The sequence below is a fragment of the Pantoea sp. NSTU24 genome (assembly GCF_050157905.1).
GTDB lineage: Bacteria > Pseudomonadota > Gammaproteobacteria > Enterobacterales > Enterobacteriaceae > Pantoea.
In genome coordinates this window covers 2,908,229-3,023,162 of the sequence record NZ_JBKIWZ010000001.1, presented here as the reverse complement: position 1 = coordinate 3,023,162, position 114,934 = coordinate 2,908,229, and the positions used below count along the sequence as shown (strand labels likewise).

Sequence of the window (114,934 nt, the reverse complement as noted above, 5' to 3'; positions counted from 1 at the left end):
GAGTTATTCGTCGTCCTCATCGCGTAGCGGCACAATCAGCATGTCGATGTGGACGGTGTTGATTAGCTGGCGGGCCGAGGACATCAGCTTGCTCCAGAAGTCCTGATGATGACCGCATACCACCAGATCGACATCATATTTTTTAATCGCATCCACCAGCACCTGCCCCAGGTCGCCGCTGCCGCTCAGCGTCTCGCTGATCGGATAGCCTGCTGCATCTGACAGTCCTTTCAGTGCGGTATGGGTTTCTTCAGAAATACGCTTCTGCATATCCCCTAAATTGACATCAATCAGGCCGGTGTAGAGATCGGAATAATTCACATCAACGTGAATCAGGGAAATTCTGGCATCGTACGGACACGCCAGCGAGACGGCCTTATCCACCAGCAACTGACTTTCAGGGGAAAGGTCTACTGCAATCAGGATGTGTTTATAAGCCATGATAAAACTCCTTTCACGAGATTAAGGATGGCATCCGGTGTTCCCGCCGCGTCACAGCTTAGCAAAATCCTTTGCGTGAGCGGGCGATAAGCGCCACCAAAGTGTCTGCCTGCGTTGCAGGTGATTCTGTTGTTATCTCCTGAGTATAGCCTTCTCTCATTGTAAATGCTGCCGTCGTCCGCCTGGCTTGTGCAGCCGATCAGGGCTGTTCAGAAATTACTCGCGCTGAACGAAAATCATCGTTGGAAAAAATGTAAAGATTTCTCCTACACTGAAAAAAGGCGGTCCGATTCGCAGCCGCTCAGGGGTCGAAAAATTTTAGCATTCCGGTGATTCAGTGGCTGGTGATATCTGCAGGCGGGCTCAGTGCATGACGCGGGGTCTGCGGCTGCAATTCCGGCCGGGAGGGAGACAAGATGATCAGCACTATTGCGCTTTTCTGGGCTCTTTGTGTGGTGTGTATCGTCAATATGGCGCGCTATTTTTCATCGCTGCGCGCTCTGCTGGCGGTTCTGCGGGGCTGTGACCCGCTGCTGTATCAGTATGTCGATGGTGCAGGATTTTTCACTTCTCACGGCCAGCCGAGCAAACAGGTGCGGCTGGTGACCTATATCTGGGCAAAGCGTTATCTTGATCATCATGATGATGAGTTTATCCGGCGCTGTGAGCGGGTGCGGGGGCAGTTCATTCTGACCAGCGCGCTGTGCGGGCTGGTGGTAATCAGTCTGGTGGGGCTGGCGATCTGGCATTAAAAAAGGGCGACCTGAGTCGCCCTTTTTCGCGGAGATTACACCAGTTTCAGGGCAATCCAGTAGAGCGAACCGGAAAGCAGAATACAGACCGGCAGGGTGAAGATCCACGCCATGGCAATATTCTTGATGGTCCGGCTCTGCAATCCGCCACCGTCGACCAGCATGGTTCCGGCGACCGAAGAGGAGAGGATGTGCGTAGTGGAAACCGGCATACCGGTGTAGCTGGCGATGCCAATCGACAGCGCCGCGGTGACCTGCGCTGACATCCCCTGCGCATAGGTCATGCCTTTTTTACCAATCTTCTCACCGATGGTGGTGGCAACACGACGCCAGCCAATCATCGTACCGGTGCCCAGCGCCAGCGCAACGGCCACAATAATCCAGACAGGCGCGTACTCGATGGTGCCAAGCAGGTCGCTCTTCAGTTTACTGAGGAAACGCTTGTCATCTGCGGAGGTTTCCGGCAGTCGGGCCACTTTGTCCGCGGTATCAGAGATACACAGCAGCAGGCGACGCATGTGACCACGCTGGTCTGTGGTCAGCTGCTCGTAGCTTTGCAGATTGTTCAGCAGCACCTGTGCACCCTGTACCGCCTGTAACGCGCGTGCACTGTCACAGTGGAACTCTTCCGGGCTGGCCGCAGGCACTTCTTCCGGGGTTGGCAGTTCAGGCGGTGCCATCCGGACGATGTGCGTCAGCGACGCATTATGCTGCTGATAGTACTGCTCCAGATGATTGACCGCATCGCGGGTGCGCGTGATGTCATAACCGGAGGCGTTCATGTTGACCACGAACCCGGCAGGCGCCACGCCGATCAGCACCAGCATAATCAGGCCAATCCCTTTCTGACCGTCGTTCGCGCCGTGCGAATAACTCACGCCGATTGCCGAAACAATCAGGGCGATACGGGTCCAGAACGGGGGTTTTTTCTTGCCGTCGATCTTCTCGCGATCGGCAGGCGTCATGTGAATACGCGCCCGTTTTTTGGTACTGCTCCAGTAGCGGCGCAGAATAAAGATCAGGCCACCTGCCAGCACCAGACCGACAATCGGCGACAGGATCAGCGAGAGGAAGATATTCAGCACTTTCGGAATGTTAAGCGCATCAACGACCGACGTTCCGCTCATCAGAGCATTAGTCAGACCGATACCGATGATAGCGCCAATCAGCGTATGGGAACTGGAAGCAGGCAGCCCGAGATACCAGGTGCCAAGGTTCCAGATGATCGCCGCCAGCAGCATAGAGAACACCATGGCGAGACCGTGCGCCGACCCTACATTCAGCAACAGATCGGTGGGAAGCATGTGAACAATCGCGTAAGCCACGCTCAATCCACCGAGCAGCACGCCAAAGAAGTTGAATACACCGGCCATGACCACAGCAAGCTGGGCTCGCATAGCACGGGTATAGATGACCGTCGCAACTGCGTTGGCCGTGTCGTGAAAACCGTTGATTGCTTCGTAAAACAATACAAACAGCAGGGCAAGAACCAATAACAGGCTAGTACTGAGGTCTAGACCAGCAAACAGATGTAGCATAAACGTTACGCCATTTTTGGAGGACATGAACGCGGCGCATTATCCGCGACAACGTGCGGTATGGGAAAGCAAAATATAGTGCTATTTTGGCCTTTCGTCGTAAAAGGATCAGGCAGGCAGGTGAAAAAGGGTCAGATATCAGTCAGATACAATATGACACATTTACGGCAATTTTTTGACGCTGGCGTCTCAGTGAGCAGACCACTACAATCTGCGCCTTTCCCGTTAAGTGAGTAAAACCGCAGTGGAACAGTTTGACGTTATCATCATTGGTGCCGGTGCCGCAGGGCTGTTCTGTGCCGCTCAGGCGGGACAGCGAGGCCTGCGCGTATTGCTGCTGGATAACGGTAAAAAGCCAGGACGTAAGATTCTGATGTCTGGTGGGGGGCGCTGCAACTTCACCAATCTCTACACTGAACCGGCGGCTTATCTGTCGCACAATCCCCACTTCTGTAAGTCGGCGCTGGCGCGTTACACCCAGTGGGATTTTATCGACCTGGTGAATCGCCACGGCATCGCCTGGCATGAGAAAACCCTGGGCCAGCTCTTCTGTGATGATTCTGCTCAGCAGATTGTCGATCTGCTGCTGGCCGAATGTAATAACGGCAATGTCACGCTGCGGCTGCGCAGCGAGGTGCTCAGCGTGGCGCGCGACGACAGCGGTTACACGCTGCAACTCAACGGCAGCACCGTTCAGGCGCAGAAGCTGGTAATCGCCAGTGGTGGCCTGTCGATGCCCGGCCTGGGCGCCTCGCCGTTTGGCTACAAAATCGCGGAGCAGTTCGGCCTGAACGTCTATCCGACGCGCGCTGCGCTGGTGCCCTTTACGCTGCACAAACCGCTGCTGGAGCAGCTGCAGACGCTGTCGGGCGTAGCGCTGGACACCACGATTGATGCGCAGGATGGCACCCGCTTTAAAGAGGCGATGTTGTTCACCCATCGCGGCCTCTCCGGCCCGGCAGTGTTGCAGATCTCCAGCTACTGGCTGCCGGGTGAGTTCGTTACGGTTGATCTGTCGCCCGCCACACCACTGGAGGCGTTTCTAACGGCACAGCGCAATGCGCACCCTAACCTGAGCCTGAAAAACAGTCTGGCGAAGATCCTGCCGAAGCGGCTGGTGGAAGTGTTGCAGGGGATGAAGATGGTGCCGGATGTCACGCTGAAGCAGCTCAACAGCAGAGCGCAGAGTGAACTGGCGCAGGCGCTGCATGCCTGGCGCATCCAGCCAAATGGCACGGAGGGCTACCGGACGGCGGAGGTGACGCTCGGCGGCGTGGATACCACCCAGCTCTCCTCGAAAACGATGGAAGCGCGCGGGGTGCCGGGCCTCTACTTTATCGGTGAAGTCGCCGATGTCACCGGCTGGCTGGGCGGCTATAACTTCCAGTGGGCCTGGAGTTCCGCCTGGGCCTGCGCCCAGGCGTTGTAAGCAGACTTACCAGCGCTGATGCACATGCGGCGCAATCTTTTCCTGATAGATCTGCTTCAGCGCGGTCATCGTCTCTGCAGAGAGAGCCTCCACGCTGCTGGCACGGGCGTTGGCTTCCGCCTGCTCACGGTTTTTCGCGCCGGGGATGACCACGCTGACATCCTCGTTCATCAGGATCCAGCGCAGCGCAAACATCGCCATCGTGATATCACCCGGCACCAGTTGCCGAATCTCCCCGACCGCGTCCAGTGCAATCTCATAGGGTACACCTGAGAAGGTTTCGCCTTTATCGAACGCTTCACCCTCACGGTTAAAACTGCGGTGATCGTCAGCGGCGAAGACACTGTCGGCACGCATCTTACCGGTCAGCAGGCCAGACGCCAGCGGCACGCGGGCGATGATCGCCACATCCCGTTGTTTTGCTTCACGCAGCAGCCGTTCTGCCGGACGCTGGCGGAAAATGTTGTAGATCAGCTGAATGGACGAGACGTTGGGAAATTCCAGCGCCTTCAGGCCTTCCTCGACTTTCTCAACGGAGACACCGTAGTGACGAATCTTCCCGTCGGCCACCATCTCATCCATGACGGCGAAGACATCCGGGTTGTAGTAAACCTCTGTTGGCGGGCAGTGCAGCTGCACCAGATCCAGGGTGTCGGTCTGCAGATTTTCCCGTGACCGGTCAATAAAGGCGTTGAGGTTCTCTGCCGTATAGCCCTGAGCGACGTGGGGCGAGAGGCGACGGCCCAGTTTGGTGGCCACAAACGGGCGTTCTCCGCCGCGCGCATTCAGCACCTCAGCAATGATTTTTTCGGAGCGGCCATCGCCATAGACATCGGCGGTATCAATAAACGTGACACCCGCATCCAGCGCGGCGTTGAGGGCCGCCCTGGCATCCTCCAGGCTCACTTCTCCCCAGGTGCCGCCAATGGCCCACGCGCCAAAACCAATTTCAGAGACGCGCTGACCGGTACGGCCCAGTGTTCGTAGTTTCATGCAAACATTCCTCGATGCGTTTCAGACAGGGTGACAGAAAAAGGCTGACTACTGAGCTTAGTGCTTTCTGGCGCTGAGACGACCAGACAACCCGGCAGGCCTGCGCGGGCAAAGTGAGAGGATGCATCGGCAGGCTGCTGGTTACGTTGAAGTTTTCAGCAGTAAACGGTGCCTTCTGACCGCTTACCGCTTCGCTAATTAATTGATTTTAAGAAATTTCACCTGAAATTAATCAGGCGAGAGTGTGGATTCGGTCACATACTTCATGTTTTCAGGCTATCAGGTGGAACGTAATGTTCAGATTGATTAAGTCGGTCTTTGCCAGTCCCGAGAAATTTCTGCAGATCATGAGCCGTCAGGATATCAATGACTCCATCGCAGAAGGTGAAAGGATCATCGTTGATGAAAACGGCAATATCTCAGTCAATACGCTGAGCGAGGAAGTCCATGAAGATTTTGCCCGCCATGTGAACACGTTAAAGGGAGTATGAGGTGGGTACCGCGATATTTATGGTGTTGATGGTCAGTGGTTACTGGTACACCAGCCGTGATTTAAACAGCCGTTTTAAAGTCCGCCGCTCGTCAGGCTGGGATGTCTACTTTCTGGTGGCGCTTTACGGCTGTATCTTTGTTCTGCAGGGTGTGTTCGCGACCGGACTGGTCTGGTTACTGCTGCTCTGTGTCTCCGGCATCGCCAATGCCGTGCAGATGATCCCCGGTGTAGACCTGAAGTGGCAGGTGGAATTTATGAACTGGAGCTTTCTCGGCATCCAGGCGCCGGTTGTTGTCATGCTCGCCTTTGCCATTCTGCTCTGCCTCTATCGCTCAAACTGGGCGGGCAGCGCGCGGCTCAACGTCTCGGGCCGAAAAGATCTTTATCAGCGCCTGTCGCGCTCTAATGGTGTAGAGCAGCTGCTGTTTCAGTGCATGGAAGAGGGGGAGCTGGCATGGATTACCCTGAAGTCGCGCCGTATCTACATCGGCATGGTGCATGCCTCGACCTTTGAATATGAGAGCACCAAAAACATTGTGCTGATCCCGATGCTGAGCGGCTATCGCGACAGTAAGACGCTGAAGCTGGCGGTAGAGCATAACTACAGTAAATGGTACGCCGAGCACAACATCACGCTTGACTCCACGCCCAAGGATGCCATGTCGTTCCGTAAAGTGATTATGGTTGACCAGATTGAAAGCCTTTCGCTGTTCGATCCCGCCAGTGCCACCGCGCTCTCAATGGGCCATCCTCAGGAAGTCGAGAAGAGTCAGGGCAGTGAAAAGGGCGACAGCCCCGATGCGGAAAGCCGGAACACGCCGGGTTAAGGCGTTTCAGGGTTCCTGCCTGCCGGTGATCAACCAGAGACGGATAACGCTCTCGCTGCGCACAAGCGATTCTTCCGCCCGACCGCACACCTCGCCATGGCCTGAGCAGATTTGCCGTTAAGCTTGTCATGAGACAATCAACCAGGAGTGAATATGGCTCAGCAAAAAGAGGTTCTGATTATTGGCGCATCGCGCGGCATCGGTCTGGCCGTTGCACTGGCGTTTGCCGGGCAGGGCTGGCAGGTCACCGCCACGCACCGCAGCGGCATTCCGGCGCAGGGTAACCAGCCTGGTATCTGGTGGCATGCGCTGGATATGACCGACGCGGCGGCGGTGCAGCAGCTTGCCGACCAGCTGCATGAGAAACGCTTTGCGGCGATTCTGATCAACGCCGGTATCAGCGGCCCTGCGCATCAGACACTGTCACAGAGTGACGATCAGGCGCTGACACAGCTTTTCCTGACCAATACGATTGCGCCGGTTCGCAGTGCAGAGATGCTGCTGCCGCTGCTGCAGCCGGAAGGTGTGCTGGCGATTACCTCCTCGCAGCTCGGCAGCCTGAACGAAAATCCTGCAGCGCAGATGCCGATCTATGCGGCCAGTAAAGCCGCGCTGAATATGCTGAGCCGTACGCTGACCGGCGTGGTAGACGCGCAGCGCGGGACGCTGCTGACGCTGCATCCCGGCTGGGTAAAAACGGACATGGGAGGAGAAAGTGCCTCCCTGACCGCTGAAGAGAGCGCCGCTGGCATTGTTCAGCAGCTCTCTCACTGGCAGGGGCGTGGCGGCCATCACTACGTCGACTACGCTGGTCAGACGCTGCAATGGTAAGCTGACGCGGGGCGGTTACGCCCCGATATCACGCAGCGCCTTGCCCTTCATCAGGTTGCGTTCGATGTGCTCCAGCGTTACATGTTTCGTTTCGGGCACCAGCATCAGCGTCAGCAGGATAAACACCAGATTAAGCGCGCCGTAGAACCAGAAGGTATTGGCATTACCCAGCTGATCCAGCAGCGTCAGAAAGGTGGCACCCACAATCATATTGCCGACCCAGTTGGTGGTGGTGGAGGCGGTGATACCGAAATCACGCCCTTTCAGCGGCTGAATCTCTGAGCAGAGCAGCCAGATCACCGGCCCGGCCGCCATCGCAAAGCCAACAATAAACATCAGCAGCATCGCAACGGCGAAGTATTTGCGGAAATCCGTTTCAACGCCGACGTGCAACAGCGTGCCCAGCGCCCCCATCCCGATCGCCATGACCAGAAAACTGGTTGTCAGCATCGGTTTGCGGCCCCAGCGATCCACAAAGAAGATAGCAATCAGCGTGGCCAGCATGTTGACCAGCCCGACAACCACCGTGCCCCACATCTGTTCGCTGGTGCTGGAGAAACCGGCAATGTTGAAGATCTTAGGGGCGTAGTACATCACCACATTCATGCCGGTAAACTGCTGCATCACCTGCAGCAGCATTCCCAGCCATACCGCGCGGCGGAAGTTGCCGTTCGAGCGGAACAGTGACCAGCCGCGCTGCTTCACCTGCAGACTCTCGCGAATCTCTTCCAGCTCTTCGCGGGCCTGTTCGCTACTGTTACGCAGGCGATCCAGTACCCGCTGTGCCTCATTGAAGCGTCCGTGCGCAGCCAGCCAGCGCGGGCTGTTCGGCAGAAACAGCACACCGATAAACAGGATTACTGCCGGGATAGCGATAATGCCCAGCATGGCGCGCCAGTTGCCGCTATAGCTGAAGGCGGTGTCAGAGAGGTAAGCCACGACAATCCCGGTTGTCAGCATCAGCTGATACATCGAAATCATTGAGCCACGAATCCGTTCCGGCGCGATCTCCGCCAGGTAGAGCGGGGCGGTATAAGAGGCGATCCCTACAGCCAGACCCAGCATCACGCGGGCGCAGACCAGCGAGGTAACATCGGGGGAAAAGGCCGACCACAGCGAACCGATGACAAACAGCGTCGCACCCGCCAGCATACTCTTTTTGCGTCCCAGCTTTGACGACATCCAGCCCGCGGCCAGCGCGCCCAGCGCGGCACCAAACATCATCGCGCTGACCACCCACTCCTGCTGATGATTGGTGATTTGCAAATCCTTCGCCAGAAATGGCAGGGCACCGGCAATCACGCCGATATCCAGGCCAAACAGCAGGCCGGACAGCGCCGCCATAAAACAGACGAACCAGGTAAACCGGTTCTGCTGATGTCCCGATCGCTTTGCTACTCCCATACTGAATCTCCCTGCATCGATGTAATGTCAATATTGTTAACGTTATGTAAACATAGCCGATGCTGGTGTGGCACCGATCACACTTCTGCGCATCCTCCTGTCGCAGAAAGGAGATGAGGAAAAGAAAAGGCCGGAGATCAGCGGGATGACACAGCGGCGGGAAAACGGGCTGGCGGCACGATTACGCAAAACAGGGCCCGTCAGGTCAGTTTTTGCAACTCTCCGCCTGTAGCATTACACTGCCGCTTTTCTGCCATTGATTGAAGGTGCTTATGTCTGAACCTTTCCAGCGTCAGCCATTACCTCTGCCGGGTGGTCATAATAAAGTCCTGCTGCACTCCTGTTGCGCGCCCTGTTCGGGCGAAGTGATGGAAGCGATGCTGGCCTCCGGCATTGATTACACGATTTACTTTTACAACCCGAACATCCATCCGCTTAAAGAGTATGAACTTCGCAAAGAGGAGAACATCCGCTTTGCCGAAAAGTATGGCGTGCCCTTTGTGGATGCTGACTACGACCGGGATAACTGGTTTGAGCGCGCGCGCGGGTTAGAGTGGTCACCGGAACGGGGCGAGCGCTGCACCATGTGCTTTGATATGCGCTTTGAGCGCACGGCTCTCTATGCGCATGAGAATGGCTTTCCGGTCATGACCAGTTGTTTAGGGATTTCGCGCTGGAAAGATATGAAGCAGATCAACAGTTGCGGTGTGCGTGCCGCGGCAGCCTATCCGGATCTGCTTTACTGGGAGTTTAACTGGCGTAAAGGCGGCGGTTCGGCGCGCATGATTGAGATCAGTAAGCGCGAAAGCTTCTATCAGCAGGAGTATTGCGGCTGTGTCTATTCACTGCGCGACACCAATCGTCATCGTATCAGCCAGGGGCGTGAGCGTATTCAGATTGGTGTGCAATATTATCAGCCGAATGAGCCCTGATTATCCGGCGTCGTGAAGCGCTCCTGTCTGTGCAGTGCCGTATGGAGAGATTAACACCGGCTCTCTGCTGTCGTGTTGTCCGTAACTGCACTGCGCACAGAGGTTATCCGCATCGCCCGGCTGTTGCTTCGCGTCGTCGCGCAGCTGACGCTTCCGGCAGGCGCTGGGCGTGCAGCCCATAATCTGTCTGAAAGAGCGGGTAAAGGATTGCTGACTCTCAAAATGGTATTTCAGCGCCAGAGTAATGATCGGTGCGCCACTGTTCTTTAAGTCATTGACGCTGGCATTGAGTTTTCTTCTGCGGATATAGTGCGCCAGCGTTTCATTGTGATAACGGGTAAAAAGTTTTTGCAAATACCATTTTGAGTAGCCTGCCTTTTCCGCAATATCATTCACGCTTAAGCGCTGATCAAGATTGTTATTAATCCACTCGGTGAGAGAGATAATTACACTTTCATTATATTTATCGTGAGTCATAGAGCCTCCCTGTTTCAGGTCAGGCAATAATGAATTTTTTATCTTAATGTGCTTATTCTTTGCGTAAAGATTTTTCAGCATTTGAATTTTTATTTCCACGGATATTCATTTGACGATCTGTTTTTAATAAAAAGGGGTGAATTGTAATTAATGTGTTGATGGTTGGAGGCAAGTGATTAACGGGCGACAGGCTGTCGCTTAATGATAAATCGGAGCCGCCTTTTCAGCCCTCTCTGCTGCTATCGCACGGCGCATTAATCGACTTCGGATGGTGATATGCCAGGCTTAGGGTTTACTTTCAACCGGAAGAACATCGGATGAGCCCGACTCATGTGTTAAAAAAATCGCTTGCCGCTTTGCTCACCTCACTGGCTTTATCTGCGCAGGCCTTAGCCAGTGTCACGCCGGTGTATGGTGAACAGCTTGAAGGCTTTACCTGGCCCTGGCCGCTGCACCATTTCAGTTTTCAGTCTCAGCAGCAGTCGCTGAGCATGGGCTATATGGATGTCAGACCGGCGCACCAGGCCAACGGCAAAACGGTGGTGTTGATGCATGGCAAAAACTTCTGCGGCGCGACCTGGGAAGAGACGATTCAGGCGCTGAGCCAGCAGGGGTATCGCGTGATCGCGCCCGACCAGATTGGTTTCTGCAGCTCAACCAAGCCCGACCGTTACCAGTACAGTTTCCAGCAGCTGGCCGCCAATACCCATCAGCTGCTTGCACGGCTGGAGGTCAAACAGGCGGTAATGATTGGCCACTCTACGGGCGGGATGCTGGCAATCCGCTATGCCCTGATGTATCCGGAACAGACGCAGAAGCTGGTGCTGGTTAATCCGATTGGGCTGGAGGACTGGAAAGCCCGGGGCGCACCGTGGCGCTCTGTCGATCAGTGGTATCAGCGCGAGCTCAGGGTCAGCGCAGCAGGCATCAGGAAATATGAACAGCAGACCTACTATGCCGGACGCTGGAAGCCTGAATATGATCGCTGGGTCGATATGCTGGCTGGTCTGAATAGCGGGCCCGGACACCTGAAAGTGGCCTGGAACTCCGCTTTACTCTACGACCTGATTTTTACGCAGCCCGTATTTTATGAGCTGGGAGAGCTTAAGGTGCCCACAACGCTGATGATTGGCACCGCCGATACCACCGCCATCGGCAGTGATATCGCCTCGCCGGAAGTCAAAGCGCGACTGGGTGATTATGCGGTACTGGGTAAAGCGGCGGCACAACGCATTCCCGGTTCGCGACTCATCGAATTTCCCGGTTTGGGACACGCGCCACAGATGGAAGAACCGGCGAAATTTAATCAGGCGCTGATCGACGATTTGGCGCGCCCCTGATCCCGCGGGCACGGCGGTGACCGACCTTATATTGTGACCTGTTTCTGCTTTTTGCTCAGGTACATCTGCTTATCACTGTCGTGCAGCAGCTGCTCCAGTGATTGCGGATGGGCCGCGTCAAACGCCACGACGCCGGAAGAGAATTGCAGGTGATAGCGGCGATTCAGGCTGATCGACTGCTGATGCAGATAGCGGGCAAACTGCGCTAACAGGACTTCGCTCTGCGCCTGGCTACGGCCATTCAGCAGCACGACAAACTCATCGCCACCCAGACGGGCAAACAGATCGGAGTGCTTAAACACCACTTTCATGGCATCAGCAAAGTCCATCAGCGCGCGGTCGCCTTCGCGATGGCCAAGCGTGTCATTGATTTGTTTGAATTTATCAAGATCAAGAAAGGTCAGACAGGCAGGCCGGTTTTTCATCCGGCACTCATTCAGCACCATCTGTCCCAGCGTCATAAAGCCGCGACGATTGGTAATCTGCGTCAGTTCATCACAGGTGGCGGTCTGAAAGGCGACCAGCTCTGCTTCGGCCATCGCCGCCAGGTCACGCAGGGTGGCCTGATCCTCTTCATTAAACTGACGCGGCTCACGACCGATAATGCAGAGCGTACCCATTTTGGCACCGCCAGGTGCGCGCAGCGGACAGCCCGCATAAAAGCGGATGTGCGGCTCGCCTGTGACCAGCGGGTTATCGTGAAACCGTGCATCGTTGTGCGTATCCTCAACGATCATGATCTCATCCTGCAGGATGGCGTGACCGCATAGCGAGATACTGCGTGGCGATCCGGCGGCTTCATAGCCCTGGGCGGATTTAAACCACTGGTGATCAGCTTCCAGCAGGCTGACTAACGCGACAGGAACGTCAAACAGACGACGCGCCAAACGTGTCAGGCGATCAAAACGCTCTTCCGCTGGGGTGTTCATGATGTTCAGCGCACGCAACTGCGATAAACGTTGTGCCTCGTCGGCAGGAATTCCAGGTGCTTTCATCACAGAGACCTTTTGTCTGAACTGAAGCCAGGTTCTGGTGTTTGCCTTACGGCGGAGAAGAAGAGCGCGGCATAGCGACCACGCTCTTTATGAGGAGGGGATCAGAGCACTTTTTGTTCTGCGAGATCAAGGGCGAAATAGCTGAAAATGAGGTCTGCACCGGCACGTTTGATCGCACCGAGGCTTTCCAGCACCACGTTACGCTCATCAATAGCACCCGCCTGGGCCGCAAATTTAATCATCGCGTATTCGCCACTCACCTGATAAGCCGCCAGCGGCAGTTCGGTACGCTCACGGATGTCGCGCAGGATATCCAGATAGGCGCCTGCTGGTTTCACCATCAGCGAATCGGCGCCCTGTGCCGCGTCGAGCAGGGATTCACGGATCGCTTCCCGGCGGTTCATCGGGTTCATCTGGTAGGTTTTACGGTCGCCTTTCAGCGCAGTGCCGGCGGCTTCACGGAACGGACCATAGAACGAAGAGGCGAACTTAGTGGAGTAGGACATGATCGCCGTCTGAGTAAAGCCCGCTGCGTCCAGTGCCCGACGAATCGCTTCAACCTGACCGTCCATCGCAGCCGAGGGGGCGATAAAATCGGCACCGGCTGCGGCTGCGACGACTGCCTGCTTGCCCAGGTTAGCCAGGGTTGCATCGTTATCGACGCCGTGATCGCACAGCACGCCGCAGTGGCCGTGGCTGGTGTATTCACAGAAACAGGTGTCGGACATCACGATCATTTCCGGCACAGTGTCCTTACAGATGCGGGACATGCGTGCCACCAGACCGTTTTCATTCCAGGCATCGCTGCCGGTAGCATCAGTATGGTGCGAAATACCAAAGGTCATTACCGAACGGATACCTGCTTTAGCGATACGCTCGATCTCATAGGCGAGACGCTTTTCCGGAATACGCATCACGCCAGGCATCGCCTGAATGGGTTTGTAATCGTCGACTTCTTCTTCAACAAAGATGGGCAGAGCCAGATCGTTCAGGCTCAGCGAGGACTCCTGAAACATTTCACGCATCGAGGCGCTGGCGCGCAATCTTCTTGGGCGCTGGATAAGGGAATAATCAGACATTTTCATTCTTACACAGGTGAAAAAAGTAACGACAGTTTACTCTCATTATCCGTGCAGCATGAAGGTTTGTGTGCGGTAATGCGCGGGGAAAGGAGCTCTCCCGCCGGGCGGCAGGAGAGCATAACGATTACTCGTTGATATCCGGATGCTGCTGCACCAGGTTTTTACGTTTCGCTTCCAGACGGGCGATCTCTGCGTCGATATCTTCGATTTTGTTCTCGATGTTATCGTGATGCTCCTGCAGAATTTCGCGTGCTTCTTCCATGTCAGAGGCCGCCGGTGTCGCGCCTTTCAGTGGCTTGTTCGCCGTCTCTTTCATGAACAGACCGGTAATCAGACCAATCACGGCCACCACCATCAGATAGTAGGCAGGCATGTAGAGGTTGTTCGTCGTTTCGACCAGCCAGGCCGCCAGGGTTGGCGTCAGACCGGCAACCAGCACCGAAATGTTAAACGCACTGGCCAGCGCACTGTAGCGGATGTGCGTCGGGAACATCGCTGGCAGGGAAGAGGCCATCACGCCGGTAAAGGCGTTGAGGATCACCGCCATCAGCAGCAGACCACCAAAAATCATACCCAGTACGCCGCTGTTGATCATCATGAAAGCGGGAATCGAGAAGATCATCAGGGCGAGACTGCCGATAATGACAAAGGGACGACGGCCAAAACGGTCACTCATCATGCCGATCATCGGCTGAACAAACAGCATACCGATCATGATGGCGATGATGATCATCACACCATGATCTTCGCTGTAGTGCAGATTATGGGAGAGGTAGCTCGGCATGTACGTCAGCAACATGTAGTAAGTGACGTTAGTGGCGATAACCAGACCGATACAGGAGAGCAGGCTACGCCAGTGTTTGGTCGCAATCTCTTTAAAGGAGACTTTCGGGCCATCCTGCAGGCCTTCACGGTCGCCCTGTTCCAGTTTATCGACGTGCTGCTGGAAGGCAGGCGTCTCTTCCAGCGCATGACGCAGGTAAAGGCCAATAATCCCCAGCGGCAGCGCCACGAAGAACGGCAGACGCCAGCCCCACTCAAGGAAGTTCTCTTCGCCGATAATTGAGGAGATCAGCACAACCAGGCCTGCGCCCAGCACGAAGCCCGCGATGGAACCAAAGTCGAGCCAGCTTCCCATAAAGCCACGTTTGCGGTCCGGCGAATACTCGGCCACAAAGATCGAGGCACCGGTGTACTCACCGCCTACGGAAAAGCCCTGCGCCATCTTGGCAAGCAGCAGCAGAATCGGCGCCCAGATGCCGATAGACGCATAAGAGGGGATCAGGCCGATACAGAACGTACTGACCGACATGATGATAATGGTAATAGAGAGAATTTTCTGGCGACCATATTTGTCGCCCAGCATACCGAAAAACAGACCACCCAGCGGACGGATGAGGAAGGGCACAGAGAAGGTCCCCAGTGCTGCAATCATCTGAACACCCGGTGACGCGTCGGGGAAGAAGACCTTACCCAGCGCATAGGCAACAAAGCCATAAACACCAAAGTCGAACCACTCCATCGCGTTACCCAGAGAGGCTGCGGTGATGGCTTTACGTAAACGGGCATCATCAATGATAGTAACATCATTGATCCCCATTGGTTTTACACGCTTCCTACGCAATTTCATAGAATTACCCTGTAATGGAACACGAAAGTTCTCAACGGCGCGAGCCGGGTTGAAGCAGTCAGACCGCTGCGTTGAGAAATTTAAGCATAGCCGTAAATAAGCGCTATTCAGGTGTTCGCTGACACAATAATTACTGTTGTAATCATCCCGAACAGCGACAGAGTATACCGTTTTTGTGTGATATCTGTCATGTTTGAGCCAGAGATGGCCATTAAGCGTGCGGATTTACGCTGTTTAGCGACGCACAAAAATTATCACGCTGCGTGACGAATGCTGGTTTTTTCAGCGAATCAGGTTTAAGAAGAGGCGATGACAGCCGAAACCGATAGCGAATAGCCTTTTCGGTCTGACCAGGCCGATCAGGAAACCCGGCAGCGCAGGCGGAAAGCCTGAACACCGCGTGGATATCGGCTGTGTCACCTGCGAGGCTCGCGTCGTCTGCATTCAGGCGCTGATCTCCTGCAACGTCTGAAGGGTGGACGCGTCCTCAACAGGCTGCATACCCTGCTCTGTCAGCCAGGCGATAAGTGCCGCATTACCCATCGGGCGGGCATAGTAGTAGCCCTGAATATAGACAACCCCGCGCCGTTGCAGATAGTGGAACTGCAATGCGTTTTCAACACCTTCACCCAGTACTTTCAGTTCCAGCTGATGGCTGAGCTGGATAATCGCGTCCAGCACCGGGGTCCTGCCTTCAAGGGATTCAATGGCATTGATAAAGCCGCGATCAATCTTGAGATAATCCAGCGTAAAGGTTTGCAGGTAGCTCAGTGAACAGTGACCGGTCCCAAAATCATCAATGGCCACCTTCATGCCATAACCCCGTAGTCGATCCAGTTTGCGCGCGACCTCATGGCCCTCCCGAATCAGACTGCGTTCGGTCAGTTCCAGCGTAATCAGAAACTGCTTGTGCTTTACCCGCTCGGCAAAGTGCAGCATATCGCTGACAAATTCGGGATGCTGCAGATGATCTGCCGCGACATTAATGGCCAGATGAAAACGGGGCGCGACCTGCCAGCTTTGCACATCCTTTACGACCAGATCGAGCAGATGGCGGGTCAGCGGCACAATCATGCCTTCGGCTTCTGCTGCCCCGATAAAAATATCAGGCCGTACGACGTTGCCGTCGGGTGTTATCCATCGCAACAGCACTTCTGCGCCGCTGCAGCATTGCAGCTGGTTATCATAAACCGGCTGATAATGTGCTCTGAACTGACCGCTGGTAATGGCCCGCCGGATTTCATCGCGCCATGACAGACGTCGTTGCAGCCAGTTTGCCACCAGGAGCATCAGCACAACCGAGAAAATAGCGGCCATAGGCATGATAATAAAAATGACCTGACGCCAGGCCGCGATCAGCTCAGCTGGCGGAGCAACCAGCGTCACCGAAATGGGATAACGGCTGGACGACGCCTGATAAACCATCGGTTCAAACCAGCCGGATGCGGCGATTTGCGGATTACCAAATGAGACAGGCGCACCGTCGCTGAACACCATGCGGAAATAATAGAGATGCGTGCTGCTGATAGCACGCATAAAATCAATCAGATACTGACCGTCAATAACGGACCAGAAGCCTTCGCCATCAGGCAGCTGCCGCATAAAAATGACAGCCGGGCGGTCTGGTACACCTGATGTTCCGGCAATGGAGAGACTCCACCAGGCTTTACCCGTGACTGGCGGATCGCGCATGATCATCTCTTTTAATTCGCCTGGCGTTGAGCCAAACGCTGATGAGCAGGCGATTTTACCCTGTTCCATTTTACCAATGGTGCGGAAATACGCATTCAGGGCACCGATTCGCTGAAGCTGGCCTGCAATTTTCTGACAGGGCTGATGCTGAAACTGGCGGAGTTCTGTCACCATATCCCAGGCGCTGTCACTCATTCTTTCGGCCTGCGATAGCAGGGTGCTGGCCGCGTTAATTTGCTGCTGCTGGACGGTATGCCGCGCGTCGATACCCGTAAAGAAAATGCCAATGATCAGTGGTAACAGACCGGCAATAATAATAATCAGCCTGGCGGAGTCCTTTTTATTTTTGAGTCGCGACACCATTAACTCCTCGGAATAATTATTAGTCTCATGGGGAGGGGCTAATCAGTTACGCAGCATAGCATTTCTCCGGGCGGTGCAGATTAGCGTTTTTACTAATCATGAAACTGACTCATGTCAATTATCGACCAGATTTTGCATTTATTGACAGGTTGTTTTACCGGGGTTGGTGTGAGGTATTAAAGTGGGCAAAGAGAGTTAACATTCAGGGTAAAAAGCGGCCTTCGTCACAGCGGATAGCAAAACTCTGGCCCGCCAGCAGGCGGGCCAGAAGAGCGCGTTATACCTGGTCGGAAAAAAAGATCTGTTTAAGTGCCACTTCAACGCCGCGCAGCTCAGCCAGCCCTTTCAGGCGGCCGATGGCAGAGTAGCCCGGATTGGTGCGCTTATGCAGGTCGTCCAGCATCTGATGACCATGGTCAGGACGCATCGGGATCGCCCTGTGCTGGCCGGCCCGGCGACGACGCTGCTCTTCCGCCAGAATCACTTTAATCACGCCGACCATATCGACGTCACCCGCCAGATGGGCCGCTTCATGGAAACTGGCCGGATTCTCCTCGCGTTTTGTGGCGCGCAGGTGAACGAAGTTAATGCGGTCCGCATAGGTCTCTGCCATCTCAACCAGCGCGTTGTCGGCCCGGACGCCATAGGAGCCGGTGCAGAAACAGAAACCGTTATGCAGGCTGTCTACCGTCTCCTTCAGCCACTGCATATCTTCCTGAGTAGAGATAATGCGCGGCAGGCCCAGAATAGGGCGCGGTGGATCGTCCGGATGCACCGCCAGCCGGATGCCCGTTTCTTCCGCGACCGGTACGATGGCACGCAGGAAGGTGGCCAGATGTTCGCGCAGTTTTGCTTTATCAATGCCGTCATACTGCGCCAGTTGGGTCTGGAACTGCTCCAGGGTGTAACCCTCTTCGGCGCCTGGCAGCCCGGCGATAATGTTGCGGACCAGCGTATTCTTTTCCTCATCGCTCATCGCGGCGAAGCGCTGAGCGGCAGCCTGCTGCTCAGTGGTGCTGTAATCCTGTTCTGCACCCGGCCGCCTGAGCAGGTAAAGCTCAAAGGCAGCGAACGCGTCGGCGTCAAAGCGCAGCGCTTTCGCACCATCCGGTAGCGTCCAGGCGAGATCCGTGCGCGTCCAGTCCAGCACCGGCATAAAGTTGTAGCAGACGGTATCAATTCCGCAGGCGGCCAGATTCCGTAGCGATTGCTGATAATTAGCGATATAGCGAAGGTAGTCTCCACGCTGCGTTTTGATCGCTTCGTGAACCGGAATGCTCTCCACCACCGACCAGACCAGCCCTTTTTTCGCCAGTAATGCCTGACGCGCTTTAATCTCCTCAACCGGCCAGATTTCGCCATTAGGAATATGGTGCAGCGCCGTTACGATACCGGTTGCGCCTGCCTGACGCGCATCATCCAGTGAAACCGGGTCGTTCGGGCCGTACCATCGCCATGTATGTTCCATCTTCACTCCTTAACTGTGATGTGGCCCAGTGGTCAGGCCGCTGGACCAAGAGTATGATAGCGGGCAAAACCGGGCCGTGATCCGGATCTCAGCGTGACAAACTGTAGCGGCCGTAACCGGCGTTACGCGCAATAAAGGAGAAGCTAATGACCCTGACGGTAATAAAAACTGAGCGTCTCTATCGCCAGATTGCTAACGCCATCATGGACGGTATTGCGCGCGGCGACTTTGTGGCGGGAGGGCTGTTGCCGCCGGAACGCGAGCTGGCCAGGCAGCTGGGCGTCAGCCGCTCGTCAGTGCGTGAGGCACTGATTGCACTGGAGATGACAGGCTGGGTCGACATCCGCACCGGCACCGGCGTCTTTGTTGCACAGCCGCTGCCGCAGCGCGCCACGCCACAGGAGAGTGAAACCTGTAGTCTGCAGGACCTTCTGCAGGCGCGTGAAACGTTTGAGGCAATGCTGGCGGGCCTGGCGGCACGTCATGGCACTGATGCGCAGCGGACAGCATTGCTGGCGCTGTCCGAAGAACTGCAGCAGCACAATGAGAACGATGCGGCTTTTCTGACGCAGGATAAACGCTTTCACCTGTTAATCAGCGAGATGAGCGGTAACGATGTGCTGCGTGAGATGCTGGAGCAGTTGTGGAACCGCCGCCACAGCCCGCATGTGCAGCGACTGGAACGCCATTTTGCTGATAACAGCGTTGCGCAGAAGATGAATGCCGATCATCAGCAGATAGCTCAGGCGATTATCGCGGGCGATGAACCCGCAGCCCGCCAGGCGATGGCGCGTCATCTGCAGCACGTTCAGCAACAGCTACTTGGTTAATCCACGGGCTCGTTTCGGTCTGCCGGTGCCCAGCATAATCGCCAGACGGCTGCCACCCGGTGTGGTTTCCATCAGGATTTTCGTGATGCTGGTGAGCGGCACCGAGAGCAGCATGCCGACCGGGCCCAGCAGCCAGCCCCAGAATACCAGCGACAGGAACACCACCAGCGTCGACAGGCCAAGACCCCGTCCCATCAGGCGTGGTTCCAGCATGTTACCGAACACCATGTGGATTGCGGTAAACAGCGCCGCCACCATCGCTGCATCGAACAGGCTGTTCAGCAGCAGCGCCTGCAGGAAAGGCGGAATCCCGGCGATAATCGGGCCAATGTTGGGAATAAAGTTGAGGATAAACGCCACGACGGCCCACAACAGCGCGAATTTCACATCCAGCAGAAAGAGCGTCAGCCAGACCGAAAGCCCGGTAATCAGACTCACCAGGGTTTTCAGCGCCAGATAGTGAGTAACCCCTTTCAGCGCCTTATGCAGCCCGGCGATGCGGATTTTCGGGTTCACCAGTGCGTTACGCATTTTGTAAGGCAGATGGTGGACCTCAAACAGCATAAAGACCACGGTCAGCACCAGCAGGACGGTGTTAGTCATTGCGCCGGAAAAACCGCTCAGCGCCGCTCTGGCCAGGTTCATCATGGTATTCGGGTCGAAATGCTGAACCAGCGCATTGGTGGAAATATTGATATGAAAGCCCGCCGCCAGATGTTGCAGCACCGTCATTTTCTGCTCCATGGTGGCGCGCAGCTGCGGATAGAGATTGGAAAACTCGCTCATCGAGCTGGCGATAACCGCGCCCAGCAGGACGATCAGGCAGAAAATCACCGTGATCACCAGCCCGATTGCCAGTCCGCGCCGAAAGCCGCGTCGCATCAGCATTGTGACCAGCGGATTGAGGACGATGGCAAAGAAAGCCGCCAGCAGAAGCGGGACCAGAATATCGGATGCAGCCCGGATACCGGCGAGGATAATGACCAGCATCGCCAGTTTAATCAGAATATTTTGCCCGATCTTTTCCCGTTGCAGCTCGCTCATGCCCTCTCCCGTGACGTCAATTGGCTGTTACCAGTTTAGCTGAAAGAAAATTAACAAGCTGATTTATCAGAGAAACGGTAAATCGCAACGGCAGAATGGCTGGCTAATCAGTACCACTCTATTCTGCGGTTGCGGCCGCACTGGCAGGACGTTTTATCTGACTGACGGCGGCCTGACAGGGCAGAGCCAGCCACCCGGTTGCCGGGCCATTCTGATGCACCGGTCATGAAAGCAGGTATAGTGAAAAGATAAACCTTATCATTCAGCCAACTATGCGCGTGAGGACACATGCCTGAACAGCCTGCAGCGGAACCGAATACGCCAGCCGGAAGCCTGAGCATCTCTCTGCTGATCCTCTCTATCGTAGCCTACAACTTTGTCAGTTATCTCACCATCGGCCTGCCGCTGGCGGTGTTGCCGGGATGGGTTCATGAGCAACTGGGCTTCAGTGCGTTCTGGGCCGGGCTGGTGATCAGCCTGCAGTATGTGGCGACGCTGCTGAGCCGGCCGCATGCCGGACGCTATGCCGATCTCTGGGGGCCCAAAAAAGTGGTGGTGACGGGACTGGTGGGGTGCCTCATCAGTGGTCTGTGTATTCTGCTGGCGGCGCTGATCGCTTCACCGCTGGTAAGCCTGACGCTGCTCTGTCTGGGCAGGCTGATTCTGGGTGTCGGCCAGAGTTTTACCGGCACCGGCACCTCACTGTGGGGCGTGGCGCGGGTCGGCTCGCTGCATATCGGCCGCGTCATCTCCTGGAACGGCATTGTCACCTATGGTGCGATGGCGATAGGCGCGCCGCTCGGCGTAATGATATTCCGGGCGGGTGGATTGCTGTGGCTGTCGCTGGTGATTGTCGCTATCTGTGTCGTGGGGATCGCCTGCGCGGTGCCGCGCCCGGCGGTGAAAGCGAGCCGGGCCAGACCGCTGCCGTTTCGGGCGGTACTGGGAAAAGTCGCCGGTTTTGGCGCCATTCTGGCGATGGGCTCGGCCGGATTTGGCGTCATCGCCACCTTTATCACGCTGTTCTATCAGGAGAGAGGCTGGGAAGGCGCTGCCTTTGCCCTGTCTCTGTTCAGCGGTGCTTTCGTTGGGGCGCGCCTGCTGTTCCCGAATGCCATTAATCGCCACGGCGGTCTGCGGGTCGCCAGCGTTTGTCTGGCCGTTGAAGCGGCCGGGCTGTTGCTGGTCGCCGCAGCAGGCGAGCCCTGGATGGCCAAAGCGGGTGCCTTTCTGACCGGGGCCGGATTTTCGCTGGTGTTTCCGGCGCTGGGGGTGGTCGCCGTAAAAGTGATGCCCCAGCAGAACCAGGGCAGCGCGCTGGCAACCTATACCGCCTTTATGGATCTCTCGCTGGGCATTACCGGCCCGCTGGCCGGGTTCATCATGACATACGCCGGGGTTTCCCGCGTCTATCTGCTGACGGCTCTGCTGGTCTGTGTTGCGTTTTTCTGCACGCTGCGCCTGCAGCGGCGTCAGGCGTTGCAGGCGGCAGATGACGTTTCAGACGAGCAGCGGGCAGGGCGGTGACTCCATTGCATTCGATCCCCGCCTGCAACCTGCATAATGCCGTCGTCAGGCCTGCAACAGTTCAATACTGTGGCGGATCTGGCGCTCAGTCTCTGCCGGGGTCCAGCTGTTAAGCTGGCTGGAGAAAGGCTCAAAGGCGTAGGTGCCTTTATAGCCCAGCTTCTCCAGGCGTCTGACCTGCTCCACACTCTTCAGCACATCCTTGTCACTCAGCATGATGCGCTCCTCATCAGTGAGTTCGGCGGTCGGACGTTGATCTTCTACGCCAGACAGATGCACCAGCCCAATCTGTTCCACGTCGATGCCCGCTGGAAACGGCTGTCCGGCCTCCTCAGAGAGATGATGATGGAAGGTGTCCAGCAGCAGTTTAAAGGGCACGCCTGCCGCCGCGATAAGTTGCTGCGTCTCTGCGCCTGAACGAAGCGAGCTGACAGGAAAACCCAGCGGCTCTACCAGTCCCTGAATGCCGTAATGCGCAAAGCGCGGTGCCAGTTGCTGCATCGCCGCCTGGGTCTGCTGAGGAGAGAGAGCGACACCCTCGTTCAGCGGACACATCACCAGCGCCCTGGCGCCAGTCTGCTGTGCTGTCCGAAGCAGCGCCTCCGCGCGCTCAAGCAGATCGTTATCAATACGGTTAAACGGATAGAGCGCATTGATGGTCACGATATCAATCTGATATCTGTCAGTCAGCGCCCGTAGCTGGTCAACGCTGAGGTCATCAGTGACGCTGCCGCCCGGCATGTCATTGCGCAATTCAACTTTACTCAGCCCCAGACGTTGAACCAGCTGGAAAAAAGCCTCCAGTGAAAGCCGGGGTGCAATTTTACGATTGATGCAGAAACGGGTGGGATCGATAGCCATGTAATGACTCCAGGAAGGGAAAGGGCATGGGGGTTAAAGAAAACATTTATTTCATTAATAATGAATTGTGGAATGATGGGTTTTAGATCTGTCTCGCATTAATTCTTTATCGTATTCCAGGCAGTGGCCTGAGAACCCGACAGGCTTTGCAGTAGTCAGGATCAACCGCGCCCCGGTACAGGCCCGGTCAGGTGCGTGCTGGTCCGGGGTTACAGCTTACGGGCAGCAGGCGCTCTTCAGCGTGAGGGCGACAGAGAAAATGCGATCTGTGCCGCTAAAAGCAAAGTTTCCAAAAAGAACTATTTGAAAAATTTATTCCACTGTAATAGCTTCGTACCACGCTTTCAGGTTTGTCTGGTCAGGCAGCGTGGCAGGTTGCAGGGGCCGTCTGCAGGGAACTTCACCATTTAAAGAGGCAACATCATGACGATCATAGGTAACTTCATTGGTGGTAAAACCACCCTCAGCGCCAGCAATGAAACCATTCCTGTTTACGATCCCGCCACGGGAAACGTTATCCGCGAACTGACACAAAGCACCGCTGATGAAGTGTCCCAGGCGATTGGTGTAGCCCATCAGGCCTTTGCCGACTGGTCGAAAACCTCGCCGCTGCGCCGCGCCCGCGTTCTGTTCAACTTTAAAGCCCTGATGGAGCAGCACCGTGATGAGCTGGCGGCGCTGATTGTCTCTGAACATGGCAAAGTCTGGTCAGATGCGCTGGGCGAACTGACGCGCGGCATCGAAGTCATTGAGTTTGCCTGCGGGATCCCGCATCTGCTGAAAGGGGAGTACTCGCCGAACGTCGGCGGCGGGGTGGACAGCTTCTCGCTGATGCAGCCGGTTGGGGTCGTGGCGGGGATTACGCCGTTTAACTTCCCGGCGATGGTGCCGCTCTGGATGTTCCCGATCGCGCTGGCCTGCGGCAATACCTTTGTGCTAAAGCCCCCGGCGCTGGATCCGTCGGCCTCGGTGCGCATGGCTGAACTGCTGACCGAAGCGGGCCTGCCTGATGGGGTCTTCAACGTAATCCACAGCTCGAATGAGGATGCTGAACAGCTCTACAAAGATCCCCGTATTGCGGCGGTCAGCTTCGTCGGCTCGTCGGGCGTAGCAGAACATATTTATAAAACGGCCAGCGCACATGGCAAACGCGTTCAGGCGTTTGGCGCGGCGAAAAACCATGCGATTGTTATGCCGGATGCCGATCTGGATGCCACCGTTAACGCCATCATGGGCGGGGCGTTTGGTTCGGCCGGTGAGCGCTGTATGGCGCTGCCGGTCGTGGTCGCGGTAGGCGATGATACGGCCGACAAACTGATTGCCCGCCTGACACCGCTGGTGAAGGCACTGCGCATTGGCCCCGGCATGAATCAGGGCGCGGATGAGAATGAGATGGGACCGGTGGTCTCGGCGGCACACCAGAAGAAAGTGCTGGGTTACATCGACAAAGGCGAGCAGGAAGGAGCGAAGCTGGTGGTCGATGGTCGTCACGTCCAGGTTGAAGGCCACGCCGAAGGTTACTATGTCGGCGGCACACTGTTCGATAACGTCACCCCGGACATGGTGATCTGGCGTGAGGAGATTTTCGGACCGGTGCTGAGCATCATGCGCGCACCGGACTACACCCAGGCGCTGCAGCTGGTGAACAGCCATGAGTTCGGCAACGGCAGCGCGATTTTCACCAGCAACGGGCATATCGCACGTGAATTTGTGCAGAACGTTGAAGCGGGCATGGTGGGCGTCAACGTGCCGGTGCCGGTGCCGATGGCGTTTCACAGCTTCGGCGGCTGGAAACGTTCCGTCTTTGGCGCACTCAATGTCCACGGACCGGATGGGGTGCGCTTCTATACCCGCATGAAAACTGCCACCGTGCGCTGGCCATCCGGCCAGCAGACCGTGTCTGAGTTCAGTATGCCGACATTAGGTTAATCAATTTCAACGCTGTTCAGGATGCGCGACCGGCAGGCTACTCTGCCGGTCGCGCTATTCGCTGGCTCCGCGCAGCGAGGTCCCGCAGCGTTAATCGTGACAGAGAGGAGGATCAGGATGTCTTTACTGGCGAAAGCTCAGGCCCCTGACGCGCAGGGCCGTATCCAGCATGTCACACCAGAGCGGGCAGGCTGGCGTTATGTTGGCTTTGATGCCTATCTGCTGAAAAAAGGGGAAACCCTGCACCTGAGCAGCGGTGACAAAGAGCTGTGCCTGGTGCTGGTTGCCGGGCTGGCCTCAGTCAAAACCCGCCATGCTGAGTTCCCCGGTATCGGTCAGCGCATGTCGCCCTTTGAGCGCGTGCCGCCCTATTCCGTTTATGTGCCGCATGATGATGAAGCGGTTGTTTACGCGGACAGCGATCTCGAGCTGGCCGTCTGTAATGCACCCGGCCAGGGAAACCTGCCGGCACGCCTGATCGCACCCGCAGATGTCGGCGTCGAACATCGCGGAAAGGGCCGCAATCAGCGTCTGGTTCACAATATTCTGCCTGACAGTGAACCGGCAGACAGTCTGCTGGTGGTTGAGGTTTACACCAATGAGGGCGACACCAGCTCTTATCCCAGCCACAAGCACGATCAGGAAGAAAGTGAAAACGAAACCTATCTGGAAGAAACCTACTATCACCGTTTCGATCCTGAGCCGGGTTTTGCCATGCAGCGCGTTTACACCGACGACCGTTCGCTGGATGTCTGTATGGCCCCCTACAATCGCGATGTGGTGATGGTGCCGCGCGGCTATCATCCGGTGGCGACGCTGGCGGGCTATAACAACTACTATCTGAACGTCATGGCCGGGCCGGTGCGGCTGTGGAAATTCAGCTGGGAGAACGATCACGCCTGGGTGAACAGCGACGCCTATCCACGTACCAGGTAGTGCCTGAACGGTTTCAGTCAATCAGAAGGGCAGCCCATGGGCTGCCCTTTGTGCTATGCGAACAGGCTGGCGTCAGGAGGTTTCAGCGTTGTTCAGCGCCAGTGAAACCGCCAGCGTCTGTGCCAGGCAGAGCGAGGCGACCTGAGAACGGAAGCCATCGACCTGGGCCTCACGCACTACAAAGCAGACATCGCTGAAGGCGGCCAGCGGGCTGACCTGGCTGTCGGTAATGGCGATTTGATGCGCGCCGCGTTTGGCGCCCATCTCCACCACTTCAACCGCTTCACGCGCATAAGGGGAGTAGCTGATCGCGATGACCACATCTTTCGGGTTTACCAGGCTGAGCTGCTCGGTAAACATCCCGCCCAGGCCATCAATCAGGAACGCACGGCGCTCCAGATGGCGCAGCGCATAAACCAGATAAGAGGCGACGCTGAAAGAGCGGCGCAGGCCAATGACATAGATATTCTCCGCCTCGTTCAGCAGTTTCACTGCTTTATTGAGTTGCTCCGGATTGACCTGCATCGCCAGCTGCTGCAGCGCCTGGCTGTTCACCATGGTAAAGACATTCAGGATCTCCGCCGGGCTCTCCGGCGCACTGGCGCTGTCGTCGGTCGCGGTCTGACGGAACAGGCGCGCACGCTCGGTGTAGTTGACCGTCTCCTCCATCAGGTGCTGACGAAAAACCTGTTTCATTTCGTTGAAGCCACTGAAGCCAAACGCATTGGCAAACCGGATCAGCGTTGAAGGCGGCACATCGGCCTGCTGGGCTATCGAGGCGACGGTATCAAAGGCGATACTGTTACTGTTATCAAGGATGTAGCGCGCAACCTGTTTAAGCCGCTTACTCAGCGTTTCGTAGCGGCGACGAATATCGTCCTGCAACAGAGAAAGTTGGGTAGGATTATTGTTCATTACTTCTGCCCGTGTCCTGAAAATAATGGCTGCATAATGAGCGCTATAGTACCAGATGGATGGAAAATTTCATTTGTTTGCGTCAGCAGCATGGTTTATTTCATGTCTTTATGAAATGGTTCACAGATTAGCCTCAGCGCGCCGGATTGCGCTGCCCTGCAGCCAGTAACCGTGTAAACCGGCACTGAAAGTCTGCGGGCAAGAAGTGTGTAGCGGGCAAAAATGGCATTCAGGCTGGGATGACCACAAAATGCTGAAAATCGGGCCTGGCAGCAGCGGATGCGCTTAATGAACAGGGAACGGGGTCAGCAAAGGACCGCGTCGCGGGCCGGACATACAGAAATGGCGACGTCTGCGTCTTTCCGGACTGACCCTTTTCCCTGCTCTGCACAGGTTCACAACAGCCTGTGCAGAGCAGGTCAGAAAAGCTAACGCCATCCCGCCCGGGAGGGCGTCTGACAGAACAGCAAATCAGGCGCGGGCAGCGCGCCAGTGCGCAATCAGGCGCAGATAATTACCTTTCACGGTTTCAATCAGCGCCTCATCATCCAGCTCACCCTGCAGCCACTGGCGCGAAGGCTGACCAAAGATGGTGCGACCTACCGCGAAACCTTTAACCCAGGGCGCATTCGCTGCCGCCGCAAAACCGGCTTTTAGCTTCTCTTCGGGCGCATCCAGACCCAAAAGCAGAATGCCGCGACAGTAAGGGTCCTGCTGCTCAATCAGGCTGCCAATTGTCTGCCAGCATTCGGCTGAAAGCGGCGGCAGCTTCCACCAGTCAGGCTTAATGCCCAGGCTGTAGAAGTGGCTCAGCATCTCCACGTAAAAGGCCTCGCGCCTGTCCGGCTGACTCTCAGGCAGAATCACCTCCAGCAGCAGCTCGTGACCACTTTTGTTACAGCCTTTCCAGACATCAAGCAGCAGCGCATCCTGCTCTTCACGCAGTTCAGCGCTGTCATGGGGATGATAAAAGACCAGACATTTCACGACGTGTTCCGCAGGCCAGTCGATCAGCTGGGAGCCGATGTTGCCATGCTCCAGGCGCAGCGGACGTGAGCCCGGCAGCTCGATCGGGCGACCAATCCACCAGTTCTTCCCGGTGATTGCATTCAGCGTTTTCTGACCGTAGGTGGTATCAGCCAGAATACCGCTTTTATTCTCTAATCCCGCCTCATCCGCCGCCTGCTGTGCGGCTTTCAGCAGCAGAAGCTTCAGCGGCGGGATGAGGCTTTCATCGACACCCGCTTCCTGGGCCATCTCCGCCAGCTGTTTGCGGTGGTCAAAGGCGAAGACATTCAGCTCCGGCCACGACTGCCTGCGGGTGGTGACGCGGTGCAGATGGTTAAGGCGAGGGTCGAGGTCGGGGCGGTTTACCGCGTCATCGCGGCTCAGGAAATCATCCAGCTCCGCCCGGGTTGGCATGGCGGGCGCGCAGCCGTGGCGAGAAACCACCAGCGCACCGCAGGCGTTGGCGTAGCGGCACGCCTGCTCCCAGCCCTCATCGTTCAGCCAGCCACGCAGCAGACCCGACATAAAGGCGTCGCCCGCGCCCAGCACGTTAAGCACATCCACCCGCACGCCCGTATGCAGCTGCGTCTGGTTCCAGCTGTCCGGGATGTCACCCTCAAACACCACACAACCCAGCGGACCGCGTTTGCAGACCAGTGTCGCCGGGCTCGCCTTACGCACATTCTTCAGTGCAGTCAGGGTATCGGTGCTGCCACCGGCAATATGAAACTCCTCTTCGGTGCCGACGATCAGATCGAAATAGTGCACCACTTCCTGAAGCTGCTGAGTGACCTGAGAGGACTCAATGAAACGGGTTTCGCCATCGCCTGGCGAGGTCAGCCCCCACAATACCGGGCGATAGTCGATATCCAGTGCGGTGCGCAGCCCGTGCCGGCGGGCGATATCCAGCGCTTTCAGTACTGCTGCCCGTGTCTGTGGATGGGACAGGTGAGTACCGGTTACCGCCACTGCGCGGGAGGAGGTAATAAAAGCTTCATCGATATCCTCCGGCACCAGGCCCATGTCGGCACAGTTATCGCGGTAGAAAATCAGCGGAAATGTCTCTTCATCTTTGATGCCGAGGATCACCAGGGCGGTCAGGCGCCGGGGATCGGTGATCAGCGCATCGGTGTTACAGCCCACACGCTGCAATGCTTCGCGCAGAAAGCGGCCGTTGTGCTCATCACCCACGCGCGCCAGCATTGCCGATTTCAGTCCCTGGATGGCGGTGCCATAGGCGACGTTGCCCGACGATCCCCCCAGATATTTCGCGAAGGAGGTGACATCTTCCAGTCTTGCCCCGATCTGCTGGCCATAAAAATCAACGGCGATTCGCCCGATACAAATCACATCAAGCGGCTTCTGTTCTGTACGCATACCTGTGGTTTCCTTCTGTGATTAGCCGGGCGGATGTAACGAGTAAGGCACGCACGGCTCCCGGGTCTGTGAATGTCTGACTGGCTGTAGCGGCAGTATGAGGAATAAATATTCCATATACAACACAGAATGAAATATCCGTCGCAAATATGTGAACCAGGTAAAACTCCGTATCCTCTTTCGCTGGCGTGGAGGCAGCTATTTCAAGGCGTGTCATGTCAGGCTTGTGAGGGCGATCGCAGGAATCTCTTTGTGGCCAGGGCACCCTGAATAATTGAAACGAATTTTTTCATCCCTGTTCTGACACGGTAAAACGTTCCGGATTTCCCTGCCGGTTTTCCCCGCCAGACCCGCCGCAGCCGCTAAATTTGATCTCACTCGCAAAATGAAATGTTTCTTCTGTAATCATGTTTTATGAAAAATATATTTGTTTATAATCGCCTCACGTTTCAGTTATTCCGGTCGCCTGTTCCGTCGATGACCACATAAGGCGGGATGTCGCGGAGGTCGGGGTCCACCAGCATGTAAGGATGAATATGGGCACAATCAGACTGACCACGGCACAGGCGCTGGTTAAATTTCTGGATAATCAGTTTATCGATGTGGATGGCGTCGAAACGAAGTTTGTCAAAGGCATCTTCGCCATCTTTGGTCACGGCAACGTGCTGGGGCTAGGCCAGGCACTGGAGCAGGATAGCGGCGATCTGGTGGTGTGGCAGGGCCGTAATGAGCAGGGCATGGCCCACGCCGCCACCGGTTTTGCCCGCCAGTCACTGCGCCGTCAGATTATCGCCTGCAGCTCCTCTGTGGGGCCTGGCGCGGCCAATATGATCACCGCGGCGGCGACGGCGACCGCCAACCGTATTCCGCTGCTGCTGCTGCCCGGTGATGTCTTCGCTACCCGCCAGCCCGATCCGGTGCTGCAACAGATCGAGCAGAGCTACGATCTCAGTATCAGCACCAACGACGCTTTTCGTGCCGTCAGCAAATACTGGGATCGCGTCAGCCGCCCCGAGCAGCTGATGTCCGCCTGTATCAATGCCATGCGTGTTCTGACCGATCCGGCCGAAACCGGTGCGGTCACGCTGTCGCTGCCGCAGGATGTGCAGGGTGAAGCCTGGGACTATCCGGACTATTTCTTCCGGAAACGGGTGCACCGGCTGGATCGTCGCCTGCCCGTAGCGGCACAACTGGCCGATGCGCTGACGCTCATCACCCGTAAGCGTAAACCGATAATTATCTGCGGCGGAGGGGTAAAGTACGCCGAAGCGGGCGAGGCGCTGCGCCAGTTCGCCGAACGCTATCAGATCCCCTTCGCTGAAACCCAGGCGGGCAAAGGCACGCTGGTTTCAGACCATCCCCTGAATCTGGGCGGTATCGGTGAAACCGGCTCGCTGGCCGCTAACCTGCTGGCGAAAGAGGCCGACTTAGTGATCGGTATCGGCACCCGCTATACCGACTTTACTACCGCCTCGAAATGGATTTTTCAGCATCCCGATGTCAGCTTTCTGAACGTTAACGTCAGCAATTTCGACAGCTATAAGCTGGATGGTGTCCAGCTGCTGGCCGACGCCCGTGAAGGGCTGACGGCGCTGACGGCCGGACTGGCCTCACAGCACTACAGTAACGACTGGGGCAGTCAGATTGCACAGGCGCAGCGCCAGCTGCTGGAGGAGACGCAGCGCGTCTATCAGGTTGAATATCACGATGGCGACTTTGTGCCGGAGATCGCTGACCATCTTGATCGCGCAGCCGTGTTCGCTGAATTTCGCCGTCTGACACAGTCCCTGCTGACGCAAAGCAGCGTACTCGGCACCCTCAACGCACAGCTGCCAGAAGACGCAGTGATCGTGGCGGCCGCAGGCAGCCTGCCCGGCGACCTGCAGCGCGTCTGGCGCACCAGAGATTACAACGCCTACCACGTCGAATATGGCTACTCCTGTATGGGCTACGAGGTCAATGCAGCACTGGGCGCGAAGCTGGCCCAGCCGCAGCGCGAGGTCTATGCACTGGTCGGTGACGGCTCCTTCATGATGCTGCACTCTGAACTGGTCACGTCGGTTCAGGAAGGCGCGAAGATCAACGTGGTGTTGCTGGATAACATGACCAACGGCTGTATCAACAACCTGCAGATGGAACACGGCATGGACAGTTTCAGCACCGAGTTCCGCTTCCGTAATCCGGAGAGCGGCAGGCTGGACGGCGGCTTTATCCCGGTCGATTTTGCCGCGATTGCCGCCGGTTATGGCTGTAAAACCTACCGTGTGACCACGCTGGAGGAACTCAACGCCGCGCTGGAAGATGCACGTACTCAGACCGTTTCCACCCTTATTGACATCAAAGTGCTGCCAAAAACCATGATCCACAAATATTTCAGCTGGTGGCATGTCGGCGTGGCGCAGGCTTCAAAAACTGAACGTGCGCAGGCAGTGGCAGAAAAGCTCAACAGCCATCTGGACCAGGCACGAAAGTATTAATTTTAAGAGCCATTTTCCTCTTCTCCGTACGAACCCTACACAGGTGTAATTATGACTTTAAGACTTGGTGTTATCGGTACAGGTGCAATTGGTCAGGAACATATTCGCCGTTGCAGCCATGTGCTGCAGGGTGCCCGGGTCGTGGCCGTCTCTGACATTAACGTCGATGGTGCACGTGCCGCCCTCCAGCGCCTGAATATCGAGGCGGAGGTGTTTCAGAACGGCCATGATGTCATTCAGTCGCCCAGTGTCGATGCGGTACTGGTGACTTCATGGGACCCGACCCACGAAGAGTTCACCCTGGCGGCGATTGCCGCGGGTAAGCCGGTGTTCTGTGAGAAGCCGCTGGCGATGAGCGCCGAGGGCTGCCGCCGGGTTGTCGATGCGGAGATTCAGGCGGGAAAACGTCTGGTGCAGGTTGGTTTTATGCGTCCTTACGATGCGGGCTACCGCGCGCTGAAAAAGGTGATCACCGACGGCGACATTGGTGAGCCGCTGATGCTGCACTGCGCGCACCGCAACCCGACCGTGCCAGAGAACTACACTACGCCGATGGCGATTACCAACACCCTGATCCACGAACTGGACGTGCTGCGCTGGCTGACCAGCGATGACTACAAAACGGTGCAGGTGGTCTTCCCACGCGTGACGTCAAAGTCACACGGTCAGCTGAAAGATCCGCAAATCGTGCTGTTTGAAACCCAGAAAGGGGTACGCATCGACGTCGAAATCTTTGTGAACTGCGCGTATGGCTATGACATTCAGTGCGAAGTGGTCGGGGAAGAGGGCATTGCCCGTCTGCCGGAACCCTCTTCAGTGCAGTTACGCAAAGATGCCCGTCTGTCGAATACCATCCTGGTGGACTGGAAAGATCGCTTTATTGAGGCCTATGACGTTGAGCTGCAGGCGTTTATCAACGATATCCAGGCAGGCCAGCTGACCGGCCCATCCGCCTGGGATGGTTTTGCTGCCTCTGTGGCCGCAGATGCCTGCATTAAAGCGCAAAACAGCGGTGCCATTGAGCCGGTAGAGATGCCGCCGCGTCCTGCTTTTTACAACTGATTTCGCCCTGAATGCGGCCCGGGAACACGACAATGAACAAAGAGAACGTAAAACTGGCGATTGCGCCGATCGGCTGGACCAATGACGATATGCCGGCGCTCGGCAGTGAAAATACTTTTCAGCAGACGGTCAGCGAGATGGCGCTGGCTGGCTTTACCGGCAGCGAAGTCGGCAGTAAATATCCCCGCGACCCGGCGATTCTGAAACCGATGCTCGACATTCGCGGTATCGAAATCTGTAATGCCTGGTTCAGCACCTTTTTCGCCCGTGGCGACAGAGAGAAAACCCTCAGGGAGTTCACGGAGCACATGAACTTCCTGCATGCGATGGGCGCACGGGTGATTGGCTGTTCGGAGCAGAGCAAAAGTATTCAGGGCACCGAGCTGGCGGTGTTTGAACAGAAACCCGTTTTCACGGATGAAGAATGGCGCTTAACCGCAGAAGGCTACAACGAGCTGGCGCGGATCGCGGCAGAGAAAGGAATGCGCGTCACGCTGCATCATCACATGGGCACCGGTATTCAGACTACGGAAGAGATTGATCGCTTTATGGCGATGACCGATGAGCAGGTCGGTTTGCTCTATGATACCGGCCATGTCTACTACTCTGAGGGCTCACAGCAGAAGATGCTGGCAGTGCTGGAAACCCATCTGCCGCGTATCTTCCACGTTCACCTCAAGGATGTGCGTGATGAGGTGGTCGCCGACGTCCGGGAGAATCATCTTTCGTTTCTGGAAGGGGTCAAAAAGGGCACCTTTACCGTGCCGGGTGATGGCGTGATCGACTTTACACCGGTCTTCCGGATTCTGGATGATTACGGTTATAAAGGCTGGATGGTGGTGGAAGCAGAGCAGGATCCGGCACTCGCGAATCCCTTTGAATATGCGGTCAAAGCCCGCAGATACATTCGCGAGCATGCAGGATTGTAATACGGTTTTACGCTGACAGGCTGACTTCTCTGCCAGGCAGGGAAGTCAGCCTGCCGGTTTACTTCAGAGTAATGCTTTTCACAATCGTGTCAGCGTCGCTCTGCGCCTGCTGCTGATTGTCGCCTGGCAGCGTAATCTGCAGTGTCAGAAGCTTGCCATCCACTTTCGCCAGAATCACCGAAGACCATGAGGTCTGATTGTTGGCGGAAATCACAGTATCCAGCTGCTGCGCCGGCTGATCTTTCAGCGTCACCGATTTGTTCGACACGACCTGCAGCTGCGGGTCACGGTTACGCTGCTGCTGCTCCATACGCTGCGACAGCACATCCAGCCCGTCACTGGTTGGTTCGCCCGCAATCACGATAATGGCACGCGCGCCGGTTTCATCCGCATAGACGTGCATGTTGGTAGTCTGTGAACCCAGCTTACCGCTTTTATCTGACATGCCAGGTGGCAGTGAGAAGCTCAGCTTGCCATCCATCAGCGTGACGGTCTGCGCTGACTGACTGGCGCTGACGCCGTTGTCATTCGCCGCATCCTCTTTCTTCTGGTCACAGGCCGCTAAGCCCAGCACCAGTAAACTCATTCCTACATATTTCACCAGCTTGCGCATCAGAATCCCTTTTTCAGTTTCCGGTCAGGCATTAATACAACAGGAATCAGGCTGCAAACGCAACCTGATGATTGTCAGAAGATCTTAGCGGAAATTGGCCGGAATGGCAGGGCGGCCAGGCGTCGGGTGAGTCAGACGCCTGTTTGTCCGTCAGCCCCTGACGTCTGAAGAACCTGGCTTAGCCGAAGTTGACCTGGCGGGTGGCCTGACGTTCAGCCAGGCGCTTCAGCGCCGCATTGAGTAGCACACCATAGGCGGGCAGGAAGAAGACCATGCAGATCAGCACCTTGAAGCTGTAATCTACCAGGGCGATCTCGACCCAGTGCTGCGCCATAAACGCATCGGGGCTCTTGTAAAACGCGATAAAGAAAAAGGCCAGCGTGTCGCTGATGTTGCCCAGAAACATGGCGCAACCCGGTGCGACCCACCACTGGGGCAGCTGGCGCAGGCGGTTGAAGACATGAACGTCGAGGATCTGACCCAGCGCGTACGCCATAAAGCTGGCGCAGGCGATACGGGCAACGAACAGGTTCATCTGTTCCAGCGCCTGCCAGCCCTGCCATTCGCCCTGATAAAAGAGGGCAGAGATGCCATAGGAGATGAACAGTGCCGGGATCATCACCGCCAGAATAATGCGTCGGGCCAGCGGTGCGCCAAAGATACGCACGGTGAGATCGGTCGCCAGGAAGATAAACGGAAAGCTGAACGCGCCCCAGGTGGTGTGGAAACCAAAGATGGCAACCGGCAGCTGGACCAGATAGTTACTTGAGGTGATCACCAGCAGGTGAAACAGCGACAACCAGAAAAGCGCATGCATGCGCTGACGTGAAGAAAATGCGAGCATAGTCGACCTTTTTAATGTTGGGGTGAGGGAACCCATTGCGCGACACCGTTCGAGCGATGACGGGCAGTTTTATGAGCAAAAAGCGGCGGCATCTTACCGCGTTGTGCTTTTTATGCAATGGTTAATTTTAACGCAATCGTTATCGCCTTGCGTCGCCGCCTGCACGCGCTAGAATGAGCGCCCCTTACCTGAACCGAGTCGATTATGAGCGATGCTTTTTCCTCTGCCGACCATCAGCTGGATGCCCGCGGCCTGCGTTGCCCGGAGCCGGTCATGATGGTGCGCAAAACCGTACGCAGCCTGCAGGATGGCGAGACGTTGCTGATCATCGCCGATGATCCGGCCACCACCCGTGATATTCCTGGTTTCTGCCGCTTTATGGAACACGGCCTGCTGGCACAGCAGACCGATACGCTGCCCTATCAGTTCCTGATCCGCAAAGGCATGGCGGGTTAACGACGGCCGGACAGGCCGCCGTTAACCTCTGCCCCCACAGGGCCGTGCTCAGGCGCGTCGCCGCAGTAACCGCAGCGCGTTGGCGGTGACCAGCGCGGTAGCCCCTGAATCGGCCACGACCGCCAGCCAGAGTCCGGTCAGACCCAGCAGGGTGGTGACCAGGAAAATTGCCTTTAATCCCAGCGCGATACCGATATTCTGACGGATAATGCGGCGGGTCCGGCGGGCCAGCGCAATCATCGGTGCGAGATGGCCGAGCTGATTTCGCGTCAGGGCCGCATCGGCCGCTTCCAGCGCCACATCGGTGCCGCTGCCCATCGCAATTCCCAGGGTTGCTGCTTTCATGGCTGGCGCATCGTTGATGCCATCCCCGACCATCGCCAGCGGCTGCTGCTGGCTCAGTTCACGCACTGCCGCAACCTTGTCGGCAGGCAGCAGGCTGGCGCGATAATCAATCTGCAGCTGGCGGGCGATGGTGGCGGCGGCTCGCGGATTATCCCCGGTCAGCATCAGGCTCTCAATACCCAGTTTTTTCAGCGCCTGCACCGCAGCGGCCGCGTCGTCGCGCAGCCGATCGCGCAGCGCCAGCGCCCCCAGCACCTCACCTTCCTGCAACAGCACGACCAGGGTTTCCCCTTCCGCTTCCCGCTGGGCAATCTGCGCGCGTTGCGCCGGTGCCAGGCCGGGTGCATGTGCGGGTGCCAGCAGCTGTACCTGCTGGCCTGCAAGCCGGGCGCAGATGCCACGTCCTGCCAGCACCTGCTGATCGTGCGCCTCGGGCAACGTCAGATGGCGTGCCTGCGCGGCCGCCATGATGGCGCTGGCCAGCGGATGGGTTGCCCCCTGTTCCACAGCCGCGCTCAGCGCCAGTATCGCAGTCTCGTCGCTTGCGCCAAACCGCAGGATCTGTGTCAGTTCGGGCTTGCCCAGCGTCAGCGTACCGGTTTTATCAAACGCGATGCAGCGCAGCGAACTCAGCCGCTCCATCGCTGCCCCGCCTTTGATCAGGGCACCCTGACGCGCCGCCGCCGCCAGCCCGGACGTGATGGCGGCGGGAACTGAGATCACCAGCGCACAGGGGCAGCCAATCAGCAGCAGGGTCAGTCCTTTATAGATCCACGGCTGCCACTCGCCTGCGCCAGAGAGCGGCACCCCTACCATCACCAGCAGCGAGAGCAGCATCACCAGCGGCGTATAGATACGACTGAACCGGTCGATAAAACGCTCAACCGGGGCGCGATGCGTTTCTGCTTCTTCTATCAGCTGCAGAATACGGTCGATCGCACTTTCGCCGGGCTTTGACACCACTTCCAGCTGCACCCGCCGGTCAACACTGGTGACACCGGCAGGCAGTGTCTCTCCGCAACTCCGCGTCACCGGCAGGGATTCGCCGGTCAGAGCGCTCTCATCGAAACTGGCCATCGGGCTGAGTAAGCGGCCATCGACCGGTAAACGGCTGCCCGCCGCGACGTCAATGACATCGCCGGGTTGCAGCGCGGCAACCGACACCTCAACACCTTTGCCCTGTTGCAGGCGAATCGCCGATTCTGGCCGCAACGCCATCAGGCGGGTAACGCCGCTACGCGCCCGGGAGGCGGCATAACTTTCCAGCTGTTCGCCCAGTTGAAACAGGACCAGTACCATCGCCGCTTCGGCGTGCGCGCCAATCATCAGTGCGCCCGCCGACGCCACGGTCATCAGTGTCTCAATGGTAAATGGCGATCCGCTGCGCAGGCGCTGCCAGGCTGCGCGTGCTACCGGGATCAGGCCCGCCAGCGTGGTCACGACAAACAGCCGATCGCCCCAGATCGGCGCAAGCTGGCTGAGCAGGGTGCTGGCGAGTACCAGCAGCGCCAGCAGCATCAGCATCCGGTTTTGCTGCCAGCCTGGCGTGGCCTGTGGCGCGGAGGAAGAAGAGGAGGCGGCCAGCCGGAATCCGGCTTTTTCCACGGCCTGTTCAACCGCGTTCCGGACATCAGTGTCGGCGCTGACCATCAGCTTCTCGCTACTGAAGAGGATGCGGGCGTCGGTGACACCACTCACCTGACGTACGGCGGTTTCAACGGTGCGGGCGCAGGCGGGACAATCCATTCCCCGGACCTGCCAGCTAAAGGGATAAACGCTGTCTCGCCGATCGCTTTCCTCCGCCACGTCGGCGTCACTGCCGGCACTGCTGTCGCTGTCACAGCAGCAGCCTGCCGTATCCGCCTTCACGGGCGTGGCAGCATGGATGGAAAGGGTGAGGGGACGGGCCTGAGGAACCTGACACAGTGGCTTTGCGGCGGCGTGACTGGCGGGGGGTTTGCCACAGCTACAGACGTGATGATGATGCATACGACCTCCGGATAAAGGGATGAGCGACGCTGCCCATCCCATTATCCTACACTCTGGAGTCCACTCCAGAGTCAAGGCGCTTTTATCAGACCACCCACAATGACCGCACGATCATAAAGTGACCGGCAAAATAGCAGGCGGCGACAATTGCGCTGTCGGCGGCAAAGCGACGGCGGTAGTGCGAGAGGAACCAGACGGCATTTGCCAGCAGCAGCAGACCGGCACCGACCATGATAGAGAAGCTGTAATCGGTCGGACGGAAGAAATACTGCTCGGTGGCGATCCAGGTCATCACCAGCGTCATACCAATGAAGGTACAGACCGGCCAGCGCAGATCTTCCAGCCGGCTCCAGATGATGCCGATCAGGGCGGCACCGATAATCAGCAGCGTCAGCGGAATCGGCCAGAAGAAAGTCATGGTCATGCTGGCGGCGAAGCAGAGGGTGTAGAGCAGGTGCGACAGGAAAAAGGCCCCGATAGCATAGAGCATCTGCTGACGCGACAGCAGCGTTAACGCATCACCAATCAGCGTGGCGACCAGCCCGGCCAGAATCAGATAGTCCGTGCTTTGCAGCATCGGGGCCTGCCAGGCGAGTCCCACCAGCAGGAGCAGGGTGACTGGTTTAAACAGCCAGCGCTGCCATTGTGGGCCGCGATAGCTGGCATCGACATAGAGCCAGCCGGAGAAAAGGACAGCGAGGAAAGACCAGAGCATTGTTTCTCCCTTTTTTACTCAGAATGGTGAAAGATCCCAAAATATCCCTTCCAGTTTAGGTTACGCCTCTGCGATGTGACAATCAGGCAACTCTGGTTGTATGCTTTGCCGTCTGATTTCTCTTCAGCGCAGCGAGAATGCGATGAGTAAACCGCCGTTAATCTTTGTTATCGTCCTGGCAATCATCGCCGTCCTGGCGACCCGTCAGTTTATCAAACAGCGTCGCGAAGGCGCGATGAATGACGCTGCACCTGCGCGTTCTCTGCAGGCTGAGGTTAGCAGCAAGCGCGAATTTCCCGCGCCCAATCGTCGTTCACGGCAGCGCGAAGTCATTGCCGGGGAAGCAATGCGGTATGAGGTACTGTTTCATCCACTGAACGGGGCCAGCGATATCAGAGTGCAGCTAAAGGAGGGCGAGTATCATCAGCTGAATAAAGGTGCCAGGGGAGAACTGACGATGCAGGGAACACGCTTTATCCGCTTTACGCCCCTGCCATAAGGGGCGGGCAGAACGCCCGCCAGTCCTATTTTTTGCGTGGGAAATGTTTCTTCTGCCAGGCCACCAGTTCAAAAACACCGAACAGGAACACTTTAATCTGTGTGACGCGGTCGATCGGCGGCGCATCTTTAGTCTGTGTTGCACGTAGCAGGACGAGCTGCAGACCATGCATCATGATCATGAAAAACAGCGCAACGTTGATGAAATAAGTCAGCGGTTTCGGGTAGGGATGTACCACGTTAGCCAGTAAAAATCCCCACACGCATAGCATCAACAGACGCCCCAAATTAAGTAACATCCTGCGTCTCCTGTTGACGTTGATACAAACGATAAGCGACCTGTCCGGCTATCTTCTCGCGATAGAGGTCCCACGCTGGCGGCACCGGCGGTGCGCCATTTTCCACTTCACTTTCTACATAAATCAGCGCCTGATCGGCCAGCCAGCGGTTGTTCTCCAGTAGCTGTAACGTCTGCGCCAGTAATCCCTGGCGAAACGGCGGATCGATAAACACGATATCAAAGGGTTCACCGGGCTGGGCCAGCCAGTTTAACGCATTGGTCTGAATCACAGTGCCATTTGTAGCACGCAGCGTCTGCAGGTTTTTTGTCAGCTGCTGTGCGACCGGCCGTTCCAGCTCCAGCAGCGTCGCCGAGCCCGCATAACGCGAAAGGGCTTCCAGGCCCAGCGCGCCACTACCGGCAAAGCAGTCGAGGCAGCGGGCCTCGGGCAGCACGGGGGCCAGCCAGTTAAACAGCGTCTCACGCACCCGATCGGTCGTCGGACGCAGTCCGGCACTGTCCGGCACCGGCAATTTGCGTCCGCGCCATTGGCCGCCAATAATGCGGATCTGCCCGGCACCGCCTGTACTGCGGGTGTTTTTATTCATCTTGCTCACAACTCGTCATAATTTGTTGCGTAGTTTAACGAGCGAATCGGTGAGAAGAAACGTTAAAAAAGGGTGCTGTGGTGAGCTGGCAGGAAAGTGTTAGACTACTGAGTTGCTGAAGTCATGCATTATTCTGTGGTTTACGCCGGCCTGGCGCTGACCAACTTTCATTGATTTACCCCTGGAAACCACGCGCGACCGGGACAAGGCCATCGAGGAGTGTCGTCACACAATGGCAAAAGAGAAAAAACGTGGCTTTTTTTCCTGGCTGGGATTTGGCAAAGAGGAAGAGAAACAACCTGTAGCGGAAGAGCAGACCCCGACGGTCGCGGAACCCGCTCCGCAGCAGACAGAACAGGAAGATCCGGCACTCCGCCAGGCTGAAGCGCAGGCGGAAGAGACAGTTGCTATCACCGAAACGGTGGCTGATCAGCAGCGTGAGGCGGACGTCACTGCTGCCGCGCCTTATGAAGCGGCACCTGAGTTACCGGATGCGGCTGAGCCGGTTGAAGCCGCCCCTGAACATGATGCGCCGCCGGTTATCGACGCCGACGACGTGATTACCCCCGTCGCCGATGAAGAACCGGCAGACGCACCGTTAAGCGAAGACGAGCTGACCGCGCTGGCGCTGGGCGACGCAGAGGTCGTGGAGACCCCGCATCACGCAGAAGCGGCGCCGCTGTCTGAAGACAAGCTGGCCACGCTGGTGCCGGGCGACACAGAGGTCGTGGAAACCCCGCATCACACAGAAGAGGCGCCGCTGTCTGAAGAGGAGCTGACCGCGCTGGCGCTGGATGACATCGAGTCCACGCAGGTGGCACCCGAAGAGGCGTCAGCGGATACCGTCAGCGACCTTCCACTGGCTGCCGTGCCACTCATTGCGCAGGAGCAGGAGCGTCCGGGCAAAGAGGGCTTCTTCGCCCGTCTGAAGCGCAGTCTGGTAAAAACCCGTCAGAACCTGGGTTCCGGTTTTGTCAGCCTGTTCCGTGGCAAAAAGATTGATGATGACCTGTTTGACGAGCTGGAAGAGCAGCTGCTGATTGCCGATGTTGGAGTAGAAACGACGCGCCGCATCATTGCCCATCTGACCCAGCAGGCAAATCGCAAGCAGCTGCGTGATGCAGAAGCCCTGTATGGCCTGCTGAAGGCGGAGATGGCCTCCATTCTGGCGAAAGTTGATGCGCCGCTGGATGTCTCAGGCAAAACGCCGTTTGTCATCCTGATGGTGGGCGTCAACGGCGTCGGTAAAACCACGACTATCGGTAAGCTGGCGCGCCAGTATCAGGCTGAAGGGAAGTCGGTGATGTTAGCGGCGGGTGATACCTTCCGAGCAGCGGCGGTTGAGCAGCTGCAGGTATGGGGCCAGCGCAACAACATTCCGGTGATTGCACAGCACACTGGCGCAGATTCGGCATCGGTGATCTTCGATGCCATTCAGGCTGCCAAATCGCGCGGCGTTGATGTGCTGATTGCCGATACTGCGGGTCGTCTGCAGAACAAATCGCACCTGATGGAAGAGCTGAAAAAAATCACCCGCGTGATGAAAAAGCTGGATGAATCAGCCCCGCACGAAGTGATGCTGACGCTGGATGCCAGCACCGGACAAAATGCGGTCAGCCAGGCCCGACTCTTTAACGAAGCGGTCGGCCTGACCGGGATTGCGCTCACCAAGCTGGACGGCACCGCCAAAGGCGGCGTGATCTTCTCGGTGGCCGATCAATTCGGTATCCCGATTCGCTACATCGGCGTCGGAGAAGGCATTGAAGATTTACGACCGTTTAAGGCGGACGATTTTATTGAGGCACTGTTTGCCCGAGAGGACTAATTAGGATGATTCGCTTTGAAGAGGTCAGTAAGGCATATCTCGGCGGGCGTCAGGCGCTGCAGGGGGTCGATTTTCATCTGCGCCCTGGCGAAATGGCGTTTCTGACCGGCCATTCTGGTGCCGGTAAAAGTACCTTGCTGAAGCTGATTTGTGGCATTGAGCGCCCGAGTGCCGGAAAAATCTGGTTCAGCGGCCATGACATTTCCCGCCTGCGCAACAGCGAGGTGCCGTTCCTGCGTCGTCAGATTGGTATGATTTTTCAGGATCACCATCTGCTGATGGATCGTTCGGTCTATGACAATGTGGCGATCCCGCTGATTATCTCTGGCGCCAGCGGCGAAGATATCCGCCGTCGCGTCTCGGCGGCACTCGATAAAGTCGGGCTGCTCGACAAAGCGAAAAGTTTTCCGATTCAGCTCTCTGGTGGTGAACAGCAGCGTGTGGGCATCGCCCGTGCGGTGGTGAACAAGCCGGCCGTGCTGCTGGCCGATGAACCGACCGGTAACCTCGATGACGCGCTCTCCGAAGATATTCTGCGCCTGTTCGAAGAGTTTAACCGCGTCGGCGTCACCGTTCTGATGGCGACGCATGACAGCGGCCTGATTGCCCGGCGCAACTATCGGATGATGACGCTGAATCAGGGACGTCTGCACGGAGGCCACGATGGTCAATAAACGCATTAAACGCCCGGCTGCGCCGAAAGCGAAGCAGCCGTCGAAGAGTAAAGCGCTGAAGGGCGGCTGGCAGGAGCAGTGGCGTTATGCGCTGCGCGGCACGCTGTCAGACATGTGGCGTCAGCCGCTGGCGACCCTGCTGACGGTGATGGTCATCGCTATCTCCCTGACGCTGCCCAGCGTCTGCTATATGGTCTGGAAGAACGTCAGCCAGGCGGCTACCCAGTGGTATCCGGCCCCGCAGTTAACCGTCTACCTCTCTAAAACGCTGGATGACACGGCGGCAGAAAACGTGGTGGCGCAGCTTAAGCAGGTCGAAGGGGTGGATAACGTCAACTACCTGACGCGGGAAGAGGCGCTGAACGAGTTCCGCAACTGGTCAGGCTTTGGCGGCGCGATGGATATGCTGGAGCAGAATCCGCTGCCCGCAGTTGCCATCATTACGCCGAAACTGAATTTCCAGAATTCAGACACCATGCAGAGCCTGCGCGATCGGGTCACTAAAGTGCAGGGCGTGGATGAAGTGCGCATGGACGATAGCTGGTTTGCCCGCCTGGCGGCGCTGACCGGGCTAGTCGGGCAGATCGCCTCCATGATTGGCGTGCTGATGATCGTGGCGGTGTTCCTGGTGATTGGTAACAGTGTCCGGCTCAGCATTTTTGCCCGGCGTGACACTATCAACGTGCAGAAGCTGATCGGCGCGACCGACGGCTTTATCCTGCGTCCGTTCCTCTACGGCGGGGCGCTGCTGGGCTTCAGCGGCGCGGTGCTGTCGCTGCTGCTGTCGGAAGTGCTGGTGCTGCGACTGCAGTCGGTTGTCGCCAGCGTGGCGACCGTCTTTGGCACCACCTTCTCGCTGGAAGGCTTCTCGTGGGATGAGGCGCTGCTGCTGCTGCTGATTGCGGCCATCATCGGCTGGGTCGCGGCCTGGCTGGCAACAGTCCAACATTTACGCCGATTTACGCCGCAGTAAACGACTGCAACATTTTTTTGTTATAATGGTCCTCTGCTACCGACGAAGTGTGCAGAGGATCGCTTCCCCCTCTTCCCTTCCTGTCGTCTGTGTGTAAAATATTCACCGGTAAAATTGAACTTGTGGATAACTTTGCCACTCTAAGTAGCACAGATTGCTTTCGGATTTCGCGCGACGTTGACTTACTGTATCGTCTGCGCAAGGAAATGTGCGGCAATTCCACTGAATTTGTGAGGGTTTGAATGACCAAAGAAATGCAAACTTTAGCTATTGCTCCTCTTGGCAACCTGGAGTCTTACGTCCGGGCGGCGAATACCTGGCCGATGCTCTCGGCTGAAGAGGAAAAAGCGCTGGCTGAACGGCTGCATTACCAGGGCGATCTGGATGCAGCCAAGACGCTGATCCTGTCTCACCTACGCTTTGTAGTTCATATCGCTCGTAACTACTCCGGCTATGGCCTGCCACAGGCGGACCTGGTGCAGGAAGGTAATATCGGCCTGATGAAAGCGGTCCGTCGCTTCAATCCTGAAGTGGGCGTACGTCTGGTTTCTTTTGCTGTGCACTGGATTAAAGCTGAGATCCACGAATATGTGCTGCGTAACTGGCGTATCGTGAAAGTCGCGACCACCAAAGCACAGCGTAAGCTCTTCTTTAACCTGCGTAAAACTAAGCAGCGTCTGGGCTGGTTTAACCAGGATGAAGTCGAGATGGTGGCCCGCGAACTGGGCGTCAGCAGTAAAGACGTGCGCGAAATGGAGTCGCGCATGGCCGCTCAGGATATGACCTTTGATATGTCTGCCGATGATGAGAGCAGTGAAGGTCGTTCAATGGCACCGGTGCTTTATCTGCAGGATAAAACCTCTGACTTTGCTGATGGCATTGAAGAGGACAACTGGGATGCGCACGCGGCTGACAAGCTGAGTTATGCGATGGAAGGTCTGGATGAGCGTAGTCAGCATATCATTCGCGCCCGCTGGCTGGACGAAGATAACAAAACTACGCTGCAGGAACTGGCCGACCAGTATGGCGTTTCCGCCGAACGTGTGCGGCAGCTCGAAAAGAACGCCATGAAAAAATTGCGAATGGCGATCGAAGCGTAACGCATGTGAACACTATAAAGGGCGACACAAGATGTCGCCCTTTTTGTTTCTCCATCCGCCGGTCTGTTCTCTCTTTTTCATTCAGCGTCAGACGCTTACTCTGCTCTCCATATCCAGCCATCACTCTGCGCCCGAAAACCGCACGCCTGCATAAAGGCCGCCCGCACCTGCTGATCGTCACTGCCATCATCGGCAATCCACCAGTCTGCGATGGAACCGTTTTGCCTGATGGTTTCCTCCAGCAGATACTGACCGACGCCACGACGCCGGGTAACATCGCGGACTGTCAGCCGGTGAATTCTGCCGTGCGTGCCGGAGATTTCCAGCTGCAGACCAGCCAGCAGGCGATCGTTAAAGCGCGCAGCATAAAGACGATGTCGCTCATCCAGACGCTGTTCCAGTTTTTCCATGTCCAGATCCGGCCAGACTTTACTGAGATCGATGCGATCCTGTGCGGTCAGCATAGTCACGCGCTGAATAGTGAGTTTCATAACAAACACCTGTACTGGTCGAAAGGGCGTAGTGTAGCGAATTTATACAGTCAGAGCGCCGTCACTTTTTTAAGTTAAAAACAGGTCAAAAGCGGGTCTGGATGCCAGGATTGAGGAGATAAAGAACAATAAGCGACGCAAATGCCAGCATAACGCGCTGGAGAATCGACTGAAATGCCTGCATAACAACCAGATGATTATGCTGCTTTAGTGGGCTGTTTCCCAATGTGTCAGTTGATTTAAAGAAGAAAATTCCTGTTTAATAAACTGAAAAATAAAGCCTTATTATCCAAAAATACCGGAAAAGCGCGCTAAATCATTCATAAACATCATTTTTCGGCTTTATCCGGCAGGCATTGCAAACCACAAATCACAGACACAACAAGATGGGGAAGTCCGCATGAAAATGAGTAAAGGCCGCGCATTACTGGCGGGTTGCGTTGCGCTGGCAATGAGCCACGCTGCTCTGGCTGCTGATATCAAAATTGCTATCGTTGGCGCTGTTACGGGGCCGGTCGCGCAGTATGGCGACATGCAGTTCACAGGTGCCGCCCAGGCCATCAAGGACATCAACGCGAAAGGCGGCGTAAACGGCAACAAACTAGCAGGCGTGGAATATGACGATGCCTGCGATCCGAAACAAGCCGTGGCGGTGGCAAACAAGGTGGTTAACGACGGCATTAAATATGTTATTGGCCATCTTTGCTCTTCTTCTACTCAGCCAGCGTCTGACATTTATAACGATGAAGGCGTACTGATGATCACGCCGGCGGCCACGGCACCGGAGCTGACCGCACGCGGTTATGAAACCATTATGCGCACCACCGGTCTGGACTCTGATCAGGGTCCGACTGCGGCAAACTATATTCTCGACCAGATTAAGCCTAAGCGTATCGCGGTGGTGCATGACAAGCAGCAGTATGGCCAGGGTCTGGCGGAATCGGTACAGAAAACCCTGAAAGAGAAAGGCGGTAACGTCGTGCTGTTTGAAGGTATCACTGCCGGTGATAAAGATTTCTCTACGCTGATTGCGCGCCTGAAAAAAGAGAACGTCGACTTTGTTTACTACGGTGGCTACTACCCGGAAATGGGCCAGATTCTGCGCCAGGCGAAAGCGGCTGGCCTGAAGGCGGGCTTTATGGGGCCTGAAGGCGTGGGCAACGCCTCACTCTCCAACATTGCAGGCGATGCTTCAGAAGGCATCTACGTAACGCTGCCGAAGCGCTATGACCAGCTGCCAGAGAATAAGGCGATTGTTGACGCGATTAAAACCAACAGCGCACAGAACCGCAAAGATCCGACCGGCCCGTTTGTCTGGACGACCTATGCGGCTATTCAGTCGCTGGTGGCGGGCATCGAACGCAGTAAGAGCGATGAGCCGGAAGCCATTGCGAAAAACCTGAAGAGCGGTGCGCCAGTACCGACAGTGATGGGTAACCTGAGCTGGGATCAGAAAGGCGATCTGAAGGGCTTCGAGTTCGGCGTATTTAAATGGCACAAAGACGGTTCTTCTACCGCAGTTAAGTAAGCGTTTTATCAGCAGAGCAATCCCCTGTCGCGTCGGCAGGGGATTTTCCCGTTCTCATGCAGGTCTTCACTATGTCCGAGCAGTTTCTTTATTTCATTCAGCAGATGCTTAACGGGGTTACCCTGGGCAGCACCTACGCGCTGATCGCCATTGGTTACACCATGGTTTACGGCATTATCGGCATGATCAACTTCGCTCACGGCGAAGTCTATATGATCGGCAGCTATGTCTCCTTTATTGTGATTGCCGCCCTGATGATGATGGGTATCGACACGGGCTGGCTGATGATTGCCGCGGGCTTCGTCATGGCGATCCTGATCTCCAGCGCCTATGGCTGGAGCATTGAGCGCGTCGCCTATAAACCGGTGCGATCCTCAAAGCGTCTGATTGCACTCATCTCCGCTATCGGTATGTCGATCTTCCTGCAGAACTACGTCAGCCTGACGCAGGGCTCACGGGATCTGGCGCTGCCGGGGCTGATCACCGGACAGTGGACGGTGGGCGAGAGCAACGGCTTTGCCGCCACCATCTCCACCATGCAGGTGGTGATCTGGATCGTGACCTTCCTGGCGATGCTGGCTCTGACCACCTTTATCCGCTATTCCCGCATGGGCCGCGCCTGTCGCGCCTGCGCAGAAGATCTGAAAATGGCCAGCCTGCTGGGCATCAATACTGACCGTGTGATCTCGCTGACCTTTGTCATCGGGGCGGCAATGGCTGCCGTCGCTGGCGTGTTGCTGGGTCAGTTCTACGGTTCGATCAATCCCTTTATCGGCTTTATGGCCGGTATGAAGGCGTTCACCGCCGCCGTGCTGGGCGGGATTGGCAGCATTCCCGGCGCGATGATTGGTGGCCTGGTGCTCGGCATTGCTGAAGCGCTGACCTCCGCCTATCTCAGTACGGAATATAAAGATGTGGTCTCCTTTGCGCTGCTGATTGGAGTATTGCTGGTGATGCCGACCGGGATTCTGGGTCGTCCGGAGGTGGAAAAAGTATGAAATCCTCCTTCATCAATGCGCTGCTCTCTGCCGTTATGCTGCTGGTACTGGCCAGCTTCTTTATGGGGCTGCGCCTGGGTCTCGACGGCACCCGCCTGGTGGTGCAGAGTGCAGGCGAAGTGCGCTGGAACTGGATCTTTGTCGGCTGCGGCGTGGTCTTCCTGTTTCAGCTGTTACGCCCGTTCTGGCAGCGCGGTCTGAAAAAAGTGTCCGGCCCGGCGCTGGTACTGCCGGGTATCGACGGCTCCACGCCGAAGCAGAAGATTTTTATGCTGGCGCTCATCATCGTGGCCGTCGCCTGGCCCTTTTTCGTTTCGCGCGGCGCGGTGGATATCGCCACGCTGACGCTGATCTATGTCATGCTTGGTCTGGGATTAAACGTCGTGGTCGGCCTTTCAGGACTGCTGGTGCTCGGCTATGGCGGTTTCTACGCCATCGGTGCCTACACCTTCGCGCTGCTGAACCACTATTTTGGCCTCGGCTTTTGGGAGTGCCTGCCGCTGGCAGGTATCGTCTCGGCGCTGTTCGGGTTGCTGCTCGGTTTTCCGGTGTTGCGTCTGCGCGGAGACTATCTGGCGATCGTGACGCTCGGCTTCGGTGAGATTGTGCGTATTCTGCTGCTGAACAATACGGCGATTACCGGCGGGCCTAACGGCATTGCGCAGATCCCTAAGCCATCACTGTTTGGCCTGGAGTTTGGCCGCAAAGTCTCTGAGGGGGGCTGGAGCACCTTTCATGAATTCTTTGGCCTGAAATATGACCCCAGTGACCGCGTGATTTTCCTCTATCTGGTGGCACTGCTGCTGGTAGCCCTGACGCTGTTTGTGATCAACCGGCTGCTGCGGATGCCGCTGGGCCGCGCCTGGGAAGCGCTGCGCGAGGATGAGATTGCCTGTCGTTCGCTGGGTCTGAGTCCGACCCGTATCAAACTGACCGCTTTTACCATCAGTGCCGCTTTTGCCGGTTTTGCGGGTACGCTGTTTGCGGCGCGTCAGGGCTTTGTCAGTCCGGAATCCTTTACCTTTGTCGAATCCGCCTTTGTGCTGGCCATTGTGGTTCTGGGCGGCATGGGTTCTCAGTTTGCGGTAATCCTGGCGGCCATTCTGCTGGTGGTATCACGTGAACTGATGCGCGATCTGAATGAGTACAGCATGCTGGTGCTGGGAGGCCTGATGGTGCTGATGATGATCTGGCGTCCCCAGGGACTGTTGCCGATGAAACGTCCACATCTGAAACTCAGAACCGGTAAAAAAGGAGAGCAGGCATGAAGCCTTTATTAGCCGTTGAAGGCCTGATGATGCGCTTCGGCGGTCTGTTAGCCGTAAACAATGTGGCGCTGGAGCTGCGTCCGCAGGAGATCGTGTCGCTGATTGGGCCAAACGGGGCCGGTAAAACCACCGTATTTAACTGCCTGACCGGCTTTTACAAGCCGACCGGTGGCAGTATTAAACTGCGCGATCAGCATCTGGAAGGTCTGCCGGGCCAGAAGATTGCGCAAATGGGCATCGTACGCACCTTCCAGCATGTACGTCTGTTCCGTGAGATGACGGTTATTGAAAATCTGCTGGTCGCACAGCATCAGCATCTGAAGAGCGGCGTGTTCTCCGGCCTGCTGAAAACCCCGGCGTTTCGCCGCACTGAGAGTGAAGCGCTGGATCGTGCTGCAACCTGGCTGGAGCGGGTTGGTCTGCTCGATCTGGCTAACCGCCAGGCGGGTAACCTTGCCTATGGTCAGCAGCGCAGGCTGGAGATTGCGCGCTGCATGGTGACACGCCCGGCAATCCTGATGCTGGATGAACCGGCCGCAGGCCTCAACCCCAAAGAGACGCACGAACTGGATGCGCTGATCGCGGAGCTGCGGGGCGAACACAAGGTGTCGGTGCTGCTGATTGAACATGATATGAAACTGGTGATGGGTATTTCTGACCGCATTTACGTGGTGAATCAGGGAACGCCACTGGCTAACGGCACGCCGGAGGAAATTCGTAACCATCCGGATGTCATTCGTGCCTATTTAGGAGAGGCCTGAGATGGCAGAGACAATGTTAACCATTGAAAACGTCAGTGCGCACTATGGCAAGATTCAGGCGCTGCATAACGTCAGCCTCTCAATCAACCAGGGCGAGATCGTCACCCTGATCGGGGCCAACGGCGCCGGGAAAACCACGCTGCTGGGGACGCTATGTGGCGAACCGCGCGCGACCCAGGGCACCATCACCTTTGATGGCAAAGCCATTACCGACTGGCAGACGTCGCGCATTATGCGTGAGGCTATTGCCATCGTGCCGGAAGGACGCCGGGTCTTTTCACGCATGACGGTGGAAGAGAACCTGGCGATGGGCGGCTTTTTTGCCAGCCGCCAGGAGTATCTGACACGCATCCGGCGTGTCTATGAACTCTTTCCGCGTCTGGATGAGCGTAAAATCCAGCGCGCCGGTACGATGTCGGGCGGTGAGCAGCAGATGCTGGCGATTGGCCGTGCGCTGATGAGCCAGCCGCGCCTGCTGCTTCTGGATGAGCCATCGCTGGGGCTGGCACCGATCATTATTCAGCAGATTTTCGACACCATTGAGCAGCTGCGCAGCGAGGGGATGACCATCTTCCTGGTCGAGCAGAATGCCAATCAGGCGCTGAAGCTGGCGGATCGGGGTTATGTGCTGGAGAACGGGCATGTGGTGCTCGAAGACACCGGTGCCGCACTCCTGTCCAACGAAGCCGTCCGCAGCGCGTACCTCGGCGCTTAACCTTTAGAGGCCTGGCTTACTTGCCATTTCGACACCGGGCAGTGCCAGCATTCCTCACGGACTTCAGTACGCTCCGGATGCTGTGCGCCCGGTGCCGGACTGCCTGCGCCGCCGACGGCCCTGAGTGACGGTGAGGATGGCCTGATGGGCGTGATTTAAAACCTCAGTCAGGCCTTTTCAGCTTCCGGTCGCTTTGCAATTTATGTCACTAAAAACTGGCAGCGTGGGCGTTTTGCCGCCGCGCGGCCAGCGTCCTCTTTTCCTCAATAAAGCCTGTCATCCGTCTGTCATCTGCCTGTTATTAATCCGTCATTTTTCCGTGTCATGTTACTTCGCGAACCAGAAATCCGTGATTTCACGCGTATTTACCTGCACAGGAAAACTTTATGTCCGTCGTTACCTTTCGTCGTAGCCTGATGAGCGCGCTGCTCGGTCTGGCGATCAGCGGCCAGGCGCTTGCCGCTACTGAGATCCCTTTCTGGCACTCCATGGAAGGCGAGTTAGGCAAAGAAGTCGATTCGCTGGCACAGCGATTTAATCAGACCCACCCCGATTACAAAATCGTTCCGACCTACAAAGGTAACTACGAGCAGAGTCTGGCCGCCGGGATTGCGGCAGTGCGCAGCGGTAAAGCGCCTGCGGTGCTGCAGGTCTATGAAGTCGGCACGGCAACCATGATGGCTTCTCAGGCAATCGTGCCGGTGCATCAGGTGTTCAAAGATGCGGGCATCCCCTTCGACGAGAAGCAGTTCGTGCCTACCGTGGCGGGATATTACAGCGACAGCAAAGGCCAGCTGATCTCTCAGCCGTTCAACAGCTCGACGCCGGTGCTCTATTACAACAAAGACGCTTTTAAAAAAGCGGGCCTGGACCCGGACCAGCCGCCGAAAACCTGGCAGGCGCTGGCGACGGATGCCGCCGCACTGCGTAAGTCGGGCATGAGCTGCGGCTACGCCAGTGGCTGGCAGGGCTGGATCCAGATTGAAAACTTCAGCGCCTGGCATGCCCTGCCGGTGGCGACGAAAAACAACGGATTTGACGGGCTGGATGCGGTTCTGGAATTCAACAAGCCGGTGCAGGTTCGCCACATCGAACTGCTGGAAGCGATGAACAAAAAAGGGGACTTCACCTACTTTGGCCGCAAGGATGAGTCCACCGCCAAGTTCTACAACGGTGACTGCGGCATCACGACCGCCTCCTCAGGATCGCTGGCCGATATCCGCCATTACGCAAAATTTAACTTCGGCGTGGGCATGATGCCGTATGACGACACCGTGCCGGAGGCGCCGCAGAACGCCCTGATCGGCGGTGCCAGCCTGTGGGTAATGAAAGGCAAGGATGCGGCAACCTACAAAGGCGTCGCCGAATTCATGCAGTTCCTGGCTAAGCCGGAAATCGCCGCAGAGTGGCACCAGAAAACCGGCTACCTGCCGATTACCACCGCCGCCTACGCGCTGACGAAGCAGCAGGGCTTCTACGACAAAAATCCGGGTGCGGATATCGCCACCCGCCAGATGATGAACAAGCCGCCGCTGCCGTTCACAAAAGGGATGCGTCTGGGCAACATGCCGCAGATCCGTACCGTGATCGACGAGGAGCTGGAAAGCGTCTGGACCGGTAAACAGTCGCCGCAGAACGCGCTGGACAACGCAGTGAAGCGCGGCAACGCACTGCTGCGCCGCTTCGAACAGCAGGTGAAATAATCTCTCCTTGCGGGCCAGCCCGGGCTGGCCCGCGCTTTCTGACGCCAGGTACGCCATGTCTTCATCCCGTCCGGTCTTTCGCACCAGCCTGTTACCCTATCTGCTGGTGCTGCCGCAGCTGCTGATTACCGCCATTTTCTTTCTCTGGCCCGCCGGTGAGGCGCTGTGGTATTCGCTGCAAAGCCTCGATCCCTTTGGCATTTCCAGCCGCTTTGTCGGACTGGAAAACTTCAGGCGGTTGTTTGCCGATCCCTATTATCTCGACACCTTCTGGACCACCCTGAAATTCAGCGGAATGGTGACGGTGTTCGGTATGCTCTCGTCTCTGCTGCTGGCGGCGCTGGTGGACTATGTGGTGCGCCTTCGCCGCCTCTATCAGACGCTGCTGCTGCTGCCCTACGCCGTCGCGCCGGTGGTGGCGGCAGTACTCTGGATGTTCCTGTTTAATCCCGGGCTGGGCCTGTTCAGCTACCTGCTGAACTACCTCGGCTACAACTGGAACTATGCGCAGAACAGTGGGCAGGCGATGTTTCTGATTGTGCTGGCGTCGATCTGGCAGCAGATGAGCTACAACTTCCTGTTTTTCTTTGCCGCCCTGCAGTCGATCCCGAAATCGCTGGTGGAAGCCGCCGCGATTGACGGCGCGGGGCCGGTACGCCGCTTTTTCAACCTCTCGCTGCCCCTGATCGCGCCGGTCAGCTTCTTTCTGCTGGTGGTCAACCTGATCTACGCCTTCTTCGACACGTTCCCGGTGATCGATGCCGCAACCGGCGGCGGACCGGTGCAGGCGACCACGACGCTGATCTACAAAATCTATCGCGAAGGCTTTACCGGACTGGATCTCTCCTCATCTGCGGCGCAGTCAGTGGTGCTGATGCTGCTGGTGATCGGGCTGACGGTGATCCAGTTCCGCTTTGTCGAACGTAAGGTGCAATATCAATGATTGAGAATCGACGCGGGCTGGATCTCTTCAGCCACATCGTGCTGGTACTGGGCGTGCTCACCATCCTGTTTCCGCTCTATGTCGCTTTTGTGGCGGCCACGCTGGATAACGCGGCGGTCTATCAGGTGCCGATGACGCTGGTGCCCGGTACACATCTGTGGCAGAACATCTCACGCATCTGGACCCACGGCGTCAACGGCAACGGTCCGGCGTTTGGCCTGATGCTGCTCAACAGCATGATCATGGCGCTGGGGATCACGTTCGGCAAAATCACCGTCTCGATGCTGTCTGCGTTCGCGCTGGTCTGGTTCCGTTTTCCGCTGCGTACGCTCTTTTTCTGGCTGATCTTCGTGACCCTGATGCTGCCGGTCGAAGTGCGTATTTTCCCTACCGTGCAGGTGATCGCTGACCTCAACCTGCTCGACAGCTACAGCGGCTTAACCCTGCCGCTGATGGCTTCTGCCACGGCCACCTTCCTGTTCCGCCAGTTCTTTATGTCGTTACCGGATGAGCTGGTGGAGGCGGCGCGCATCGACGGTGCCAGTGCCATGCGCTTCTTTATCGACATCGTTCTGCCGCTGTCCAAAACCAATCTGGCGGCGCTGTTTGTGATCACCTTTATCTACGGCTGGAACCAGTATCTCTGGCCGCTGCTGATCATCAATGACGCCAGCCTGGGCACGGCGGTAGCGGGAATCAAAAGCATGATCTCCACCAGCGGTTCGCCGACCCAGTGGAACGAAGTGATGGCGGCAATGTTATTAACCCTGATCCCACCGCTGATAGTGGTGTTAGTCATGCAGCGTGCCTTTGTGCGCGGCCTGGTTGAGAGTGAGAAATAAGATGGCAGGCGTAACCCTTCAGGCAGTAACCAAATCCTACGATGGCAAGAATCAGGTCATCCAGCCGCTGAACGTCACCATCAATGAGGGTGAATTCATGGTGATGGTCGGCCCCTCCGGCTGTGGTAAATCCACGCTGCTGCGGATGGTCGCCGGGCTGGAGCGCGTCAGTTCCGGGGATATCTACATCGACAACCGTCGCGTAACGCAGGAAGAGCCGAAAGATCGCGGCATCGCGATGGTGTTTCAGAACTATGCGCTCTATCCCCACATGACCGTAGAGCAGAACATGGCCTATGGCCTTAAAATTCGCGGTATGGGCAACGCGCAGATCCGCCAGCGGGTGCTGGAAGCGGCGCGCAGCCTGGAGCTGGATCATCTGCTGATGCGCCGGCCGCGCGAACTCTCCGGCGGACAGCGCCAGCGGGTGGCGATGGGCCGCGCCATTGTGCGCGAACCGGCGGTGTTTCTGTTCGATGAGCCGCTCTCTAATCTCGATGCCCGCCTGCGGGTCCAGATGCGGCTGGAGCTGCAGCAGCTGCATCGTCGCCTGCAGACGACCAGTCTTTATGTGACGCACGATCAGGTTGAGGCAATGACGCTGGCGCAGCGGGTGATGGTGATGAACAAAGGCATCGTGGAGCAGATAGGATCACCGGCCGAGGTGTATGAACGTCCCGCCAGCCAGTTTGTGGCCTCGTTTATCGGCGCGCCCGCCATGAACCTGCTGAAAGGGCAGCTCAGCAGCGACGGCTCGCGCTTTAATCTCGACGCCTCACACGCGCTGCCGCTCAGCGACATGAAAGCGAAGTGGGCTAACCGATCCGTGGTGCTGGGCATCCGGCCCGAACATATCCGTCAGAGCAGCCGCGAGCAGGGCGGGTTGCCACTGCGGGTTGAAACGCTGGAGATGCTGGGCGCCGACAATCTGGTGCATGGCCGCATTGGTGAAACGCCGCTGGTGGTACGCTTACCCCACAGTGAACGGCCCCAGCCTGGCACGACGCTGTGGCTGCATCTGCCGGCAGATGCGTTACACTTCTTCGATTCAACCCATGGAAAGCGTCTGGAATGAGCACACAACACTGGCCTTATCCCCGTATCGTCGCCCATCGCGGTGGCGGCAAACTGGCACCGGAAAATACTCTGGCGGCGATCGACACCGGCGCGAAGTATGGTCATCAGATGATTGAATTTGATGCCAAACTCTCGGCGGATGCGCAGATCTTCCTGCTGCATGATGACACGCTGGATCGCACCAGCGACGGCTGGGGCGTAGCGGGGCAGCTGCCGTGGGAGAAACTGTCTCAGCTTGATGCGGGCAGCTGGTTTGGCAAAGCATTCTCGGGTGAAAAGCTGGCGCGGCTGGATGCGGTAGCGGCCCGTTGTCGCCAGTATCAGATGATGGCGAACATCGAAATCAAACCCACGACCGGCAGCGATGCCGAAACCGGGCGGGCCATTGCTCAGGCCGCCGCGATCCTGTGGCAGGATCAGACGCCTCCGTTGCTCTCCTCCTTCTCTTATGAGGCGCTGGAAGCCGCGATGCAGGCCGAGCCGCAGCTGCCACGCGGACTGCTGTCACACAGCTGGGACCCGGAATGGCAGGTGAAAACTGCCGCGCTGGAGTGCGTCTCGATCCACCTGAATCACCATGTGCTGACTGAGGAGCGGGTTGCCGGACTCAAAGCCGCTGGCCTCAGAATTCTGGTCTACACCGTCAACAGCCCGGATCGCGCCAGAACGTTGCTCAGATGGGGCGTGGATGCCATCTGTACCGATGCAATCGACATCATTGGCCCCGATTTCAGCTAGTTCTGATTCGGGCTCTGCGTCTGCGTCTGATTACCCGGTTGTGTGTCGATGACCCGCTGCCGGGCACTGTCGCGCTGTTCCTGCATTTTACGCTGCATGTCCTGCGTCTGACGCTGCTGATCCTGGCGCAGCTTCAGCTGTTGCTGCTGCTGCTGGGTTTGCATCTGCGACTGCATTCGCTGCTGGCTGGGATTATAACCCGGCCGGTTCGGATCGTTGGTGCTGTTCAGCGTGGTCGCCTGGCTGGCAAAAGGCAGCAGGGCGGCAAAAACCATCATCCACTTTTTCATCATCTCTCCTTTCTTAACGCGCGTTCCGCGTGCGCAAGACCGCACACCGGCATCGCAGTCATAAGTTTACCCGATATCACAGACCTTACATTCAGATGTATTCCGGATTTGACTTAACCCCGGTTATTTTGCTGTATTTGTAGGCACTTGCATAAATGATAAAAAATTGTAAATAACAACACAGGATGGTGGCAGGATGAAAATGCAGAAAAGGGTGCGTCAGCTCAGCTGGTCGCTGGTGATGAGCATGACCGTGGCAGCCGGTGCGCACGCCGCACCCGTGCAGGCCCCCCCGGTTTCTTATGGTGTGGACAGCGATACGTTTCATCCGGTGAAGGCGCAGCACGGCATGGTCGCGTCGGTGGATGCCATGGCCACCCAGGTGGGCGTGGAGATCCTGCGTCAGGGTGGCAATGCGGTCGATGCCGCCGTTGCCGTGGGCTTTGCGCTGGCCGTAACCCATCCGCAGGCGGGCAACCTGGGCGGCGGCGGGTTCATGTTGCTGCGCACCGCCTCGGGTCGCGCCACCGCCATCGATTTCCGTGAAATGGCCCCGGGACATGCGTCACGCGATATGTTCCTGGACAAGCAGGGTAATGCTGACAGCAAACTGTCGCTCACTTCGCATCTCGCTTCCGGCACGCCCGGCACCGTCGCCGGACTGGCGCTGGCCGCGCAGAAATATGGCACGCTGCCGCTGAGCACCCTGCTGGCACCGGCGATCAAACTGGCGCGCGAGGGCATTCCGGTCAATGACGCACTGGCGGATGACCTGAAAACCTACGGCAAAGAGGTCCTGATTACGCATCCCAACAGCAAAGCAATCTTCTATAAGCCGGACGGTACGCCGTGGCAGAAGGGCGATCGGCTGGTGCAGAAAAACCTGGCGCACAGCCTGCAGCTCATTGCCCGTCAGGGGCCGGATGCCTTCTACAAAGGGGAGATTGCCGATGAGATTGCCGGAGAGATGGCGCAGCATGGCGGCCTGATCAGCAAAGCGGATCTGGCGGCCTACCGTGCGGTCGAACGAACACCTGTCAGCGGCACCTACCGGGGCTATGAAGTCTTCTCCATGCCGCCGCCCTCATCCGGGGGCATCCACATCGTGCAGATCCTGAATATCCTGGAGAACTTCGATCTGGCGAAGATGGGCTTTGGCAGCGCGGACGCCATGCAGGTAATGGCGGAAGCGGAAAAATATGCCTATGCCGACCGCTCGGAATACCTCGGCGACCCCGATTTTGTGAAAGTGCCGTGGCAGGCGCTGACCAGCAAAGCCTATGCGAAAACGCTGGCGCAGCAAATCGATGTGGCGAAGGCGCGTCCGTCCAGCGAGATCAAACCCGGCAAGCTGGAGCCTTATGAAAGTAATCAGACCACCCATTTCTCGGTGGTGGATAAGCAGGGTAATGCGGTGGCGGTCACCTACACGCTTAACACCTATTTTGGCAGCGGAATTGTGGCAGGTAACAGCGGCATCCTGATGAACAACGAGATGGATGACTTCTCCGCCAAACCGGGCACGCCAAATGTCTATGGGCTGGTCGGCGGCGAAGCGAATGCCGTGCAGCCGGCGAAACGGCCGCTGTCATCGATGTCGCCAACCATCGTCGCCAAAGGCGGGAAAACCTGGCTGGTCACCGGCAGCCCTGGCGGCAGCCGCATTATCACCACGGTGTTGCAGATGGTGGTTAACAGCATCGATTTTGGTATGAACGTGGCAGAAGCGACCAATGCGCCGCGCTTCCATCATCAGTGGCTGCCGGATCAGCTGCGTGTTGAGAAGGGTTTCAGTCCCGACACGCTGCGCCTGCTGGAGAACAAAGGTCAGCATGTGAAGGTGCTGCCGTCGATGGGCAGCACCCAGAGCATCATGATCGGGCCGGACGGCATGCTGTATGGCGCCTCTGATCCGCGCAGCGTTGATGATTTAAGCGCCGGTTACTGATTACCAGGACGGCTGACAAATCCGGACTCAGACATTCACTGACAGGGCTAATCAGCAGCAGGCGCACAATCGTGCCCCTGCTGCTGTCATACGTCAGGTTTAATCCGTGCCATATAGTGCGCATCAATCAACGCGCCGTGCCGCATCGCAAAGCCTTTCGCCGTGCCCTCAATCTCAAAACCAAAACGCTGATAAAGGGCGATGGCCGGGGCATTATCGACAAACACCGTCAGCTCCATCCGACCTACCTGTAGCCAGTCGTCGCACAACGCGACCATTTCACGCATCAGCGTCGTGCCCACGCCACGCTGCCGGTAGCGCGTATCTACGCCCATTCCCAGAGAGGCAACATGGCGACGTCTGGCACGCTCTTCCACCTGCAGCGCACACTGTCCGACGACCTCCTCGCCGATACAGGCGACCAGCAGATGAGCGTTGGGCTGCGGGGCGGCGAGACGATTCTGCCACATCTGAAGCGACGAGTAAGGAAGATGGAGCGTGCTGGCCTGGGTATCGGGCTGGCTATAGATCCGGTGCAGCGCAGCGGCATCGTCGGGCATAACGTGGCGGACAGTGATTTCCATAATCGCTCCTCTGGACGGTAAAAACCTTTTAAAAATCAGGGAAAACAGCCGGATAATCAAGGCAAAATTATCGCAAAAGGCTTTACAGACGAGAATGATAATGATTATTATTGTCATGCATTCACGGGAGGTCGCACGGCAGCCCGGGAAAGCACGACATTGCTCACATTGCTTCCAGTATTTTTAGCCAGCCGCGTGCTGGCTTTTTTTTGCCTGCTCTTCTTCAGTACTTTTCAGTCACTCTCTGTCCGTTATTCAACTATTTTGAACAGAGGAGTGAAGTTTTTCAGCTATCAATCTGACCGCCTCAGGAACAAACTACAAAAAACATTGAGGAGATTTGAACATGATCTATGTACGTAAAGCTGAAGAACGCGGTCACGCAAACCATGGCTGGCTGGATAGCTGGCACACTTTCTCTTTCGCCGGCTACTACGACGCGAACTTTATGGGCTTCTCCGCGCTGCGGGTCATCAACGAAGATGTGATCGCGGGCGGTCAGGGATTTGGCACTCATCCCCATAAAGATATGGAAATCCTGACCTACGTGCTCTCGGGTACGGTTGAGCATCAGGACAGCATGGGTAACAAAGAGCAGATCCCGGCAGGTGAGTTCCAGATAATGAGTGCCGGAACCGGTGTGCGTCACTCCGAGTACAACGCCAGTGAAAGCGACCCGCTGCACCTTTATCAGATCTGGATCATGCCTGAGCGCAATGGCATCGAACCGCGCTATGACCAGCGCCGTTTCCCGGATGTGCAGGGTCGCCAGCTGGTGCTCAGCCCGGATGCACGTGACGGATCGCTGAAGGTTTATCAGGACATGACGCTGTCGCGCTGGGTGTTGTCAGCCGGTGAGCAGGATAACGTCGCGATTGAAGCGGGCCGGCGTATCTGGATTCAGGTGGTAAAAGGGGACGTAACCGTTAACGGTCATCCGGTCACCACCAGCGATGCCCTGGCTATCTGGGACGAAAGCGCGCTGACTCTCGAAGCCAGCGCCGCGGCTGAGGTCCTGTTGTTTGATTTGCCACCGGTTTAAGCCGCTGACGGGCGCGCCTTGTCGCGCCCGGTTGGCAATTTTGTGACAAAAAAGTGATAGACTCATCGTACTTAAGCTTTCAGGGCGATCCCAGGCGCTACGATGAAGAAGAAAAGACCGGTATTACAGGACGTTGCCGATCGCGTCGGCATTACTAAAATGACCGTCAGCCGCTACCTGCGCAATCCTGAGCAGGTCTCCGTTGCCCTGCGGGAGAAGATTGCGGTGGCTCTGGATGAGCTGGGCTACATCCCCAATCGCGCCCCCGATATGCTTTCAAACGCCACCAGTCGTGCCATCGGTATCCTGCTGCCCTCCCTCACCAACCAGGTGTTTGCTGACGTACTGCGCGGCATCGAAGCCGTTACTGATGAAGCCAACTACCAGACACTGGTCGCCCACTTTGGCTACAACCCGCAAAAAGAGGAGCTGCAGCTGCGCTCGCTGCTCGGCTGGAACATTGATGGCGTCATCCTGACCGAACGTACCCATACGCCAGGTACGCTGCGGATGCTGGAGGTAGCCGGGATTCCGGTCATTGAGATGATGGACAGCGTGACGCCCTGTCTGGACATGGCCGTGGGTTTCGATAACGTCGAGGCCGCCCGGCAGATGACGCGGGCTATTCTCGCTAAAGGCCATCGTTACACGGTCTATCTGGGCGCGCGTCTGGATGAACGTACGCTACAAAAGCAGCGCGGATATGAAATCGCGATGCGTGAAGCGGGGCTGACGCCACGCAGTGTGATGATGGAAGAGGCCTCCTCTTTCAGTGCCGGTGGCGATCTGCTGCGTGAGGCGCAGCGTCTCTATCCGGAAACGGATAGCCTGTTCTGTACCAATGACGATCTCGCGGTTGGCGCGATGTTTGAGTGCCAGCGTCAGGGATTACAGGTGCCTTCGCAGATGGCGATTGCCGGCTTTCATGGCCATGATATCAGTCAGGTTGTGACGCCACAGCTCGCCACGGTGCTGACGCCGCGCGACCGGATGGGACGCGAAGCAGCAGCGTTGCTGCTGGCGCGCATCGCGGGTGAGAACAGTGATAATTCGCTGCACGATGTCGGATTTGAGATCAGCGAAGGTGGCAGTATCTGATTATGATTTTTTTATGAGTCAGCTCACACTTTCACGCTTTTCCCGGTAAAAAGGTTGCCAGGCTGTTAAGCGGCCAGGAGAATGAGAAACGACATTGTTATCGGTAACATTGGCAAATTCTCACCTGCCGGAGCAGAAAAATGACTACGCAATCCCCGTCGCATCACGTTTTTATCCTGATGGGCGTTTCAGGCAGCGGAAAGTCTGCCGTCGCCAACCAGGTTTCTCACCAGCTGAACACAGCCTTTCTTGACGGTGATTTTCTCCATCCCCGCGCTAACATCCTGAAGATGGCCGATGGTCATCCGCTGGATGACAACGACCGCCAGCCGTGGCTGCAGGCGCTGAATGACGCCGCCTTTGCGATGCAGCGCACCCAGGCGATCTCCGTGATTGTCTGTTCAGCCCTGAAGAAAAGTTATCGCGACATTCTGCGTCAGGGAAATGACAACCTGCGGTTCATCTACCTGAAAGGCGATTTCGACACCATTGAAGCCCGCCTGAAAGCGCGTAAAGGCCATTTCTTTAAACCGCAGATGCTGGTGACACAGTTTGCCACGCTGGAAGAGCCGGGCAGCGACGAGCAGGATGTGCTGGTCGTGGATATTACCCATTCACTGGACGAGGTTGTGGCGGCGACAGTTGCGACGATCCGGGACGCTATCAGCCAGGGTTAGAGATGAATACCGCAACACTTGTTCTGACCGCAGCAGGCTCTGTCCTGCTGCTGCTTTTCTGGTGATGAAAGCGCGTATGCACGCTTTTGTCGCGCTGATGTTAGTGTCAATCGGTGCCGGGCTCTTTTCCGGCATGCCTCTGAATAAGATTGCTGAAACCATGCAGAAGGGAATGGGCGGCACGCTCGGCTTCCTCGCAATCGTGGTCGCGCTGGGCGCGATGTTCGGCAAAATCCTGCATGAAACCGGCGCGGTGGATCAGATTGCTATCCGGATGCTGAAGACCTTTGGTCAGAGCCGGGCGCACTACGCAATGGGCATCGCCGGGCTGATCTGTGCGCTGCCGCTCTTCTTTGAGGTGGCCGTCGTACTCCTGATCAGCATCGCGTTTGCGGTGGCGCGGCGTACGGGCGGCAATCTGGTGAAGCTGGTCATCCCGCTGTTTGCCGGTGTGGCGGCCGCCGCGGCGTTTCTGTTACCCGGACCGGCTCCGATGCTGCTGGCATCACAGATGCACGCGGACTTCGGCTGGATGATCCTGCTGGGGCTTTGTGCCGCTATCCCCGGCATGCTGATTGCCGGACCGCTGTTTGGCAACTTTATTGGCAAACACGTGACGTTCAGCGCGCCGCCGGAAGATCATCAGCCTGATGTGGATGAGAGCAAGTTGCCCTCATTTGGCTTCAGCCTCTCACTGATTCTGTTCCCGCTGGTGCTGGTAGGGCTGAAAACCATCGGCGCACGCTTCACGACTGAAGGTACGAGCCTGTATGAGTGGCTGGAATTTATCGGTCATCCTTTTACCGCGATTTTGCTGGCACTGCTGGTGGCGATTTATGGCCTGGCCTGGCGTCAGGGCATGGACAAAGAGCGGGTGATGCAGGTGTGCGGCAGTGCGCTTCAGCCCGCCGGTATTATCCTGCTGGTGATTGGAGCAGGTGGCGTGTTTAAGCAGGTGCTGGTGGATTCCGGCGTCGGTCCGGTGCTGGGCAATGCGCTGACCGGCGCTGGCCTGCCGATTGCGCTGGCCTGTTTTATCCTGTCGGGTGCAGTGCGGGTTATTCAGGGCTCGGCAACGGTTGCCTGCCTGACGACGGTCGGATTGATCATGCCGGTGATTGAACCGCTGCATTACAGCGGTGCCCAGCTGGCGGCGCTGTCAATCTGCATCGGCGGAGGCTCTATCATTATCAGCCACGTCAACGATGCCGGTTTCTGGCTGTTTGGTCGCTTCACCGGGGCCAGTGAAGCGGAAACGCTGAAGACCTGGACGCTGATGGAAACCATTCTCGGCACCGTTGGCGCGGTTATCGGGATGATTGCCTTTACGCTGCTCTCTTAGCTCCGTTATTTCGGCGCTCTCCCCGGGGAAGCGCCGAAACATGATTACAGCTTCAGATAGGCCCGGATTCCATCAAGGAACATCTGGGTTGCCAGCATAATCAGTATCAATCCCATCAGTCGCTCCAGCGCATTCACCCCTTTGTCACCCAGCAGGCGCAGGAACAGCCCTGACATCAGCAGAATCCCCACCGTTACGCCCCAGGCGATCAGCAGTGCGCCCACCAGATGCGACATCTGATGCGGATACTGATGCGACAGTAGCATCAGCGTGGCCAGCAGCGAGGGCCCGGCTACCAGGGGAATCGCCAGCGGCACCAGAAAAGGCTCTTCACCGGCCGGTAAGCCAGAGCTGCTGCTTTCAGTCGACGGAAAAATCATCTTGATGGCGATCAGAAACAGGATGACGCCGCCCGAAATCGACACGGTTTCGGTACGCAGGTTTAAAAATGCCAGGATGCGTTCGCCGGTAAACAGGAACAGCAACATAATAATCAGCGCGATCAGCATTTCGCGGATCAGCACCACTCGCCGCCGTTTCGGCTCCAGATGCTTTAAAACCGACATAAAAATCGGCAGATTTCCCAGCGGATCCATAATTAACAACAGTAATATTGTCGCTGAAATCATTTCAGTCATCGGTCTGGCACCCTGTTAGCCGCGAAAAAGCGGGATTATTAGTAACACTGCTGAAAAAGTTAACCTAATCGAATTAATTCACTTGCTACACGCCCTGCATTTTGTAGAGTGAGCAGAGACAGGTCACGCTCATTATTACGCAGAGCGGCGTGAAAATAGCATGCCGTTCTCTCCTCTGAAATGAAAAGCAGGTGTAAAACCGCCTGAGACGGACACGACATGAAGAATGTAGGTTTTGTTGGTTGGCGCGGTATGGTCGGCTCTGTGCTGATGTCCCGCATGAGCGAAGAACGCGATTTTGATGCAATCAATCCGGTCTTCTTCTCGACGTCGCAGCATGGTCAGGCGGCTCCCGCCTTTGCGGGTAAGCAGCAGGGCACACTGCAGGATGCGTTTGATATTGAGGCGCTGCGTGCGCTGGATATCATCATTACCTGCCAGGGCGGCGACTATACCAGTGACGTTTACCCAAAACTGCGCGACAGCGGCTGGCAGGGCTACTGGATTGATGCGGCCTCCACGCTGCGCATGAAAGACGACGCCATCATCATTCTGGATCCGGTTAACCATGCCGTGATCCGCCAGGGTATTGACCGGGGCATCAGGACCTTTGTCGGCGGGAACTGTACCGTCAGCCTGATGCTGATGTCGCTGGGCGGCCTGTTCGCACAGAACCTGGTGGAGTGGGCGTCGGTCGCCACCTATCAGGCCGCTTCTGGCGGCGGCGCGCGCCACATGCGTGAGCTGCTGACCCAGATGGGCATGCTGCATGACCATGTTGCGCCAGCGCTGCAGAACCCGGCTTCTGCCATTCTTGATATCGAGCGTAGCGTCACTGACTTTAGCCGTTCCGGTACACTGCCAACCGATAACTTTGGTGTGCCGCTGGCGGGCAGCCTGATCCCGTGGATTGACAAACAGCTGGAGAATGGCCAGAGCCGCGAAGAGTGGAAAGGCCAGGCGGAAACCAACAAGATCCTCGCCACCACCGACATCATTCCGGTTGATGGATTATGTGTGCGCGTCGGTGCGCTGCGCTGCCACAGCCAGGCCTTTACGCTGAAGCTGAAACGCGATCTGCCGCTGGCCGAAATTGAACAGCTGCTGGCGTCACACAATGAGTGGGTCAAAGTGGTGCCCAACGATCGTGAGCTGACCATGCGTGAGCTGACACCCGCTGCTGTTACCGGCACGCTGACCACACCGGTTGGCCGGTTGCGCAAGCTGAACATGGGGCCGGAATATCTCTCTGCCTTCACGGTGGGCGATCAGCTGTTATGGGGCGCAGCCGAACCATTACGTCGTATGCTGCGGTTGTTAATCGACTGAGTAAAACTTCTTCAAGGGCCGGATTTATCCGGCCTTTTTTGTTTTTTCCGTATGCGAAATAGCCTGCCGTTTCGCTTACTCAGTGACCGGCTTCTGTTTTTTGCCGATTGGCGAAGAATATTTTGCTTAAGTCCATGGCAACTGCCGGGACCAAGCTATGATTTAACCATGATGTGCCACAGGTAACGCTTTTGCTTTTTGGACTAACTGGTTGTGGTACACGGCAAAATACCTTTTTCCATGGAATGGCCTGACTCCTTTTGCCGTCGTACGTATGGCTCAATGAAGAGCAGCGCAGATGAAGCGCCACAGGCTATGTTGCGTTCATTTCGGCTGCCAATTATCACAGGAAGAAAGTCATGTCAGAGCTTCCCGATCGCGAGGCGATCAATGCCCTGTTTGCGGGCAATTATGCCGACCCTTTTTCGTTACTAGGGATGCACCGAACTCAGCAGGGCCTTGAAGTCAGGGCGCTGCTTCCCGAAGCGCTTGAGGTATGGGTGATCGAAACCTCTACCGGGCGCAAACTGGCTCAGCTGGTGTGTGAAGATGCCCGCGGCTTCTTCAGTGGTGTCATTCCACGCCGCAAAAATCCATTCCGCTATCAGCTGGCGGTTAACTGGCATGGCCAGCAGAACCTGGTAGACGATGCCTATCGCTTCGGCCCGTTACTGCAGGAGATGGACCTGTGGCTGCTGGCAGAAGGCACGCATCTGCGCCCTTATGAAACCCTGGGCGCGCACGGTGATGTGATCGATGGCGTTACCGGAACCCGTTTCTGCGTCTGGGCACCTAACGCCCGTCGCGTTTCGGTCGTCGGCGATTTCAACTTCTGGGATGGCCGCCGTCATCCGATGCGTCTGCGTCAGGAGCTGGGGATCTGGGAGCTGTTTGTGCCAGGCGCCGTTAATGGCCAGCTCTACAAATATGAAATTATTGATGCCAACGGTGAGCTGCGTATTAAAGCGGATCCCTATGCGTTCGAAGCGCAGATGCGTCCCGAGAGCGCATCGATGATCTGCGGCCTGCCAGAGCCGGTCGAAATGAAGGCATCGCGCAAGGCCGCCAACGACTTTGATGCGCCTGTCTCTATCTACGAAGTGCATCTGGGATCCTGGCGTCGCCACACCGACAACAATTTCTGGCTGAGCTACAAAGAACTGGCTGAACAGCTGGTGCCCTACGTCAAAGAGATGGGCTTTACCCATATTGAACTGCTGCCCATCAACGAACATCCGTTTGACGGCAGCTGGGGATATCAGCCGCTGGGTATGTATGCGCCGACCCGCCGTTTCGGCACCCGTGATGACTTCCGCGCCTTTATCGATAGCGCCCATGAAGCGGGCCTGAACGTGCTGCTCGACTGGGTGCCAGGCCATTTCCCCAGCGACGACTTCGGTCTGGCGCGGTTCGATGGCACCCAGCTCTATGAGCACAGCGATCCGCGTGAAGGTTTCCATCAGGACTGGAATACCCTGATCTACAACTTTGGCCGCCGGGAGGTGAGCAACTATCTGGCAGGCAATGCGCTCTACTGGACAGAGCGCTTCGGTATCGACGGCCTGCGCGTGGATGCAGTGGCATCAATGATCTATCGCGACTACAGCCGCAACGAAGGCGAGTGGGTGCCAAACCAGTTTGGTGGCCGCGAGAATCTCGAAGCGATTGAATTCCTGCGTTACACCAACCGCACGCTCGGCACCGTAGCACCTGGTTCAGTCACGATGGCGGAGGAGTCAACCGACTACCCTGGCGTCACACGTCCCACCGAAGGCGGCGGACTGGGCTTCTGGTTCAAATGGAACCTGGGCTGGATGCACGACACCCTCGACTATATGCAGGTCGATCCTATTTACCGCAAGTATCATCACAATCTGATGAGCTTCGGCATGATGTACAACTACACCGAAAACTTTGTGCTGCCGCTGTCGCATGATGAAGTGGTGCACGGTAAACGCTCGATTCTCGACCGTATGCCGGGCGACGCCTGGCAGAAGTTCGCCAACCTGCGCGCTTACTATGGCTGGATGTGGGGCTTCCCCGGCAAAAAGCTGCTGTTTATGGGCAACGAATTTGCGCAGGGTCGCGAGTGGAACCATGACGTCAGTCTGGACTGGCATCTGCTGGAAGGTGATGACAACTGGCATCACGGTGTTCAGCGTCTGGTGCGGGATCTCAACCACACTTATCAGCACTACACGCCGCTGCATCAGCTTGACTTCGATCCGGCAGGCTTCGAGTGGCTGGTAGTGGATGATGCGGAGCACTCGGTCTTCGCCTTTGTGCGCCGTGACCGTGAAGGCAACGAAGTGATTGTGGTCAGCAACTTTACGCCGGTGCCACGTCCGGGCTATCGCCTTGGCGTGAACCAGCCTGGCTGCTGGCGTGAAGTGCTGAACACCGACCAGCATGAGTATCACGGCAGCGACGTGCGCATTCATCGGGTGCATACCGATGAGCAGCATAGCCACGGGCGACCGCAGTCGCTGAGCCTCAATCTGCCGCCGCTGGCAACGGTCTGGCTGGTGCGGGAGGCGGAATGATCATCACTGCCGGCGATCCCGAACCGCTGGGTGCCAGTTACGATGGCAAAGGCGTTAACTTTACCCTTTTTTCCCAGCATGCCGGGCGCGTAGAGCTCTGCCTGTTTGATGAAGAGGGTACGGAAGCGCGTTTTGACCTGCCTGGCCGCAGTGGGGATATCTGGCATGGTTACATTCCGGCACTTAAACCCGGACAGCGCTACGGCTATCGGGTGCATGGCCCCTGGGCGCCGGCGCAGGGGCACCGTTTTAATCCGGCGAAGCTGCTGATTGATCCCTGCGCTCGCGCCGTGGAGGGCGATGTGCCGGATGATCCGCTGTTCTATGGCGGTGACGCGCAGCCCGACCCGCATGACAACGCCGCGATCGCGCCGAAGTCACGGGTGGTTGCGGAAGACTTCGACTGGCAGGACGATGTAGCGCCGCGTATCCCGTGGGGCAACACCGTCATCTACGAGGCCCACGTTCGCGGTCTGACGCTGCTGCATCCGGAAATTCCGGAAACGCTGCGTGGGACTTACGCGGCGCTGGGTCATCCTGTTATGGTGGATTACCTGCGTCAGCTCGGGATTACGACCCTGGAGCTGCTGCCGGTAGCGCATTTCGCCAGTGAACCCCGGCTGCTCCGGCTGGGCCTTAGCAACTACTGGGGTTACAACCCCTTTGCGCTCTGGGCGGTTGACCCCCGTTACGGCTCCGGTCAGCCGGGGGTAACGCCGTTGCAGGAGTTTCAGCAGGCGGTGAAAAACCTGCACGCTGCGGGCATCGAGGTGGTACTGGATGTGGTGTTTAACCACACCGCCGAACTGGATGAGACTGGCCCGACGATTGCCATGCGGGGCATCGATAACGCCAGCTACTACTGGCTGGACGAGCAGGGCGGTTATCAGAACTGGACCGGCTGCGGCAACACGCTGAACATCCATCATCCGCAGGTGATGGCGTGGACATTAGAGGCGCTGCGCTACTGGGTAAGCGTCTGCCATGTCGACGGTTTCCGTTTCGATCTGGCACCGGTACTGGGCCGCAAGCCCGATTACCAGCGCGATGCGCCCTTTTTTGCCGCGATTCGCGCCTGTCCGATCCTCTCTCAGGTCAAGCTGATAGCTGAACCCTGGGATATCGGCCCTGACGGCTATCAGGTTGGCCGTTTTCCGCCGCCGTTTGCCGAATGGAACGATCAGTTCCGGGACACTGCACGTCGTTACTGGTTGCACGGCGCATTAAGTAATGGCGAATTTGCCCGCCGTTTTGCTGCCTCAAGCGATCTTTACCAGCACGATGACCGGGCGCCTCACGCAACAGTTAACCTCGTCACCGCACACGACGGCTTTACGCTGTGGGATGTGGTGAGCTTTGAACGCAAGCATAACGAAGCGAACGGGGAAGATAACCGGGATGGCCACGGCGATAACTACAGCCACAATCATGGCAAAGAGGGACTGAACGTCTCGTATGACGTGGTTGAGCGCCGCCGCCGCAGCGTGCGCGCATTGCTGACCACGCTGCTGCTGTCGCAGGGCACTCCTATGCTGCTGGCGGGCGACGAACGTGGCCATACGCAGCGTGGCAATAACAACGCCTACTGTCAGGACAACGCCCTGAGCTGGCTTGACTGGCGGGCGGATGAGAAGGGATTGGTCGGATTTACCGCCGCACTGATTCGTCTGCGTCAGCGTATTCCGGCGTTGACCGCAGATCGCTGGTGGCAGGACGGTGACGGCAATGTGCAGTGGCTCAATGCCGGTGGCCAGCCACTGCAACACGATGAATGGGCGCAGGGGATGCACAGATTGCAGATCCTGTTGTCTGGCCGCTGGTTAATAACAATAAACGCCACGGATAAGGTGAATGACATCGTGTTACCAGACGGAGAATGGCGTGCCCTTCCTCCTTTCGCCGGGGACGACAACCCCATCCTGCTAACTGTCTGGCATGGTCCCGCACACGGTGTGTGCGTGTTCCAAAAGCAATCATAAGGAGTCAGACATGGTTAAGTTAGATAGAACAGATCACCTGATGCTGGCCCGCCAGCTCCCTACACAGACGGTTGCTCTGATCCTCGCCGGCGGACGCGGCACACGACTGGTCGATTTAACGGCCAAGCGTGCCAAACCGGCGGTGCATTTTGGCGGCAAGTTCCGCATTATCGACTTTGCCCTCTCCAACTGCGTCAACTCCGGTATCCGACGGATTGGCGTGATTACACAGTATCAGTCCCACACCCTGACTCAGCATATCCAGCGCGGCTGGTCGATCTTCAACGAAGAGATGAATGAGTTTGTCGATTTGCTGCCAGCGCAGCAGCGCTTTTCGACAGAACAGTGGTATCGCGGCACGGCAGATGCAGTGACGCAGAACCTTGATGTGATTCGCCGCTATCAGGCGCAGTACATCGTTATCCTGGCCGGGGACCACATTTATAAGATGGATTACTCCCGCATGCTGCTGGACCACGTGGTCAATGAGGCGAAATGTACTATCGCCTGTCTGCCCGTGCCGGTGCATGAAGCCACCGCGTTTGGCGTGATGGCGGTGGATGAAGAGAACATGGTGATCGACTTCGTGGAAAAACCTGCGAAGCCGCCTACCATGCCGGGTGATGACACGCAGTCACTTGCCAGTATGGGGATCTACGTGTTTAACGCGGATTATCTCTATGAGTTGCTGGAAGAGGATTTGCAGACGCCTGGCTCTAACCACGACTTCGGCAAAGATATCCTGCCAAAAGTCGTGGCCAGCGGCGAAGGCTATGCGCACTCTTTTGCGCTCTCCTGCGTACAGAATGATGACAACGCACCGCCTTACTGGCGCGATGTCGGCACGCTGGAAGCCTACTGGCGCGCCAATCTCGACCTGGCCTCGGTGATGCCTGAACTTGATATGTATGACGTCACCTGGCCGATTCGGACCCACATGGAGCCGCTGCCGCCCGCCAAATTTGTTCAGGACCGTTCCGGCAGTCACGGAATGACCATGAACTCGCTGGTGTCGGGCGGCTGCATTATCTCGGGTTCGGTAGTGGTTAATTCCGTCCTGTTCCCCCGGGTTCGCGTGAACTCGTTTTGCAATATTGATTCAACCGTACTGCTGCCGGATGTGGTGGTTGGCCGTTCGTGTCGTCTGCGTCGCTGCGTGATTGATCGCGCCTGTGAGTTACCGGAAGGCATGGTGATTGGCGAAAACCCTGATGAAGACAGTCGTCGGTTTCACCGTTCGGATGAAGGAATTGTGCTGGTAACCCGCGCCATGCTGGCCAGACTGGCCAAAGCGGGGCTGTAAGCGATAAGCGGAACTTACGCAATCGGCACGCGGAGCGTGCCGGATAACTTAATGAGGTCGAGGATGCAGGTTTTACATGTCTGTTCAGAACTTTTCCCGCTGCTGAAAACGGGCGGACTGGCTGATGTAGTCGGGGCATTACCTCAGGCGCAGATTGCGGGCGGCACGGATACCCGGGTGCTGTTGCCCGCTTTTCCCGCATTGCGCAAAGGCATACCTGATCTCCAGGTAGTGACAGAGCGAGAGACATTTGCCGGTTATATACGTCTGTTGTTTGGTGAATTTAACGGTGTGGGCATCTATCTGATTGATGCACCTGACCTTTACGATCGTCCCGGCAGCCCTTATCACGACGAGTCGCAGTTTGCCTATGTTGATAACTACCTGCGCTTTGCGCTGCTGGGCTGGGTCGGCTGCGAAATGGCGTGTGGTATGGATTCCATGTGGCGTCCCGATATCGTCCATGCCCATGACTGGCATGCCGGCCTGACCTGCGCCTATCTGGAGGCACGCGGCCGTCCGGCTAAATCGGTCTTCACCGTGCACAACCTGGCCTATCAGGGACTGTTCATGGCGCATCACATGGACCAGATTGGCCTGCCGTGGTCGTTCTTTAACATGCACGGTCTGGAGTTCTTCGGCCAGATCTCCTTCCTGAAAGCAGGGCTTTTCTACGCCGACCATATCACGGCGGTCAGTCCGACTTACGCCCATGAAATTACCTCGGCAGAATATGCTTACGGTATGGAAAGTCTGCTGGCGCAGCGGATGCGGGAAGGGCGGCTGAGTGGGATCCTTAACGGCGTCGATCCCTCTATCTGGGACCCGGCGCACGACCTGCTGCTCAGCGCGCGCTACAACCGCGACACGCTGGAAGCGAAGGCCGAGAACAAACGTCAGTTGCAGGTGGCGATGGGCCTCAGGGTCGATGACAAAGCACCCGTGTTCTGCGTCATCAGCCGTCTGACCAAACAGAAAGGGCTGGACCTGGTACTGGAGGCGCTGCCTGGCCTGCTGGCGCAGGGCGGTCAGCTGGTGCTGCTGGGACAGGGCGATGCCGAACTGCAGCAGGGCTTCCTGGCCGCCGCGGCAGAACATCCGGGCAGCGTCGGCGTGCAGATTGGTTACCACGAGGCGTTCTCTCACCGCATTGTCGGTGGCGCGGATGTGATCGTCGTGCCGAGTCGATTCGAGCCCTGTGGTCTGACACAACTTTATGGCCTCAAGTATGGTACGTTGCCTCTGGTGCGCCGTACGGGCGGCCTGGCCGATACCGTCAACGACAGCTCGTTAGAAAACCTGGCCGACGGTATCGCCAGCGGATTCAGTTTTGAAGATGCCAACGCATGGTCGCTGCTGCGGGCGATACGGCGCGCGTTTGTACTGTGGTCCCGTCCGTCACTGTGGCGTTACGTTCAGCGCCAGGCGATGGGCATGGACTTTAGCTGGCAGGTGGCGGCACAAGCCTACCGTGATCTCTACCAACGTTTGATGTAACGGATTGGGAAACTGGATATGAACGCACCTTTCACTTACGCCTCACCAACGTTGACGGTTGATGCTCTGAAGCATTCGATTGCCTATAAGCTGATGTTTACCATCGGTAAAGATCCCTCTATCGCCAACAAACATGAGTGGCTCAACGCCTCGCTGCTGGCGGTGCGCGATCGGATGGTCGAGCGCTGGCTGCGTTCCAGCCGTGCTCAGCTCTCTCAGGATGTCCGCCAGGTTTATTACCTGTCGATGGAATTCCTGATGGGCCGCACGCTGGGCAATGCGCTGCTGGCGATGGGCATCTATGACGATCTCAACCAGGCGCTGGATGAGATGGGGCTGGATCTGGCCGAGCTGATGGAAGAGGAGAACGATCCGGGGCTGGGTAACGGCGGCCTGGGCCGTCTGGCGGCCTGTTTCCTCGACTCGCTGGCAACGCTGGGCATGCCGGGCCGGGGTTATGGCATCCGGTATGATTATGGCATGTTCAAACAGAACATCGTGGAAGGTGAGCAGAAAGAGTCGCCCGATTACTGGCTGGAATATGGTAATCCGTGGGAATTCCAGCGTTTCAATACCCGTTATAAAGTTCGTTTCGGGGGCCGTGTTCAGCACGAAGGCTCTAAGGTGCGCTGGCTGGAAACCGAAGAGATCCTGGCGATGGCCTATGACCAGATCATCCCCGGCTTCGACACCGACGCCACTAACACCCTCCGGCTGTGGGGGGCGCAGGCCAGTAACGAGATCAATCTCGGTAAGTTCAACCAGGGTGACTACTTCGCGGCGGTGGAAGACAAAAACCACTCCGAAAACGTCTCACGGGTGCTCTATCCGGATGACTCGACCTACTCCGGTCGTGAGCTGCGTCTGCGTCAGGAGTACTTCCTGGTGTCCGCCACGGTGCAGGACATTCTGAATCGCCACTGGCGGATGCATCAGACCTGGGACAACCTGGCGGATAAAATTGCGATTCACCTGAATGATACGCATCCGGTACTGGCAATTCCTGAACTGATGCGCCTGCTGATCGACGAACATAAGTTCAGCTGGGATAGCGCCTTCGACGTCTGCTGTCAGGTCTTCTCCTACACCAACCACACACTGATGAGTGAAGCGCTGGAAACCTGGCCGGTGGATATGATCGGCAAGATCCTGCCGCGGCACCTCAGCATTATTTTTGAGATCAACGACTTCTTCCTGAAGACTGTGCAGGATCACTATCCCGACGACATCGATCTGCTGTCACGCATTTCAATTATTGACGAAAACGACGGCCGCCGGGTGCGCATGGCCTGGCTGGCGGTGGTCGTCAGTCACAAGGTCAATGGCGTCTCTGAACTGCACTCAAATCTGATGGTGCAGTCGCTGTTTGCCGATTTCTCCCGTCTCTTCCCCGGTCGCTTCTGCAACAAGACCAACGGCGTGACGCCACGTCGCTGGCTGGCACTGGCGAACCCGGCGCTCTCTGAGGTGCTGGACGACGAGATTGGGCGCAACTGGCGCACCGATCTCAGCCAGCTCGACGAGCTGAAAGCGCAGCTCGACTACCCAGCCTTTATCGAAAAGGTGGCGGTCGCCAAGCATCAGAACAAGCGGCGTCTGGCCGACTGGGTGGCGAAGAATCTGGATGTGGTGCTCGATCCGAATGCGCTGTTTGATGTGCAGATAAAGCGTATTCACGAGTACAAACGCCAGTTGCTCAACGTCCTGCATGTGATCACACGATATAACCGCATCAAGGCCGATCCACAGGCGGACTGGGTGCCACGCGTCAACATCTTTGCCGGGAAAGCGGCGTCGGCCTACTATGTGGCCAAACATATCATTCATCTGATCAACGACGTCGCCAACGTGATCAATAACGATCCGCAGGTGAAGAACAAGCTGAAAGTCGTCTTCATCCCGAACTACAGCGTCAGCCTGGCGCAGATTATCATTCCGGCGGCCGATCTCTCAGAGCAGATCTCAACCGCGGGAACGGAAGCGTCCGGCACCAGTAACATGAAGTTTGCGCTGAACGGTGCCCTGACCATCGGCACGCTGGATGGGGCGAACGTTGAGATGCTGGATCACGTCGGCGAAGAGAACATCTTTATCTTCGGAAATACCACGCCGCAGGTCGAAGCCCTGCGTAAAAAGGGTTACAACCCGCGTGACTACTATGAAGGTGATGAGGAGCTGCATCAGGTACTGACTCAGATTGCGTCGGGCGTCTTCAGTCCGCAGGAACCGGGCCGCTACCGCAATCTGTTCGATTCGCTGGTTAACTTCGGCGATCACTATCAGTTACTGGCGGATTATCGCAGCTACGTGGACACGCAGGATAAGGTGGATGCGCTCTACCGTAAGCCGGATGAGTGGCAGCGTCGTGCGGCCCGCAACATCGCCGGAATGGGCTATTTTTCGTCAGATCGCACCATTCAGGAGTACGCCGACGAGATCTGGCACATTTCACCGATCAGGCTGTAATCGTTAACGTCTGTGCGGCCAGGCTTATGGCCGTGCAGACTTCTTTGTTCCGCTCAGACGGGATACCTCCCGCTTTTCGCTGTTTCAGGCCGTCATCACCGCCGCGTCCATCTGGCAGTGCTGGCACCCGCATCGTAACGGCCAGCAGCCATAAAAAAAGCAGGCCGCAGCCTGCTTTCTGATGGGTTTCGGCCACCTTAAGAAGCCAGTGACAGAACCGGTTTCGCTTTCGCAGACAACCATCCGGCGACACGGGCCTGCTGCTCTTTGGTCAGCCACATGCCCTGCTTGGTACGACGCCAGATCGCGTCATCCAGTTCACGCACCCATTCGTGCTGCACCAGGTAGCGTAATTCTGCTTCATAGAACTCGTGTCCGAAGTTCTCACCCAGGTCGTCCAGGCTTTTCGCGCCCGCCAGCAGGGTTTCAGTATTGCTGCCGTAGGTGCGCGAGAAGTGACGCGCCATGTTTTCGCTGATAAATGGATAGCGGCGACGCAGGCTGGCCGCGTAGTCGTCGCTGGTGCCATTGATATTGCCGCCCGGCAGTACGCAGTTCTTCGTCCAGGCCGGACCCGCATTCGGGTAGTACTTCGCCAGTTTTTCCAGCGCATGTTCTGCCAGCTTACGGTAAGTGGTCAGCTTGCCACCAAACACCGACAGTAGCGGAGCCTGACCGTTGTCGTCGCGCACGTCCAGGGTGTAATCGCGGGTGATCGCCTGCGGGGAATCCGATTCGTCATCACACAGCGGACGCACACCGGAGTAAGACCAGACGATATCGTCGGCGGTCAGCTGCTTTTTAAAGTGTCCGTTAAACACTTTCAGCAGGTACTCGGTTTCGCTGTCATCGATATGGACGTTTTTCGGATCGCCTTTGTACTCCACGTCGGTGGTGCCGATGATGGAGAACTCATCCATCCACGGAATCACAAACACGATGCGATTATCTTCGTTCTGCAGAATGTAGGCCTGCTTCTCCGTGTGCACGCGCGGCACCACGATATGGCTGCCTTTGATCAGGCGGATGCCGTACGGCGATTTCAGCTGCAGGCCATCGTCGAACAGCTGCTTGACCCACGGGCCAGCCGCGTTGACCAGACCTTTTGCCTGCCAGGTGTGGATTTTACCGCTGTCGACATCCTCTGCTTCGACCTTCCACAGACCACCTTCACGCCAGGCGCGGGTCACACGGGTACGGGTACGCACTTCGCCACCACGCTTCACCACTTCCTGCGCATTCAGCACGACCATGCGTGCGTCGTCCACCCAGCAGTCAGAATATTCGAATCCGCGCGTAATCTCCGGCTTCAGGGCTGAATCCGCGCCAAAACGCAGGCTCTTACTGCCCGGCAGGCTGGTGCGTTTGCCGAGATGATCATACATAAACAGGCCGGTACGGATCATCCACGCCGGGCGCAGATGCGGACGGTGTGGCAGACGGAAGCGCATCGGAAACGCCAGATGCGGCGCCATTTTCAGGAGCACTTCACGTTCAGCCAGTGCTTCACTCACCAGACGGAATTCATAGTGTTCAAGGTAGCGTAAGCCGCCGTGAATCAGTTTTGAACTGGCAGAGGAGGTCGCGCAAGCCAGATCCCGCGCCTCCAGCATTAACACCGACAGTCCGCGTCCTGCAGCGTCTGCTGCAATGCCGGCACCGTTGATGCCGCCGCCGATCACGATCAGGTCTTTGGTTTCCACGTCATCTCCTCCGATGTTCGGAATAGTTCACTAATGTTCGTTTTCGAGCATAATAATAATCGCAAACCAACATTTACGCCAGCTTTTAACCCGCTAAAAACATTTTTGCGTGATATAGCTAACATATTGCCCACCAAAAAAACGGATACCCGTAACGATTGTCAGGTTATCGGCGTGGATTCTCGGGTTACACTACGCGCTATCGTGATGCTGTTATGAGAGATCCCATGGAAACGTTCGAATGTATTGATGTGCAGCAGGCGCAGGCGCGTCTGGCACAGGGCGCGCTGCTGGTGGATATTCGCGATCCACAGAGTTACGCCCTGGGGCATGCGGCTGGCGCGCTGCATCTGACCAACACCAACCTCAGCGACTTTATCAGTGGTGCCGACCACAGCCTGCCGGTGCTGGTGATGTGCTATCACGGCAACAGCAGTAAAAGCGCAGCACAATATCTGCTGGGTCAGGGCTTCAGCGCGGCGTACAGCATTGATGGCGGTTTTGATGCCTGGCGCGCGGCTTTTCCTCAGCAGGTCGCCCTCGGCAGTGAATAGATGGCAGCTCGTCACATGGAGCGTTACTGATGCGCATTACCCAGTTTAACCAGCCGCGCATGGCGCAGGCGTTTGTAGACTATATGGCGACGCGCGGCGTCACATTGCGGATCGAACATGACAACCATTACGTCATCATGCTGGATGATGAAAGTAAGATTGCCGTGGTCGAAAACGAACTTCAGCAGTTCCTGCACGATCCCAACCACCCGCGCTATCAGGCGGCCAGCTGGCACAGCGGTAAAACGGACAGCGGCCTGCGCTACGAGCGCAGCAACATCTGGGCGAACATCCGCGAGCGTGCAGGACCATTGACGATGAGCCTGATGGTACTCTGTATCGTCGTGTTTATTCTGATGCAGGTCATGGGCGATCAGACCGTGATGGCCTGGCTCTCCTGGCCGGATGCCGATCAGCATTTTCAGGTCTGGCGCTGGTTCAGCCATGCGCTACTGCACTTTTCACTGCTGCATATCCTGTTTAATCTGATGTGGTGGTGGTATCTGGGTGGGGCCGTTGAGAAGCGGCTGGGCAGCGGCAAACTATTCGTGATTATGCTGATTTCGGCCCTGCTCAGTGGCTGGCTGCAGGCGAAGTTCAGCGGCATCTGGTTTGGCGGCCTGTCGGGCGTGGTCTATGCCCTGATGGGATACTGCTGGCTGCGCGGCGAGCGCGATCCCGACAGTGGCGTCTATCTTGAACGGGGGCTGATCGGTTTTGCGCTGGTCTGGCTGGTGATTGGCTGGTTCGGCGTCTTTGGTCTGGCGATTGCCAACGCGGCCCATGTGGCCGGGCTGCTGGTCGGGCTGGCGATGGCGCTGGTCGACACGCGTCACATTACGCGCCGGTAGACGGAAATATGCAGGTTAACAGGAGAGGAACGTGAAGCAGACGCAACGTCATGACGCGATTATCGATTTAGTCCGTCGTCAGGGATATGTCAGTACTGAGGAGCTGGTGGACCATTTTGAGGTCAGTCCGCAAACCATTCGTCGCGATCTCAACGATCTGGCCGATCAGAACAAAATTCAGCGTCATCACGGCGGCGCGGCACTTCCTTCCAGCTCTGAGAATACCGCCTGGCACGATCGTAAAATGATGTGGTCAGCGGAGAAAGCGCGCATCGCCGAGCGCGTGGCCAGCCAGATCCCGGATGGGGCCACGCTGTTTATCGACATCGGCACGACGCCGGAAGCGGTGGCCCATGCGCTGCTGAACCACAGCGATCTCCGGGTGGTCACCAACAACCTTAACGTGGCGATGCTGCTGATGGGCAAACCCGATTTCCGGGTCATTATCGCGGGCGGTGAGGTGCGGACTCGCGATGGGGCGGTGATGGGAGAAGCGACGCTCGACTTCATCTCTCAGTTCCGGCTCGATTACGGCATTCTGGGCATCAGCGGCATCGACATGGATGGTTCCCTGCTGGAGTTCGACTATCACGAAGTGCGCACCAAGCGCGCCATTATCGAAAATTCACGCTGCGTGATGCTGGTGGTGGACCATTCGAAGTTTGGCCGCAATGCGATGGTGAACCTCGGCAACATGAGCCTGCTGGACTATCTCTACACCGACAAAATGCCGCCCGCCAGCGTCATGAAAGTGATTGAGCAGCATGAGGTCCATCTCGAGCTCTGCTGATGCCCGCCACGCCAGCCGCCCGGCTGGCGTTTTTCTTTGATTGCTGTCGCTTTTTTCCTCACTCGCGTCTTTACTTAATCGGTTGCTGGCAGCCGATTGCCAGCCTGTGCGCTTTCTCTTTTGCTTCACCTCATGCTTAACAGAAGGGAGTGATATGCCGCAGCAAAAATTCAATAAAGCCCGTTTCAATGCCGCGCTGACCCGTCAGTGGCAGCAGTTGAATCTCCGTTCTGCTCAACAGATGACGCCGCACCAGGCGTGGCAGGCGGTCAGCGCGGCGCTGGCGGAGCTGCTGGCCGCGCAACCCGCGCCGCGCCTGGCTGAGGGGCAGCGGCACGTTAATTATCTGTCGATGGAGTTTCTGATTGGCCGACTGACCGGCAACAATCTGCTGAATCTCGGCTGGTACAACGAGGTCAGCGCCGCGCTGGCTGAGCAGCAGCTCGATTTATCTGAGCTGCTGGAGCAGGAGGTCGATCCGGCGCTGGGCAACGGCGGACTGGGACGGCTGGCCGCCTGCTATCTGGATTCGATGGCCACGGTGGGCCAGCCGGCGACCGGTCACGGCCTTAACTATCAGTACGGTCTGTTCCGCCAGTCTTTCGACGAGGGCCACCAGAAGGAAGCGCCCGATGACTGGCAGCGCGAACGCTATCCCTGGTTTCGCCACAACGCGGCGCTGGATGTTGAGGTCGCGATGGGGGGCCGGGTCAAAAAGGAAGCCGATGGCGCGGTTCGCTGGTATCCCGATTTTACGCTGCGTGGCGAAGCCTGGGATTTGCCGGTCACCGGCTACCGCAATGGCGTAACCCTGCCACTGCGCCTGTGGCAGGCCGTCAGCATGCAGCCGTTTGATCTCACGGCATTTAACAACGGCGACTTTCTGCAGGCCGAGCAGCCTGGTATCGAGGCGGCGAAGCTGACCAAAGTGCTCTATCCCAATGACAATCATCAGGCGGGCAAGCGGCTACGCCTGATGCAGCAATATTTTCAATGCGCCTGTGCAGTGGCGGATATTTTGCGGCGTCACCATCTGGCGGGGCGCAGCATTCACAGTCTGCCGGATTTTGAGGTGATCCAGCTTAACGATACCCATCCCACCATCGCCATTCCGGAGATGCTGCGCCTGCTGCTGGATGAATATCAGCTGAGCTGGGATGAGGCCTGGCAGATCGCCAGCCGGGTTTTTGCATACACCAACCACACGCTGATGCCGGAGGCACTGGAGCGCTGGGATAAAAAGCTGATGCGCTCGCTGCTACCGCGGCATCTGCTGATTATCAAAGAGATTAATCGGCGGCTGAAAAAGCTGGTGAAGCAGCGGTGGCCGGATGACAAAGCGATGTGGCACAGGCTGGCGATTGTCGCAGAGGGGCAGGTGCGGATGGCCAATCTCTGCGTGGTCAGCGGGTTTGCGGTCAACGGCGTGGCGGCGCTGCACTCGCGGCTGGTGGTGAGCGATCTCTTTCCCGGATATCACCAGCTCTGGCCGCAGAAGTTCCATAACGTCACCAACGGCATCACGCCGCGTCGCTGGCTACAGCAGTGTAATCCGGCGCTGGCCGGGCTGATTGACGAGACGCTGAAGACCGAATGGGTCAATAACCTTGAGGCGCTGATCGGCCTGGAGGCGTATGCCGACGATCCGGCGTTTCGTCAGCGTTATCGCAGCATCAAACAGCAGAATAAAGCACAGCTGACCCGCTACATCGCCCGGCACACCGGCATTATCGTCAATCCGGCGGCGCTGTTCGATGTGCAGATAAAGCGCCTGCATGAATACAAGCGCCAGCACCTCAGCCTGCTGCACATCCTCTACTGTTATCAGAAGCTCATCCAGCAGCCCGATGACCAGACCATGACGCCAAGGGTATTCCTGTTCGGGGCCAAAGCCGCACCGGGATACTACCTGGCGAAAAACATTATCTACGCCATTAACCGGGTCGCGGACGTGGTGAACAATGACCCGCGCGTCGGCGATCGGCTTAAGGTCGTCTTTATCCCCGACTACCGCATCACGGTGGCCGAACAGATGATTCCGGCGGCCGACCTGTCAGAGCAGATCTCCACCGCCGGTTATGAAGCCTCTGGCACCGGGAATATGAAGCTGGCGCTCAATGGCGCGCTGACCATCGGCACACTGGATGGCGCAAACGTCGAGATTGCCGGACAGGTGGGAGAAGAGAACATTTTTATCTTCGGGCATACCGTGGATGAGGTGAAAGCACTGCGGGCGAACGGCTACAACCCGAAAAAGGTGCGCAGGCAGAACAGGGCGCTGGACGATCTGCTGAAAGCGCTGGAGAAGGGCAAATTCAGCAACGGCGATAAACAGGCATTTGACCTGATGCTGGCGAGCCTGACTAAGCAGGGCGATCCCTGGCTGGTGCTGGCTGATTTCCAGGCCTATATCGACGCGCAGCAGCGGGTTGAAGCGTTATGGCGCGACCCGGAAGGCTGGACCCGCGCGGCAATTCTCAACACGGCCCGAACCGGCATGTTCAGTTCGGACCGGTCCATTCGCGATTATCAGCAACGTATCTGGCAGGCACCGCGTTAAGGAGCAGCAATGAAACAGGATTCACTCGATCAGTCCGCCCGTGCTGCGGGTATTTCACTGAACTATATCGACGTAAACGGCAAAAAAGCAGAGATCAGCGATGAAACCAAGCGTGCATTGCTGGCGGTGATGAGCAATCCGCAGAAGGCGAAAAAATCGCCGCTTCCTCCGGTTGCGGTCTTCAGCGGCAACGGCAAGCGTCAGCTGACGCCAGAGGGCAGCGGCGTCTATCACTGGCAGCTGCAGACGGAAAAGGGCAAACAGCACAGCGGTGAACTCACCGCAGGTGAGCCTTTTACTTTGCCCGGCCCGCTGTCGCAGGGGTATCACCAGCTGACGCTCACCAAAGGCAGGAAAAGCTGGCAGACGCGGATTGTCGTCGCGCCACGTCGCTGCTATCTGCCGCCGGCGCTGGAGGCGGGCGAAAAACGCTGGGGTGCGCTGGTGCAGCTTTATACCGTGCGCTCTGAGCAGAACTGGGGAATCGGCGACTTCGGCGATCTTGATCGGCTGCTGGTACAGCTGGCTGAGCGGGGCGGCGATTTCGTCGGGCTTAATCCGCTGCATGCGCTCTATCCCGCCAGCCCCGGTTTCGCCAGCCCCTACAGCCCGTCGTCACGCCGCTGGCTGAACGTCATCTATATCGACGTCGATCAGGTGAGTGATTTCCGGGAAAGTGCGGCGGCGCAGAAGTGGTGGAAAAGCGCCAGAACGCAGAAGGCGCTGAGTCGGGCGCGTGAGACCGAGCACGTCGATTACGAGGCGGTCATGGCGCTGAAGCTCGCGGCGCTGCGCCACGCCTGGGCACACTTCCAGGCGCGGGACAGCCAGAGCGAGGCGCATCAATCCTGGGCTGCGTTTGTGCGTGAGGGCGGCGAAAGCCTGCGCTATCAGGCCGCCTACGACGGCATCCAGCTCGCGCGGCAGGCGGACAAGAGCCAGCAGGGCGGCTGGCCCGCGTGGCCGGAGGCGTGGCGCAATAGCCAGTCGCCGGAGGTGCAGCAGTGGTGTGAAGAGCACGAAGAGGAAATTGCGTTCTGGCAGTGGCTGCAATGGCTGGCGCAGCAGCAGTTCTCTGGCTGCTGGGCGCACAGTCAGGCGCTGGGGATGAGCGTCGGACTCTATCGGGATCTGGCCGTGGGCGTGGCGGAAGGCAGCGCGGAAACCTGGCACGATCCGGAGCTTTATCGCCTGAAGGCCGCCGTCGGCGCGCCGCCGGATCGCCTCGGCCCGCTGGGGCAGAACTGGGGGCTGCCACCGATGGATCCGCATGTGATGCAGGCGCGCGGTTATCAGCCCTTTATCGATATGCTCCGTGCCAACATGCGCGACTGCGGCGCACTGCGCATTGATCATGTGATGTCTCTGCTGCGTCTTTGGTGGGTGCCCGCCGGAGAAACTGCCGATAAGGGCGCCTATGTGGCCTACCCGGTGAACGATTTGCTGAGCATACTGGCGCTGGAGAGCCACCGGCTGCGCTGCATGGTCATTGGCGAAGATTTGGGTACCGTGCCGCAGGAGATCGTCAGCCTGCTTCGCAAGAGCGGCGTTTTTTCCTGGAAGGTGCTCTGGTTTGAGCAGGAGAAAGACGAGCGTTATCGCGCACCTCAGGACTATCCGCGCCAGTCGATCGCCAGCGCCAGCACGCACGACCTGCCTACGCTGACCGGCTTCTGGGAGCAGGGCGACCTGACGCTGGGCGAGAAACTGGGCCTTTATCCGGGTGATGCGGTAAAAGCGTTGCATGAGCAGCGTGCCACACAGAAACAGGCGCTGCTGGATGCGCTGCATCAGGCGGGTGCCTTACCGGCCCGCAGCCAGAAAAAGGCAGAGAAGCTGGCAATGACGCCAGCGCTGAACCGGGCGATACACCGCTTTCTGGCGGATACCGACAGTGCGCTGCTGGGCCTGCAGCCAGAGGACTGGCTTGGCATGACTACGCCGGTCAACGTGCCCGGCACGGTAGATCAATACCCTAACTGGCGACGCAAGCTGAGCAAAACGCTGGAAGAGATGTTTGCAGACAAGGAGGTAAATGCACTACTGAAAGTGGTCAGTCAGCAGCGTCAGTCAGGACAGAAACAGACGTAAAAAGCGTAATAACAAAGCGCGGCAGTCAGGCTGCCGCGCTTTATTCACTAGTAGAAGGAGTGTTCGCCGCGCTGATGCTCGGTGATGTCACGCACGCCTTTCAGATCCGGGAAAGCGGCCAGCAGCTCTTTCTCGATACCATCTTTCAGCGTCACGTCGATCATTGAGCAACCGTTGCAACCACCGCCAAACTGCAGGATGGCGTAACCGTCGTCCGTGATCTCCATCAGCGACACGCGGCCGCCATGACTGGCCAGCTGTGGGTTGATCTGCGCCTGCAGCAGATACTCCACGCGTTCTGCCATCGGCGCATCGTCCGAAACTTTACGCATTTTGGCGTTCGGCGCTTTCAGCGTCAGCTGCGAACCGAGGTTGTCGGTCACGAAGTCGATCTCAGCATCTTCCAGATAGGGTTTGCTCAGTTCATCCACGTACGCTGAAAGCTTTTCAAACTTCAGCTCGGTGTCGGTGGCTTCAACGGCATCGGGCGGACAGTAAGAGACGCCACATTCAGCCGTTGGCGTACCCGGGTTAATCACGAATACGCGAATCTGGGTGCCATCTTCTTGTTTGGATAGCAGTTTAGAAAAATGTTCCTGGGCAGAGTCAGTAATTCGGATCATGTCGATTGCTCAATAGTTGACTAATTTAGTTGGTTATAATACGCCCATCAAAGACGCTCTACAAGGTACGGCACAGGCACCAGACCTGCACGCTGGCCGCGCCCTGCGCCAGTAACAGACGGCTGATTTCATCTGCGGTACTGCCGGTGGTAACCACGTCATCCAGCAGGGCGATGTGGCGGCCCTGAACCGCGATATCAAGGCGAAAGGCGCCGCGTAAGTTAGTACGGCGCTGGCGGGCGCTGAGCTGATGCTGCAGCGCGCCCCGGTGCGGCCGGGAAACGCCTTCGCGCCATTCGCATCCCAGCCAGTGTGCCAGCGGGGCGGCCAGCAAACCCGTTTGATTATAGCCGCGCTGCCAGCGTCGCCGATGATGCAGCGGCACCGGCAGCAGCAGATCGGGACGCGGCACGCCGCCGCGCCGGTAAACAGTCTGCCAGCTTAACAAAAGCAGCCGGGCCAGCATCACCCTGAGTGCGGTTGTGTGCGAAAACTTCAGCTGATTAACCCACTGACTGAATGGCGGACGGTAGTCATTCACACAGATCAGCGCCTGCCAGGCGGGCGGCTTTTGCTGGCAGCGACCGCAGATAACCGTGGCGGAACCTGCCGGTAATCCACAGCGTGGACAGAGCAGCGGAAGCGGGGGTAAGCCGCGCAGGCAGAGGCTGCAGAGGCCATGTCGGGCGATCCGCAGCGGCATCCGGCATAGCCAACACAGGGCGGGGATTGCTAGCATAGCGACCTCCTTATCAATTTCGGGATAGTAACTGATGACGTCGCTTTACTGGCACACCTGCGGGGAAGGAAAACGCGATCTTGTGCTGCTGCACGGATGGGGACTGAATGCCGAAGTCTGGCAAACCCTTATTCCGCGACTCAGCCCGCACTGTCGCCTGCATCTGGTCGATCTGCCGGGCTATGGCCGCAGTCAGGATAGTGGCGCGCGCACGCTGAAACAGATGGCCGCGCTGCTGCTGCCTGCGTTGCCGCCGCAGGCGATCGTAATGGGCTGGTCGCTGGGCGGGCTGGTGGCAACGGAGCTGGCGCTGACGGCGCCCGACCGGCTGGCGGCCCTGATCACGGTCGCCTCCTCGCCCTGTTTCACCGCTACAGAGACGTGGCCCGGCATAAAACCGGAGACGCTGCAGAACTTTCAGCAGATGCTCAGCAACGATTTTCAGCGCACGGTGGAGCGTTTCCTGGCCCTGCAGACGCTGGGAACCGAAACGGCGCGCGCCGATGCGCGGCAGCTGAAAGAGGTGGTGCTGTCGCAGCCGATGCCGGAGGTGGCGGTGCTGGATGCCGGGTTGGAGATTCTGCGCGAGGTCGATCTCCGCGACGCGCTGCCGCAGATCACGCGGCCGTTTCTGCGGATCTATGGCGCGCTGGACGGCCTGGTGCCGCGTCGGATCGCTGCAGAACTGGATGAGCGGTTACCGGCTTCGCCTTCCGTAATGATTGAAAAGGCAGCACATGCGCCTTTTATTTCTCATCCTGATACCTTTTGTCAGCATGTTCTTAACTTTATCAGCGGGCTGGAAGGATAATCTGGCTTTATATTGGCAAAATCGCTGGCAGCGGCAATACTTCTTCTGGTGAGCAAGGCCGCTGCAATTTTATGTGATTAGTCACGGAAATGACTATGCCGTTCCATACTGCCTTACGCATTTAGCGGCTGCTTACATCTCACAATGGATCATGAATGAGGGTAAACATAATGACAGTTTTAAAATGGGTTGTGGCTTCAATGATGATGGGCGCGATTTCATTTTCTGCGATGGCAGCAAAAGAAGTCACTAAAGAAGAAGTTAAGACAATGAAACTGCATAAAATTGGCACCGTGAACACCACCGCGGAAACCACGTCGCCAATGGATGCTAAAAGAGTGTTGTCGAAGCTCGCTGACGAAAAAGGCGGTAAATATTACCGTGTGATCGCCGGTCGCGAACATGGAAAATTCAGCGCCACGGCTGAAGTCTACAAGTAATTATCGCAGCCATAAGAACTGCCAGGCATTCAGCTTAACCGGCTGGGTGCCATCCACTCTCTCTCCGCTCACCACATCCTGCAGGGTATGCGCCACCGGTAACTGCGTCTCCACTGTTCGTCCACTGAGATTAAACACACAGAGTAACCCCTCGCCGCTGTCCGGCTGATGACGGCGCAGCACCAGCACGGCGTTTTCGCTTTTATAGAGCGTCATCGCATTATCCGGATGAAAGGCAGGCTGACGGCGGCGTAGCTGAATCAGCTGGCCAAGCTGGATGTAGATTTGCTGACGCAGCCACTCATCACCCGCCAGCGCCGCTTCAATCTGTTTCAGGTCATACTTCTGACGATTGATCGCCCGGTTATGCCCGGCGGCCCGTACGCCAGCATAATCATTACGGCCACCCAGAATACTCTGGACATAAATAGCAGGCACGCCGGGAAAGACCAGCAGAATCGCATGTGCCAGCAGAAAGCGTTTCAGCCGGGTGGCGTCATCGTCGCTTTCACGATTTAACGCATCCAGAAAGGTGACGTTGATTTCATAGGGGCTGGTGGTGCCGTCAGGATTGTTTTTGTAGGAGACCAGCGCGCCTTCCAGCGCCAGATCGCGCACCAGCGCCACGATTTCGACTTCAGAGAGGATGCCGCGCGCCGGATTCAGGCCAATCCCATCATGTGACGCCAGAAAGTTAAAGAAGGTGGTGTCGCGGTTGCTGAGATCCAGCGTGCTGGCCCACTGCCGCAGCGCGCGCGCTGAACCGGTGTGGATGGCATGCAGCACCAGCGGCGGCAGCGAAAACTGATAAACCATCTGCGCTTCATCGTGCCCGTTGCCCAGGTAGCTGATGTTATCCTGATGCGGCACGTTGGTTTCAGTGATGATCACCGTGCCCGGCGCAACCTGATCGGCAATCGCACGAAACAGCTTCACCAGCTGATGGGTTTTTTCCAGATGAATGCAGCGTGTACCGGGGGTTTTCCACATATAGCCGACGGCATCCAGCCGCACATAGTCGGCGCCGCGAATCAGGTAGTCGAGCAGGACGTTCACCATGCGCCGCAGCACTTCAGGGCTGGCGAAGTTGAGGTCGATCTGGTCGGCGCTGAAAGTGGTCCAGATAAAGCGGGTTTCGCCATCTGCCAGGGTAAACGGGGTCAGCAGCGGCGATGTGCGCGGACGCGTTACCGCACTGAGATCGGTCGCGGGCGGCATGCTGATAAAAAAGTCATCCCAGCCGGGGTCCTGCGCCAGAAAGTGGCGGAACCAGGCGCTGCCGGCCGACATGTGGTTGCAGACGAAGTCAAACATCAGTCGTGTTTCCTGATGCAGGCGTGCGATGTCCTGCCAGTCACCATACTGCGGATTGACCTGATGGTAATCCATGACCGAAAAGCCATCATCGGAGGACCAGGGATAAAAGGGCAGCAGGTGAACCAGCGGAAAAATGGCTTGCAGATGCTGCTGATAGAAGCGGGAAAAGGTGCTGAGCGTCGGTTTACCGGCCTCGCGGAACTGATCGGCGTAGGTAATCAGCACCACATCCTGTTCATCCCAGTGCGCCTTGCGTGGCAGTTTAATCGTGTCACGGGCGGCGGCGATGTCAGCCAGCAGGCGCGCCAGGGTCGCCTCCGGAAACCTGCCAGCATAAATCTTATCGATAAGATCGGTGATTTTTTCCATCGTGAATTGGGTGCCGCAGCAGGTGTTGTTTTTATGACAGGCGTCTTTTTAGCGTAGCGTTATGGCAGGGATTTTCAACCGGACGGCGCGGTGTGAAAAAGGGGCCAGAAGATGGCCCCTGAAAAGCTTAGCGTTTTTTACCGAACGCGGCGGCCAGTGCATCGCCCATCGCACTGTTACCGGCGGTGGCGGCGGCCGGACGCGGACGGCCTTTCGGACTGGCCTGACGTTTCTCGTCACGCGGCGCGGCGCTTCGTGCACCGCCGCGTGCATTGCCTTCACCCGGCTGTTCATCAAGACGCATGGTCAGAGCAATACGTTTGCGCTGGAGATCGACCTCCATCACTTTCACTTTGACGATATCGCCCGCCTTCACCACCTGATGGGGATCTTCAACGAAGCGGTCAGAGAGCGAGGAGATATGGACGAGACCATCCTGATGCACGCCGATATCCACAAAGGCGCCAAAGTTGGTGACGTTAGTGACGGCACCTTCGAGGATCAGGCCCGGGGTCAGGTCGTTCAGCGTTTCCACCCCCTCTGCGAACTGCGCGGTTTTAAACTCAGGACGCGGATCGCGGCCCGGTTTCTCCAGCTCTTTCATGATGTCGGTCACGGTCGGCAGACCAAAGCGTTCATCAATGAAGTCGCGGGGGCTGAGGTTGCGCAGGCTGCCCGCGTTGCCCATCAGGTCACTCAGCGCCTGCTCGGTCGCGGCCAGAATGCGCTCCACTACCGGATAAGCTTCCGGGTGAACGGTTGAGGCATCCAGCGGGTTATCGCCATGATTGATGCGCAGGAAGCCCGCACACTGCTCAAAGGCTTTGGGCCCCAGACGGCTCACTTTCAGTAACTGCTGACGGTTCTGGAAGCGGCCATTCTCATCACGCCAGCTGACAATATTCTGCGCCATCATGCGCGTCAGGCCTGCCACGCGGGTCAGCAACGGCACCGAGGCGGTGTTGAGATCGACGCCGACGGCGTTCACGCAGTCTTCCACCACCGCATCGAGTTTCTTCGCCAGCTGGCTCTGGCTGACGTCATGCTGATACTGGCCGACACCGATCGATTTCGGATCGATTTTGACCAGCTCGGCCAGCGGGTCCTGCAGGCGTCGGGCAATCGACACCGCGCCGCGCAGCGACACATCAAGATCCGGGAACTCCAGCGCCGCCAGCTCCGAGGCGGAGTAGACCGAGGCACCGGCTTCGCTGACAATCACCTTCTGCGCGGTAACCTGCGGGAACTGCTGCTGCAGCTCCAGGAAGAAGCGTTCGGTTTCGCGTGATGCGGTACCGTTGCCGATTGCCACCAGCTCAACCTGATGCTTCATGCAGAGCGCGGCAACTGCGGCAGCGGCTTTGGCAGCCTGGCCGGTGTGCGGATAGACGGTATCGGTCGCGACCAGCTTGCCGGTCGCATCCACCACCGCCACTTTCACGCCGGTGCGCAGGCCGGGGTCCAGTCCCATGGTGGCGCGCATTCCGGCTGGGGCCGCCATCAGCAGGTCATGCAGGTTGCGGGCAAAGACGTTGATTGCTTCATCTTCTGCGCGTTCGCGCACCGTGCCCATCAGCTCGGTTTCGAGATGCAGCATCACCTTGATGCGCCACGTCCAGCTCACCACCGCCTTGCGCCAGCTGTCGGCCGGTGCGTTGTTCAGGCGCAGGTTCAGGTGTTCGGCAATCAGGGTTTCGCCGTAGCTTTCGCGCGGCGCTTCATCAAACTGCGGATCGGCATTTAGCGACAGTTGCAGCACGCCTTCGTTGCGGCCACGCAACATCGCCAGCGCCCGGTGCGACGGCACGGTACTCAGGGCTTCGTGGTGATCGAAGTAGTCGCGGAACTTCGCGCCTGCTTCCTGCTGGCCCTCAACCACGCGCGACACCAGGTGGGCATTTTTCCACAGGTAGTTACGCACTTTCGCCAGCAGCGCGGCATCTTCAGCGAAACGCTCCATCAGGATGTAGCGGGCCCCATCCAGCGCGGCGCGCACGTCAGCGACGCCCTTGTCGGCATCGACATACTGCTCCGCGATCTGCTCAGGAAGATGGGACGGATCCTGCCAGAGCGTCTCTGCCAGCGGCTCCAGACCGGCCTCAATTGCGATCTGTCCACGCGTGCGGCGTTTCTGTTTATAGGGCAGGTAAAGGTCTTCCAGCTCGGTTTTGCTGAGGGTGGTGTTGATGGCGCGGGCGAGGTCGTCAGTCAGTTTGCCCTGATCGCCGATCGACTTCAGAATTGACTGACGCCGCTCTTCGAGTTCACGCAGATAGCTGAGGCGGGTTTCAAGCTGGCGAAGCTGGGTATCATCCAGTCCGCCCGTCACCTCTTTACGATAGCGTGCGATAAACGGCACGGTGTTCCCTTCATCCAGCAGGCGAACGGCAGCGTCAACTTGATCGGGACGCGCCTGAAGCTCGCTGGCAATTATCTGGCTCAGAACTTTCATCATCAGGACTGTCTTGCTTTCCGGGTTGAGAAATAGCCGACAGTTATACGGATTGACGGTTAAAAATGCCAGAGACGCGGGCGGCTTTCAGCGATAATCTGAATCGTTATTGCGGGTAGTCAATCGCGTTGACATACCAGCGTGCCGGGCCCACAGGTGTCTCTACCGTCGCGGCATCGCCGACCTCTTTTTTCAGCAGCGCCCGCGCCATCGGTGAGTCGATGGAGATGTAATCCTTGCGGCCAAAAATCTCATCGTAGCCCACGATGCGGAAGCGTTTGAGGTCGCCCTCATCGTTTTCAATTTCCACCCAGGCACCAAAGAAGACCTTGCCATCCTGCTGCGGTGAGTAGTCAACGATACGCAGCTGCTCAAGACTTTTCGTCAGATAGCGGACGCGCCGGTCGATTTCGCGCAGCCGTTTTTTATTGTACTGGTAGTCCGCATTTTCGCTGCGGTCGCCCAGGCTTGCAGCCCAGGTGACTTTTTTGGTGACTTCCGGACGCTCTTCACGCCACAGATAGTCGAGTTCCGCTTTTAGTTTGTCGAAGCCTTCGCGGGTAATCAGTCGGGTTTTCATGCTATACCGGCCAGAGAGATCGAAAGAGGCTCAGTGTAAGGCAAACAGGTGGCGGCAAAAAAGAGTCGGGGAAAGGGTTTTTAAAGGCTAAAAACCCACGTTGACTTCCCCGGCGGCGAAAGGGTTGAAGCATGCTATCAAAATAAAAATCGTGTTCTGAAGCCGGACTGACAGGTCGCGAACTTATTTTCCGGCGTGGGTCGCCGTGGTGGTTGAGGTGCCGGTACCGTGACCGTCACCACCGCCGCCGCCCATGGTGGCCAGCGCAACGCCCAGCAGAGCAGCGACAGCGCCCACGCCGATGGCGTCGGAGTTACCTTTAGCGGTGGTGGTTGCTGCGGCGCCAGCCGCTTCACCGGTCGCTGTTGCGGCATGGACCGGGCTGATGGTGCTGAAAGCCAGCGCGCTGAGCAGTAAAATTGTTTTTTTCATTGTGTGTAATCCCCGTTGAGACATCGAATGGTGCCTGAGCAGTCTGGTTCAAAATTCAGGGGGCGAAAAGTTGGCTTTACTGATTGATTTAATGGACTTTAATATCGTCTGGCCTTGCTGGCAGCCCGGCTCAAATTAATCCGAGAGAAGCATGGGGCATTAAGGGGTTTAGCTAGAGTATTATGCTGCCAGCGTGCGGATGAGGTGGATTATCTGGAAGGTCGTCGTCGTGATAGCCTGGTTATAAGTCAAATTATCTGCTAACGCGCTGAATTTATTCACTGTAAAAATGCTGGTACGCTTCTGACGCCAGCCATTGAGAGAAATTCAGCCTTTTTTTCAGATTTGCCGTAACCGTTGCGAAAGGACGTAAAAAAGTGCGATGAACGCCCTGAAACGGGTACAGAATAAATATAAGCTCCTGTTTAATATGCTTTGTAACAATTTTGGCTAGAATATAAACCATTAATGACTGTCACTATAAGGCATCTTTTTTTAACAATGTTGGCTCAGGCAATAGCGCCTTTGGGAGTTGAAAATGCAAGAGAACTACAAAATTCTGGTCGTCGATGATGATATGCGTCTGCGTGCACTGCTGGAACGCTATCTCACCGAGCAGGGCTTTCAGGTGCGCAGCGTCGCTAATGCCGAACAGATGGATCGTCTGTTAACCCGTGAATCTTTCCATCTGATGGTGCTCGACCTGATGTTGCCAGGCGAAGATGGCCTCTCTATCTGCCGTCGTCTGCGCAGTCAGAGCAACCCGATGCCGATCATCATGGTGACCGCCAAAGGCGAAGAGGTGGACCGCATCGTCGGGCTGGAAATCGGTGCGGATGACTACATTCCTAAACCGTTTAACCCGCGTGAATTGCTGGCGCGTATCCGTGCCGTGCTGCGTCGTCAGGCTAATGAACTGCCGGGCGCGCCGTCACAGGAAGAGGCGATCATCGCCTTTGGTAAGTTCAAACTGAACCTTGGCACCCGCGAAATGTTCCGTGAAGAGGAGCCGATGCCGCTGACAAGCGGTGAGTTCGCGGTACTCAAGGCGCTGGTAAGCCATCCACGTGAGCCGCTCTCGCGCGATAAGCTGATGAACCTGGCGCGTGGCCGTGAATACAGCGCGATGGAGCGTTCGATTGACGTGCAGATTTCCCGTCTGCGTCGCATGGTGGAAGAAGATCCTGCGCATCCACGTTATATCCAGACCGTCTGGGGCCTGGGCTACGTCTTTGTGCCGGACGGCAGCAAAGCATGAAGCGGCTGCGCTTCTCGCCACGCAGTTCATTCGCCCGCACGCTGCTACTGATCGTGACTCTGCTGTTCGTCAGCCTGGTCACGACCTATCTGGTAGTGCTGAACTTTGCCATCCTTCCCAGCCTGCAGCAGTTCAACAAGGTACTTGCATACGAGGTTCGTATGCTGATGACCGACAGGCTGCAGCTGGAAGATGGCACGCAGCTGGAAGTCCCTCCGGCTTTTCGCCGGGAGATCTACCGTGAACTGGGGATTTCGCTGTTTACCAATGCGGCAGCAGAAGAGAACGGCTTGCGTTGGGCGCAGCATTACGAATTTCTGAGCGAACAGATGGGGCAGCAGCTGGGCGGGCCGACCGATGTGCGGGTGGAGGTCAACAAGAACTCGCCTGTCGTCTGGCTGAAAACCTGGCTGTCGCCCGATATCTGGGTGCGGGTGCCGCTGACAGAGATTCATCAGGGCGATTTTTCACCGCTGTTCCGTTACACCCTGGCGATTATGCTGCTGGCGATTGGCGGGGCCTGGCTCTTTATCCGCATACAGAACCGACCTCTGGTGGATCTGGAGCACGCAGCCCTGCAGGTCGGGCGCGGGATTATACCGCCGCCGCTGCGCGAATATGGCGCGTCCGAGGTGCGGTCGGTAACCCGCGCCTTTAATCAGATGGCGGCCGGAGTAAAACAGCTGGCCGACGATCGCACGCTGTTAATGGCGGGCGTCAGTCATGACCTGCGCACGCCGCTGACCCGTATTCGCCTGGCGACCGAGATGATGGGTGAGCAGGATGGCTATCTGGCCGAATCGATTAACAAAGATATCGAAGAGTGCAACGCCATCATCGAGCAGTTCATCGACTACCTGCGCACCGGTCAGGAGATGCAGACGGAGCGCGCCGACCTCAACAGCGTGCTGGGCGAAGTGGTCGCCGCGGAAAGTGGCTACGAGCGTGAGATCGAAAATGCGGTGATGCCGGAAGAGCTGATGCTCGATATCAATCCGCTTTCGATTAAACGGGCGCTGGCTAATCTGGTGGTCAACGCCGCGCGGTACGGCAATGGCTGGATCAAGGTCAGTAGTGGACGGGAGCTGCATCGTGCCTGGTTCCAGGTGGAGGATGACGGCCCGGGCATCAAGCCGGATCAGCTGGCGCATCTTTTCCAGCCGTTTGTGCGGGGTGACAGCGCCCGCAGCACCAGCGGTACAGGTCTGGGCCTGGCCATTGTGCAGCGTATTATCGATGCGCATCAGGGATCGCTGGAGATTGGCGAGAGCGAACGCGGGGGATTACGTATTCGTGCCTGGTTGCCACTGGCAGAGGGTCTGGCGCTGAGTCATAACAACGGCAGCAACAGCGTATCGGGCTGATAAAAACGGCGCGGCAGGGACACTGCCGCGCCGTCTCTTTTAGCGTTGCGGGCCAGCTTTCACCAGCGCAGCACCTGCGGCGTTATCGGTGTACTTCGCGAAGTTATCAATAAAACGCTGCGCCAGATCGTCGGCGGCGGCGGTCCACTTCTCTTCACTTTCCCAGCTACGACGCGGATCGAGCGTCTCACTGTCCAGTTCACCCAGTGATACTGGCATCTGCAGGTTGAAAATCGGCAGCGTTTCCGTTGGCACATCATCCAGTTCACCCGCCAGGATTGCATTGATAATGGCGCGGGTGTTCTTCAGGGAGATGCGTTTGCCGCTGCCGTTCCAGCCGGTATTGACCAGATAAGCCTGCGCACCGGACGCCTCCATCCGTTTCACCAGCACTTCCGCATACTGCGTCGGATGCAGCGTCAGGAAAGCCGCGCCGAAACAGGCGGAGAAGGTTGGGGTCGGCGCCGTGACGCCACGTTCCGTACCGGCCAGTTTAGCGGTGAAGCCCGACAGGAAATGATACTGCGTCTGCTCCGGCGTCAGACGGGAAACCGGCGGCAGGACGCCAAACGCATCGGCGGTCAGAAAAATAACCTTCTGCGCGTGACCGGCTTTGGAAACCGGCTGCACGATGTTGTCGATGTGATTAATCGGGTAGGAAACACGGGTGTTTTCCGTCTTGCTGCCGTCTGCGTAATCGATGCTGCCATCTTCGCGCACCACGACGTTTTCCAGCAGCGCATTGCGGCGAATGGCGCGGTAGATCTCCGGTTCAGCCTGCTCAGAGAGGTTGATGGTTTTCGCGTAGCAGCCGCCTTCGAAGTTAAACACGCCATCATCGTCCCAGCCGTGCTCATCATCGCCAATCAGCTGACGATCGGGGTCGGTGGAGAGCGTGGTTTTGCCGGTTCCGGAGAGGCCAAAGAAGACCGCCACGTCGCCCGCTTTGCCAACGTTGGCTGAACAGTGCATCGACGCGATGCCCTTCAGCGGCAGCAGGTAGTTCATGATCGCGAACAGACCTTTCTTCATCTCGCCGCCATACCACGTGCCGCCAATCAGCTGCATGCGTTCGGTGAGATTAAAGGCGACGAAGTTTTCAGAGTGCAGCCCCTGCGCCTGCCAGTCCGGATTGGTGCATTTGGCGCCGTTCATCACCACAAAATCGGGCGTGAAGTCGGCCAGCTCGGCGTCATCCGGCTGGATGAACATGTTTTTCACAAAGTGCGCCTGCCAGGCCACTTCAGTGATAAAACGCACGCTCAGGCGCGAGTCAGCATTGGCGCCACAGAAAGCATCCACGACAAACAGGCGTTTGCCGGAGAGCTGGCGGGTGACGCAGCTTTTCAGCGTGTTCCAGGTCTCCTGCGACAGCGGCTGGTTGTCGTTTTTGCCGGTGCCCTGATCGTTCCACCACAGGGTATCGCGCGTGGTGTCATCACGCACGATATACTTATCCTTTGGCGATCGCCCGGTGAAAATTCCGGTGTCTACGGCAATCGCACCGCTCTGCGTCAGGGTGCCACGAGCAAAACCTTCGAGGTCCGGGCGCGTCTCTTCCTGAAATAACGTGTCGTAATCAGGGTTGTAAACCACTTCCGTGGTATCCACGATGCCCAAAGCGGCAAGGTCTTGCGAGGTCAGGCCGTTAACGCGCATTTTACTGCTCCTTAAATCGGTGTCTGTTCTGCACAGCAGAGATAGGTTGGGATCGTGCTGCCAGCTGTTGCATCGGATACGACCGATGACGGATAAGCCCCGACGCATCGTTGCGCGACGCTGCAACGCGAGCCGGGCTGTTCAGGCATCGGCCCCGGGCTTCCGGGCGTTTGCACGATCGCGCGCAGTTTACTCTTCTGCGTTTAGGGAAAAAGGGCAGTGATCTAAAAATGCGACTCAGGGCGCGTTAAGGCCACGTTTCGAACGTTTAAAAGATGTTATGAAAGTAAAAAAAGATAATTTGTCTGAAAAATTATGGGGATAGCGGGACGGGCGAAAAGGGGCGGCCAGAGCCGCCCGGAGGATTAGTGAAGTCGCTCGCTGTTCTCATGCGAATGGTTGCGGATAGCGGCGATATCGACCGCATCAAACACGTAGTCTGAACCGCAGTAATCACAGTGCATTTCAATTTTGCCATCTTCCGCAATAATCTCATCCACCTCTTCCTGCGGCAGCGTGGTCAGCACTTCACCACAGCGTTCGCGCGAACAGGTGCATTTGTAAACCACCGGCTGCGGATCGTAGAGCGTAACCTCTTCCTGATGATAGAGGCGCCACAGCGTTTCATTGGCGGGCAGGTCGATCAGCTCTTCCGTTTTGATGGTTTCGGTCAGCGTAGCCAGATGTTCGAACGCCTCTTTTTCCGTCTCCTGCGCGGGCAGCACCTGCAGCAGAATCCCGGCCGCGCCTTTGTCGCTGGTGCGGATAAACAGACGTGTTGGCAGCTGCTCAGAGCGCATGAAGTAATCTTCCAGGCACGCCGCCAGGGTATCCCCCTCCAGACCGACCACGCCCTGATAACGCTCACCTTTTTCCGGAGTGATGGTGATCACCAGATAGCCGTTACCGACCATACTTTTCAGGGTGCTGTCAGCCGGAATCTCGCCTTTCAGACGCGCTACGCCGCGCAGCTCCTGATTATTGTTGCCATTAATCACCGCCAGTGACAACGGACCATCGCCCTGCAGCTGCACGGTGATTTCGCCATCAAACTTCAGCGTAGCGGTCAGCAGGCTGGTGGCCACCAGCATCTCACCCAGCAGGGTTTTAACCGGCGCCGGGTAGTCATGATTCTTCACGGTTTCACGCCAGGTGTCAGAGACGTTCACCAGCTCGCCGCGCACAGCGGCATTTTCAAACAGATAACGGTGCAGTTGATCCTGGACTGACATATTTTTTTCTCTCACTGGAACGGGATGATGGCGCGCCTGCCAAGACGACATTATTCATCACCCGATAATTTAAACTTCATCAAATCGCGACGCTCTTTTTTATCCGGTCGCCGATCGGGATGGGGCATAGTCAGCGCATTGAGCTTGCGCGCCTGCGCCACTTTCTCGCGTTTTTCAACGCTGGCATCGGTTTCCCGATAGAGCTGCTGGGCTTCGCTGGCAGGACGGCGCTGATTACTGACTCCTGCCACGATCACCGTGCGTTCATCGTTTCCCTGACGCAGCGTCAGCTCCGCGTTCAGCTCCACCACTTTGCTGGGTTTGCTGCGCTGACCGTTGTAATGCACTTTGCCGCCTTCAACCATTTCCCGCGCAATCGCCCGGGTTTTGTAGAAACGCGCGGCCCACAGCCACTTGTCGAGGCGGACCTCTTCGCTGCTTTTCTCTTTCATTGCTGCTCCTGACTCAGATCAGCGTCCGGTAATCGCTGATAGCGCGGTGACGCTGAAAGATTTGCTCAGGACGGCCCGAATCGGGATTTTTTACGCCTAAGCACCCGCCGATGCCCCATAACGTCGCAGCATCCAGAATGATCTCGCTGTCATCGATAAACAGCGTGCGCGGCGCAGAAAAACCGGTGTGCTGCTGTACCGCCTGCCATAAGCGCTGGTCTTCTTTCGAATACCCAAAGGTATGGGTGGAAAGTAATAAATCAAGGTGCGGCGCTAAACCTGTCTGCGCCAGTTTGACGTCAAGATTGTAAGGATGCGCGTTGGTCAGCAGGATGGTGCGCTTTCCCATACGACGTAGTGCCTTTAAAAAAGGCAGCGTATCGTCACGCAGCGCGATCCGGCTGCGCATTGCCCAGGTCATGGCACGGATGTCCAGCGCCAGTGCTTCTGCCCAGTAATCGAGACAATACCAGTTTAGCGTATGGGCGACGGCCTGATACTTTTCCGCGACGATGGCTTCAGCTTCTGCCCGAGCGATGCCGCGTTGCAGGCGGAGCTGTTCGGGCACATGCTCCAGCCAGAAGTGGCGGTCAAACGCCAGATCCAGCAGCGTGCCGTCCATGTCGAGCAGCACGGTATCAATCTCAGACCAGTTAAGCATCGCGGGATCTCACCCTGAAAAAACCGGGCGACAGGGTAGCACAGAAGGGCAGGGCTCAGAATATCGAGCGCACGCCCTGCAAAGTTCCGAGGTTGTGGTTAAAGCATTTGTCGTAATAGTGCTGGATATCGATCATGCGCTGACGGTTGAGGTGCATACGGCGCAGCGCCAGCATCCCGTTGGACACGCCGCAGATCAGCAGCACCAGCAGCAGCAATACGGTGCCCAGGTAGCGCCACTGCGCCATCGCATCCGGCTCGTTGTGCAGCGCGATATGACGCGTGCCATTGGCATCGGTCGAGAGGCTGGTGATAATGCCGCTGGCGCTGAAAGGCGTGTGCAGCAGCATGGCGGAGAGACGTTGCAGCTCGCGCCACTGAGAAGGCGGATCGAGGTCGAACAGCGATACGGTCGGCTGGGGCTGGTTCACCAGCTGACGGCCCTCGTCGCTGACAATGAGAAAGCCGCCCGGCGGCGGGCTGTTAAGATTTTCTGCCGCCCGACGGGTTTCGCGGAAAAAGAAGGTCGAGGTGGCGGTATTAACCAGATTTTCCAGGGCTTCAGCGCTGACCGGCCGCAGCAGCACATTCATGCCGTTAAGCTGGCCAGAGTCCGCCCGGCGCATCAGCGCTTCCCAGTCTTTGGCGTTGCCCAGATTCACCAGCGCATTCTTCAGGCGCATACAATCCTGCGGCTGATTACAGAGATCCTGCGTCTTAATCACCAGATCGGAGAAATCATCCAGCAGGATCATTCCGGACTTCTGAATCGCTGAGGCCAGCTGTGGGTTCAGTTTGGGATCGGTATTGGTTTCCGGATGCAGCTGCCTGGTGGTGGTATCCAGCAGCGCCGAAGCTTTATCAATAATGTCCGACTGCGGCTGTGGCAGCGGGGTGGCGTTGTTCCAGTAAACCGCCGAGCAGTCAAACGGCATATAAGCGTAACTGCGGTTGCTCTGATAATTTTCCGGCACCGAACACATACCAGTGCCACTGACTGTCAGGCTGTCGCCGATGTTCAGCGCTACGCCGCTGAGTTTATCGACGCTGCTGACTTCCAGACTGTCGGTGCCCCTGGCCCAGGCCAGACTGAGCTTCACTGGCATGCCGAGTGGGATCCAGGTGACCAGCAGAGTCAGTACCATCAGCGAACCACAGGCCAGCACCACGTTTTTCCGCCAGCGCTGAATCGGGAAGTTTTTCACTTCATCCTGCAGTGACAGGAAGCGCCCCTGACGCACCACCTGACGATTGAGATAGATTTCCACATCGGTAATCTGCCCCAGATCATGTGCGACGTAAGGCTGCCAGTGCGGCGGATAGGCGAGGTCGATAATCCCCAGCGTAATGTTACTCTGCTCCTGGTTCGACTCGCTGAACAGGCCCCAGCGTTTCGGCGCGCCACGCAGGCAGTGGATATCACGCAAGCCGCGCTCACCGGGGATGCGATAGAGCAGCCACAGGCTGGCCGCAATCATCAGGGCACCGATCAGCAGCAGCCAGATCATCAGGGTCGCGGGTACCAGCAGGCTGAAGAAGAACAGTAAAAAAGCCAGAGAAATTATCACCGCTTCCCGGACGCCGTCAGGCCGCGACAGACGATACTCTTCCGGCGTCTCTTTTCGCACTTTCAGCAGCTCGATATTTTCCGTTTCCGCCTTACGGATAGAGGCGTTGGTCGACATCGGACGCATCAGTGTGGGCAGCGATTGCTGGTCCACGGCATAATCAGCCAGCGAGTGGCCATTCAGCGAGATGACCAGCGGAATAGATTGGGTACGGATTAATTCGACGTAGTTTTCGTCAGTGATGTACTGCTCCCACAGTGGCGGCAGATGAACTTCGACTTCATCCAGGTAGTAACGCCATTTGTGCGGATCGTCTGTTGACAGGCCGTAGCGGGTAATTGCCCGGGTAACCGGATAGACATTGTTGCTCTGCGCCGTCAGCGTCAGGCGGTCAGATGTCCTGCGTTTATCGGTCGTCACCGTCGTACGGGGCTGCTTTTCCAGCGCGGCAACATATTTGTCGACGGCTTCGCGTTCCTGAGCAGAGAGTTTACGGCAGGGCGGACTGATAAATGGCAATGGTTTCGCCAACGGCGGCCGATGCCGCATAGCGTACCAGAACCCAATACCTGCCAGGATTGAACAGGTCAGCACTATGGCCAGGATCATAAAGATTGTGCTCATGCTCTGCTCAATTCAGCCAAAATGCTGCCTTCACTTTTAACTTACGCTCCCGGTTATGCACACGCTTAACGCGGCACAGCGGAAGATTATATAACCCCAGGGTGTCAGGCACCTGATAAATAGTGCCAGTATAGAGCTGATTAGCATTTGTTAAACCATGCCTTGTCCGAATGGTAACCGGCTCAGACTGGATTAAATATCGGCATTATCTGAAACTTATCGCAGCATATTGACTAATGCAAATTTAGTCTTAACTGATAACTAAAGGCTGTTATTCAATCGTCAGAATCTATGCAACGATAACGCCCTTGTCTGACTGTCGCACAATTGCCTGTGGTTAGGTATGCTAATTTGCTCCCGCCAGGAGGCGCAGAATAATTTGAGGCTGATATGAAAATTCCAAAAAAACCTGACATCCTCAATATCACCGCTGTGGCGCGTTCGCGGTTATTCACTATTGAATCGGTCGATCTGGCTTTCAGTAATGGCGCGCGTCGCGTTTACGAGCGCATGAAGCCCTCAGAACGGGAAGCCGTGATGATTGTGCCGATTATTGATGATCATCTGATTCTGATTCAGGAATATGCTGTCGGCCTGGAAACGTATGAGCTTGGCTTTCCGAAAGGGCTGATCGACGCCGGGGAAACCGTTAATGAGGCCGCGGTTCGTGAACTGAAGGAAGAGGTCGGTTTTGGCGCGCATGCGTTGACGACGCTGGGCAAACTCACGCTGGCCCCCTCCTATTTCTCCAGTAAAATGAACATCGTGGTGGCGGAAGGACTTTATGCCGAAAGGCTGGAAGGGGATGAGCCTGAGCCATTGATTGTTCACCGCTGGCCGCTGAACGACATGCTGTCACTGCTGGCAGAGCCCGATTTCCGCGAAGCACGCAACGTCAGTGCGCTGTTTATGGCCCGTGAATGGCTGGTCAGACAGGGACGGTTGCGTTACTGATTGCGCCAGCGAATAGCGCAATCAGCAGCGGACAGGCGAATCAATCTGTCAGTGTGCGTGACTGTCGCGTCGATAGCTGCCTGAACAGGGGCGCCGCGACCAGATAAATCAGGCAGGCGACAATTAATGAGTTGAAGACCGGTACACCGCGCTCGATAAACAGGCCGGTGGCTGCTCCTGCGAGGCTGGCGATTAGCGCCGGCCAGCCGATCGCCACCGAAACGGGCGGCAGGGCATTCTCTGTGCGGCCCAGCGCAAGCGTCTGGCGGCTGGTTTTCAGCACGTAATAATCGATAATCATCACCCCCAGTACCGGCGGGAAGACCACGCCCAGCAGCTCCAGGAAATCGACGAACCGGTCGAGGATCCCCAGAATCGAACAGAGCGTTCCAAGCATCCCCAGCAGCAGCGTAATGACCTGATAGCGCGGCTTGTAGCCGGTCACGCCCTCGATCGCATTGGTGATGCCCAGCGTGGAGGAGTAGAGATTCAGATCGTTGACGCGCAGGGTAGAAAAGACCACCGCAAACAACCCCAGGGTGCTGGTGGTCTGCGTAATGATGGCAATAATGTCTGCGGTCTGCAGCTCCCTGGCGACCAGAATCGCCAGGCCATTGATCCCATATTCACCCGCCAGAATAGTTAGCAGCGTAATGGCGAACACATCCCTGCCATTGCGTGAGAAACGGGTCAGGTCGGGAGTCATCAGGCTGGCCAGGATCGCGCCGCCAATCACCATGGTGATCGCAGCGCTCACGGTTATGGGGTCAGCCGCGACCGCTGGCTGGGCAACAGGGCCAGCCTGACCGTGAAAAGCGTGCCAGAAAATCCAGCCCACAAGCGCAATAAAGAGTGGTACGGCAATGCGGGCAGTAAACCGCAGCGCCCGGAAGCCAAAGGTCACCAGCAGGGTCAGGACACCGCCCGACAGCGCCGCCGCCTCGGCAAAGCTGAGTTTACCGTCCAGCGCATAGCTCAGCGACCGGGCGAAGACCGCATTCTGAATGCCGAACCAGCCCAGCAGGCTAATCGCCACCAGCAGACCAATCAGCACCGAACCGTGACGGCCAAAGCCACACCAGCGCGCCAGCAGACTGCCAGGCAGGCCCTCGCGCATACCGGCATAGCCGAGCGCGAAGGTGAGCACACCGAACAGCAGACTGGCCAGGGTAATTGCGGTAAAGGCTTCACCTGTGGACATTCCGTTGCCCAGCACCGCCCCGAGCATAAACTGGTCCAGCGCCGTCAACATACCCATGTGCACAATCGCGACGCTGAGCAGCGAAAGGCGTTTATTTTCAGGCACGCGGCTCAGGGGATAATCATCAAATTTACTCACTGCAGGGTTTCCTTACCGACTTAAATAAAAATAACGCCAGCGCTGAGAAAGCGTTCTGGCAGATAACTTTCCAGCGATTCTGCATAGCAGTAGCTCTCAAATTGCTGAAGCGAATGCACCCCGGCTTTCTGATAAAGCGTCGTGATGCGGTTGCTGATGGTCTTTACGCTGAGGTTATAGATACGCGCGATCTCTTTAGCATTAAACCGCCGCAGCAGCAGGAAGATGACATCCAGTTCGGCGGAGGTAAACAGAGGATGCGCCAGCCGCGTGGTCAGAACGGACGACTTTTTTTGATCGATAAAGCGCATCGCGGAAAGATTATCGACCGGGCGCGCATTCCAGATACAGCCCAGCAGTTGCTTATTGTGGTCAAACACCGGGTATTTTTCGCTGATAAAAGGGGAGAGATAGTTATTTCCGTACCAGTAATGCGTTTCAATCACGGCAACACTGCCTTTTGCCGCTTCTGCCTGCTGATCGTGCTCGCAGAATTGATCGGCACAGTCGCTCCAGGGCGTAGGAAACTCATTGTCCTTCTTTCCCTCTAAGCAATAGTTTTTAGGTGTCGCCGTGTACATCCTGGCCGCATCATTCATATAAAGATGCTGTGAAGTCGCATCCTTGAAACCCCACGGGGTCGGTAACAGATCCATTGTTGTGGCAAAGGGGGCGATAAACTCATCAATACTACGGTAGGGGCTATCCATGGCACCTCGCTGAAATTCTTCAGATTATAATCTTTTTGCCAGATAGTAGCGCGCATAGCGCTCTGCATAGCCTTCCTGCTCACCATAGACGCGATAACCTAATTTCTCGTAGAAACCGCGAGCCTGAAAGCTCAGTGTGTCTACCACGGCCATGTGACAGTGCCGGTTTCGCGCCTCCTCTTCTGCTGCCTGCATCATCTGACGTCCTGTGCCATGCATGCGCTGCGCTTCAGCTATCCAGAAGTAGTGGATATCCAGCGTACCGCACCAGGTATGCGCTAACAGGCCACCCTGAATATTTTTTTCATCGTCATACAGGATAACATTCAGTGTTTTCATGTTGATGTCAGCAAAACCGCTATTATGCTGCCAGAGCTGCTGAATAATATATTCTTCACTCTTCTGGTCAGGCACATCGCCAATTTTAATTTCCATATATAAATAGTTTCCGCAAATAATTAAATAAGAGCAGCCTGGCAGGATTCTTATCACGATAAAAAGCAGGGCGCAAGAGCCAATCTCCCCCCTGTTATCCGAAGCGGTAACTATTATGCTGGCCCGACGTATTGCGCTGCCATGCAATCTTTTTTATCAGCTGGCACCAGGGAAATGCGATTTTCAGCAATATAATAAGATGCGCCTGACTTTCAAAGTGGTCACCACAAATAAGCAGGACGCCTGTTGCCTTATGATGTAAGGCTGAAAAAATACCGTTCACTCAGGTGGACGGCATTTTTTTATGCGCGCTGTTGCTGAACCTCAGCCTTTATTCTTTCCGCCTGCAGCTTCCCTTCCAATCCTGTCACCGCCATAAGCATGCCATCACTTTTCTGATAGTCCCGGCTCCCGGCAGGAGAGGGGCAGAGCGCACGCGGCTTAGCCTTTTTTCAGACCCAGCGCCATGAAGTCAGTGCATAAAAAAAGCCGATCGTCAGAGCAATCGGCTTGGGTTATTTTACGCTTCAGCGGTTACATCAGAACAGCTCGTGACTTTCGCCGTTATCCATAATGGTGGTGCCCACATCATGAACCGAATATTCAGTCGGCTGGGTACCATTGATGAAATATTCCTGACGGGTATTACCGCCACCGCTGGCCAGCTTGCCGGTACTGCGGTCGATAGTGACCGTTACCACGCCTTCCGGCGGAGTTAACGGCTGCACCGGCACGCCTTCCAGCGCGCTCTTCATGAAATCATCCCATGCCGGTTGCGCACTCTTCGCGCCGCCTTCGTAGCCCGAAATCTGGTCAGGAATGGCCCCGGAGAGCGTACTGCGGCCTAAATCGCGGCGCGCATCGTCAAAACCGATCCAGACCGAAGTCACCACGCCCGGGCCGTAACCCGAGAACCAGGCATCTTTCGAGCTGTTAGTCGTACCGGTTTTACCGCCAATGTCATTGCGCTTGAGGTCACGGCCGGCGCGCCAGCCCGTACCCATCCAGCCCGGTTCGCCGAAGATGTTGCTGTTCAGGGCGCTCCTGATGAGGAAGCTGAGTGGGGTGTTGATGACGTGAGGCGCATACGCCTGGCCGCCCTGCTGGGCCTGGGCCGGAACCTGCTCCAGAGCAGGCTGTGGCACCGCCTGGTTCTGATTGCTGTCTGATGCGGCCACGTTCTCAACGCTCTCTTCGTTCAGCGCCAGCGCTTTCTTCGTTTCACCGTAGATTACCGGCAGATTGCACTGCGGACAGGCGATCTTCGGTTTCTCTTCGAAGACGATGCCGCCCTGTTCGTTCTCAATCCGGGTAATGAAGTAAGGATCGACCAGGAAGCCACCGTTCGCCATTACGGCGTAGCCGCGCACCACCTGTAACGGCGTGAACGAGGCGGCACCCAGCGCCAGCGACTCGGTGTGAATGATGTTCTGCGCCGGGAAACCAAAGCGCTGCAGATACTCTGCGGCGTAATCCACACCCATCGCACGCATCGCACGCACCATCACCACGTTTTTCGACTGACCCAGCCCCTGACGCAGACGGATCGGTCCGTCATAGGTTGGCGGTGAGTTTTTAGGACGCCAGTCGGCACCGGCACCCGCATCCCAGCGGGAAATCGGTACATCGTTGAGAATCGAAGCGAGCGTCAGCCCGCGGTCCATTGCAGCGGTATAGAGGAAAGGCTTAATGTTAGAACCGACCTGACGCAGCGCCTGAGTTGCACGGTTGAACATGCTCTGGTTGAAGGCAAAACCCCCTACCAGCGCGCGCACCGCACCATCATTGGGATCCAGTGAAACCAGCGCCGAGTTGACATCCGGCACCTGGCCCAGCCACCAGTCATCACCCACTTTGCGCACCCAGATCTGCTGCCCGGCCTGCAGCACCTGCGTCACGCTTTTTGGCGTCGGGCCCTGCAGGGTATCGGACTTATAAGGACGCGCCCAGCGTACACCGGCTAATGCCAGTGACACGTTGCTGCCATCTTTCAGCATCACTGTTGCTTCATCGCTGCGCGCTTCCGTCACCACGGCCGGATGAAGTGGGCCGTAAACCGGCAGCGTCTTCAGCGTGTTCTCAATCTTTGTCTGATCCCAGGCCGGTTCACCCACTTTCCACAGCACACGGGTCGGACCGCGATAACCATGGCGCATATCATAAGCCATGACGTTATTGCGTACCGATGTCTGGGCTGCTTCCTGCAGACGACGGGTCACGGTAGTGTAAACCTTGTAACCGTCGGTGTAGGCGTTGTCACCGTATCGCTTCACCATCTCCTGGCGCACCATCTCACTGAGATAGGGCGCGGAGAAGGCGATTTCCGGGCCGTGATATTTCGCAACCAGCGGTGTGTTGCGGGCTTCGTCATACTGCTGCTGGGTGATGTAATGCTGATCCAGCATACGTGCCAGCACGACGTTGCGGCGCGACAGGGCACGGCTCGGCGAATAAAGCGGGTTAAAGGTTGATGGGGCTTTCGGCAGACCGGCAATCATTGCCATCTCACTGAGTGACAGCTGGTCAACGGGCTTGCCAAAATAGACCTGTGAGGCGGCCCCGATGCCATAGGCGCGGTAGCCCAGATAGATCTTGTTCAGATAGAGCTCAAGGATCTCATCTTTATTCAGTAACTGCTCAATGCGGATCGCCAGGAACGCTTCCTTGATCTTACGCATCAGGGTGCGTTCCGGGCTCAGGAAGAAGTTACGGGCCAGCTGCTGCGTGATGGTACTGGCACCCTGTGAGGCATGGCCGGAAACCAGCGCAATGCTGGCCGCACGGAAAATCCCCACCGGGTCCACGCCATGATGCTCATAAAAGCGGCTGTCTTCGGTTGCAATAAACGCTTTTACCATCACAGGGGGAACCTGCTGCAGCGTCAGAGGAATACGGCGCATTTCGCCATACTGGGCGATCAGATCGCCATCGGCGCTGTAAACCTGCATAGGGGTCTGCAGACGCACATCTTTCAGCGTGTTGACGTCAGGCAGCTGCGGCTCGATATATTTGTATAAACCATAAACCGAGCCAGCTCCCAACAGGATGCAACACACTGCAAGGATCAATAAATACTTTACGAACTTCACCTGGAATTTCCCATCTGTTGTCGTTTGAGCAGTTTATAAACAACCGCGCGGTAGTATAAAGGCAAGCCAGACGCTTTGATATGTCCATTTTCCCGGACGATAAGGAGATCGCGCGGATGGCTTTTCATACCTGGCAAATTGGGCTGGATATTCAGAATAGGCAGATTTGCGCCCTGGCCCTCCAGCCTCGTCGTGATGGCTGGCAGCTACGCCACTGGTGGCAGCAGCGGCTGCCGCAAGATACGTTAAGAAACGGCGTGCTGCAATCTTCACCTGAATTAGTGGCGGCCTTAATCGCCTGGCGTCAGCGGTTGCCACGACGTTACTCATTGCGGGTCGCACTGCCCGCCCGGCTGGTGCTGCAGCGTCAGCTCCCGTTGCCTGCTCAGTCGCTAAAGGAGCCCGCACTGGGACACTATGTGCGGGCGGCCGCACGTCGTCTCTTCCCGCTGGAGCCTGCTGCGCTGGCGCTGGATTACTGCCCGGATGCACAGGGCGAACAGCTCTGCGTAACGGCGGCACGGCTGGAGATCATCGATCAGTGGACGGCGCCTCTGTTGCAGGCGGGATTAACGCCGCAGATTTTTGAGCTCACGACCGACGCGCTCAGGCGGCTGGTCCGGCAGGCAGCATGGCAGCCAGGCACAGTGCTGGCTCTGCACCAGGATGACCGCTGGCTCTGGAGTGATGCGCATACGGCTGCCGATACCGCAGAGTTCACCACGCCCGGCGCACTTCAGCAGGAGGCCTTTCCTGACGCACCCGCTGTCGTCTGGTGTGCAGGCGAAAGGTCAGTGCTGCCGGCTGACGCTGTCCTGTTTTCGCCTTTTGATCTGTTCCGCTATCAACAGCCGCCTCTGCCGGAAAATCCCGGCATATTTGCACTGGCAGCGGGTCTGGCATTGCGTGAGGGCACCGGGTGAGGAGGGCAGTCAATCTGCTGCCCTGGCGGCAGCGACGTCTGCAGCAGCAGCAGCGACAGAGCCTTGCGGTGCTGTTGCTGGTGATGGTCAGCCTGCTGCTGTGGGGGATGCAGCAGATCTGGCGTATTCAGCGGGCACGTCAGCATGTCGTGCAGGTGGTCAGTGTACAGCAGCAAGCCCTGGATCATCTGGCAACACAACGGGCAGAGCAGAAAGCGCTGCTGGCACAGCTCGCGGTCGTGCAGCAGCAGCAGGCCAGGCAGCGCAGACAGCGGGTGCAGCTGGCTGCCTGGCAGCGGTTCTGGCAGGAGTTACCCGCCTTACTGCCTGACAGCGTCTGGCTGACCTGGCTGGAGAAGCGCGACCAGCGTCTGACGCTGGAAGGTATGGCGCAGAATATGGCGGCGATCAGGCAATTCCGGCAGCAGTTAACGACCGTCGCCCTGTTTGAACAGGTGAAGCAGGGCGGCGTTAAGCGCCAGTCTGAGGGCCTTTATCAGTTCTCGTTGCGGCTTGCAGTAAGGGAGGTAAAAGATGATTGAGTGGTGGAATCGATGGTGGCAGATGGCTGCCATTCCACGCTACACACTGCTTGCGCTCTTCTCTGCCGGGCTGGTGCTGCTCTTCGCGCTGGCTGGGTTACGGCCCCGGCAGCAGGCACTATTCGCAGAACAGCAGGCGCTGTTGCAGTTAACCCAAACCCTGCAGCAACGCCAGAAAGAGTGGCAGCAGCATCCCGCGATTGCGCAGTTGCAGACGCAACTGCAGGCCATGCAGCGCACCAGACCCGATCCGGACGGCGCCCTCGACGCCATCCTGGCGGCGCATCATAACCAGCTTGAAGCGTGGGAGCCGGATGTTACTTCGCGCTCGCTCACGCTGCATCTGCAATGGCCGGCATTTCAGTCACTGTTTGCCGGTTTCGCCAGCAGTGACGCGCCTGTTCCGCACCATTTTCAGCTGCGCTCACAACCGCAGTTTCTCGTCGCGCAGCTCTGGCTGGAGCCTGACGATGCGCCGTAGCCTGCTGTTCTTATTGCTCTGCTGTGGTGGGGTACTGGCGCGGGACCCGTTCCGGCCTGTCGCGGCGTCGCTCTGCAAAACGGCAGTTGCGCCGCTGACCGGCTGGCGGTTGCAGGGGATTGTCGGACGCAAGGCGCAGTTTTATGCCTGGCTGCTGTCACCGCAGGGACAGAGCGTGAGGGCCCTCAGCGGCAAGCCATTTCTTGTGGACCCCTGGCAGCCTGTGGCTGTCAGTCGCCACAGCATCACCTTCGCGGTACCGGAGAGCTGTGAGGCCCAGCAGATACGATTCTCTTTAAAAGGACGTTTATATGACAAGGATAGCCCTGCTGCTGATGGCCCTGAGCGGCCTGCTGCCGGTTTACGCCGCCGATGAGGAGCCGCTCAGCCTGACGTTTGACCATGCGCCTGTCGCGCGCATTCTGCAGGCGCTGGCTGATTATCAGCAGGTCAACCTGATGATTGCACCGGAGGTGGAAGGGACGCTGTCGCTGCGGCTGGATAATGTGCCCTGGCATCAGGCGCTGGATCTGGTCGCACGGATGGCAAAGCTGACGCTGATCAAACAGGACAACGTCCTGATGGTCTATCCGGCAGGCTGGCAACAGGCACAGCAGCAGGCGCGTCAGGCTGAGCAGCAGGCAGCCTTACAGCAGCGCCCTCTGGAGCAGCGTAGCGTGCTGCTGCACTATGCCAGCGCCAGTGAGATCCATGCCAGCCTGCTGAATGAGCGGCAGACATTAATGACCCCGCGTGGCAGTGCGACGATAGACAAACGCACCAATGCACTACTGCTGCGCGATACAGCGGCTGCCTTAAATGAGACCGAACGCTGGATACGGGCGCTGGATAGACCGCTGGACCAGATTGAGCTTTCGGCGCATATCGTGACCATCAGTGAAGAACATCTGCAGGAGCTGGGGGTGAAGTGGGGATTGCAGGCGGGCGAGGCGGCAGTGACCCGCCTCCTGCATCATCCCCGGCTTGAGATTCCGCTGGCAGTCAGTTCACCGGGCATCAGCGTGGGAATGGCGCTGTCGCGCATCGGCGGTGGGCTTCTGGATCTGGAACTCAGCGCGCTGGAGCAGGAGAACCAGATCGAAATCATCGCCAGTCCGCGCCTTTTTACCTCGCATCAGCAGACCGCCTCGATCAAGCAGGGTACCGAAATCCCTTACGAAGTGTCGGCGGGAAATAGCGGGGCCACCAGCATTGAGTTTAAAGAAGCCGTGCTGGGCATGGAGGTTACACCCGCGATTACCGGTCACGGTCGCATTCAGCTGAAAATTCACATCAGTCAGAATATGCCGGGTCGCAGCATCCGAACGGGCGACAGCGACATATTATCCATTGATAAACAGGAAATTGAGACGCAGGTCACAGTCAATGACGGGCAAACGCTGGCGTTAGGCGGTATCTTTCAGCAGCAGCGCACGCGTGGGCAGAATCAGGTGCCGCTGCTGGGAAATGTGCCGCTGATTGGCGGACTGTTTCGCCAGCAGACGGAACAGCGCAAAAAAAGAGAGCTGGTCATCTTCATTACGCCGCGATTGGTCAGGGAATCAGCGCTTACGGGTGGATAAAACGGAAAATGTGTTCCTTAAGGCCATCTGCGTTGACGCAGGAGAGGAATTAGCTTACAAGGTTTAGCGATTTTCAATACGGTGTAACCGTCTATGCCGGGTAAAACCTGGCAAACAGATTAGTCAACTCCTCTGTAAGCCGCGTTATAAAGACGCAGCGCTGGCGCGTTACAGTTTCGCGAACACAGGCCAATCCAGAAATGGATGTGCTGAAGGCAATATAATCGGTTGCCAAACAGCCTTGAGTGTTGAGATAATTTTTCATCTGACTCTTGCTAACGCTCATGAGGTCTCAGTTCCTGTCCCGCCAGCAAATGCTGAACGCGGGGTATCATTAACGAATTCTTAGTAATACCGACAAAATGGCAGAGAAACGCAATATCTTTCTGGTTGGGCCGATGGGTGCCGGCAAAAGCACTATTGGCCGTCAGTTGGCTCAGCAACTCAACATGGAGTTCTTCGATTCCGATCAGGAAATTGAGCGACGCACCGGAGCGGATGTGGGCTGGGTTTTTGATGTCGAAGGCGAAGCTGGCTTTCGCGATCGCGAAGAAAAAATCATTAACGAACTGACCGAGAAGCAAGGCATCGTCCTGGCGACAGGCGGAGGTTCCGTCAAATCCCGGGAAACGCGTAATCGTCTCTCCGCCCGCGGTGTCGTGGTATATCTTGAAACCACCATTGAGAAGCAACTGGCGCGTACCCAGCGTGATAAAAAACGTCCGTTGCTGCAGGTGGATTCGCCGCCGCGCGAAGTGCTTGAAGCTCTGGCAGGTGAACGTAATCCGCTCTATGAAGAGATCGCCGATGTTACCATCCGCACTGATGATCAGAGTGCAAAAGTGGTGGCGAATCAGATTATCCACATGTTGGAAAAAAGTTGATCCAACGTTCGAAGGCTTTTTAACAGGTATCGGGCATCATGGAGAAGATCACCGTCTCACTGGGGGAACGCAGTTACCCCATCACTATCGCCGCCGGACTATTTAACGATCCGGCTTCTTTTTGGCCGCTGAAGGCGGGCGAAAACGCCATGGTGGTGACAAACCAGACGCTGGCTCCGCTCTACCTCGATCCGTTGATAGCGCAGCTGACAGCGGCAGGGGTCAATGTGGACCAGGTGATCTTACCCGACGGCGAGCAGTATAAGACGCTGGCCGTTATGGATCAGGTCTTTACCGCGTTGCTGGAAAAACCGCACGGTCGTGATACGACGCTTGTCGCTTTAGGCGGCGGCGTCATTGGCGATCTGACCGGTTTTGCTGCGGCAAGTTATCAGCGTGGCGTCCGCTTTATTCAGGTGCCGACCTCTTTATTGTCGCAGGTTGACTCGTCGGTTGGCGGCAAGACGGCCGTTAACCATCCGCTGGGCAAAAACATGATCGGCGCATTTTATCAGCCCGCGTCGGTGGTGATTGATACCGCCTGTCTGCAGACGCTGCCCGCACGTGAACTGGCGTCCGGTCTGGCTGAAGTCATCAAGTACGGCATCATCCTTGATGGCGCGTTTTTCCAGTGGCTGGAGCTGAATCTCGATGCGCTGCTGGCGCTGGATGAGCAGGCGCTGGCCTACTGCATCCGTCGCTGCTGTGAACTGAAAGCGGACGTTGTGGCTGCCGATGAGCGTGAGAACGGTCAGCGGGCGCTGCTCAATCTGGGCCATACTTTTGGTCATGCGATCGAAGCGCACATGGGCTACGGTAACTGGCTGCATGGCGAAGCGATTGCGGCAGGCATGGTCATGGCGGCGCGCACAGCAGAACGTCTGGGCCAGTTCAGGCCTGAAGAGACCGAACGTATTATCGCCCTGTTACAGCGCGCCGGTTTACCGGTGCACGGGCCGCAGGAGATGAGCGCGGAGATGTATCTGCCGCACATGATGCGCGATAAAAAAGTTCTGGCGGGCGAACTGCGGCTGATACTCCCGCTGTCGATTGGCCGCTCTGAAGTGCGTGGCGGCGTGGCACATGATATGGTGCTGGCTGCAATTAACGATTGTCAGCAACCCTGAGATTAAGTAGTTGAGTGGTGACGCGGCGCGCAGGGTGCGCAGTGCGGAATGCCGCTTTACGGAGGAGGCAAAATGGATGAGTTTAAACCGGAAGATGAGTTAAAACCTGACGCCAGCGACCGCCGTCCCTCGCGCCCTCGTAAATCGTCTACCGCAGCCAGAACACCGGTTTCGCGCCAGCGTATCATGATGGGTGTCGGGATCCTGGTCCTGTTGTTACTCGTGCTGGGCATTGGATCGGCACTGAATGGCCCGGATGAGAAGACATCCACTAAGGCGGCTAATACCCCGGCGGCGGGGAGCGGCACTGGCAGCGAGAAAAATATTGATCTGACCGGCTCCTCATCCATGTCTGGTACGCAGACCAGCCAGGCTACGGCTGAAAACAGCCCGGCGACCAGCGCAAATAGCGGATCTGACACACCGCGCGACATCTCAATGCCACCTGTTGCCGCCACGCCGACCCAGGCGGCACCGGTCGATGCGCCCGCCAACCAGCAGCGCGTGACGCTGCCTGGCGATCTCAACAGCGCGCTGACGAATCAGCAACAGCAGGTCGATACCGCCGCGACGGGTTCACAGGGTGGCAGTTCTCTGCCAACCGCGCCGGCGACCGTCAGCGGTACGGCGGGCACATCCGGAACGGCAGCCAATCCGGTCACCGCACCGAGCCGCCAGACGTCTAACCGAACCAATACAGCGGCCCGTCCGGCGCACGAGTCATCGCACAAAACGGCCACTGCGCCGAAGCCGGCTAGCCGTGACAGCAGGACGCATACGACGCCAGCGCGCACGCCTGCCGCTTCTGCGCCTGCGACTTCTGTCGCCGGTAGCGGTACAGCCAGCAAATCTCTGCCAGGCGGCAGCTACACGCTGCAGCTGAGCGGTGCTTCAAAGCCGGAAAGCCTGAATGCCTGGGCGAAGCAGCAGAACCTGAGTGGCTACCACGTCTACAAAACCACCCGTAGCGGTCAGCCGTGGTACGTGCTGGTCAGTGGATCCTACGCAACGCCAGCGGATGCTAAACGGGCCGTGGCTTCGCTGCCTGCGGATGTGCGCGCGAAGAATCCGTGGGTGAAACCCGTCAGCCAGGTGAAGAAAGAAGCCAGCCAATAGCGGATGTGGGGCCACTTGCTGGCCCCGTTTTAAGCGCAGATCTGCTGTCGGTTCAGCCACAGCCTCACAATAAGATGTAATAACCACGACAGCATGAAAAAAAATCGCGCTTTCCTGAAATGGGCAGGGGGAAAATTTCCCTTAGTAGAAGAGATCCATCGCCATCTGCCGCAGGGCGACTGTCTGGTCGAGCCATTTGTTGGTGCAGGTTCGGTGTTCCTGAACACCGAATTTGACCGCTATCATCTTGCCGATATCAACAGTGACCTGATTAATCTCTACAACATCGTTAAAATGCGTACGTCGGATTTCATCCGTGATGCGCAGCAGCTGTTCACGCCAGAAAGTAACAACGAAATCTGCTATTACCAGCATCGCACTGAATTTAATGCCAGTACGGACGCCTATCAGCGTGCGCTGCTGTTCCTTTATCTGAACCGCCACTGTTATAACGGCCTGTGTCGCTATAACCTGCGTGGTGAATTCAATGTCCCGTTTGGCCGCTATCGCAAACCCTACTTTCCGGAAGCAGAGCTGTTATGGTTTGCGGAGCGTGCCCAGAAAGCTACGTTTGTCTGTGAATCATACGATGTTACCCTGAAGCGTGCCGGTAAAGGATCGGTCGTCTATTGCGACCCGCCCTATGCGCCGCTGTCGGCAACGGCTAACTTTACGGCCTACCACACCAACAGCTTCAGCCTGCATGAGCAGGAAAATCTGGCAGCGTTAGCAGCAGAGCTGGCCTCGTCAGAGCACCGTATTCCGGTACTGATTTCCAACCACGACACTGCATTAACGCGTCTGTGGTATCAGGATGCAGTGTTACATGTGGTCAAAGCCCGGCGTTCTATCAGCCGAAGCATAACCGGTCGCACCAAGGTCGACGAACTGCTGGCACTTTATCGCTAGTCTGTTTCGTCCGCGACCAACGCATTACGCCAGCCGCAGGGCTGGCGCACAACAGTGGGAGAATCGGATGAAACAATATTTGCTGGCCCCTTCAATCCTTTCGGCAGACTTTGCTCGTCTGGGCGAAGATACGGCCAAAGCGCTGGCGGCCGGAGGTGACGTGGTTCACTTCGACGTGATGGACAACCATTACGTCCCTAACCTGACCATGGGTCCGATGGTGCTGAAAGCCCTGCGCGACTATGGCATCACCGCCCCCATCGATGTGCATCTGATGGTGAAACCGGTGGATGCGCTCATCCCCGAATTCGCCAAAGCGGGCGCCACCTATATCACTTTTCATCCCGAAGCCAGCGAACATGTCGATCGCACTCTGCAACTGATTAAGGAGCACGGCTGCAAAGCGGGTCTGGTATTTAACCCGGCGACGCCTCTGAGCTACCTTGATTACGTGATGGACAAGCTGGACATTATTCTGCTGATGTCCGTCAACCCCGGTTTTGGCGGTCAGTCCTTTATTCCCGGCACGCTGGATAAGCTGCGTGAAGCGCGCAGACGTATCGATCAGAGCGGCTATAACATTCGCCTTGAGGTGGATGGTGGCGTGAAAATCGACAACATCCGCGAGATCGCTGCTGCCGGTGCTGACATGTTTGTTGCCGGTTCTGCCATCTTTGGTCACCCCGATTACAAAAAAGTTATCGACGATATGCGCAACGAACTGGAGAAAGCCAATGGCTCGTTTCACTGATATCCGTGCGCTGGCGTTTGATCTGGATGGCACGCTGGTGGATAGCGCGCCAGGCCTGGCCGACGCGATTGACCGCACCCTGAACGACCTTCGTCTGCCGCAGGCGGGTCTGGAGCGTGTTTCAACCTGGATTGGCAACGGTGCCGATATCATGATGGCCCGTGCGCTGACTTTTGCGCTGGGCCGTGAGCCGCAGCCGGAAGAGCAGCGTGATGCCAGGGCATTATTTGATCGCCACTATGCCGACACCGTCGAGGCGGGCAGTACGCTGTTCCCGCAGGTGAAAGAAACACTGGCTGCGTTAAAAGCCGCCGGGCTGCCGATGGCGATTGTGACCAACAAGCCGACGCCGTTTGTGGCACCGCTGCTCGCGTCACTGGGTATCGACGATGCGTTTGCGCTGATTATTGGTGGCGACGATGTGCCGGTTAAGAAGCCGCATCCGGCGGCGATCTTTAAGGTGCTGGGCACCTTTGGCCTGCTGCAGAAGGAGTTGCTGTTTATTGGTGATTCCCGCAATGACATCCAGGCCGCACAGGCGGCAGGCGTTCCTAATGTCGGCATGACCTTTGGCTACAACTATGGTGAGCCGATTGCCACCAGCCAGCCCGATTTAACCCTCGACTCTTTCGACGAACTCTTGCCCGCTCTGGGGCTGTA

101 protein-coding genes and 1 pseudogene (1 of these 102 only partly in view) are annotated in these 114,934 nt (G+C 57.2%); 62 read left to right on the top strand and 40 right to left on the bottom strand.

The features are described from left to right. Positions 1 to 3: 3 nt before the first annotated feature. A complete protein-coding gene (gene uspA, locus ACLHDD_RS14465; protein ID WP_427104638.1) occupies positions 4 to 441 on the bottom strand; it encodes a universal stress protein UspA in 438 nt (145 codons plus the stop codon). 416 nt (positions 442 to 857) lie between these two features. Here uspA and uspB point away from each other — a divergent pair, with 416 nt between their 5' ends. Then, positions 858 to 1,193: a universal stress protein UspB gene (uspB, locus tag ACLHDD_RS14460; RefSeq protein ID WP_111139289.1), complete on the top strand. Its 336-nt coding sequence runs from the start codon at positions 858 to 860 to the stop codon at positions 1,191 to 1,193. 35 nt (positions 1,194 to 1,228) lie between these two features. On the opposite strand, the gene pitA is transcribed toward uspB, so the two are convergent. After that, entirely contained in the window at positions 1,229 to 2,731 is a 1,503-nt protein-coding gene (pitA, locus tag ACLHDD_RS14455) for an inorganic phosphate transporter PitA (protein WP_427105219.1), read from the bottom strand. Positions 2,732 to 2,975: 244 nt separating this feature from the next. On the opposite strand from pitA, the gene ACLHDD_RS14450 reads away from it, so the two are divergent. Further along, positions 2,976 to 4,160 (top strand): NAD(P)/FAD-dependent oxidoreductase, encoded by a 1,185-nt coding sequence (locus ACLHDD_RS14450; protein WP_427104637.1) that lies wholly within the window; start codon positions 2,976 to 2,978, stop codon positions 4,158 to 4,160. 6 nt (positions 4,161 to 4,166) lie between these two features. Here ACLHDD_RS14450 and ACLHDD_RS14445 read toward each other — a convergent pair whose 3' ends face one another. Beyond that, positions 4,167 to 5,153, bottom strand: coding sequence for an aldo/keto reductase (locus ACLHDD_RS14445; protein WP_427104636.1), 987 nt, complete (start codon positions 5,151 to 5,153; stop codon positions 4,167 to 4,169). Positions 5,154 to 5,446: 293 nt separating this feature from the next. Here ACLHDD_RS14445 and ACLHDD_RS14440 point away from each other — a divergent pair, with 293 nt between their 5' ends. From ACLHDD_RS14440 to ACLHDD_RS14430, 3 genes are all read left to right on the top strand, one after another. Then, positions 5,447 to 5,644 carry a hypothetical protein gene (locus ACLHDD_RS14440; protein ID WP_427104635.1) on the top strand — a complete coding sequence of 66 codons (198 nt, stop codon included), beginning with the start codon at positions 5,447 to 5,449 and terminating at the stop codon, positions 5,642 to 5,644. Position 5,645: 1 nt separating this feature from the next. Further along, the gene (locus ACLHDD_RS14435) at positions 5,646 to 6,473 is read left to right on the top strand and encodes a hypothetical protein (protein ID WP_427104634.1); all 828 of its coding nucleotides are present in this window, start codon (positions 5,646 to 5,648) and stop codon (positions 6,471 to 6,473) included. 153 nt (positions 6,474 to 6,626) lie between these two features. Continuing rightward, positions 6,627 to 7,304, top strand: a complete 678-nt coding sequence (locus ACLHDD_RS14430; RefSeq protein ID WP_427104633.1) for an SDR family oxidoreductase — start codon at positions 6,627 to 6,629, stop codon at positions 7,302 to 7,304. A gap of 15 nt (positions 7,305 to 7,319) precedes the next feature. Here the strand turns inward: ACLHDD_RS14430 and ACLHDD_RS14425 are convergent, their stop codons facing one another. After that, the gene (locus tag ACLHDD_RS14425) at positions 7,320 to 8,708 is read right to left on the bottom strand and encodes a sugar porter family MFS transporter (protein ID WP_427104632.1); all 1,389 of its coding nucleotides are present in this window, start codon (positions 8,706 to 8,708) and stop codon (positions 7,320 to 7,322) included. A 272-nt stretch (positions 8,709 to 8,980) separates the two neighbouring features. On the opposite strand from ACLHDD_RS14425, the gene ACLHDD_RS14420 reads away from it, so the two are divergent. Beyond that, positions 8,981 to 9,640, top strand: a complete 660-nt coding sequence (locus ACLHDD_RS14420) for an epoxyqueuosine reductase QueH (protein WP_427104631.1) — start codon at positions 8,981 to 8,983, stop codon at positions 9,638 to 9,640. Here ACLHDD_RS14420 and ACLHDD_RS14415 read toward each other — a convergent pair whose 3' ends face one another. Continuing rightward, positions 9,641 to 10,117, bottom strand: coding sequence for a helix-turn-helix domain-containing protein (locus ACLHDD_RS14415; protein ID WP_427105218.1), 477 nt, complete (start codon positions 10,115 to 10,117; stop codon positions 9,641 to 9,643). A 317-nt stretch (positions 10,118 to 10,434) separates the two neighbouring features. Between ACLHDD_RS14415 and ACLHDD_RS14410 the strand changes: the two genes are divergently transcribed. After that, positions 10,435 to 11,457, top strand: a complete 1,023-nt coding sequence (locus ACLHDD_RS14410; RefSeq protein WP_427104630.1) for an alpha/beta fold hydrolase — start codon at positions 10,435 to 10,437, stop codon at positions 11,455 to 11,457. 26 nt (positions 11,458 to 11,483) lie between these two features. Here ACLHDD_RS14410 and ACLHDD_RS14405 read toward each other — a convergent pair whose 3' ends face one another. The 5 genes from ACLHDD_RS14405 to uxuA all read right to left on the bottom strand — a co-directional run bounded on the left by ACLHDD_RS14405 (position 11,484) and on the right by uxuA (position 18,687). Next, positions 11,484 to 12,452, bottom strand: coding sequence for a diguanylate cyclase (locus ACLHDD_RS14405; RefSeq protein WP_427104629.1), 969 nt, complete (start codon positions 12,450 to 12,452; stop codon positions 11,484 to 11,486). A 101-nt stretch (positions 12,453 to 12,553) separates the two neighbouring features. After that, on the bottom strand, positions 12,554 to 13,531 hold the full coding sequence (gene hemB, locus ACLHDD_RS14400; protein ID WP_427104628.1) for a porphobilinogen synthase: 978 nt from the start codon (positions 13,529 to 13,531) through the stop codon (positions 12,554 to 12,556). A 127-nt stretch (positions 13,532 to 13,658) separates the two neighbouring features. Then, positions 13,659 to 15,164 (bottom strand): glycine betaine/L-proline transporter ProP, encoded by a 1,506-nt coding sequence (gene proP / locus ACLHDD_RS14395; RefSeq protein WP_427104627.1) that lies wholly within the window; start codon positions 15,162 to 15,164, stop codon positions 13,659 to 13,661. A gap of 444 nt (positions 15,165 to 15,608) precedes the next feature. Beyond that, a complete protein-coding gene (locus tag ACLHDD_RS14390) occupies positions 15,609 to 17,219 on the bottom strand; it encodes an EAL domain-containing protein (RefSeq protein ID WP_427104626.1) in 1,611 nt (536 codons plus the stop codon). A gap of 277 nt (positions 17,220 to 17,496) precedes the next feature. Next, complete coding sequence (gene uxuA / locus ACLHDD_RS14385) at positions 17,497 to 18,687, bottom strand: mannonate dehydratase (RefSeq protein WP_427104625.1); 1,191 nt, start codon at positions 18,685 to 18,687, stop codon at positions 17,497 to 17,499. A gap of 146 nt (positions 18,688 to 18,833) precedes the next feature. Between uxuA and ACLHDD_RS14380 the strand changes: the two genes are divergently transcribed. Next, positions 18,834 to 19,517, top strand: a complete 684-nt coding sequence (locus ACLHDD_RS14380) for a FadR/GntR family transcriptional regulator (RefSeq protein ID WP_427104624.1) — start codon at positions 18,834 to 18,836, stop codon at positions 19,515 to 19,517. On the opposite strand, the gene ACLHDD_RS14375 is transcribed toward ACLHDD_RS14380, so the two are convergent. Continuing rightward, the gene (locus tag ACLHDD_RS14375) at positions 19,506 to 20,561 is read right to left on the bottom strand and encodes an AI-2E family transporter (RefSeq protein ID WP_427104623.1); all 1,056 of its coding nucleotides are present in this window, start codon (positions 20,559 to 20,561) and stop codon (positions 19,506 to 19,508) included. The genes ACLHDD_RS14380 and ACLHDD_RS14375 overlap by 12 nt on opposite strands. Before the next feature lie 288 nt (positions 20,562 to 20,849). Here ACLHDD_RS14375 and ACLHDD_RS14370 point away from each other — a divergent pair, with 288 nt between their 5' ends. Then, positions 20,850 to 22,088 carry an MFS transporter gene (locus ACLHDD_RS14370; RefSeq protein WP_427104622.1) on the top strand — a complete coding sequence of 413 codons (1,239 nt, stop codon included), beginning with the start codon at positions 20,850 to 20,852 and terminating at the stop codon, positions 22,086 to 22,088. Between the two features lie 45 nt (positions 22,089 to 22,133). Here ACLHDD_RS14370 and ACLHDD_RS14365 read toward each other — a convergent pair whose 3' ends face one another. After that, positions 22,134 to 22,949, bottom strand: a complete 816-nt coding sequence (locus ACLHDD_RS14365; protein ID WP_427104621.1) for a TIM barrel protein — start codon at positions 22,947 to 22,949, stop codon at positions 22,134 to 22,136. A gap of 423 nt (positions 22,950 to 23,372) precedes the next feature. Here ACLHDD_RS14365 and ACLHDD_RS14360 point away from each other — a divergent pair, with 423 nt between their 5' ends. Beyond that, entirely contained in the window at positions 23,373 to 24,878 is a 1,506-nt protein-coding gene (locus ACLHDD_RS14360; RefSeq protein ID WP_427104620.1) for a CoA-acylating methylmalonate-semialdehyde dehydrogenase, read from the top strand. Positions 24,879 to 24,995: 117 nt separating this feature from the next. Then, the gene (gene iolB, locus ACLHDD_RS14355) at positions 24,996 to 25,814 is read left to right on the top strand and encodes a 5-deoxy-glucuronate isomerase (protein ID WP_427104619.1); all 819 of its coding nucleotides are present in this window, start codon (positions 24,996 to 24,998) and stop codon (positions 25,812 to 25,814) included. A 72-nt stretch (positions 25,815 to 25,886) separates the two neighbouring features. On the opposite strand, the gene ACLHDD_RS14350 is transcribed toward iolB, so the two are convergent. Both ACLHDD_RS14350 and ACLHDD_RS14345 read right to left on the bottom strand, forming a co-directional pair. Continuing rightward, positions 25,887 to 26,729, bottom strand: coding sequence for a MurR/RpiR family transcriptional regulator (locus ACLHDD_RS14350; protein WP_293773263.1), 843 nt, complete (start codon positions 26,727 to 26,729; stop codon positions 25,887 to 25,889). A 471-nt stretch (positions 26,730 to 27,200) separates the two neighbouring features. Beyond that, a complete protein-coding gene (locus ACLHDD_RS14345) occupies positions 27,201 to 29,114 on the bottom strand; it encodes a bifunctional 5-dehydro-2-deoxygluconokinase/5-dehydro-2-deoxyphosphogluconate aldolase (protein WP_427104618.1) in 1,914 nt (637 codons plus the stop codon). 536 nt (positions 29,115 to 29,650) lie between these two features. Here ACLHDD_RS14345 and iolD point away from each other — a divergent pair. The 3 genes from iolD to iolE are packed head-to-tail and all read left to right on the top strand — an operon-like array spanning position 29,651 to position 33,582. Further along, positions 29,651 to 31,591, top strand: coding sequence for a 3D-(3,5/4)-trihydroxycyclohexane-1,2-dione acylhydrolase (decyclizing) (gene iolD, locus ACLHDD_RS14340; protein ID WP_427104617.1), 1,941 nt, complete (start codon positions 29,651 to 29,653; stop codon positions 31,589 to 31,591). Between the two features lie 51 nt (positions 31,592 to 31,642). Continuing rightward, positions 31,643 to 32,653: a Gfo/Idh/MocA family oxidoreductase gene (locus ACLHDD_RS14335; RefSeq protein ID WP_427104616.1), complete on the top strand. Its 1,011-nt coding sequence runs from the start codon at positions 31,643 to 31,645 to the stop codon at positions 32,651 to 32,653. A gap of 32 nt (positions 32,654 to 32,685) precedes the next feature. Continuing rightward, the gene (gene iolE / locus ACLHDD_RS14330) at positions 32,686 to 33,582 is read left to right on the top strand and encodes a myo-inosose-2 dehydratase (RefSeq protein ID WP_427104615.1); all 897 of its coding nucleotides are present in this window, start codon (positions 32,686 to 32,688) and stop codon (positions 33,580 to 33,582) included. Positions 33,583 to 33,640: 58 nt separating this feature from the next. Here the strand turns inward: iolE and ACLHDD_RS14325 are convergent, their stop codons facing one another. Together ACLHDD_RS14325 and ACLHDD_RS14320 are read right to left on the bottom strand one after the other, a co-directional pair. Continuing rightward, entirely contained in the window at positions 33,641 to 34,195 is a 555-nt protein-coding gene (locus tag ACLHDD_RS14325) for a DcrB family lipoprotein (protein WP_427104614.1), read from the bottom strand. Positions 34,196 to 34,373: 178 nt separating this feature from the next. After that, positions 34,374 to 35,039 carry a 7-cyano-7-deazaguanine/7-aminomethyl-7-deazaguanine transporter gene (locus ACLHDD_RS14320; RefSeq protein ID WP_427104613.1) on the bottom strand — a complete coding sequence of 222 codons (666 nt, stop codon included), beginning with the start codon at positions 35,037 to 35,039 and terminating at the stop codon, positions 34,374 to 34,376. Positions 35,040 to 35,243: 204 nt separating this feature from the next. Between ACLHDD_RS14320 and tusA the strand changes: the two genes are divergently transcribed. Beyond that, entirely contained in the window at positions 35,244 to 35,495 is a 252-nt protein-coding gene (tusA, locus tag ACLHDD_RS14315) for a sulfurtransferase TusA (protein WP_010253330.1), read from the top strand. A 48-nt stretch (positions 35,496 to 35,543) separates the two neighbouring features. On the opposite strand, the gene ACLHDD_RS14310 is transcribed toward tusA, so the two are convergent. Together ACLHDD_RS14310 and ACLHDD_RS14305 are read right to left on the bottom strand one after the other, a co-directional pair. Next, positions 35,544 to 37,829, bottom strand: coding sequence for a zinc/cadmium/mercury/lead-transporting ATPase (locus ACLHDD_RS14310; RefSeq protein ID WP_427104612.1), 2,286 nt, complete (start codon positions 37,827 to 37,829; stop codon positions 35,544 to 35,546). Positions 37,830 to 37,914: 85 nt separating this feature from the next. Then, positions 37,915 to 38,544 (bottom strand): lysoplasmalogenase, encoded by a 630-nt coding sequence (locus ACLHDD_RS14305; protein WP_427104611.1) that lies wholly within the window; start codon positions 38,542 to 38,544, stop codon positions 37,915 to 37,917. A 142-nt stretch (positions 38,545 to 38,686) separates the two neighbouring features. Between ACLHDD_RS14305 and ACLHDD_RS14300 the strand changes: the two genes are divergently transcribed. After that, positions 38,687 to 39,043 carry a DUF2500 domain-containing protein gene (locus ACLHDD_RS14300; protein ID WP_427104610.1) on the top strand — a complete coding sequence of 119 codons (357 nt, stop codon included), beginning with the start codon at positions 38,687 to 38,689 and terminating at the stop codon, positions 39,041 to 39,043. A 25-nt stretch (positions 39,044 to 39,068) separates the two neighbouring features. Here the strand turns inward: ACLHDD_RS14300 and ACLHDD_RS14295 are convergent, their stop codons facing one another. Both ACLHDD_RS14295 and rsmD read right to left on the bottom strand, forming a co-directional pair. After that, complete coding sequence (locus tag ACLHDD_RS14295) at positions 39,069 to 39,341, bottom strand: DUF1145 family protein (protein WP_009087803.1); 273 nt, start codon at positions 39,339 to 39,341, stop codon at positions 39,069 to 39,071. After that, positions 39,331 to 39,930, bottom strand: coding sequence for a 16S rRNA (guanine(966)-N(2))-methyltransferase (gene rsmD / locus ACLHDD_RS14290; RefSeq protein WP_427104609.1), 600 nt, complete (start codon positions 39,928 to 39,930; stop codon positions 39,331 to 39,333). Before rsmD ends, ACLHDD_RS14295 begins: the two co-directional genes overlap by 11 nt. A 232-nt stretch (positions 39,931 to 40,162) precedes the next feature. Here rsmD and ftsY point away from each other — a divergent pair, with 232 nt between their 5' ends. The 4 genes from ftsY to rpoH all read left to right on the top strand — a co-directional run bounded on the left by ftsY (position 40,163) and on the right by rpoH (position 44,502). Continuing rightward, positions 40,163 to 41,755 (top strand): signal recognition particle-docking protein FtsY, encoded by a 1,593-nt coding sequence (gene ftsY, locus ACLHDD_RS14285; RefSeq protein WP_427104608.1) that lies wholly within the window; start codon positions 40,163 to 40,165, stop codon positions 41,753 to 41,755. Between the two features lie 5 nt (positions 41,756 to 41,760). Beyond that, positions 41,761 to 42,429, top strand: a complete 669-nt coding sequence (ftsE, locus tag ACLHDD_RS14280; RefSeq protein ID WP_128086063.1) for a cell division ATP-binding protein FtsE — start codon at positions 41,761 to 41,763, stop codon at positions 42,427 to 42,429. Next, positions 42,419 to 43,402 (top strand): permease-like cell division protein FtsX, encoded by a 984-nt coding sequence (gene ftsX, locus ACLHDD_RS14275; RefSeq protein WP_003852199.1) that lies wholly within the window; start codon positions 42,419 to 42,421, stop codon positions 43,400 to 43,402. The genes ftsE and ftsX overlap by 11 nt, the downstream gene beginning before the upstream one ends. A 242-nt stretch (positions 43,403 to 43,644) precedes the next feature. Further along, positions 43,645 to 44,502: an RNA polymerase sigma factor RpoH gene (gene rpoH, locus ACLHDD_RS14270; protein WP_010253314.1), complete on the top strand. Its 858-nt coding sequence runs from the start codon at positions 43,645 to 43,647 to the stop codon at positions 44,500 to 44,502. A 95-nt stretch (positions 44,503 to 44,597) separates the two neighbouring features. On the opposite strand, the gene panM is transcribed toward rpoH, so the two are convergent. Then, positions 44,598 to 44,993 carry an aspartate 1-decarboxylase autocleavage activator PanM gene (gene panM, locus ACLHDD_RS14265; RefSeq protein ID WP_427104607.1) on the bottom strand — a complete coding sequence of 132 codons (396 nt, stop codon included), beginning with the start codon at positions 44,991 to 44,993 and terminating at the stop codon, positions 44,598 to 44,600. A gap of 400 nt (positions 44,994 to 45,393) precedes the next feature. On the opposite strand from panM, the gene ACLHDD_RS14260 reads away from it, so the two are divergent. From ACLHDD_RS14260 to ugpQ, 10 genes are all read left to right on the top strand, one after another. Beyond that, positions 45,394 to 46,521 carry a branched-chain amino acid ABC transporter substrate-binding protein gene (locus ACLHDD_RS14260; protein WP_427104606.1) on the top strand — a complete coding sequence of 376 codons (1,128 nt, stop codon included), beginning with the start codon at positions 45,394 to 45,396 and terminating at the stop codon, positions 46,519 to 46,521. Between the two features lie 71 nt (positions 46,522 to 46,592). Continuing rightward, a complete protein-coding gene (livH, locus tag ACLHDD_RS14255) occupies positions 46,593 to 47,519 on the top strand; it encodes a high-affinity branched-chain amino acid ABC transporter permease LivH (protein WP_427104605.1) in 927 nt (308 codons plus the stop codon). Continuing rightward, positions 47,516 to 48,787 (top strand): high-affinity branched-chain amino acid ABC transporter permease LivM, encoded by a 1,272-nt coding sequence (locus ACLHDD_RS14250; protein ID WP_427104604.1) that lies wholly within the window; start codon positions 47,516 to 47,518, stop codon positions 48,785 to 48,787. The genes livH and ACLHDD_RS14250 overlap by 4 nt, the downstream gene beginning before the upstream one ends. Then, a complete protein-coding gene (gene livG, locus ACLHDD_RS14245; RefSeq protein ID WP_427104603.1) occupies positions 48,784 to 49,548 on the top strand; it encodes a high-affinity branched-chain amino acid ABC transporter ATP-binding protein LivG in 765 nt (254 codons plus the stop codon). The genes ACLHDD_RS14250 and livG overlap by 4 nt, the downstream gene beginning before the upstream one ends. Before the next feature lies 1 nt (position 49,549). Then, entirely contained in the window at positions 49,550 to 50,263 is a 714-nt protein-coding gene (gene livF / locus ACLHDD_RS14240; RefSeq protein ID WP_427104602.1) for a high-affinity branched-chain amino acid ABC transporter ATP-binding protein LivF, read from the top strand. 386 nt (positions 50,264 to 50,649) lie between these two features. Further along, on the top strand, positions 50,650 to 51,966 hold the full coding sequence (ugpB, locus tag ACLHDD_RS14235) for a sn-glycerol-3-phosphate ABC transporter substrate-binding protein UgpB (protein ID WP_427104601.1): 1,317 nt from the start codon (positions 50,650 to 50,652) through the stop codon (positions 51,964 to 51,966). A 55-nt stretch (positions 51,967 to 52,021) separates the two neighbouring features. Next, a complete protein-coding gene (ugpA, locus tag ACLHDD_RS14230; protein ID WP_427104600.1) occupies positions 52,022 to 52,909 on the top strand; it encodes a sn-glycerol-3-phosphate ABC transporter permease UgpA in 888 nt (295 codons plus the stop codon). Beyond that, a complete protein-coding gene (gene ugpE, locus ACLHDD_RS14225; RefSeq protein WP_427104599.1) occupies positions 52,906 to 53,751 on the top strand; it encodes a sn-glycerol-3-phosphate ABC transporter permease UgpE in 846 nt (281 codons plus the stop codon). The genes ugpA and ugpE overlap by 4 nt, the downstream gene beginning before the upstream one ends. A 1-nt stretch (position 53,752) precedes the next feature. Continuing rightward, positions 53,753 to 54,826, top strand: a complete 1,074-nt coding sequence (locus ACLHDD_RS14220) for a sn-glycerol-3-phosphate import ATP-binding protein UgpC (protein WP_427104598.1) — start codon at positions 53,753 to 53,755, stop codon at positions 54,824 to 54,826. Then, positions 54,823 to 55,566 carry a glycerophosphodiester phosphodiesterase gene (gene ugpQ / locus ACLHDD_RS14215; protein ID WP_427104597.1) on the top strand — a complete coding sequence of 248 codons (744 nt, stop codon included), beginning with the start codon at positions 54,823 to 54,825 and terminating at the stop codon, positions 55,564 to 55,566. Before ACLHDD_RS14220 ends, ugpQ begins: the two co-directional genes overlap by 4 nt. On the opposite strand, the gene ACLHDD_RS14210 is transcribed toward ugpQ, so the two are convergent. Next, on the bottom strand, positions 55,563 to 55,856 hold the full coding sequence (locus ACLHDD_RS14210; protein ID WP_427104596.1) for a DUF2756 domain-containing protein: 294 nt from the start codon (positions 55,854 to 55,856) through the stop codon (positions 55,563 to 55,565). The genes ugpQ and ACLHDD_RS14210 overlap by 4 nt on opposite strands. A 196-nt stretch (positions 55,857 to 56,052) precedes the next feature. Between ACLHDD_RS14210 and ggt the strand changes: the two genes are divergently transcribed. Then, a complete protein-coding gene (gene ggt, locus ACLHDD_RS14205) occupies positions 56,053 to 57,804 on the top strand; it encodes a gamma-glutamyltransferase (RefSeq protein ID WP_427104595.1) in 1,752 nt (583 codons plus the stop codon). An 86-nt stretch (positions 57,805 to 57,890) separates the two neighbouring features. Here the strand turns inward: ggt and ACLHDD_RS14200 are convergent, their stop codons facing one another. Further along, a complete protein-coding gene (locus tag ACLHDD_RS14200) occupies positions 57,891 to 58,391 on the bottom strand; it encodes a GNAT family N-acetyltransferase (RefSeq protein WP_427105217.1) in 501 nt (166 codons plus the stop codon). Between the two features lie 343 nt (positions 58,392 to 58,734). Here ACLHDD_RS14200 and ACLHDD_RS14195 point away from each other — a divergent pair, with 343 nt between their 5' ends. The 4 genes and pseudogenes from ACLHDD_RS14195 to gntU all read left to right on the top strand — a co-directional run bounded on the left by ACLHDD_RS14195 (position 58,735) and on the right by gntU (position 62,547). After that, complete coding sequence (locus tag ACLHDD_RS14195; RefSeq protein WP_427104594.1) at positions 58,735 to 59,430, top strand: pirin family protein; 696 nt, start codon at positions 58,735 to 58,737, stop codon at positions 59,428 to 59,430. Between the two features lie 102 nt (positions 59,431 to 59,532). Next, complete coding sequence (gene gntR, locus ACLHDD_RS14190; RefSeq protein ID WP_427104593.1) at positions 59,533 to 60,528, top strand: gluconate operon transcriptional repressor GntR; 996 nt, start codon at positions 59,533 to 59,535, stop codon at positions 60,526 to 60,528. A 140-nt stretch (positions 60,529 to 60,668) separates the two neighbouring features. Continuing rightward, entirely contained in the window at positions 60,669 to 61,205 is a 537-nt protein-coding gene (gntK, locus tag ACLHDD_RS14185; RefSeq protein WP_427104592.1) for a gluconokinase, read from the top strand. Between the two features lie 2 nt (positions 61,206 to 61,207). Beyond that, positions 61,208 to 62,547 (top strand): annotated as a pseudogene (gene gntU, locus ACLHDD_RS14180) (gluconate transporter). Positions 62,548 to 62,591: 44 nt separating this feature from the next. On the opposite strand, the gene ACLHDD_RS14175 reads toward gntU, so the two are convergent. After that, positions 62,592 to 63,185 carry a YhgN family NAAT transporter gene (locus ACLHDD_RS14175; protein ID WP_427104591.1) on the bottom strand — a complete coding sequence of 198 codons (594 nt, stop codon included), beginning with the start codon at positions 63,183 to 63,185 and terminating at the stop codon, positions 62,592 to 62,594. A gap of 219 nt (positions 63,186 to 63,404) precedes the next feature. Here ACLHDD_RS14175 and asd point away from each other — a divergent pair, with 219 nt between their 5' ends. From asd to glgP, 6 genes are all read left to right on the top strand, one after another. Then, positions 63,405 to 64,514: an aspartate-semialdehyde dehydrogenase gene (asd, locus tag ACLHDD_RS14170; protein ID WP_427104590.1), complete on the top strand. Its 1,110-nt coding sequence runs from the start codon at positions 63,405 to 63,407 to the stop codon at positions 64,512 to 64,514. Positions 64,515 to 64,873: 359 nt separating this feature from the next. Then, the gene (glgB, locus tag ACLHDD_RS14165) at positions 64,874 to 67,057 is read left to right on the top strand and encodes a 1,4-alpha-glucan branching enzyme (RefSeq protein WP_427104589.1); all 2,184 of its coding nucleotides are present in this window, start codon (positions 64,874 to 64,876) and stop codon (positions 67,055 to 67,057) included. After that, the gene (glgX, locus tag ACLHDD_RS14160) at positions 67,054 to 69,036 is read left to right on the top strand and encodes a glycogen debranching protein GlgX (protein ID WP_427104588.1); all 1,983 of its coding nucleotides are present in this window, start codon (positions 67,054 to 67,056) and stop codon (positions 69,034 to 69,036) included. Before glgB ends, glgX begins: the two co-directional genes overlap by 4 nt. 10 nt (positions 69,037 to 69,046) lie before the next feature. Further along, the gene (gene glgC / locus ACLHDD_RS14155; RefSeq protein WP_427104587.1) at positions 69,047 to 70,339 is read left to right on the top strand and encodes a glucose-1-phosphate adenylyltransferase; all 1,293 of its coding nucleotides are present in this window, start codon (positions 69,047 to 69,049) and stop codon (positions 70,337 to 70,339) included. Between the two features lie 63 nt (positions 70,340 to 70,402). Then, positions 70,403 to 71,836 carry a glycogen synthase GlgA gene (glgA, locus tag ACLHDD_RS14150; protein ID WP_313655040.1) on the top strand — a complete coding sequence of 478 codons (1,434 nt, stop codon included), beginning with the start codon at positions 70,403 to 70,405 and terminating at the stop codon, positions 71,834 to 71,836. 18 nt (positions 71,837 to 71,854) lie between these two features. After that, positions 71,855 to 74,302: a glycogen phosphorylase gene (glgP, locus tag ACLHDD_RS14145; protein WP_427104586.1), complete on the top strand. Its 2,448-nt coding sequence runs from the start codon at positions 71,855 to 71,857 to the stop codon at positions 74,300 to 74,302. 197 nt (positions 74,303 to 74,499) lie between these two features. Here glgP and glpD read toward each other — a convergent pair whose 3' ends face one another. Next, positions 74,500 to 76,005 (bottom strand): glycerol-3-phosphate dehydrogenase, encoded by a 1,506-nt coding sequence (glpD, locus tag ACLHDD_RS14140; RefSeq protein WP_427104585.1) that lies wholly within the window; start codon positions 76,003 to 76,005, stop codon positions 74,500 to 74,502. 227 nt (positions 76,006 to 76,232) lie between these two features. Here glpD and glpE point away from each other — a divergent pair, with 227 nt between their 5' ends. From glpE to malQ, 5 genes are all read left to right on the top strand, one after another. Then, entirely contained in the window at positions 76,233 to 76,559 is a 327-nt protein-coding gene (gene glpE, locus ACLHDD_RS14135; protein WP_199560041.1) for a thiosulfate sulfurtransferase GlpE, read from the top strand. Between the two features lie 29 nt (positions 76,560 to 76,588). Continuing rightward, entirely contained in the window at positions 76,589 to 77,410 is an 822-nt protein-coding gene (gene glpG, locus ACLHDD_RS14130) for a rhomboid family intramembrane serine protease GlpG (protein ID WP_427104584.1), read from the top strand. Between the two features lie 31 nt (positions 77,411 to 77,441). Continuing rightward, the gene (locus tag ACLHDD_RS14125; protein ID WP_111140862.1) at positions 77,442 to 78,200 is read left to right on the top strand and encodes a DeoR/GlpR family transcriptional regulator; all 759 of its coding nucleotides are present in this window, start codon (positions 77,442 to 77,444) and stop codon (positions 78,198 to 78,200) included. A 154-nt stretch (positions 78,201 to 78,354) separates the two neighbouring features. Then, the gene (gene malP, locus ACLHDD_RS14120) at positions 78,355 to 80,760 is read left to right on the top strand and encodes a maltodextrin phosphorylase (RefSeq protein ID WP_427104583.1); all 2,406 of its coding nucleotides are present in this window, start codon (positions 78,355 to 78,357) and stop codon (positions 80,758 to 80,760) included. A 9-nt stretch (positions 80,761 to 80,769) separates the two neighbouring features. After that, positions 80,770 to 82,851 (top strand): 4-alpha-glucanotransferase, encoded by a 2,082-nt coding sequence (gene malQ, locus ACLHDD_RS14115; protein ID WP_427104582.1) that lies wholly within the window; start codon positions 80,770 to 80,772, stop codon positions 82,849 to 82,851. 47 nt (positions 82,852 to 82,898) lie between these two features. On the opposite strand, the gene nfuA is transcribed toward malQ, so the two are convergent. Continuing rightward, entirely contained in the window at positions 82,899 to 83,474 is a 576-nt protein-coding gene (gene nfuA / locus ACLHDD_RS14110) for a Fe-S biogenesis protein NfuA (RefSeq protein ID WP_427104581.1), read from the bottom strand. Positions 83,475 to 83,532: 58 nt separating this feature from the next. Further along, positions 83,533 to 84,213: a DNA utilization protein GntX gene (gene gntX / locus ACLHDD_RS14105; RefSeq protein ID WP_427104580.1), complete on the bottom strand. Its 681-nt coding sequence runs from the start codon at positions 84,211 to 84,213 to the stop codon at positions 83,533 to 83,535. A gap of 34 nt (positions 84,214 to 84,247) precedes the next feature. Here gntX and bioH point away from each other — a divergent pair, with 34 nt between their 5' ends. Both bioH and ACLHDD_RS14095 read left to right on the top strand, forming a co-directional pair. After that, positions 84,248 to 85,024 carry a pimeloyl-ACP methyl ester esterase BioH gene (gene bioH, locus ACLHDD_RS14100; protein ID WP_427104579.1) on the top strand — a complete coding sequence of 259 codons (777 nt, stop codon included), beginning with the start codon at positions 84,248 to 84,250 and terminating at the stop codon, positions 85,022 to 85,024. A gap of 170 nt (positions 85,025 to 85,194) precedes the next feature. Further along, the gene (locus ACLHDD_RS14095; protein ID WP_427104578.1) at positions 85,195 to 85,464 is read left to right on the top strand and encodes a YdgH/BhsA/McbA-like domain containing protein; all 270 of its coding nucleotides are present in this window, start codon (positions 85,195 to 85,197) and stop codon (positions 85,462 to 85,464) included. On the opposite strand, the gene ACLHDD_RS14090 is transcribed toward ACLHDD_RS14095, so the two are convergent. The 4 genes from ACLHDD_RS14090 to yjbE form a co-directional block, all read right to left on the bottom strand. Further along, the gene (locus ACLHDD_RS14090) at positions 85,465 to 87,150 is read right to left on the bottom strand and encodes an alpha-amylase family glycosyl hydrolase (protein WP_427104577.1); all 1,686 of its coding nucleotides are present in this window, start codon (positions 87,148 to 87,150) and stop codon (positions 85,465 to 85,467) included. A 127-nt stretch (positions 87,151 to 87,277) separates the two neighbouring features. Continuing rightward, entirely contained in the window at positions 87,278 to 89,605 is a 2,328-nt protein-coding gene (locus ACLHDD_RS14085; protein WP_427104576.1) for a Tex family protein, read from the bottom strand. A gap of 103 nt (positions 89,606 to 89,708) precedes the next feature. Further along, positions 89,709 to 90,182 (bottom strand): transcription elongation factor GreB, encoded by a 474-nt coding sequence (greB, locus tag ACLHDD_RS14080; protein WP_427104575.1) that lies wholly within the window; start codon positions 90,180 to 90,182, stop codon positions 89,709 to 89,711. Between the two features lie 183 nt (positions 90,183 to 90,365). Further along, entirely contained in the window at positions 90,366 to 90,614 is a 249-nt protein-coding gene (gene yjbE, locus ACLHDD_RS14075) for an exopolysaccharide production protein YjbE (RefSeq protein ID WP_313655056.1), read from the bottom strand. Positions 90,615 to 91,152: 538 nt separating this feature from the next. On the opposite strand from yjbE, the gene ompR reads away from it, so the two are divergent. Both ompR and envZ read left to right on the top strand, forming a co-directional pair. Further along, positions 91,153 to 91,872: a two-component system response regulator OmpR gene (gene ompR / locus ACLHDD_RS14070; protein WP_313655057.1), complete on the top strand. Its 720-nt coding sequence runs from the start codon at positions 91,153 to 91,155 to the stop codon at positions 91,870 to 91,872. Continuing rightward, the gene (gene envZ / locus ACLHDD_RS14065) at positions 91,869 to 93,236 is read left to right on the top strand and encodes a two-component system sensor histidine kinase EnvZ (RefSeq protein ID WP_427104574.1); all 1,368 of its coding nucleotides are present in this window, start codon (positions 91,869 to 91,871) and stop codon (positions 93,234 to 93,236) included. Before ompR ends, envZ begins: the two co-directional genes overlap by 4 nt. A gap of 39 nt (positions 93,237 to 93,275) precedes the next feature. On the opposite strand, the gene pckA is transcribed toward envZ, so the two are convergent. The 5 genes from pckA to ACLHDD_RS14040 form a co-directional block, all read right to left on the bottom strand. Further along, entirely contained in the window at positions 93,276 to 94,895 is a 1,620-nt protein-coding gene (gene pckA, locus ACLHDD_RS14060; protein ID WP_427104573.1) for a phosphoenolpyruvate carboxykinase (ATP), read from the bottom strand. A 365-nt stretch (positions 94,896 to 95,260) separates the two neighbouring features. Further along, on the bottom strand, positions 95,261 to 96,127 hold the full coding sequence (hslO, locus tag ACLHDD_RS14055; protein WP_427104572.1) for an Hsp33 family molecular chaperone HslO: 867 nt from the start codon (positions 96,125 to 96,127) through the stop codon (positions 95,261 to 95,263). A gap of 50 nt (positions 96,128 to 96,177) precedes the next feature. Beyond that, complete coding sequence (gene hslR, locus ACLHDD_RS14050) at positions 96,178 to 96,579, bottom strand: ribosome-associated heat shock protein Hsp15 (RefSeq protein WP_427104571.1); 402 nt, start codon at positions 96,577 to 96,579, stop codon at positions 96,178 to 96,180. Positions 96,580 to 96,592: 13 nt separating this feature from the next. Further along, the gene (gene yrfG / locus ACLHDD_RS14045; RefSeq protein WP_427104570.1) at positions 96,593 to 97,240 is read right to left on the bottom strand and encodes a GMP/IMP nucleotidase; all 648 of its coding nucleotides are present in this window, start codon (positions 97,238 to 97,240) and stop codon (positions 96,593 to 96,595) included. 55 nt (positions 97,241 to 97,295) lie between these two features. Further along, positions 97,296 to 99,431 carry an intracellular growth attenuator family protein gene (locus ACLHDD_RS14040; RefSeq protein WP_427104569.1) on the bottom strand — a complete coding sequence of 712 codons (2,136 nt, stop codon included), beginning with the start codon at positions 99,429 to 99,431 and terminating at the stop codon, positions 97,296 to 97,298. A gap of 390 nt (positions 99,432 to 99,821) precedes the next feature. Between ACLHDD_RS14040 and nudE the strand changes: the two genes are divergently transcribed. Further along, positions 99,822 to 100,385: an ADP compounds hydrolase NudE gene (nudE, locus tag ACLHDD_RS14035; RefSeq protein WP_427104568.1), complete on the top strand. Its 564-nt coding sequence runs from the start codon at positions 99,822 to 99,824 to the stop codon at positions 100,383 to 100,385. A 40-nt stretch (positions 100,386 to 100,425) separates the two neighbouring features. Here the strand turns inward: nudE and ACLHDD_RS14030 are convergent, their stop codons facing one another. From ACLHDD_RS14030 to mrcA, 4 genes are all read right to left on the bottom strand, one after another. Beyond that, entirely contained in the window at positions 100,426 to 101,724 is a 1,299-nt protein-coding gene (locus ACLHDD_RS14030) for a cytosine permease (RefSeq protein ID WP_427104567.1), read from the bottom strand. A gap of 20 nt (positions 101,725 to 101,744) precedes the next feature. Then, positions 101,745 to 102,434 (bottom strand): helix-turn-helix transcriptional regulator, encoded by a 690-nt coding sequence (locus tag ACLHDD_RS14025; RefSeq protein WP_427104566.1) that lies wholly within the window; start codon positions 102,432 to 102,434, stop codon positions 101,745 to 101,747. A 24-nt stretch (positions 102,435 to 102,458) separates the two neighbouring features. Then, positions 102,459 to 102,869, bottom strand: coding sequence for a GNAT family N-acetyltransferase (locus tag ACLHDD_RS14020; RefSeq protein WP_128085761.1), 411 nt, complete (start codon positions 102,867 to 102,869; stop codon positions 102,459 to 102,461). 539 nt (positions 102,870 to 103,408) lie between these two features. Continuing rightward, positions 103,409 to 105,958: a peptidoglycan glycosyltransferase/peptidoglycan DD-transpeptidase MrcA gene (mrcA, locus tag ACLHDD_RS14015; RefSeq protein WP_427104565.1), complete on the bottom strand. Its 2,550-nt coding sequence runs from the start codon at positions 105,956 to 105,958 to the stop codon at positions 103,409 to 103,411. 116 nt (positions 105,959 to 106,074) lie between these two features. Between mrcA and pilM the strand changes: the two genes are divergently transcribed. The 11 genes from pilM to ACLHDD_RS13960 form a co-directional block, all read left to right on the top strand. Beyond that, a complete protein-coding gene (pilM, locus tag ACLHDD_RS14010) occupies positions 106,075 to 106,881 on the top strand; it encodes a type IV pilus biogenesis protein PilM (protein WP_427104564.1) in 807 nt (268 codons plus the stop codon). Beyond that, complete coding sequence (locus ACLHDD_RS14005) at positions 106,878 to 107,423, top strand: PilN domain-containing protein (protein ID WP_427104563.1); 546 nt, start codon at positions 106,878 to 106,880, stop codon at positions 107,421 to 107,423. The genes pilM and ACLHDD_RS14005 overlap by 4 nt, the downstream gene beginning before the upstream one ends. Continuing rightward, a complete protein-coding gene (locus tag ACLHDD_RS14000) occupies positions 107,416 to 107,904 on the top strand; it encodes a hypothetical protein (protein ID WP_427104562.1) in 489 nt (162 codons plus the stop codon). The genes ACLHDD_RS14005 and ACLHDD_RS14000 overlap by 8 nt, the downstream gene beginning before the upstream one ends. Then, positions 107,894 to 108,280 (top strand): HofP DNA utilization family protein, encoded by a 387-nt coding sequence (locus ACLHDD_RS13995; RefSeq protein ID WP_427104561.1) that lies wholly within the window; start codon positions 107,894 to 107,896, stop codon positions 108,278 to 108,280. The genes ACLHDD_RS14000 and ACLHDD_RS13995 overlap by 11 nt, the downstream gene beginning before the upstream one ends. Beyond that, the gene (gene hofQ, locus ACLHDD_RS13990; protein ID WP_427104560.1) at positions 108,216 to 109,487 is read left to right on the top strand and encodes a DNA uptake porin HofQ; all 1,272 of its coding nucleotides are present in this window, start codon (positions 108,216 to 108,218) and stop codon (positions 109,485 to 109,487) included. Before ACLHDD_RS13995 ends, hofQ begins: the two co-directional genes overlap by 65 nt. Positions 109,488 to 109,849: 362 nt before the next feature. After that, the gene (gene aroK / locus ACLHDD_RS13985) at positions 109,850 to 110,371 is read left to right on the top strand and encodes a shikimate kinase AroK (protein ID WP_003852989.1); all 522 of its coding nucleotides are present in this window, start codon (positions 109,850 to 109,852) and stop codon (positions 110,369 to 110,371) included. A gap of 38 nt (positions 110,372 to 110,409) precedes the next feature. Next, a complete protein-coding gene (aroB, locus tag ACLHDD_RS13980) occupies positions 110,410 to 111,498 on the top strand; it encodes a 3-dehydroquinate synthase (RefSeq protein WP_427104559.1) in 1,089 nt (362 codons plus the stop codon). 72 nt (positions 111,499 to 111,570) lie between these two features. Continuing rightward, entirely contained in the window at positions 111,571 to 112,614 is a 1,044-nt protein-coding gene (locus ACLHDD_RS13975; protein WP_427104558.1) for an SPOR domain-containing protein, read from the top strand. A 93-nt stretch (positions 112,615 to 112,707) separates the two neighbouring features. Next, on the top strand, positions 112,708 to 113,523 hold the full coding sequence (dam, locus tag ACLHDD_RS13970; protein ID WP_427104557.1) for an adenine-specific DNA-methyltransferase: 816 nt from the start codon (positions 112,708 to 112,710) through the stop codon (positions 113,521 to 113,523). A gap of 67 nt (positions 113,524 to 113,590) precedes the next feature. Then, a complete protein-coding gene (rpe, locus tag ACLHDD_RS13965; RefSeq protein ID WP_003852981.1) occupies positions 113,591 to 114,274 on the top strand; it encodes a ribulose-phosphate 3-epimerase in 684 nt (227 codons plus the stop codon). After that, positions 114,258 to 114,934, top strand: the 5' portion of a protein-coding gene (locus ACLHDD_RS13960) for a phosphoglycolate phosphatase (RefSeq protein ID WP_427104556.1). It continues 1 nt past the right edge of the window; the window shows 677 of its 678 coding nt (coding positions 1-677); its start codon is at positions 114,258 to 114,260; its stop codon straddles the right edge of the window (only 2 of its three bases are visible, at positions 114,933 to 114,934). Before rpe ends, ACLHDD_RS13960 begins: the two co-directional genes overlap by 17 nt.

Excerpts from the sequence above, each read along its gene's own strand:
- malP (WP_427104583.1), top strand. The coding sequence starts at position 78,355 with ATGCCGCAGCAAAAATTCAATAAAGCCCGTTTCAATGCCGCGCTGACC.
- proP (WP_427104627.1), bottom strand. The coding sequence starts at position 15,164 with ATGAAATTGCGTAGGAAGCGTGTAAAACCAATGGGGATCAATGATGTT.
- ugpA (WP_427104600.1), top strand. The coding sequence starts at position 52,022 with ATGTCTTCATCCCGTCCGGTCTTTCGCACCAGCCTGTTACCCTATCTG.
- uspA (WP_427104638.1), bottom strand. The coding sequence starts at position 441 with ATGGCTTATAAACACATCCTGATTGCAGTAGACCTTTCCCCTGAAAGT.
- ACLHDD_RS14220 (WP_427104598.1), top strand. The coding sequence starts at position 53,753 with ATGGCAGGCGTAACCCTTCAGGCAGTAACCAAATCCTACGATGGCAAG.
- glgA (WP_313655040.1), top strand. The coding sequence starts at position 70,403 with ATGCAGGTTTTACATGTCTGTTCAGAACTTTTCCCGCTGCTGAAAACG.
- ACLHDD_RS14335 (WP_427104616.1), top strand. The coding sequence starts at position 31,643 with ATGACTTTAAGACTTGGTGTTATCGGTACAGGTGCAATTGGTCAGGAA.
- ACLHDD_RS13975 (WP_427104558.1), top strand. The coding sequence starts at position 111,571 with ATGGATGAGTTTAAACCGGAAGATGAGTTAAAACCTGACGCCAGCGAC.
- uxuA (WP_427104625.1), bottom strand. The coding sequence starts at position 18,687 with ATGGAACATACATGGCGATGGTACGGCCCGAACGACCCGGTTTCACTG.
- glpG (WP_427104584.1), top strand. The coding sequence starts at position 76,589 with ATGCGCATTACCCAGTTTAACCAGCCGCGCATGGCGCAGGCGTTTGTA.
- ACLHDD_RS14300 (WP_427104610.1), top strand. The coding sequence starts at position 38,687 with ATGAGTAAACCGCCGTTAATCTTTGTTATCGTCCTGGCAATCATCGCC.
- ugpQ (WP_427104597.1), top strand. The coding sequence starts at position 54,823 with ATGAGCACACAACACTGGCCTTATCCCCGTATCGTCGCCCATCGCGGT.
- ACLHDD_RS14025 (WP_427104566.1), bottom strand. The coding sequence starts at position 102,434 with ATGGATAGCCCCTACCGTAGTATTGATGAGTTTATCGCCCCCTTTGCC.
- gntK (WP_427104592.1), top strand. The coding sequence starts at position 60,669 with ATGACTACGCAATCCCCGTCGCATCACGTTTTTATCCTGATGGGCGTT.
- yjbE (WP_313655056.1), bottom strand. The coding sequence starts at position 90,614 with ATGAAAAAAACAATTTTACTGCTCAGCGCGCTGGCTTTCAGCACCATC.
- ACLHDD_RS14320 (WP_427104613.1), bottom strand. The coding sequence starts at position 35,039 with ATGCTCGCATTTTCTTCACGTCAGCGCATGCATGCGCTTTTCTGGTTG.
- glgP (WP_427104586.1), top strand. The coding sequence starts at position 71,855 with ATGAACGCACCTTTCACTTACGCCTCACCAACGTTGACGGTTGATGCT.
- ACLHDD_RS14210 (WP_427104596.1), bottom strand. The coding sequence starts at position 55,856 with ATGAAAAAGTGGATGATGGTTTTTGCCGCCCTGCTGCCTTTTGCCAGC.
- ACLHDD_RS14440 (WP_427104635.1), top strand. The coding sequence starts at position 5,447 with ATGTTCAGATTGATTAAGTCGGTCTTTGCCAGTCCCGAGAAATTTCTG.
- ACLHDD_RS14430 (WP_427104633.1), top strand. The coding sequence starts at position 6,627 with ATGGCTCAGCAAAAAGAGGTTCTGATTATTGGCGCATCGCGCGGCATC.
- ACLHDD_RS14415 (WP_427105218.1), bottom strand. The coding sequence starts at position 10,117 with ATGACTCACGATAAATATAATGAAAGTGTAATTATCTCTCTCACCGAG.
- gntR (WP_427104593.1), top strand. The coding sequence starts at position 59,533 with ATGAAGAAGAAAAGACCGGTATTACAGGACGTTGCCGATCGCGTCGGC.
- ACLHDD_RS14295 (WP_009087803.1), bottom strand. The coding sequence starts at position 39,341 with ATGTTACTTAATTTGGGGCGTCTGTTGATGCTATGCGTGTGGGGATTT.
- ACLHDD_RS14445 (WP_427104636.1), bottom strand. The coding sequence starts at position 5,153 with ATGAAACTACGAACACTGGGCCGTACCGGTCAGCGCGTCTCTGAAATT.
- ACLHDD_RS14195 (WP_427104594.1), top strand. The coding sequence starts at position 58,735 with ATGATCTATGTACGTAAAGCTGAAGAACGCGGTCACGCAAACCATGGC.
- ACLHDD_RS14250 (WP_427104604.1), top strand. The coding sequence starts at position 47,516 with ATGAAATCCTCCTTCATCAATGCGCTGCTCTCTGCCGTTATGCTGCTG.
- gntX (WP_427104580.1), bottom strand. The coding sequence starts at position 84,213 with ATGCTAGCAATCCCCGCCCTGTGTTGGCTATGCCGGATGCCGCTGCGG.
- ACLHDD_RS14310 (WP_427104612.1), bottom strand. The coding sequence starts at position 37,829 with ATGCATCATCATCACGTCTGTAGCTGTGGCAAACCCCCCGCCAGTCAC.
- ugpB (WP_427104601.1), top strand. The coding sequence starts at position 50,650 with ATGTCCGTCGTTACCTTTCGTCGTAGCCTGATGAGCGCGCTGCTCGGT.
- aroK (WP_003852989.1), top strand. The coding sequence starts at position 109,850 with ATGGCAGAGAAACGCAATATCTTTCTGGTTGGGCCGATGGGTGCCGGC.
- asd (WP_427104590.1), top strand. The coding sequence starts at position 63,405 with ATGAAGAATGTAGGTTTTGTTGGTTGGCGCGGTATGGTCGGCTCTGTG.
- uspB (WP_111139289.1), top strand. The coding sequence starts at position 858 with ATGATCAGCACTATTGCGCTTTTCTGGGCTCTTTGTGTGGTGTGTATC.
- ACLHDD_RS14175 (WP_427104591.1), bottom strand. The coding sequence starts at position 63,185 with ATGACTGAAATGATTTCAGCGACAATATTACTGTTGTTAATTATGGAT.
- hslO (WP_427104572.1), bottom strand. The coding sequence starts at position 96,127 with ATGTCAGTCCAGGATCAACTGCACCGTTATCTGTTTGAAAATGCCGCT.
- ftsE (WP_128086063.1), top strand. The coding sequence starts at position 41,761 with ATGATTCGCTTTGAAGAGGTCAGTAAGGCATATCTCGGCGGGCGTCAG.
- glpE (WP_199560041.1), top strand. The coding sequence starts at position 76,233 with ATGGAAACGTTCGAATGTATTGATGTGCAGCAGGCGCAGGCGCGTCTG.
- envZ (WP_427104574.1), top strand. The coding sequence starts at position 91,869 with ATGAAGCGGCTGCGCTTCTCGCCACGCAGTTCATTCGCCCGCACGCTG.
- pitA (WP_427105219.1), bottom strand. The coding sequence starts at position 2,731 with ATGCTACATCTGTTTGCTGGTCTAGACCTCAGTACTAGCCTGTTATTG.
- ugpE (WP_427104599.1), top strand. The coding sequence starts at position 52,906 with ATGATTGAGAATCGACGCGGGCTGGATCTCTTCAGCCACATCGTGCTG.
- ACLHDD_RS14260 (WP_427104606.1), top strand. The coding sequence starts at position 45,394 with ATGAAAATGAGTAAAGGCCGCGCATTACTGGCGGGTTGCGTTGCGCTG.
- livF (WP_427104602.1), top strand. The coding sequence starts at position 49,550 with ATGGCAGAGACAATGTTAACCATTGAAAACGTCAGTGCGCACTATGGC.
- ACLHDD_RS14380 (WP_427104624.1), top strand. The coding sequence starts at position 18,834 with ATGACCCTGACGGTAATAAAAACTGAGCGTCTCTATCGCCAGATTGCT.
- ACLHDD_RS14305 (WP_427104611.1), bottom strand. The coding sequence starts at position 38,544 with ATGCTCTGGTCTTTCCTCGCTGTCCTTTTCTCCGGCTGGCTCTATGTC.
- hofQ (WP_427104560.1), top strand. The coding sequence starts at position 108,216 with ATGACAAGGATAGCCCTGCTGCTGATGGCCCTGAGCGGCCTGCTGCCG.
- ACLHDD_RS14410 (WP_427104630.1), top strand. The coding sequence starts at position 10,435 with ATGAGCCCGACTCATGTGTTAAAAAAATCGCTTGCCGCTTTGCTCACC.
- aroB (WP_427104559.1), top strand. The coding sequence starts at position 110,410 with ATGGAGAAGATCACCGTCTCACTGGGGGAACGCAGTTACCCCATCACT.
- rsmD (WP_427104609.1), bottom strand. The coding sequence starts at position 39,930 with ATGAATAAAAACACCCGCAGTACAGGCGGTGCCGGGCAGATCCGCATT.
- ACLHDD_RS14325 (WP_427104614.1), bottom strand. The coding sequence starts at position 34,195 with ATGCGCAAGCTGGTGAAATATGTAGGAATGAGTTTACTGGTGCTGGGC.
- iolD (WP_427104617.1), top strand. The coding sequence starts at position 29,651 with ATGGGCACAATCAGACTGACCACGGCACAGGCGCTGGTTAAATTTCTG.
- ACLHDD_RS14040 (WP_427104569.1), bottom strand. The coding sequence starts at position 99,431 with ATGAGCACAATCTTTATGATCCTGGCCATAGTGCTGACCTGTTCAATC.
- malQ (WP_427104582.1), top strand. The coding sequence starts at position 80,770 with ATGAAACAGGATTCACTCGATCAGTCCGCCCGTGCTGCGGGTATTTCA.
- ACLHDD_RS14020 (WP_128085761.1), bottom strand. The coding sequence starts at position 102,869 with ATGGAAATTAAAATTGGCGATGTGCCTGACCAGAAGAGTGAAGAATAT.
- glgC (WP_427104587.1), top strand. The coding sequence starts at position 69,047 with ATGGTTAAGTTAGATAGAACAGATCACCTGATGCTGGCCCGCCAGCTC.
- ftsY (WP_427104608.1), top strand. The coding sequence starts at position 40,163 with ATGGCAAAAGAGAAAAAACGTGGCTTTTTTTCCTGGCTGGGATTTGGC.
- ACLHDD_RS14405 (WP_427104629.1), bottom strand. The coding sequence starts at position 12,452 with ATGAAAGCACCTGGAATTCCTGCCGACGAGGCACAACGTTTATCGCAG.
- ACLHDD_RS14360 (WP_427104620.1), top strand. The coding sequence starts at position 23,373 with ATGACGATCATAGGTAACTTCATTGGTGGTAAAACCACCCTCAGCGCC.
- ACLHDD_RS14350 (WP_293773263.1), bottom strand. The coding sequence starts at position 26,729 with ATGAACAATAATCCTACCCAACTTTCTCTGTTGCAGGACGATATTCGT.
- ftsX (WP_003852199.1), top strand. The coding sequence starts at position 42,419 with ATGGTCAATAAACGCATTAAACGCCCGGCTGCGCCGAAAGCGAAGCAG.
- nudE (WP_427104568.1), top strand. The coding sequence starts at position 99,822 with ATGAAAATTCCAAAAAAACCTGACATCCTCAATATCACCGCTGTGGCG.
- ACLHDD_RS14425 (WP_427104632.1), bottom strand. The coding sequence starts at position 8,708 with ATGGGAGTAGCAAAGCGATCGGGACATCAGCAGAACCGGTTTACCTGG.
- ACLHDD_RS14370 (WP_427104622.1), top strand. The coding sequence starts at position 20,850 with ATGCCTGAACAGCCTGCAGCGGAACCGAATACGCCAGCCGGAAGCCTG.
- iolB (WP_427104619.1), top strand. The coding sequence starts at position 24,996 with ATGTCTTTACTGGCGAAAGCTCAGGCCCCTGACGCGCAGGGCCGTATC.
- panM (WP_427104607.1), bottom strand. The coding sequence starts at position 44,993 with ATGAAACTCACTATTCAGCGCGTGACTATGCTGACCGCACAGGATCGC.
- ACLHDD_RS14375 (WP_427104623.1), bottom strand. The coding sequence starts at position 20,561 with ATGAGCGAGCTGCAACGGGAAAAGATCGGGCAAAATATTCTGATTAAA.
- ACLHDD_RS14345 (WP_427104618.1), bottom strand. The coding sequence starts at position 29,114 with ATGCGTACAGAACAGAAGCCGCTTGATGTGATTTGTATCGGGCGAATC.
- rpoH (WP_010253314.1), top strand. The coding sequence starts at position 43,645 with ATGACCAAAGAAATGCAAACTTTAGCTATTGCTCCTCTTGGCAACCTG.
- yrfG (WP_427104570.1), bottom strand. The coding sequence starts at position 97,240 with ATGCTTAACTGGTCTGAGATTGATACCGTGCTGCTCGACATGGACGGC.
- ACLHDD_RS14095 (WP_427104578.1), top strand. The coding sequence starts at position 85,195 with ATGACAGTTTTAAAATGGGTTGTGGCTTCAATGATGATGGGCGCGATT.
- ACLHDD_RS13995 (WP_427104561.1), top strand. The coding sequence starts at position 107,894 with ATGCGCCGTAGCCTGCTGTTCTTATTGCTCTGCTGTGGTGGGGTACTG.
- pckA (WP_427104573.1), bottom strand. The coding sequence starts at position 94,895 with ATGCGCGTTAACGGCCTGACCTCGCAAGACCTTGCCGCTTTGGGCATC.
- hemB (WP_427104628.1), bottom strand. The coding sequence starts at position 13,531 with ATGTCTGATTATTCCCTTATCCAGCGCCCAAGAAGATTGCGCGCCAGC.
- ACLHDD_RS14365 (WP_427104621.1), bottom strand. The coding sequence starts at position 22,949 with ATGGCTATCGATCCCACCCGTTTCTGCATCAATCGTAAAATTGCACCC.
- ACLHDD_RS14085 (WP_427104576.1), bottom strand. The coding sequence starts at position 89,605 with ATGATGAAAGTTCTGAGCCAGATAATTGCCAGCGAGCTTCAGGCGCGT.
- bioH (WP_427104579.1), top strand. The coding sequence starts at position 84,248 with ATGACGTCGCTTTACTGGCACACCTGCGGGGAAGGAAAACGCGATCTT.
- hslR (WP_427104571.1), bottom strand. The coding sequence starts at position 96,579 with ATGAAAGAGAAAAGCAGCGAAGAGGTCCGCCTCGACAAGTGGCTGTGG.
- nfuA (WP_427104581.1), bottom strand. The coding sequence starts at position 83,474 with ATGATCCGAATTACTGACTCTGCCCAGGAACATTTTTCTAAACTGCTA.
- tusA (WP_010253330.1), top strand. The coding sequence starts at position 35,244 with ATGAGCGATGCTTTTTCCTCTGCCGACCATCAGCTGGATGCCCGCGGC.
- livG (WP_427104603.1), top strand. The coding sequence starts at position 48,784 with ATGAAGCCTTTATTAGCCGTTGAAGGCCTGATGATGCGCTTCGGCGGT.
- ACLHDD_RS14000 (WP_427104562.1), top strand. The coding sequence starts at position 107,416 with ATGATTGAGTGGTGGAATCGATGGTGGCAGATGGCTGCCATTCCACGC.
- glgX (WP_427104588.1), top strand. The coding sequence starts at position 67,054 with ATGATCATCACTGCCGGCGATCCCGAACCGCTGGGTGCCAGTTACGAT.
- iolE (WP_427104615.1), top strand. The coding sequence starts at position 32,686 with ATGAACAAAGAGAACGTAAAACTGGCGATTGCGCCGATCGGCTGGACC.
- ACLHDD_RS14390 (WP_427104626.1), bottom strand. The coding sequence starts at position 17,219 with ATGGTGTCGCGACTCAAAAATAAAAAGGACTCCGCCAGGCTGATTATT.
- glgB (WP_427104589.1), top strand. The coding sequence starts at position 64,874 with ATGTCAGAGCTTCCCGATCGCGAGGCGATCAATGCCCTGTTTGCGGGC.
- rpe (WP_003852981.1), top strand. The coding sequence starts at position 113,591 with ATGAAACAATATTTGCTGGCCCCTTCAATCCTTTCGGCAGACTTTGCT.
- ACLHDD_RS14420 (WP_427104631.1), top strand. The coding sequence starts at position 8,981 with ATGTCTGAACCTTTCCAGCGTCAGCCATTACCTCTGCCGGGTGGTCAT.
- greB (WP_427104575.1), bottom strand. The coding sequence starts at position 90,182 with ATGAAAACCCGACTGATTACCCGCGAAGGCTTCGACAAACTAAAAGCG.
- dam (WP_427104557.1), top strand. The coding sequence starts at position 112,708 with ATGAAAAAAAATCGCGCTTTCCTGAAATGGGCAGGGGGAAAATTTCCC.
- livH (WP_427104605.1), top strand. The coding sequence starts at position 46,593 with ATGTCCGAGCAGTTTCTTTATTTCATTCAGCAGATGCTTAACGGGGTT.
- ACLHDD_RS14090 (WP_427104577.1), bottom strand. The coding sequence starts at position 87,150 with ATGGAAAAAATCACCGATCTTATCGATAAGATTTATGCTGGCAGGTTT.
- pilM (WP_427104564.1), top strand. The coding sequence starts at position 106,075 with ATGGCTTTTCATACCTGGCAAATTGGGCTGGATATTCAGAATAGGCAG.
- ompR (WP_313655057.1), top strand. The coding sequence starts at position 91,153 with ATGCAAGAGAACTACAAAATTCTGGTCGTCGATGATGATATGCGTCTG.
- ggt (WP_427104595.1), top strand. The coding sequence starts at position 56,053 with ATGAAAATGCAGAAAAGGGTGCGTCAGCTCAGCTGGTCGCTGGTGATG.